Raw genomic sequence first — 115,343 nt, 5'->3', positions numbered from 1 at the left:
ACCCGCTATGACCTGGAGATCCAAGACACCCTGAGCCTGACCGACAACCTGCGCCTGCTCAGTGGTGCCAATTTCCGCTATGACAAAGCCGACTCGCAGACCTACTTCAATGGCACACTGGACGATCAGACCTGGCGCCTGTTCGGCCAACTGGAGTGGCGCGCGGACGAACACTGGATCCTGCAAGGCGGGGCGATGTTCGAAGACAGTCGCCTGTCCGGCAGCTCGCTGACGCCACGGGTCGCGGTCAATTACCTGATCACCCCGCGTCATGGCTTGCGGGCCGTCTACTCTGAGGCGGTGCGCTCGCCAGACATGTTCGAGAACAACGTCAACTGGAGCTACACGGTCAACAACCTGACGCCCTATCAACCCTGGATGGGCAATGGTGAGTACTTCGTCAAGACCCGCGGCCCGGGCGATCTGGACCAGGAGCGGATGCGCTCGCGCGAGCTGGGTTACAACGGTAACTTCAGCGATATCGACCTGAGCATGGATGTGAAGCTGTTCTACGACGAGATCACCGGAATGATCAGTGAACCGCTGCGCAACAACCAGTACATTGCCAGCAATGCCAACAAGGCCAGTTTTCGTGGCACCGAGGCGCAGGTCGACTGGCGCCCGAGCCGGCGCGATCGCCTACGGCTGAGCTACGCCTACGTCGACGCCTGGGCCAGCAACCGCAACGACAGCCAGAACAGCGCACGCAACAGCGGCTCGGCTGGCTGGATGCGTGACTGGGGCGCGGGTTGGTCCAGCGCGCTGTTCTACTATGGCGATGCCAACCTCAACGACTATCGCTTCGAGCGCATCGACCTGCGCGTGGCCAAGCGCCTGCGCATTCAGGGCACCACCCTGGAGCTTGCCGCACTCTGGCAGCAGCGTCTGGACGACGAGCCGATCACCCTGCCCCAGAACCGTTACGACAGCCGTCACCGCCTGAGCGTCAGCGCGGAGCTGGAGTTCTGATGCTGCGTCTGCTGCGCCTGCTGCTGCTCTGCCTATGGCCACTGGGGACGCTGTCCGCCAGCGAAATCTTGTTGGTCGGGGGTGACGACCAGCCTGGCATCCGCAGCTTCGTCGAGGCCATGCAAAGCCGTCGCAGCCATGATCAGGTGCGCTTTCAGAGCGTGGCCGAGCTGCCCCGCCCCAGCCAGCTGAAAAGCGATATTCGCCTGATCCTGCTCGACAACGCCGCGCTGGAATGGCGCCTGGGCGAAACCGCCGGGCCACCTGCTTTGGCCATGCGGGTCAGCCGGGTGCAAGTTGAACAGCGCCTGGGAAAGTCGCGTCCGGCCTATTTGTGCCTGCTCTGGAGTGACCCGCCGCTGGCCCGGCAACTGCGCCTGACACGCTTGCTGCTGCCCCAGGCCCGCCGAATTGGCGTGCTGTACGGTGAGCAAAGCCGCTTTCTGCTCGACGAACTGCGCCAGGCCGCCCGGCCCCTGGGCCTGGAGATAGTCGCCCAGGACTGGCCCGACCTGCGTGACAGCCGCCCGCTGCAGCACCTGTTGGGCAACAGCGACGTGCTGCTGGGGATCGATGACCCCGACCTGTACAACTCCAAGACCGCCAAGAACGTCCTGCTCAGCAGCTATGGCCGGCAGCTGGCACTGATCGGCCCCAACGTCGGCTTCGTCCGCGCTGGCGCCCTGGCCAGCACCTACAGCGACCAGGACGACTGGCTGGCGGTGCTCGACCGGCTGCTCGACCAGCCCCCGGCGCGCTGGCCGCGTAGCCTGTATCCCTCGCACTTTGGCGTCAGTGGCAACCAACAGGTCGCCCGAGCCCTGGGCCTGGAGCCGATTGATCCGAAGGCCGCCGCCCTGGCCCTGGCCGAAGGAGAACCCACCCCATGAGAAAGCGCCTGAGCTGGGACATCCATACCCGCACGCAAATCATCAGCCTCGGCCCGGCCTTGTTGCTGACGCTGTTGCTGATCAGCTTCTTTACCTTCGTGCGTATCCAGGACTTGCGCCAGGAGCTCAACCACACCGGCCAACTGATCGCCAACCAGCTGGCGCCGGCCTCGGAGTACGGGGTGATCTCCGGCAACAACGAGGTGCTGGAAAGCCTGATGCGCGCGACCTTGAGCATTCCGCACGTGCGTTTTCTGGAAGTGCAGGACAGCCGCAACCATATCCTGGTGTACGTCGAGCAAGCCGATGAAAGCGCCAACCGCGCGCAGCGCGTGGAAGTGTTCCAGGCGCCGATCCGCCTCCAGCAGATCCGCCTGGACAACGACTTCCTGCAGCAAGGCAAGACGCCGATGCCGCGCATTGGCGATGACTACCTGGGCCGGGTAATCGTCGGCATGTCGGACGACGCCTTCAGCCAGCGCCAGCAAGAAATCGTCATCAAGGCCGGGATCCTGGCCCTGTTCGCCCTGCTGTTCACCTTCCTCCTCGCGCGCCGCTTGGCCATGAGCCTGGCCAAGCCCATCAGCGACATGGGCCACGCGGTCAAGGCGATCCAGCAGGGCGAGTTCAATGCCCCGGTGCCGGTGGTCGACGACAGCGAGCTGGGCCATCTGGCGCGTCACATCAACAACCTGGCCAGTGCCCTGGAGCAGGCCAGCCAAGAACAGAAGCAGGCGATCGCGCAGTTGATCCAGGCCCGCGAAGAGGCCGAACAGGCCAACCGCGCCAAGTCGGACTTCCTGGCCATGATGAGCCATGAACTGCGCACGCCGATGAACGGTGTATTGGGCATGCTGCAATTGCTCGAAACCACCCAGCTGACCCACGAGCAGGCTGACTACACGGCAGTGGCCAGCGAATCGACCGGGCACCTGCTCAAGGTGATCAATGACATCCTCGACTTCTCGCGGATCGAGCGCACCAGCCTTGAGCTGGAGCATATCGATTTCAACCTGGGCGAGCTGATCAGCAGCAGCGTGCAGTCGTTCCAGCACAGCGCCCAGCAGCGCGGCCTGGACCTGCAGTTGAAACTGCCGACAGGCCTGGACCGGCTGGAAGTTGTCGGCGATCCGACGCGCATCCGCCAGATTCTCCTGAACCTGATCGGCAACGCCTTGAAGTTCACCGAGCGCGGCCAGGTCGAAGTCGAGCCGCGCTGGCAGGTGCTCGACCGCCAGTTGATCTGGTTCAGCTGCGCGGTACGCGACACCGGCATCGGTATCGACAGCGATCGCCTGGAAATGATGTTCGTCGCCTTCCAGCAGGCCGACAGTTCGATCTCCCGGCGCTACGGCGGTACTGGCCTGGGCCTGGCGATCGCGCGCACCCTGGCCGAGCGCATGGGCGGCCAGTTGCGCGCCGAGAGCCGCGAGGGCCTGGGCTCGACCTTTACCCTGGAAATGCCTCTGGCCGTGGCCAGCAAGCCCGCCGCCCTGCTCCCAGGCAGCGCGGCGCAGGGCCAGCCAGGCGAGGCTGGCGGGCGGATCCTGTTGGTCGAGGACAATCCGGTCAACCAAAGCGTGATCGAGGCGATGCTGCGCAGCCTCGGCTTTGAGGTCAGCGTGGCCATGGACGGCGCGCAGGCGGTCGAGCAGGTCGACCAGCAGCGCTTCGCTGCGGTACTGATGGATTGCCGCCTGCCGCTGATGGACGGCTATGAAGCGACCCGGCGCATTCGTCAGCTACGCCAAGGCGCCGGGCTACCGATCATCGCCTTGACCGCCAGCGCCTTGCAGGGCGATCGCGAGCGTTGCCTGGCGGCTGGCATGGACGATTACCTGAGCAAACCCTTCAAACGCACGGAACTGCAGCGAATCCTGCAGCGTTGGTTACCCGGACAGACAGCCGCGACTGGCGATAAATGCTAAAGTGCGGCAGTCTTAGACTAGACAGGACCGCCGCTGGGCCTGAAAATACTGGTTTCAGTGAACACCTGTACTTCATTTGCCAGGTGCGCTGTGACTTTCACCACAACGCAATAGTCTACCTGTAGGCTGCCGCCTTGAGCTCATAGTGCTCTGGGATGGCCGGGAAGATTCATCCCCTGCCGCATGGGGATTATTGAGGAGCTCGCATGACCAAACAAAACGCCTTTACTCGGGAAGACCTGCTGCGCTGCAGTCGCGGTGAGCTGTTCGGCCCAGGTAACGCGCAACTGCCCGCCCCGAACATGTTGATGGTCGATCGCATCACGCATATCAGCGAGGAAGGCGGAAAGTTCGGCAAAGGTGAATTGGTCGCCGAGCTGGATATCACTCCGGACCTGTGGTTCTTCGCCTGCCACTTCGAAGGTGATCCGGTGATGCCGGGCTGCCTGGGCCTCGATGCCATGTGGCAGTTGGTCGGTTTCTTCCTCGGCTGGCAGGGTCTGCCGGGCCGCGGTCGCGCCCTGGGTTCGGGCGAAGTGAAATTCTTCGGTCAGGTGCTGCCTACCGCCAAGAAAGTCACCTACAACATTCATATCAAGCGCGTCCTGAAGGGCAAGCTGAACATGGCCATCGCCGATGGCTCGGTCAGCGTCGACGGCCGCGAGATCTACACCGCCGAAGCCCTGCGGGTCGGCGTGTTCACCTCCACTGACAATTTCTAAGGGTTATTCGCATGCGCCGCGTCGTTATCACTGGTCTGGGCATCGTATCGTGCCTGGGCAATGACAAAGAGACCGTCACCGAAAACCTGCGCAAGAGCCGTCCGGGCATTCGCTACAACCCGGAATATAAGGAAATGGGGCTGCGTAGCCAGGTTTCCGGTTCCATCGACCTCAACCTCGAAGAACTGATCGACCGCAAGGTGTTCCGCTTCGTCGGCCACGCGGCTGCCTACGCCTACCTGGCGATGCAGGACGCGATCAAGGACTCGGGCCTGACCGAAGAGCAGGTTTCCAACCCACGCACCGGCCTGGTAGCAGGCTCCGGCGGCGCATCGACCCTGAACCAGATGGAAGCGCTGGATACCCTGCGCGAAAAGGGCGTCAAGCGCGTCGGTCCATACCGTGTCACCCGGACCATGGGCAGCACTGTATCGGCGTGCCTGGCAACGCCGTTCAAGATCAAGGGTATCAACTACTCGATCTCCTCGGCTTGCGCCACCAGCGCCCACTGCATCGGTACCGCACTGGAGCAGATCCAGTGGGGCAAGCAGGACATCGTCTTCGCCGGCGGCGGTGAAGAAGAGCACTGGAGCCAGTCGTTCCTGTTCGACGCCATGGGCGCGCTGTCCACCAAGCGCAACGACACCCCTGAGCTGGCCTCGCGCGCCTACGACGCTGACCGTGACGGTTTCGTCATCGCCGGCGGCGGCGGCATGGTGGTAGTCGAAGAGCTGGAACACGCCCTGGCCCGTGGCGCCAAGATCTACGCCGAAATCGTCGGCTACGGCGCGACCTCCGATGGCTATGACATGGTCGCACCGAGCGGTGAAGGCGCCATCCGCTGCATGCAACAGGCACTGTCCACCGTCGACACACCGATCGACTACCTGAACACCCACGGCACCTCGACTCCGGTCGGTGACGTCGCGGAAATGAAAGGTGTGCGTGAAGTGTTCGGCGACAAAGCGCCGAAGATCAGCTCGACCAAGAGCCTGTCCGGTCACTCGCTGGGCGCCGCTGGCGTGCACGAGGCGATCTACTGCCTGCTGATGATGGAAAACAACTTCATCGCCGGCTCCGCCAACATCGATGAGCTGGACCCAGAGGTCGCTGACCTGCCGATCCAGCGCGAAACCATCGAGAACGCCAAGATCGATACGGTCATGAGCAACAGCTTCGGCTTCGGTGGCACCAATGCCACCCTGGTACTGAAGCGTTGGGAAGGCAAGTAAGACCTTAGCGCTCTAGCGAAAACGCCCCGACTGGTTCGGGGCGTTTTTGTTTGTGGCGTTGTTGGGCTGTGCCGACGCTATCGCGGGGCAAGCCCGCTCCCACGTGGAAGTACGCGCATTGCGTAGATGTACGCGCATGGCGTGGAAGTACGCGCATGGCGTGAAAGTACGCGCATGGCGTGGATCTCCTCGCATTACGTGGCTGTACGCGCATGGCGTGGATCCAGGCGCATTGCGTGGATGTACGCGCATTACGTGGGAGCGGGCTTGCCCCGCGATAGGGCCGGTACAGCCAGCTCAATACCCCTTGGGCAACACCGCCAGAAAATTCTCCCTCGCCACCTTCTGCGCGACCTGCTCTGGCAATGCATCCAGGAACGGATCAAAGCCATGCAACTGCTCGCCCAAGCTGCCAAACCGCCCCACTACATCCGAGCCGAGCATGAACCGATCAGGATAGCGCTCGACCAACGCCAACCACGCCTGGCGCGGCCTGCCCTGCTCATCAAGCAAGTACGGCTCAAGCACGCTCCACGACAGATCAATGTACAAGTTGGGGTAATCCTTGAGCATTCGGGTCAGCACTGGCAAGAGAAAGTCCATCTGCGTCTGGTGCCGATGAATCTCCATGCTGGTACCCGCATGCGCCCAGATGAAGCGGGTGTGCGGATGATTGCGCAGCGGCTCCTCGATCTCGGCCAAGTACAGCGGGTTGCGCTCGCGCTTGGAGGTGATGTTGGAGTGAATCAGTACGGGTAGATCGCGCTCAGCCGCCAGGTGATAGATTCGCGTCATCGCCTCGTTGTTGGCCCTGGGCGTGTCGCCGCTGGTCAGCGCAGTAAGGTCATCGTGGCGGGTGAACACCTCGCCAATGCCTTGCCACAGCCCCGGATACAGCTCAAGCATGCGCTCGATATGGCTGACGGCATTCTTGTCCACCGGATTGAAGCCGGTCAGAAACGGATGGAAGCGCTTGCGCTGCTGCGGTGTTAACTTTTCAAGAGCAGCCGCCACATAGATATCAGTGGCGCTGTACCAATACGCATCGGCGTCGTCACCCGCGTAATAGCGTGGGCGCTTGGGTTCGTCTTCATGCCATTTCTTGGCCACCGAAACGCCGGAAATCATCGACTGGTCGATCCCTGCCTGGTCCATCGCCTTGAGCAAGGCCGGCATGCCTTCGGTTTCCTGGAAGAAGTCGACGTAGTGCAGGTGGGCATCGCTGTAGCGGTACTCACGGGCCTGGGCCACCTGGCACAGCAGGCCCGAAACCAGCACGGCAGCCAGTGTTCTGGCGATCATGGCAGCATCCTTATCCTGATTCGAACAGAGTAGACCCGCGCGCGCTCGCCGCGGTTCAGCAATCGACCACAACCCGTTATGCTGGTGGGCACTTACCGCGCCGCCTGGAGCCGAACATGAGCAGCCCGTTGATCATCCGTCCGCGCGCCGAATCGGTCGAGGGCCAGCCGATCCTGCGCCCACTGCCTTCGGCGCAGTGCCGCAGCGTCGGCCCGTTCGTCTTCTTCGACCATATGCTGGAGACCGACTATGCGCCTGGCAGCGGCATGGATATCCGCCAGCATCCGCATATTGGCCTGTCGACCCTGACCTACTTGTTCGAGGGCGAAATCCTGCACAAGGACAGCCTGGGTTCGGATCAGCGGGTTTTGCCTGGCGATGTCAGCTGGATGACGGCCGGGCGCGGCGTCGCCCATGTCGAGCGCACGCCTGCAGAGGGTTTTGCCAACGGCTCGCGCCTGCATGGGCTGCAGGTATGGCTGGCCTCGCCACGTGAGCATGAGCAGGGCCTGGCGAGCTACAGTCATCACCCCGCAGCTAGCCTGCCGGTCAGTGAAGCGCTGGGCGTGCGCATCTGCTTGATTGCCGGCAACGGCTTTTGCCTGGAGTCGCCGGTGCCCGTGCTCTCCCCTACCCTGTACGCCCATGTGCGCATGCAACCGGCGACAACCCTGCTGGTGCCGAGCGAGCATGCCCAGCGGGCGCTGTACCTGCTCGATGGCGAGTTGCAGCTCAATGGGCAGGAGGTCGAGCCGTGCAGCCTGCTGGTGTTGCCGGAGGGTGAAGAGGTGACGCTGTATGCCGAGAGCGAATGCCAGTTGGTACTGATCGGTGGCGCGCCGCTGGATGGGCCACGGCGGATGAACTGGAATTTTGTCGCGAGTGATCCGGCGCTGATCGAACAGGCCCGGGTGCGCTGGGCTGCCGGGGATTGGCCGGTGGTGCCTGGGGAAATCGAACGGATCGAGTTACCGCGCTAGTTGGGGCCGCTGCGCGGCCCCGGCACACTCAACCTTTGAACACTTCCGCCAGCAGGTTGTGCATCGCCTTGAACGCCCGCTCCGAGGTCTTGCGGTCGTACTGCATCTTGCCCGGCACATTGGCATTCGGATCAGTGAACGAATGCACCGCACCGCCATAGCTGAGCAACTGCCAATCGACCTTGGCGGCATTCATTTCTTCCTCGAACGCCGGCAACTGCTCACGCGGCACCAAGGGGTCCGAGGCACCATGCAGCACCAGCACCGAGCCCTTGATGCGCTTGGCGTCTTCTGGGTTCGGCGTATCCAGGGTGCCATGGAACGACACGGCAGCCTTAAGATCAGCCCCGGTACGCGCCAACTCCAGCGCACAGCAACCGCCAAAGCAGAAACCGAAGGTCGCCACCTTACCCGGCTCCAGCAGCGCCTTGGACTGCCCCAGCAGTTGATCCAACGCCTCTTTCATGCGCTTGCGCAACTCACCGCGATCATTCTTCAGCGGCATCATCGCGTTGCCTGCCTCATCGGCATTGGCCGGGCGCACCGACTGGCCATACAGGTCAGCGATCAATACCACATAACCCTTTTCGGCAACTTCCTTGGCAATGCGCTCGGCACCTTCACCGATACCCATCCAGTTCGGCGCCATCACCAGGCCGGGTCGCCCCAGCGCACCGGGCTCATACACCAAGCGGCTTTCATAGGTCTTGCCGGACAGGTGATAGACCAGCGATTCGACGATTACCTTGCTCATCAAACTCCTCCTTGCACCATGAAAAAAGCCCGCCGAAGCGGGCTTTCCTAGCAACTAACTCAAGCAGACAGCTCAACCAGCAGCTTGTTCAAGCGACGAACGTAGGCCGCTGGGTCCTTCAGGCTGTCGCCAGCCGCCAGCGCGGCTTGATCGAACAGGATGTGCGAAAGTTCCGCGAAGCGGTCTTCGCTCTGCTCGTTGTCGAGCTTGTCGATCAGCGGGTGAGCCGGGTTGAATTCGAAGATCGGCTTGGAATCCGGCACCTTCTGCCCGCTGGCTTCGAGGATCTGGCGCATCTGCAGACCCAGGTCCTGCTCGCCAATGGCGAGGATCGCCGGCGAATCGGTCAGGCGATGCGAAACACGCACTTCGGCGACGCTGTCACCCAGGGCAGCCTTCAGACGCTCGACCAAGCCTTCCTTGTCCTTGGCGACTTCTTCCTGGGCCTTCTTGTCTTCTTCCGAATCCAGCTGGCCCAGGTCCAGGTCACCGCGGGCGACGTCGACGAAGTTCTTGCCGTCGAAGTCGCTCAGGTAGCTCATCAGCCACTCATCGATACGATCGGTCAGCAGCAGCACTTCGATGCCTTTCTTGCGGAAGACTTCCAGATGCGGGCTGTTCTTGACCTGCGCGTAGGTTTCGCCGGTGAGGTAGTAGATCTTGTCCTGACCTTCCTTGGCACGCGCCAGGTAGTCGGCCAGCGACACGCTTTGCTCGCCGCTGTCGTCATGGGTCGAAGCGAAACGCAGCAGACCGGCGATCTTCTCTTTGTTGGCGAAGTCTTCAGCCGGGCCTTCTTTGAGCACCTGGCCGAAGTTCTTCCAGAAGCCCTTGTACTGCTCAGGCTCGTTCTTGGCCAGTTTCTCCAGCATGTCCAGCACGCGCTTGGTCAGGGCCGTTTTCATCGAGTCGATGATCGGGTCCTTCTGCAGGATTTCACGCGAGACGTTCAGCGACAGGTCGTTGGAGTCGACCACACCCTTGATGAAGCGCAGGTACAGCGGCAGGAACGACTCGGCCTGGTCCATGATGAACACGCGCTGCACGTACAGCTTCAGGCCGCGTGGCGCTTCGCGCTGGTACAGGTCGAACGGCGCGCGGGCCGGGACGTACAGCAGCGAGTTGTATTCGAGCTTGCCTTCGACCTTGTTGTGGCTCCAGGCCAGCGGGTTCTCGAAGTCATGGCCGATGTGCTTGTAGAACTCCTGGTACTCCTCGTCCTTGACCTCGGTCCGCGGACGGGTCCACAGGGCGCTGGCGCGGTTGACGGTTTCCCACTCTTGCGCAGGTTGCTCTTCGCCTTCAGCGGCGGCGGCTTGCTCTTTGGGCAGCTCGATCGGCAGGGCAATGTGGTCGGAGTACTTCTTGACCACGTTGCGCAGACGCCAGCCATCGGCGAACTCTTCTTCACCCTTTTTCAGGTGCAGGACGATACGGGTGCCACGCTGTGGCTTGTCGATGGTGGCGACTTCGAACTCACCCTCGCCCTTGGACGACCAGTGCACGCCCTCGGCAGCTGGCAGGCCGGCGCGGCGGCTGTAGACGTCGACTTTGTCGGCGACGATGAACGCCGAATAGAAACCCACGCCGAATTGACCAATCAGGTGCGAATCTTTTTTCTGATCGCCACTGAGGTTCTTCATGAAGTCGGCAGTGCCGGACTTGGCGATGGTACCCAGGTGGGCGATGACGTCTTCACGGCTCATGCCGATACCGTTGTCCTCAAGGGTCACGGTGTTGGCGTCTTTATCGAAGCTGACGCGGATCTTCAGGTCGGCGTCGCCTTCGAGCAGCTCAGGCTTGGCCAAGGCCTCGAAACGCAGCTTGTCAGCGGCGTCGGAGGCGTTGGAAATCAGCTCGCGCAGGAAGATTTCCTTGTTCGAGTACAGCGAGTGGATCATGAGGTGCAGCAGTTGCTTTACCTCGGTCTGGAAGCCCAGGGTTTCTTTTTGTATCTCCACACTCATGGTCTTCAAAACTCCGATCTGATGGCAGTTGTCGCCCAGCGGCCCGATTGGCCTGCTTTTACGGCGGGATGACAAGCAGATGGGGGCTGGCCTGACTATTTCAAGGGCTTTTCTGGTTCGATCTTGAAATGCGCACGGGCGGTGGCGATCGGCGTGTCCCGATCCGCCTGCCAGGCGGTGATGGCGACGTTGGTCACCCGCCTGCCCTGGCGCCACAGCTGGCAGTGGGCAAAGGTGTCGCGCAGGTGGCCGGCGCGCAGGTAATCGATGGAAAAATCGATGATCTTGGGAATGCTCACGCTTTCGCTGTAGATCAGCAGGTACAGCGCGGCGCTGAGCTCCATGAAGCCTGCGATCACCCCGCCATGAATCGCCGGCAACAGCGGATTGCCAACGTTGTCCGGGTTGGCCGGCAGGCGGAACAGCAGCTCGTCGCCGCGACGTTCGCACTCGATGCCAATCAGGCCTGCATAAGGGATCAATGCCAGCAGCGGCCGGTAGTCGCCCGCCGCGTGCGCTTCGTTAAGGCGCTGGCGAACATCGCGGGGGATCATACGCCCTGCTCCTTCTTCAAGCTGTTTCCAAAGCGGATGCCCCCTTTGACCTCCTGGCCCAGGCGCATGAAGGTGCCGACCACCTGGCAGATGGGTTGCTCGGGGTCATCCTGATAGGCCGTGCCGCGGGTGAAGATCACATCACGGGTCACCCGATAGCAGTATGCGTGACCGTGGATAGCCTTGCCGGGCTCGGCCGGGTGCATGTAATCGATGCGCAAATCCAGGGTCGGGCACACCTCGAACTGCTCCAGCGCGCAGAGCGTGGCCATGCCGCAGGTGGTGTCCATCAGCGTGGTCAGCGCACCGCCATGCACGGCGCCGGTCTGGGGGTTGCCGACAATCATTGGCGACCAGGGCATTACCAGGGTCATGCCACTGGCGTCAGCGTGATGCACGCGCATCTGCAAAACCTGACAATGTTTCAATGCTGAGAGAAAGCGCTCAGCCATGGCTATCAAGGGCGTGTCGCTCATCGGGCGATTTCCTTGTACTGATTCGTCAGCGGCACAAAATCAGTGAAAAGTCTATGTAGAACGGGGCGTTATATATCTGTAATCTTCGCGGAACTTATTCCACTTACTTGAGCTCGAAGGAACAAGTAAGTTATTCCACCAAGGAGAGACACCCCCATGCGTAAACCTTTTGCTTTTGCTCTGATGCTGGCCGCTGCCATGGGTCTGGCCGCTTGCGACAAGGCAAGTGAAGACAAAGCCCAGGACGCACAGCAACACGCTGAGCAAGCCCAGGAAAAAGCGGGCGAAGCTCAGGATAAAATGAACGAGGCTGCCAAGGAAAACGCCGAAGCCGCCAAAGATCAGGCCGAAGCGCAGCAAAAAGCTGCTGAAGAAGCCGCTGAAGAAACCGCACCTGCTACCCCGGCTCCAACCGAGCCAGCTAAGCAGTAATCGGTTTAAACAAAAAAACCCGACACTGTCGGGTTTTTTTGTGCCTGGAGCTTAAGGATTAATCGTTTCAGTCGATGCAATGGAACTTTCTTTAGCCGCGTCGATCGGTGCACTTTCGGTCGGTGTGAACACCATCACTTCCAACACATCCGAATGGAACTCGCGGCGATAAAGAATCAGCACTACACCAATCGTAGTGCCCATGAATATCCAGGGGCTGATGAACCAGGTCAACATGGCCATGCCGAAGTAATAAGAGCGCAAGCCCAAGTTGAACTGGTTGGCCGCCAGCGACAACACCCGCGCCGCGCGCGAGGCAAACGCCTTGCGCTCCAGTTCATTGACCAGGCGTTCGCCGATCATCGGCGCCGAACCGACCAGCACGGCGGCAAAGTTGTATTGGCGCATGCACCAGCTGAAGGTGAAGAAGGCATAGACGAACACCGCCGCCAGGCTCAACAGCTTGATCTCCGAGACGCCCTGCGACGCCTCCTGCACCAAGGGCAGGTCGGCCAGCAGCGACAATGCTCGATCCGAGGCGCCAAGCACGGTGAGGATACCGGCCAGGATAATCAGGGTACTGGAGGCGAAGAACGAGGCGTTGCGCTCCAGGTTACCGATTACGCTGGCATCGGCGATGCGGTTGTCGCGCAGGAGCATGCGGCACATCCAGTCCTCGCGGTACAGGTGCAGGACACTGGCCAGGCAAGCGGTGTCGCGGCCCTTCCAGATGGCGTAGCGGGTGTAGCCACCCCAGCACAGGGCGAACCAGCAGACCGCCAACAGATTGCTCAAATTGCTTTGGATGAAGCTCATGCAGGGTTCTCGACCGTTCAGGTGCAAAGAAGGATATTGACCGGTTTTCGACGTTTGGATTCGGTAAAAGGCACGTACTTGAGAGAATAATCTGCTTTGCTCGTGCGGGCCTTATCGCGGGGCGAGCCCGCTCCCACGCACGACGTCTGCGCAGATGCCTGGGTGGGGACCGACCAGAAAAAAACCCCGCATCCTTACGGATACGGGGTTTTTGGTCTCAACCATTTGCTGGCGCCCTTCGGCTTGTGGCCGGCGCCTGCCTCCTGGTTTCAATCCATCAGGCCATGGCCTCGCGCGGCTTGCCGAGCATGCGGTCGCAGACCACGGCCCCAGCCAGGGTGATGACCGAAGGCACCAGCCAGGCCATGCCTTCATTGCTGAACGGCAGGTGAGCCATGAAGTCTGGCAGCACGTGAGCCAGGCTGCTGCCCTTGATCGCATCGACTACGCCAAATACCAGCGAGACCAACATCACCGGCGCCAGAATGCGCGTCGGCGAGTTCCACAGGTCTTTGACGAAGCTCAAGCCCACCACCACGATGCATGGCGGGTAGATGGCGGTCAGCACCGGAATCGAGAACATGATCAGCTTGGTCAGGCCCAGGTTGGAGATCAGCAGCGAGAAGCCTGCCAGGATCACCACCAAGGCGCGATACGACAGCGGCAGGATCTGGCTGAAGTACTCGGCGCAGGCGCAGGTCAGGCCTACTGCAGTTACCAGACAGGCCAGCGCGATCAACACGGCCAGGAAGCCACTGCCCAGCGATCCGAAGGTGTGCTGCACATAGGCATGCAATACCGCTGCGCCGTTAGTGGCATCCGCCGCGATATCGTGGCTGCCAGCACCCAGGCGGAACAGGCTGATGTACACCAGGGCCAGGCCGACACCGGCAATCAGGCCGGCAATGATGGCATAGCGGGTAATCAGCTGCGGCGACTCGACACCGCGCGAGCGGATGGCATTGACGATGACGATACCGAACACCAGGGCGCCCAGGGTATCCATGGTCAGGTAGCCATCGGAGAAGCCCTTGGAGAAGGCTGCGGCAGCATAGGCCGGTTGCGCTTCGCCAATGGTCCCCGCTGGCAGCGCGAAAGCAGCGATGCCCAGCACAGCCAGGGCAATGATCTTCAGCGGCGCCAGGAAGCGGCCGACGGTATCGAGCAGCTTGCCCGGATACATCGACACTGCCAGCACCACCAGGAAGTACACCAGGCTGTAGATGAACAAGGCCAACGGGCTTTCACCGGTCAGCGGCGCCACGCCTACCTCGAACGACACCGTAGCGGTACGCGGGGTGGCGAACAGCGGACCTACCGACAGGTAGCAGACAGCTGCCAGCAGGCCGCCGAAGAACTTGCCGATCGGGCTGCTCAACGCGTCCATGCCGCCGCCGACCTTGGCCAGGGCGACCACGGTGATGACCGGCAGGCCGACCGCGGTGACCAAAAAGCCCAGGGCTGCCATCCATACGTGCGGACCGGACTGCAGGCCGACGATAGGCGGGAAGATGATATTGCCGGCGCCTACGAAAAGCGCAAACGTCATAAAGCCAAGTGCCAGGATATCCTGGCCTTTTAACACTTTCATTTAGGGTCGTACCACACTGCTGAAATCGGGATTCGAGAAGGGATTTCCCCATGGGTGAGGGAAATGCTGCCCGGCTTGATAGGCCAGACCCGTTTAGCGTGTCGTTCCCTTTTGGGGCACGGGCACAGAGTGAACGCGTAGGTTAAACGTTTTGCCTGGAAAACGCACTGTAACAGTGCTGCTTGTCCGATGTGCGTACATGTTTGTCGTCTGCATGACCGTGTTTGGCGACAATTTATTGCTGATTCACGCGGATGTCTGGTTGAAAATCCTGATCGGCTTCATCGATTTCTTCTGCTCGACCAAATCCAATAACGACAAAGGCCACCCGAAGGTGGCCTCTGTGCGCGTGGGGGGTACTACGTGTTACTTACTTCTTGGCTTCCCAGCCAGTCAGCTCGGCCAGGGCCTTGCCGATGTCTGCCAGGGAACGCACGGTTTTCACACCAGCGTCTTGCAGGGCAGCGAACTTCTCGTCTGCAGTACCCTTGCCGCCGGAGATGATGGCACCAGCGTGGCCCATGCGCTTACCAGCAGGTGCGGTAACACCAGCGATGTAAGACACGACAGGCTTGGTGACGTTGGCCTTGATGTAGGCAGCCGCTTCTTCTTCAGCCGAACCGCCGATCTCACCGATCATGACGATCGCTTCGGTCTTCGGGTCTTCCTGGAACAGCTTCAGGATGTCGATGAAGTTGGAGCCTGGGATCGGGTCACCGCCGATGCCGACGCAGGTCGACTGGCCGAAGCCGGCGTCGGTGGTCTGCTTGACGGCTTCATAGGTCAGGGTGCCGGAACGCGAAACGATACCGACCTTGCCTGGCAAGTGAATGTGACCTGGCATGATGCCGATCTTGCACTCGCCCGGAGTGATAACGCCTGGGCAGTTAGGGCCGATCAGGGTAACACCCAGCTCGTCGCACTTGACCTTGGCATCGAGCATGTCCAGGGTAGGAATGCCTTCGGTGATGCAGACGATCAGCTTGATGCCGCCGAAGGCCGCTTCCAGGATCGAGTCTTTGCAGAAAGGAGCCGGAACGTAGATCACCGACGCATCAGCGCCGGTAGCTTCTACAGCTTCTTTCACAGTGTTGAACACTGGCAGGCCCAGGTGAGTGGTGCCGCCTTTGCCTGGGGTCACGCCGCCAACCATCTGGGTGCCGTAGGCGATGGCTTGTTCGGAGTGGAAAGTACCCTGCGAGCCGGTGAAGCCCTGGCAGATGACTTTGGTGTCTTTATTGATCAGGACGCTCATTACTTGCCCTCCGCAGCTTTGACAACTTGTTGAGCAGCGTCGGTCAGGCTGGTTGCAGCAATGATGTTCAAACCGCTTTCTGCCAGTACTTTAGCGCCGAGTTCGGCATTGTTGCCTTCCAGACGGACGACAACCGGTACTTTGACGCCGACTTCTTTCACAGCGCCGATGATGCCTTCGGCAATCATGTCGCAGCGAACGATGCCGCCGAAGATGTTGACCAGTACGGCCGCGACATTGCTGTCGGACAGGATGATCTTGAAGGCTTCGGTCACGCGCTCTTTGGTAGCACCACCACCTACGTCGAGGAAGTTGGCTGGCTTGCCGCCGTGCAGGTTGACGATGTCCATGGTACCCATGGCCAGGCCGGCACCGTTGACCATGCAGCCAATGTTGCCTTCCAGGGCTACGTAGTTCAGTTCGAACTTGGCAGCGTGGGCTTCACGGGCGTCGTCTTGCGACGGGTCGTGGAAGGTTTTCAGCTTAGGCTGACGGTACATGGCGTTGGCGTCGATGTTGATCTTGGCATCGAGGCAGTGCAGATCGCCATCGGCCTTGATCACCAGCGGGTTCACTTCCAGCAGGGCCAGATCGTGATCCTTGAACAGCTTGGCCAGACCTACGAAGATCTTGGCGAACTGAGTGACTTGCTTGCCTTCCAGGCCCAGCTGGAAAGCCAGCTCGCGACCTTGGAACGGCTGAGCGCCGACCAGCGGATCGATGGTGGCCTTGAGGATCTTCTCAGGAGTGTCGTGAGCGACTTTCTCGATGTCCACGCCACCTTCGGTGGAAGCCATGAACACGATACGACGGCTCGAACGGTCGACTACAGCGCCCAGGTACAGCTCTTTGGCGATGTCAGTGCAGGATTCGACCAGGATCTTGGAGACTGGTTGACCGTTGGCATCGGTCTGGTAAGTGACCAGATTCTTGCCCAACCATTGCGCAGCGAACGCCTTGGCGTCTTCTTTGCTGCGAACCAGCTTGACGCCGCCCGCTTTACCGCGACCGCCAGCGTGAACCTGAGCTTTTACAACCCACTCGGAACCGCCGATCTTTTCGCAGGCTTCTGCTGCAGCTTCAGGGGTGTCGACTGCGAAACCCTTGGAAACTGGCAGGCCGTATTCAGCGAACAGCTGCTTACCCTGATACTCGTGAAGATTCATGCTTTTTACCGTCTTCGTTAGGTACTGCGCTTCGGCGCTGCGCCAGTTACGGCGCCGCACCACCTGTGACCTTTAACCGTTGGGTGGTCCCAAAGGCCCGGTCCGGCGGACGTTCCGCGGTGAGTCATGCACGCAAGACTCACGACGGGCAGCCCGCCGTGGTTTCTTATAATTAACGCTTCTTACGGTTGGCTACGTGAATGGCACCGCCATTCACTGCCAGCGCGGCTTCATGCAGCGCTTCGGACAGGGTCGGATGGCTGAACACCATCATGCCGATGTCTTCGGCGCTGGTGCCGAATTCCATCGCGATTGCGCCCTGCTGCACCAGTTCGGCAGCCGATGGGCCAATCACATGCACACCCAGAACGCGGTCGGTCTTGGCATCGGCGATGACCTTGACGAAACCACCGGTGTCGTTGGCCGCCATCGCACGGCCGCTGGCCGCGAACGGGAAGGTGCCCACGTTAACCTCAACGCCTTCAGCCTTCAAGGCCTGTTCGGTCTTGCCGACCCACGCGATTTCCGGGTGGGTGTAGATAACCGATGGGATCAGGTCGTAGTTCATCTGGGCTTTGTGGCCCTTGATGCGCTCGACGACCATGATGCCCTCTTCCGAGGCCTTGTGCGCCAGCATCATGCCACGCACCACGTCACCGATGGCGTAGACGCCCGGAACGCTGGTAGCGCAGTAGTCATCGACGAAGATGTAGCCACGTTCGTCGATGTTGACGCCGCTGTCAGCCGCCAGCAGCTCGGTGGTCACAGGGCGACGGCCGACCGCAACGATCAGCTTGTCGAAGGTGATCTTCTGCTCGCCGTTGGCATCGGTGTAGGTCACTTCGACTTCGTTGCCGTTGACCTGCGAGCCGGTCACGCGAGCGCCCAGCTTGATGTCCAGACCTTGCTTGGTCAGGGTTTTCTGGGCTTCCTTGGCAACCGCGGTGTCTGCGGCCATCAGGAAGGTGTCCAGTGCTTCGAGAACGGTGACCTGGGCACCCAGGCGCGACCATACCGAACCCAGTTCCAGACCGATCACGCCAGCGCCGATGACGCCCAGACGCTTAGGCACTTCCTGGAATTCCAGGGCGCCGGTGGAGTCGACGATGACGTTCTGGTCGACCGGAGCCGGCGGAATGTCGATCGGGCGCGAGCCGGAAGCGAGAATGACGTTCTCGGCTTCGATGACTTCGGTGCTGCCGTCAGGCTTGGTGACTTCGACTTTCTTGCCCGCCAGCAGTTTGCCGTGGCCTTGGATCGAAGTAACGCCGTTGGCCTTGAACAGGGTGGCAACGCCACCGGTCAGGTTCTTGACGATGCCAGCCTTGCGGCCAACCATCGCAGCCACGTCCATCTTCACTTCACCAGTGGAGATACCGTGAACGTTGAAGCTCTCTTTGGCTTCCTTGTACTTCCAGGAGCTGTCCAGCAGAGCCTTGGAAGGAATGCAACCCACGTTCAAGCAGGTACCGCCCAGGGCCAGTTTGCCCTCGGCGTCGGTATATTTCTCGATGCAGGCGGTGCTCAGGCCAAGCTGAGCGGCCTTGATCGCGGCTACATAGCCGCCAGGGCCTGCACCAATCACTACCACGTCGAATTTCTGGGTCATAAAAGATTCCTTTTAAGCTTCAAGCGGCAAGCCTCAAGCGGCAAGTGGCGCACTCCCCCTGGAGCTTGCCACTTACCGCTTGCAGCTGCGTTTTAGATGTCCAGCAGCAGACGAGCCGGGTCTTCCAGCAGGTTCTTGATGGTCACCAGGAAGGTTACCGCTTCCTTACCGTCGATCAGGCGGTGATCGTAGGACAGCGCCAGGTACATCATCGGGCGAATGACCACTTGGCCATTGATCGCCATCGGACGCTGGATGATGTTGTGCATGCCCAGAATGGCCGCCTGCGGTGGGTTGACGATCGGGGTCGACATCATCGAGCCGAATGTACCACCGTTGGTGATGGTGAAGGTACCACCGGTCATTTCTTCGATGCCCAGCTTGCCGTCACGTGCCTTCTTGCCGAAGGTGGCGATGCCGTTCTCGATTTCCGCCAGGCTCATTTGCTCGGCGTTGCGCAGTACCGGTACCACCAGGCCACGGTCGCTGGAGACGGCGACGCCGACGTCAGCAAAGCCGTGGTAGACGATGTCGTTGCCGTCGATCGAGGCGTTGACTGCTGGGAAGCGCTTGAGGGCTTCGGTAGCGGCCTTGACGAAGAACGACATGAAGCCCAGGCGTACGCCGTTGTGGGACTTCTCGAACAGGTCCTTGTACTTCGAACGCAGGGCCATGACTTCGGTCATGTCGACTTCGTTGAAGGTGGTCAGCATGGCCATGTTCGACTGGGCTTCGACCAGACGCTCGGCGATCTTGGCGCGCAGGCGGGTCATCGGCACGCGCTTCTCGGTGCGATCGCCGGCGGCGGTCACAACTGGGGCGGCGGCGGCAGGCTTGGCAGCAGGTGCTGCGGCAGGTGCGGACTTCTTGTTGGCAACGGCTGCAACCACGTCTTCTTTAGTGACGCGACCGCCTTTGCCAGTGCCAGCGATCGAAGCCAGGTCGATGCCGTTTTCTTCAGCCAGTTTGCGTGCGGCAGGCGCAGCAACTGGATCGTCTTCGCCAGCATCGGCAGCAGCGGCCGGAGCAGCGGCGCCGGCAGCCGGGGCGGCAGCAGGCGCAGCGGCAGCAGCGCCGCCTTCAACGATCGAGCCCAGGACTTCATCGGACAGGACGGTGTCGCCCTCGCCCTTGACGATTGCGCCCAGCACGCCGTCAGCGGTAGCCAGCACTTCCAGAACGACTTTGTCGGTCTCGATGTCGACGATCAGCTCGTCACGCTTGACGGCTTCGCCCGGCTGTTTGTGCCAGGTGGCAACGGTGCCATCGGCAACCGATTCCGGGAAGGTTGGGGCTTTGATCTCGATAGCCATTATCAGTGTTTCCTTAAATTCGGTTTCAGGTGCGCGTAAAGCATTAAACAGTGAAGGCGTCTTGCAGCAGTTTCTCTTGCTGCTCGGCGTGCTTCGATGCGTAACCACAGGCTGGCGCGGCGGAAGCGTCGCGGCCGGCGTATTCCAGGACCAGTGCCTTGTTGTGGCGGCCCAGGATACGGCGCATGTGGTGCTGGCTGCTGTACCAGGCGCCCTGGTTCATCGGCTCTTCCTGGCACCACACTGCAGCCTTGAGGTTGCTGTACGGGGCAAGGATTTCCACCAGGTCGTCCTCAGGGAACGGATACAGCTGCTCGATACGCACGATGGCGATGTCTTCGCGGCCTTCGGCACGGCGTTTTTCCAGCAGATCGTAGTAGACCTTGCCGCTGCACAGGACGATGCGTTCGACCTTGGCCGGATCGAGCGTGTCGATTTCCGGGATCACGGTCTGGAACGAGCCTTCGGCCAGGTCTTCCAACGTCGAGATGGCCAACTTGTGGCGCAGCAGCGACTTCGGCGTCAGGACCACCAGCGGCTTACGCAGCGGACGGATCACCTGGCGACGCAGCAGGTGGTAGATCTGGGCTGGGGTGGTCGGTACGCAGACCTGGATGTTGTGCTCAGCGCACAGCTGCAGGTAACGCTCCAGACGCGCCGAGGAGTGCTCAGGACCCTGGCCTTCGTAGCCGTGCGGCAGCAGCATGGTCAGACCGCACAGACGGCCCCACTTGTGCTCGCCACTGGTGATGAACTGGTCGATCACCACTTGCGCACCGTTGGCGAAGTCGCCGAACTGGGCTTCCCAGATCACCAGCGCGTTTGGCGTGGTGGTCGAGTAGCCGTATTCGAAGGCCAGTACCGCTTCTTCCGAGAGGAAGGAGTCGTACAGGTCAAAGCGCGGCTGGCCCGGGAACAGGTTCTGCAGCGGCACGTAGGTGCTGGCGTCCTTCTGGTTGTGCAGCACCGCGTGGCGGTGCGAGAAGGTGCCACGGCCGATATCCTGGCCGGTCATGCGGATCGGGTGACCTTCGAACTGCAGGGTGGCGTAGGCCATGGTCTCTGCATAACCCCAGTTGATCGGCAAGCCACCGGCTTGCATCTTCTGGCGATCTTCGTAGATCTTCGCGACCTGACGCTGAACGACGAAGCCTTCCGGCAGCTCAAGCAGCTTGGCCGACAGGTCCTGCAGGGTCTTGAGGTCGAAACGGGTGTCGTGACGCGCGGTCCAGGCATGGCCCAGGTATGGACGCCAGTCGACGAACAGCTCGCGGTTCGGCTCCTTGACCAGGCTCTTGACCACATGCAGGCCGTTGTCCAGGGCGTTGCGGTACTCGTCGATCTTGGCCTGAGCGCGCTCGGCGTCGATGCGACCGGCCTGGATCAGCGCCTCGGCATACAGCTCACGGGTGGTGCGCTGCTTGCTGATCTGCTGATACATCAGCGGCTGGGTACCGTTGGGCTCGTCGGCCTCGTTGTGGCCGCGACGACGGTAGCAGACCAGGTCGATGACCACGTCACGCTTGAACTGCATGCGGTAATCGATGGCCAGCTGGGTCACGAACAGCACCGCTTCCGGATCGTCACCGTTGACGTGCAGGATTGGCGCTTGAATCATCTTGGCAACGTCGGTGGCGTACTCGGTGGAACGCGAGTCCAGCGGGTTGCTGATGGTGAAACCGACCTGGTTGTTGATCACGATGTGCACGGTACCGCCGGTCTTGAAACCGCGGGTCTGCGACATCTGGAAGGTTTCCATGACCACGCCTTGGCCGGCGAAGGCCGCGTCGCCGTGGATCGAGATCGGCAGCACCTTGTCGCCAACGGTGTCGTTGCGGCGGTCCTGACGGGCGCGCACCGAACCCTCGACCACTGGCGATACGATTTCCAGGTGGGACGGGTTGAACGCCATGGCCAGGTGAACTTCGCCACCGGTGGTCATCACGTTCGAGGAGAAGCCCTGGTGATACTTCACGTCACCGGAGCCCAGCTCGTTCATCTTCTTGCCTTCGAACTCGTCGAACAGCTCGCGCGGGTTCTTGCCGAAGGTGTTGACCAGCACGTTCAGGCGGCCGCGGTGGGCCATGCCAATCACGACCTCCTTGGTGCCGTAGGAGCCGGAGCGCTGGATCATTTCGTCCAGCATCGGGATCAGGCTTTCGCCGCCTTCAAGACCGAAGCGCTTGGTGCCTGGGTACTTGGTGCCCAGGTATTTTTCCAAGCCTTCGCCTGCGGTCACGCGCTCAAGCAGGTGCGTTTGCACATCAGCGGAAAATTCCGGACGCCCACGCACGCTTTCCAGACGCTGCTGGAACCAGCTGCGCTGCTCGGAATCGACGATGTGGGTGAACTCGGCGCCGATGGTGCGACAATATGTCTTCTGCAGCGCATCGAGGATTTCGCGTAGGCTCGCTTCCTCTTTGCCGATGAACAGGTCGCCGGCACGGAAGGTCGTATCAAGATCGGCATTGGTCAAGCCGTAGTGATTGATCGACAGGTCTACGGGCGCAGGACGCTGCCACAACCCCAAGGGGTCGAGCTTGGCAGCTTGATGGCCGCGCATACGATAGGCCTGGATCAGTCGCAGAACTTCAACCTGCTTCTTCTCGTGTTCACTGCTCACGCTCCCGGCGGAAACCGGTTGGGCGCGGCGCTGGTTCTTCGCCAGCAGTACGAAATGGTCGCGGATTGTCGAGTGCGATACATCGGTAGCGGTGCTGCCGTCGGCGGGCAACTTCTGGAAGTAGGTGCGCCACTCTTCTGGCACAGCGTTAGGGTCGTGCAGGTAGAGCTCGTAGAGCTCTTCCACATATGCAGCGTTACCACCTGAAAGGTGGGCGCTTTCCCACATGCGCTGCATCACGCTTTCTTGCATGCTTGGTCACCCTCGTTCGGGGACGGATCGGCAAGCGCCTCAGCACACATGAGAAAGCCCGAGAACAGCGACTAACCACGCCACCGAGGATCCTGCAGATTTTCCGGGTACCAGCCCGGAAAGCCCCTGCTGGTCTCATATCTTCATAGGTAATGAGCGCGGGCTTTGTGGGCCCTTGCTCGGGTTTCACCTCAGCGCGGGCTCACCACCCGCGCCTTGGTGTCTTGCACTTGCAACAGCTTTGAATCAGGTGCCGCTTTGCAGCAGCATGTTACGTACGTGACCGATTGCCTTGGTAGGGTTCAGACCTTTCGGGCAAACGTTTACGCAGTTCATGATCCCGCGGCAGCGGAATACGCTGAACGGGTCATCCAGGGACGCCAGGCGCTCCTGGGTTTTGGTGTCACGGCTGTCGGCCAGGAAGCGATAAGCCTGCAGCAGAGCAGCTGGACCGAGGAACTTGTCTGGGTTCCACCAGAACGACGGGCAGGAAGTCGAGCAGCAAGCGCACAGGATGCACTCGTACAGACCGTCCAGCTTGTCGCGATCTTCCGGCGACTGCAGACGCTCGATGGCCGGAGCCGGGGTGTCGTTCTGCAGGAATGGCTTCACCTTCTCGTACTGCTTGTAGAAGATGCTCATATCGACCACCAGGTCACGAATGACCGGCAAGCCTGGCAGCGGACGCAGAATCAGCTTGTTGCCCTTGACCACGCCCGACAGCGGGGTGATGCAGGCCAGGCCGTTCTTGCCGTTCATGTTCATGCCATCGGAACCGCACACGCCTTCACGGCAGGAGCGACGGTACGAGAAACCCTCGTCCTTTTCCTTGATCAGTGCCAACACGTCCAGCACCATCAGATCTTTGCCGCCGGTATCGACGTCGAACGACTCCATCTTGGGCGCCGAGTCGGTGTCGGGGTTGTAACGATAAACTTCGACTTTCAACATAGCAGCCACCCTTAGTAAGTCCGGATTTTTGGCTCGAAGGCCGGAACGGTCTTCGGCGCAAAGTTGACGCCGCGCTTGGCAACGCGCTTCTCACCCGGGTAGTACAGGGTGTGGCACAGCCAGTTTTCGTCGTCACGGTCTTCGAAGTCTTCACGGGCGTGAGCGCCGCGCGACTCTTTACGGGCTTCGGCCGCGATGGCGGTAGCTTCGGCGACTTCCAGCAGGTTCTGCAGCTCCAGCGCTTCGATACGCGCGGTGTTGAAGGCCTGGGACTTGTCGTTGATCTTCACGTTGGCGATGCGGTCACGCAGGCCAGCCAGCTGCTCGATACCCTTCTGCATGTATTCGCCAGTACGGAATACACCGAAGTAGTTCTGCATGCAGCTCTGCAGCTCGCGCTTGAGGCTGGCAACGTCTTCGCCAGTGGAGCGCTCGTTGAGTTTGTTCAGGCGGTTCAGGGCAACTTCGATGTCGGTGTCGCTGGCGTCGAGATGCTCGATGCCGTCGCTCAGCGCCTTCTCCAGGTGCAGGCCGGCAGCACGACCGAACACCACCAGGTCGAGCAGCGAGTTGCCGCCCAGGCGGTTGGCACCGTGAACCGATACGCACGCCACTTCACCTACGGCGAACAGCCCTGGGATGATGTGATCCTTGCCTTCTTCGTCCATGGTGATGGCCTGGCCATGGATGTTGGTGGCAACGCCACCCATCATGTAGTGGCAGGTCGGGACAACCGGAACCGGAGCGACGACCGGGTCGACGTGGGCGAAGGTCTTGGACAGTTCGCAGATACCTGGCAGGCGGCTGTGCAGCACTTCCTCGCCCAGGTGGTCCAGCTTCAGCAGTACGTGGTCCTTGTTCGGGCCCACGCCGTTGCCGGCGATGATTTCCTTGACCATGGAACGGGCGACAACGTCGCGGCCGGCCAGGTCTTTCGCGTTCGGCGCGTAACGCTCCATGAAGCGCTCGCCGTGGGCGTTGATCAGGTAACCACCTTCACCGCGGCAACCTTCGGTGACCAGTACACCGGCGCCGGCGATGCCGGTCGGGTGGAACTGCCACATCTCGATGTCCTGCACCGGTACACCGGCCCGCAGGGCCATGCCGATACCGTCACCGGTATTGATCAGGGCATTGGTGGTGGAGGCGTAGATACGGCCCGCACCGCCAGTGGCCAGAACGGTGGCCTTGGACTTGATGTACATGGTTTCGCCGGTTTCGATGCAGATTGCGATCACACCGACAAAGGCGCCTTCCTGATTCTTCACCAGGTCAACGGCGTAGTACTCGTTGAGGAAGGTGGTACCGGCTTTCAGGTTGCCCTGGTACAGGGTGTGCAGCAGCGCGTGACCAGTACGGTCGGAAGCGGCACAGGTACGGGCGGCCTGGCCACCTTTACCGAAGTCCTTGGACTGACCACCGAACGGACGCTGGTAGATACGGCCGGTTTCGGTACGCGAGAACGGCAGGCCCATGTGGTCCAGCTCGAAGACCGCAGCCGGGCCTTCCTGACACATGTATTCGATAGCGTCCTGGTCACCGATGTAGTCGGAACCCTTGACGGTATCGTACATGTGCCAGCGCCAGTCATCGTTCGGGTCGGCCGAAGCGATGGCGCAGGTGATGCCGCCCTGGGCGGATACAGTGTGCGAACGGGTCGGGAAGACCTTGGTCACGACGGCAGTCTTGTGACCGCCCTGGGCCAGCTGCAGCGCTGCGCGCATGCCGGCGCCGCCGCCACCGATGATGATGGCGTCGAAGGAAATGGTTGGAATGCTAGCCATGGATCAGATACCCCAGAGAATCTGCACACCCCAGACGAAGTACGCGAACATTGCAACGCCGCATACCGCCTGGAACAGGAAACGAATCGCAGTCGCCGACTTGCCGAACGCCATTGGCGTCAGGTAGTCAGTGGCGATGGTCCACATGCCGACCCAGGCGTGAGCGCCCAGGGCCACCAGGGCCAACAGACTGAAGATACGCATCGCGTTGTTGGAGAACAGGATGTGCCACTGGGCGTAATCAATGCCCGGGTGCACCACCAGGTAGCCGATCAGGAAAATGAAATAAGCCGCGAGAACGACCGCAGAAACGCGCTGCGCCATCCAGTCATAGAGGCCCGAACGCGACAGGTTCGTGACATTGGTTACCATACCCAAACTCCCGCCAGAACGATCACCACCACGGAGATGACAATCACGATTTTCGAGCCCAGTTTGCCGCCTTCCAGCGTCTCACCGATGCCCATGTCCATGATCAGGTGGCGCACGCCTGCCACCAGGTGATACAGCAGGGCGGATAGCAGGCCCCAGGTCACCAGCTTGGCCAGCGGGCTGGTCAGACACGCTTTCACCTCAGCGAAGCCTTCCTCGGATCCGAGCGACTTGCCCAATGCATAAAGCATGATGGCAATACCCACGAAGAGGATGACACCGGAGATACGGTGAAGAATGGACGTGTATGCGGTGACAGGGAGCTTGATGGTCCTTAGGTCTAGGTTTACAGGTCGTTGGCTTTTCACGGCTTTTTTCACACTGAAGAGCCCCTAGCTAACAGGGCAAAGTTGTTGGTAAGTGTACTGGTCAGGTACCCACCACCCAGAGAACGGCGACCCCCATCAGGTCGGGCTTGCAAGCCCCTGGCGGTCGGCTGCCGAGTATAGACAGTTAGGCTGCTTATGACAACGTGAGGGGCTAGCCCAAATAGCGCATTGCCTTTAGCGAGCAAAAGGCGTAAATGGGCGACAATTTCGTGAAAAATCAGGGCTTAGAGGGCATTTCAACCAGCCTTTAGGCAAATTGACATTCGAATTTATCCCTCTATAGTGGTGCGGGCCCTGCGTGGGGGGTCTGTCTGATGATTTCTAGCATTAATAGGAGGCCACATGGCTGACAAAAAAGCGCAGTTGGTCATCGAGGGCGCTGCCCCCGTCGAGCTGCCCATTTTAACCGGCACCGTTGGTCCCGATGTAATCGACGTCCGCGGGTTGGGGGCTACCGGTCACTTCACCTTCGACCCTGGTTTCATGGCGACTGCCTCGTGCGAGTCGAAGATCACCTATATCGACGGCGACAAGGGTGTCCTGCTGCACCGCGGCTACCCGATCGAACAACTCGCCGAGAAATCGGACTACCTCGAAACCTGCTACCTGCTGCTCAACGGCGAACTGCCGAACGCTGAGCAGAAGGCCCAGTTCGTCAGCACCGTGAAGAACCACACCATGGTCCACGAGCAGCTGAAGTCCTTCTTCAACGGTTTCCGCCGCGACGCTCACCCGATGGCGGTGATGTGCGGTGTGGTTGGCGCCCTCTCGGCGTTCTACCACGACTCCCTGGATATCAATAACCCGCAACACCGCGAAATCTCCGCGGTGCGCCTGGTCGCCAAGATGCCGACCCTGGCCGCGATGGTTTACAAGTACTCCATGGGCCAGCCGATGATGTACCCGCGCAACGACCTGTCGTACGCGGAGAACTTCCTGCACATGATGTTCAACACTCCGTGCGAGATCAAACCGATCAGCCCGGTGCTGGCCAAGGCAATGGACCGGATCTTCATCCTCCATGCCGACCACGAGCAGAACGCCTCCACCTCTACCGTGCGTCTGGCCGGCTCTTCCGGTGCCAACCCGTTCGCCTGTATCGCAGCCGGCATCGCCGCACTGTGGGGCCCGGCACACGGCGGCGCCAACGAAGCTGTACTGACCATGCTCGATGAGATCGGCGATGTGTCCAACATCGACAAGTTCATCGCCAAGGCCAAGGACAAGAACGATCCGTTCAAGCTGATGGGCTTCGGTCACCGGGTCTACAAGAACCGCGACCCGCGCGCCACCGTCATGAAGCAGACCTGCGACGAAGTCCTGCGCGAGCTGGGCATCAAGAACGACCCGCAGCTGCAACTGGCCATGCGCCTGGAAGAGATCGCCCTGACCGATCCGTACTTCATCGAGCGCTCGCTGTACCCGAACGTCGACTTCTACTCGGGGATCATCCTCAAGGCGATCGGCATCCCTACCAGCATGTTCACCGTGATCTTCGCCCTGGCACGTACCGTGGGCTGGATCTCGCACTGGAAAGAAATGCTCTCCAGCCCGTACAAGATTGGCCGCCCGCGCCAGCTGTACACTGGCGAACCGCAGCGTGACATCGTCAACCTGACGGATCGCAAGTAAGCTCATCGAGCTGAACGCAAAAAGGCTGCCCTCGGGCAGCCTTTTTTGTTCGTCCGGTTCGCAGCCCCGTCTCAGGGCTTCTCAGCGCGCTCACGCAGCGCTTTGAGCGTATTGAACGGCGCATCGACCACGAACTTGTTGGCCACCATCGCCGGCACGCTGCCACCTGGCTCGGTATGCACCTGGTAGGTCACCTCAGTGCTGTCACCCTGGGGCACCAGCTTCCAGAAACCCTCGACCTTGGCCACCCGCACATAGCCCTTCTCTTCAGGGAGGTACTGCGGTTTCTCTTCCAGCGTACGGGTCAAGCTGCCGTCCGCCCCTTGAACCGTGGTCACTTGCAGGATCGAGTCGCGCGGGGTTACTGGCCACGGCGTATTGAACTGGGTATAGGTCCAGCTCTGATCACCTTCGTGCTTGAGCAGTTTCTGCGACTTGCACTCGTGAATCCAGGTGCAGGCCCCGACCACATCCTCCTGCAACGCCTTGACCTTGGCCAAGGGCGCCTTGATCACGGCCACCCCGCGATACGCCTTGTACTTGGAGCCTGCGACCTCACTGAGGGACACCTTGATGCCCTCCTCGTCCTTGGCCACCTGCCAGTTTTCGGCCCAGGCGGCAGGCGCCAGCAGGACACCCATGCCACACAGCAGTGCAATACGCGTGAACGATCTCATCATCTTTATCCTTGTTGTCGAAGATCCAGCCAATCACGCCGCCGTCATCTGCTCCAGCCAACCGAGTAATCTGATCGCCTCATCACTGTCACTGCCACACACTTCCACATCCGCCTTGAAGCCACCGCACACCGCCGGGCGCTCAGGTCGGCCGAACAGCTCGCAAAGATTCTGCGCAGTCAGGTGCAGGCAACGCTCTCCGGCCGGCTTGCCGTTGGGCATTCGCGGCATCGGCGAACTGATGGAAGGGGCAATGCAGCAGGCGCCGCAACCCTCTCGGCATTTCATGAAAACAGGACTCCCTGGAACGAAACGGGACGAACGTCCCTGGATAGTAACCGCTCAAACATACGTTTGAAATTGCTGGCCGGATGAAATTGCCGTGACCTGGCAGTCAGTTCCGGCTACTGGCGAAACTCAAAATCGATGGCCGCCCCTTCGACATCATGGCGACTGTCATTGCGCAGCTGCAGCTGCATTTCGTTGCTGATCAGCCGGCCATTGAGCTGGAACGGGCTGTCATCGACCGGCGGGGTCTGCGGGAACATCGACGGCAGCAAAGGCTTGCGCCGCGATTTGCCGGTGGATTTCGAGGTATTAACGTTGGGCTCGAGCTGATTGACCATTTCCAGGGGCAGACTCAGGTCGAGCTTGGGCTTGGGCAGCGGCTTGGCCACTGCCTTGCTGACCGCCTTGCGTTTCACCTTGGCCGCAGGCTTGGCCTTGTTGCGACTGACAGCCTTGGCCGGGGCCTTGTTAGTCTTGGTCGCGACAGGCTTTTTCGCGGACTTGGCCGGGGCACTCTTGGCCGCTGCCGCCTTGGTTTGCGGCTGGGCAGCCTGCAACATACCGCTGGACAGGCACAGCGGCGCAAGACAGAGCAACAGGGCAAAAGAGCGAAGCGCTTTCATGGACATCAGGTACTGGCATAAAGATGCGTATGCTGTCTGTTCCGCCCGCATCTGGCAAGACAGGCTTTGTGCGAAAAGTCACCATTGGGCGACATTGCGCACAACGCCTAGAACAGCGAGCCGGTCGACTCCTTGCACAACTGATGGGCCAGCAAGCCAAGGGTAATCACCGCCCGCTCCGCCTCTTTGTTCCACGGAATACCGCAGTTCAGGCGAATACAGTGGTTGAATTGCTCGGTATTGCTGAAGATCAGCCCAGGCGCAATGCTGATGCCCTGCTCCAGCGCACGCACGTGCAAGTCCTGAGTATTGACCCGCCCTGGCAGGCTGACCCACAAAATGAAGCCGCCGGTAGGCCGGGTCATCTGTGTACCTTCAGGGAAGTGCTGCTGCACCGCGAGCTGATAAGCGCTGAGGTTCTTGCGGTATTCCTGGCGAATGAAGCGCAGATGGCGATCATAGCCGCCGTTCTCCAGATAGGCCGCCACCCCCATCTGCGTCACACTGCAAGCTGAGTGGGTAGTGAAGGTCTGCAAACGCTGGATCTCGGCCTGATAGCGCCCAGCGATCATCCAGCCTACCCGCACACCCGGCGACAAGGTCTTGGAAAAGCTTGAGCAATAGATCACCCGATCGAGGCGATCGAAGGCCTTGAGCGCCTTGGTTCGCCCCTGCTCGAACATCAGCTCGCCGTAGATATCGTCCTCGACGATCTGGATGTCGAAATCCGATGCCAGGCGCAGCAGTTGCTTTTGGCGCTCTTCAGGGATGGTGCCGCCGAGCGGATTACTCAAGCGCGCGGTCAACACCAAGGCCTTGATCGACCACTGGTTAGCCGCCAGCTGCAAGGCTTCCAGGCTGATCCCGGTGGACGGATCACTGGGGATCTCGATGACTTTCAGGCCCAACAAGTCGGCCAATTGCAGCAAGCCATAATAAGTCGGCGACTCAGCAGCGATCAGATCACCCGGCCGGGTCAGCACCCGCAACGACATCTGCAAGGCATCGACACAGCCATGGGTCACGATCACTTCACGCGGATCGACCAGTACCCCGGCATCACGCATGCGAATAGCAATTTGCCGGCGCAGTGGCTCAAAGCCGGGGCTGAACATGTAACTGAACGCCCGCGGGCTATGAAAGCGAGTGACCTTGGCCAACTGCTGATGCAGCGCCCTGACCGGCAGGTAATCCACGTGCGGCACCGCCGCGCCGAACGGAAACACGCCATCGCGACGGGCCTCGGTCAGCACTTGCTGAATGATGCTGGCACGCGTGACCAACCCGGGGCGCTCGACCCGGGCGATGTCCGGGGTCTGCGCGGTCAGCGCTGGAGTCTGGTGCACGTAGTAGCCAGACTGTGGCCGGGCGCGGATCAAGCCCTGATCTTCGAGGTTGGCGTAGGCCTGCAACACCGTGGCATGGCTGACATTGAGCTGGGCGCTCATCTTGCGCACGGAGGGCACGCGTTCGCCTGGCTGGTAGACACCGCGACGGATGTCATCGGCCAGTTGCTGGGCGATGCGCTGGTAAAGCAGCAGGTTGGTCATGACGGTGTTCTCGAAGCGCGGACAGGTCGTTGTTGTTGTGCGACACACTGAGAGGCAGAGTACCGGAACAGTTGCAAAGTGTACTGGGACAGATTGCAGAATAGTCGACAACACAGTGGCGTGACCAGCGCCTTGAAGCGCCGATGTCGTGCTCAGAACAACCTAGGCAGGAGGCGTCTTGTCGCGGCGAGCTGCCGCAAAGGGGCGCCAGGCGCCCCCCACCCTGCTCCAAGATCACCGCGGGGCGGCGAGCTTGCCTTTATCGTCAGAGAATACGATCTCAACCCGGCGATTCTGCGCCCTGCCCCGCTCCGAGGCATTGGCTTCGATCGGATATTGATCGCCATAACCTTCGACCTGGATACGCTTTTCATCGACCCCCAAGTCGACCAGCATGTCCGCCACCGACTGGGCACGATCACGCGACAATTTGAGATTGTCTTGCGCAGTACCGGTGCTGTCGGTATAGCCCTCGATTCGCACCACTCGACGCGGATTGAGCTGAAGGAACTGCACCAACTTGAGTACGGTGCGGCTAGCCGAATTCTTAAGATCCGCCCGCCCGGTATCGAACAACACATCGCCCAGGGTCATCACCAAGCCACGATCGGTCTGCTCGGAGGCCAGCGCAGCGATTTGCGCCTCAACCCACTTGCCTTGTTGCTGCACACTGGCCAACTTGGCCTCGCGCAGGGCCAGTTGCAGGCGCTGGCGATCCAGGTCGAGCTTGGCGATCCGCTCCTGGTTGAGCGCAAGCTTGGCATGCTCAGCGGCAATCTCACTGTAGCGCTGGCTCAGGTAGGCGTAGTGACGCACATCGGCACCGGTGCCGATGTAGCTGGACAGGCGCTCGGCCCGGGCCAACGACTCACCGGCACGGATCACATCACGCGGCGCACTGCGCAGCACGTTGGAATCGTCCTTGACCTTCTGGAACGCCGCACTGGCCTCATCCAGGGCCGACTCGCTGCGCTGACTGGCACAGCCCTGCAAGCCGACCAGGGCCAGCAAGGTCAGCGCGGCCATTGGCTTGAAGCGCATCATGGCTGCACCTCCAGCTGTTTGCGCAAGCGTTTGACGCGCGACTGCAGCAGTTCGAGCTGCTCCTCGCTCTTGTGGGTCAGCACCCGCGCCTCGGCCAGGCGTGCATCGAGCTCGGCCTGTTCGGCGCGCATGCGCGCATCGCGATGGTCTTCGGTGGCCAGGTTGCTCTTGGCTCGGGCCAGCTTGTCTTCGGCCAGCTTGAGCTCGGGCACCTGCTCGGTGGCGCCGACCGCCTTGGCCTGTTCCAGCGCCTGCTCGGACAGGCGCAACTGTTCATTGGGCGCCGGGTCATTGGCGCAACCGGCCAGGCCGAGTGCGGCCATCGCCAGAATCAAGGGTTGGATTCTCAACGCAATCTTCCTACTGTTTGGGGGCGTCCAGCGGCGCCTGCATCTGCGCCTTCCAGCGCTCGACATTACGTTGCAGGACAGCCTCGGACGCACCGGAGATCGGCAATTCTGTCAGCTTTTTAGCCAGTTGTCCGCGCAACCAGCTGTCGTTGCAGGCCGAATTGTGCGACAGCGCCAGGTACAGGCCCGGCCGATCCACCGGCAGGCCGCGCGCGATCAGGTCATTGGCCATGCCCAGCCCCTGCACCATGGCCATGCCCGAGTAGCGGCCAGCCAGCACATAATCGACCTGGCCCAGCACCAGCTTCTGGAATGCCTGGGTCAGGTTCTGCGACGGCGTCAGCTTGAGCTGGGCCTTGGCGAAGGCATCGAAGGCCGGCGTCAGCCGAGCGCGCTCGGACAGGCTGCCCTGGTACTGGGCCAGGTCCGCCGGGCCGTCGAACTGCACATTGCCATCGTGGCGAGTCCACACCAGGTATTCGTTCAGTTGCAGGGGCGGATGGATGTAGTCCAGCGCGGTCAGCTGCTGCACTTGCATGGGCGTGTCGAGCAACAGGTCCATGCGCCCGCTACGCACTTCTTCCAGGGCCTGATCGCGCTTGCCGGCATGCAGCACCTCGACCGTCACCCCCAGTTCACTGGCAACTTGGCGCAGCAAATCGACATTGGCGCCGATCAGATGGCGAGGGTCTTTTGGGTCTTGCCAGGAATAGGGGGGAGCATCCGGGCTGCCGGTCGCCACCAGGCGCTCGCATTTACCCGCCGCCATCGCCAGCGGCGACAGCAACGCCGCCAGGCAAGCCAGCAGCGGGCCCGTTCCGCGATACTTCATGCGCTACTCCTTGCAGCCATAAAAAAAGCCCGACCCTCGATGAGGGCCGGGCTTCTTTATAAGTGAAGCAGGCGAATCAGACCAGCTTTTCCAGCTCTGGAACGGCTTCGAACAGGTCCGCGACCAGGCCGTAGTCAGCCACCTGGAAGATCGGCGCCTCTTCATCCTTGTTGATCGCAACGATCACCTTGGAGTCTTTCATACCGGCCAAGTGCTGGATTGCGCCGGAGATGCCGACCGCGATGTACAGCTGCGGGGCGACGATCTTGCCGGTCTGGCCGACCTGCATGTCGTTGGGCACAAAACCTGCGTCGACCGCGGCGCGCGAAGCACCGACGGCGGCGCCAAGCTTGTCGGCCAGGGCATACAGGTGCTTGAAGTTGTCACCGTTGCCCATGCCACGGCCGCCGGAAACGACGATCTTGGCAGCGGTCAGTTCAGGACGGTCGGACTTGGCCAGCTCTTCACCGACGAACGCCGATTTGCCCGCATCGTGCGCCGAGGCAACCGCCTCGACCGCAGCCGAACCACCCTCGGCGGCGACAGCGTCGAAGCCGGTGGTACGCACGGTGATGACCTTGACCGCAGCGCTCGATTGCACGGTGGCAATGGCGTTACCGGCGTAGATCGGACGCTTGAAGGTATCGGCCGATTCAACCGAGATGATCTCGGAGATCTGGTCGACATCGAGCAGCGCAGCAACGCGTGGCAGGATGTTCTTGCCGTTGGTGGTGGCGGGGGCCAGCACGTGGCTGTAGCCCTTGGCCAGCTCAGCTACCAGCGGCGCGACGTTTTCCGGCAGCAGGTGGGCGTAGGCTGCGTTATCGGCAACCAGCACCTTAGCCACGCCAGCGATCTTGGCCGCAGCCTCAGCGACGCCACCGACGTTCTGGCCTGCGACCAGCACATTGACATCGCCACCGATCTTGGCAGCAGCGGCGACAGTGTTCAGGGTAGCCGGGGCAACGGCACCGTTTTCGTATTCAGCGACAACCAGGATAGTCATTTAGATTACCTTCGCCTCGTTCTTCAGTTTCTCGACCAGTTCGGCCACCGACTTGACCTTGATGCCAGCGCTGCGAGCAGCCGGCGCTTCAACTTTCAGGGTCTTGGTGGTGGAGGCGGTGGAAACGCCCAGCGCGTCTGGAGTCACGGTCTCCAGCGGCTTCTTCTTGGCCTTCATGATGTTGGGCAGCGACGCGTAGCGCGGCTCGTTCAGACGCAGGTCGGTGGTGACGATCGCTGGCAGGTTGAGCGCAACGGTCTGCAGGCCGCCATCGATTTCACGGGTGACATTGAGCTTGTCGCCAGCCACTTCGACCTTGGAGGCGAAGGTGCCTTGGGCGTAGCCTGTCAGCGCCGCCAGCATCTGGCCAGTCTGGTTGTTGTCACTGTCGATGGCCTGCTTGCCGAGGATCACCAGCTGTGGCTGCTCCTTGTCGACCAGGGCCTTGAGCGCCTTGGCCACGGCCAGCGAGTTCAGCTCGTCGCTGGTCTCGACCAGGATGGCGCGATCAGCACCCAGCGCCAGCGCGGTGCGCAGTTGCTCTTGGGCTGCGGTCGGGCCGACGGCGACGGCGACGATCTCGGTCACAACGCCCTTCTCTTTCAGGCGCACGGCTTCTTCCACGGCGATTTCGCAGAAGGGGTTCATGGACATCTTGACGTTTGCAAGGTCGACGCCGGAGTTGTCCGCCTTGACGCGAACCTTGACGTTGTAGTCGACCACTCGTTTGACAGCTACAAGAACCTTCATGGATTCCTCGTTACTCTCCGGTGAAAAGAATGTCGCCTGGGGCTGGCCCGGCGATTGCGCGTGGGTACAAGGGCACCTCTAAAAACGTTGCGGGGCGAGCGATCTTCACAGTGACCAATCAGTCTTGTTCAGACCCTGCCGGCAAAACCCGCGAGTCATTTTCTGTCGTGACGTGTAAACTCCACTACACAACGGGTTTTAGCCTCAAAACCCTGCTCTACGCCTGGTCTTTAGGGGTGCACCTGCGCCCGACGGTCAGCCTACGGCGAGCGTAAAACCGCTCGTATCTTGACCGTAACACCCATCCCGGTCAATACGGCAAATCGGCCAGCCTCCAGCCGCGTCCCTGTGATTTTACTGGGCTGCGGCAAATTCAAACAAACGTTTGTATTGGACCCGCCGAGTGGTGTAGATATAATGCGCGCCAAGACAAAACGGTGTAGTCCGCCATCCGCAAAGCTACAGCATAGATAGCTGCGAGTGACCCACCGATAAAACCCACAAGACAAGCAACAGCGATGAGCCTTGAGTAGGAGAGAACCAGTGGAACGCGAATACATGGAATTCGACGTGGTCATTGTCGGCGCCGGGCCGGCAGGCCTGTCCGCCGCCTGCCGCCTGAAGCAGAAGGCCGCCGAAGCCGGTAGCGAGATCAGCGTCTGCGTGGTCGAGAAAGGCTCCGAAGTCGGTGCGCACATCCTCTCTGGTGCGGTGTTCGAGCCGCGCGCGCTCAACGAGCTGTTCCCCGATTGGAAAGAGCTCGGCGCGCCACTGAACACCGAGGTCAAGCGCGACGACATCTATGTGCTCAAGGACCAGGGCAGTTCGGTCAAGGTACCCGACCTGTTCGTGCCCAAGACCATGCACAACCAAGGCAACTACATCATCTCGCTGGGCAACCTGTGCCGCTGGCTGGCCCAGCAGGCCGAGAACCTGGGCGTGGAAATCTACCCAGGCTTCGCAGCCCAAGAAGCGCTGTTCGATGAAAACGGCGTGGTTCGCGGCATCGTCACCGGCGACTTGGGCGTCGACCGCGAAGGCAACCCCAAAGACGGCCTGTACACCCCAGGCATGGAGCTGCGCGCCAAGTACACCCTGTTTGCCGAAGGCTGCCGTGGCCACATCGGCAAGCAGCTGATCAAGCGCTTCAACCTCGACAGCGAATCCGACGTCCAGCACTACGGCATCGGCATCAAGGAAATCTGGGAAATCGACGCGGCCAAGCATGAGCAAGGCCTGGTGGTGCACACCGCCGGCTGGCCGCTGGATGTGGTCAGCAGCGAAAATACCGGTGGCTCGTTCCTGTATCACCTGGAAAACAACCAGGTGGTGGTCGGTTTGATCGTCGACCTGTCCTACGCCAACCCGTACCTGTCGCCGTTCGACGAGTTCCAGCGACTCAAGCACCACCCGGTGATCAGCCAGTACCTCGAAGGCGGCAAGCGCATCAGCTACGGCGCCCGCGCGATCTGCAAGGGCGGCTACAACTCGCTGCCCAAGATGGTCTTCAACGGTGGCGCGCTGATCGGTTGCGACCTGGGCACGCTGAACTTCGCCAAGATCAAAGGCAGCCACACGGCGATGAAATCCGGCATGCTCGCCGCCGATGCAGTGGCTGACGCGCTGATCGCCGGTAGCGAGGGCGGCGATGCGCTGACCACTTACGTTGACGCATTCAAAGCCAGCTGGCTGCATGACGAGCTGTTCGCCAGCCGTAACTTCGGCCCGGCCATGCATAAGTTCGGCCCGCTGTTTGGCGCAGCCTTCAACTATGTCGACCAGAACTGGTTCGGCGGCAAGCTGCCGTTCACCCTGCGCGACACCAAGCCCGATTACGCTTGCCTGAAGCTTGCGGCCGACTCGAAGAAGATCGACTACCCCAAACCCGACGGCAAGCTCAGTTTCGACAAGCTCAGCTCGGTATTCCTCTCCAGCACCAACCATGAAGAGGAACAACCCTGCCACCTGAAGCTGACCGACCCGAACATCCCGATCGCCAGCAACCTGCCGCTGTACGACGAGCCGGCTCAGCGCTATTGCCCGGCCGGGGTCTACGAGGTGGTCACCCAGGAAGACGGCACCAAGCGCTTCCAGATCAACGCGCAGAACTGCGTGCACTGCAAGACCTGCGACATCAAGGACCCGGCCCAGAACATTACCTGGGTCACCCCTGAAGGTGCCGGTGGGCCGAACTACCCGAACATGTAAGTGCATCGCGCTGTATGAAAAAGCCCCCTGGCCGTGAGGTCAGGGGGCTTTTTTGTACGCAAGGCGGTGGGCCGAGACGCATGCAGAAGTGTCTAGGTCGCTCGTGAGAGCGAGCGCCACCCGCGTTATTTCTCAGCACACATGACCGGCACCGCCTGCGAATCGAACACCAACCGCTCCCGCCCCTTGAAATACAGAGCCGTAAGCAAGCCGACCATGCCCATCAGCAGACAAAAGCCGACACACACCCACGGGCTCCACGGCATCAAGGCAATCAGCGCCAGCGGCGTGGTACTGGCCCATAAGGCGTAGGCGACGTTGTAGGTGAAGGAAATACCCGACACGCGGATCTGCGCCGGAAACAGCCCGACCATCACCGACGGCACCACGCCGACCACCCCACAGCACAGTCCGGCCAGGGCATAGGCCGGCCAGATCAGGCTCCACTGCCCCACCAGGCTGGCATACAGCGCGCCAATCCCAACAGGCAGCAACAGGCTGTAGATCTTCAGCGCCCGCCAGGCGCCCAGGCGGTCGACCAGCAACCCGGCCAACACGCAGCCGATATTCAAGAACACGATGCCAACGCTGCTCAAGGCAAAGGTCTGCCCGGCCGCAATGCCAAAGCGCTGCTGCATCACGGTTGGGGTGATCACCACCAACACCACCACCGCCGAGGTCAATACGCAGGTCAGCAACGCCGCCGGCAGCAACGCCCGGCGATGCTCGCGCAACACCTGGCGCAGCGGGAACGCCACCGGCTGCTCGCGACGCTCGCGCAAGGCAAGAAATACCGGCGTCTCGCTCAGCCAGCGGCGCAGCCACACGCCGATCACCCCAAACACCCCGCCCAGCAGGAACGGATAGCGCCAGGCGTAATCGAGAATTTCCTGCGGGCTGAACAGTTGCGCCAGCAAGGTCGCCGTCAGCGCGCCCAGCAGGTAACCGAAGGTCAGCCCCGCCTGCAGAAAGCCCAAGGCATAACCGCGCCGCCCTTCGGGCGCATGCTCGGCGACAAAGGTCCAGGCACTGGGCACCTCCCCGCCCACGGCGGCGCCCTGCAAGATACGCAACGCCAACAGGATCAGCGGCGCCGCGTAGCCGATATCGGCATAGGTCGGCATCACCCCGATCAACAGGCATGGCAGGGCCATCATCAGGATGCTCAGGCTGAACACCCGCTTGCGCCCCAGATGATCGGCAAAGTGCGCCATCAGGATGCCGCCCAACGGGCGCGCAAGATAACCGGTGACGAAAATCCCGAAACTCTGCAGCAGGCGCAGCCACTCGGGCATCTCAGGCGGGAAGAACAATTGGCTGAGGGTCAGGGCGAAGAACACGAAAATGATGAAATCGTAGATCTCCAACGCGCCGCCCAACGCCGCCAGGCCCAGGGTCCGGTGGTCGCCACGGGTAAACCGGGGCTGGCGAGCGGTATCGATGGCAGTCATGGCAGGGGTCCGCAGATCGGCAAAGGGCAAGAGGATAGCAAATGCCCGCGGCCTGTTGCCGCATGCCGTTCAGCTTGAGCGACTGAATACCGTCTGGGCGAAGTTCAGCCGCTGGCGCGGATAGGCCGAATGACCGGACAGGCCCGGCGGCAGAGCCACCTGCCCGACCACCACCGGCAAGTCGATGATCGACATGAACGACTCCAGCGCCTCGCTATCTGGCACCTTGGGCAGGCTGATGCTCACCGCCTTGCGCTCGCTCTGCGCCACCGCCGGTACTTTCAGGTGTTGCGAGTGATAGAGCAAGGCGTGCTGAATCTGCGTGCTGACCCGACAAAAACGCGCCAGGTCGACACCGGCATGGCTGGCCAGGTCGATATTGCCAATCAGCAGGTTGAACGGCTGCAATGCGCATTGCACCAGGCGCTGCAGGTCATCGAAGTTGTCTACCGGGGCGATCCGGTAATAACCCAGGGCATTGAGCATCTTCTCCAGCTGCAAGCGTTGGCTGGGGTGCTCGTCGGCGATGAGGATGCGCATGCATTTGTTTGGCATCGATCGAACCTGGGCAGCAAGGTGATGGGAACTCCCTGACCATACTGCGCCAGTACAGGCAATCGCCAGGGCGATGCCTGGAGAGGGTCTTCATTGATAGTTGTCCTGAAACCCGGAGAAATCAAGTCGCCAGCACTGGGATTTGTCGCCCATCGCCCAGTTTTGCTCAGGATTCCCACTGACGCATGCGCACCCGGCAGTGCTTCATGGCATTGACGATGTGCTTTTCCACGAGACTGCGCGAAATACCCAGGTGTTCGGCGATCTGCTGGTGCGACATGCCGTCGAGTTTACGCAACAGAAAACTGTCACGACACGGCGCGCTGAGCTCATCCAAGGCACGCTGCATCAGCGCCAGGCGCTGGTTCAATTGCATGCTCTGGGACGGGGCCGGGCTGTGCCAGCGCTCGTCAAGGTCGAGCACCTCCAGCGGTTCGGCCTTGCGTACCAGATGGCGCCGATGGCGATCGATCACCAGGTTCATCGCCGTGCGATAGAGGAAGGCGCGCGGGTTCTCGATCTGCTCAGGCTCGTTACGCTCCAGCACCCGCAGGTAGGCATCATGGATAACATCTTCCGCCGCCTGACGATTACCCAGGCGCGCACTGAGGAAGCTCACCAACTCGCGATAGTAATGTTCCACGACGGCACCTGGCATGTCCCTGCACAACGGCGAAGGAGGAAAAGCTCGAAGGAGTGATATCAAGCTGGAATCTTACAAATTATAATGATTCTCAGCAACAGACAGGCACTGGCCTAGGCTAAATCATCTGCACTGCGCTTCGTTTATCTGGGACCTCCGTGCGCGTCCACTTGGCAGCGCGTGGCCATCCTTCTGGCTGGAAGTCCACATGAGTCGCACATCCAATACCCGCCGTCGCATCCTCCTCGGCGGCCTGGGCCTGCTTGGCCTGGGCAGCCTGCTGGCGTGGCAGGCGCTGCCCTTCGGCGCCCTGCCCGTCAGCACCGTCGCCGTGACCCGCGCCGATATAGAGAGCAGCGTCACCGCCCTTGGCACCTTGCAACCCAGACGCTATGTCGATGTCGGCGCGCAGGCATCCGGGCAGATCCGCAAGCTGCACGTAGAAGCCGGGGATGAGGTGCGCCAAGGCCAGCTACTGGTCGAAATCGATCCTTCCACCCAGCAGGCGAAATTCGACGCCGCCCGTTTTGCGATCGACAATCTCAAGGCGCAACTGGCCGAGCAACGCGCCCAGTTCCAGCTGGCTCGTCAGCAGTACCAGCGCCAGCGCAGCCTCGCCGCAGCCGGCGCCAGCCGCGATGAAGACCTGCAGATCGCCGATGCCCAGCTCAAGGTGACCCAAGCGCGGATCGACATGTACCAGGCGCAGATCCACCAGGCCCAGGCCAGCGTGCGCAGCGATGAGGCCGAACTTGGCTACACCCGCATCTATGCCCCCATGGACGGAACCGTGGTCGCAGTGGATGCCCGCGAGGGCCAGACCCTCAACGCCCAACAGCAGACACCCCTGATCCTGCGCATAGCCAAGCTCTCGCCAATGACCGTCTGGGCCCAGGTTTCCGAGGCCGACATCGGCAAGGTCAAACCCGGCATGACTGCCTACTTCACCACCCTTGCCGGCGGCAAGCGGCGCTGGACCAGCACGGTCAGGCAGATCTTGCCGATCCCGCCCAAGCCGCTCGAGCAGACCAGCCAAGGCGGCGGTAGCCCGATCAGTGCTAGCTCCGGAGGCAGCGCCAGCCAGGTAGTCCAGTACACCGTGCTGTTGGACGTGGACAACCCCGATGGCGCCCTGATGGCTGAGATGACGACCCAGGTGTTCTTTGTCGCAGGTCACGCCAGCCAGGTCCTCACGGCGCCGTTGGCCGCCCTCGACGACAGTGATGGCGACGGCCTGCGCCTGGCCCAGGTGCTCAACCGTCAGGGCAAGATCGAACAACGGCAGGTGCGCACCGGCCTTAGCGACCGGCTGCGGGTGCAGATCCTCGATGGCTTGAGCGAAGGCGAGCAACTGGTCATTGGCGCGCCTCGCGCCAGTGGAGGATAAATGTCAATTCCCCTGATCGAGCTGAGCGACATCCGCAAATCCTACGGCGGCCTCGACACCCCCACCGTCGAGGTGCTGCGCGGGGTCAGCCTGAGCATCTACCCTGGCGAGTTCGTCGCCATTGTCGGTGCGTCCGGCTCCGGCAAGTCGACTCTGATGAACATCCTCGGCTGCCTCGACCGACCCACCAGCGGCAACTATCGCTTTGCCGGCAAGGATGTTGCCGAGCTGGGCAGCGACGAATTGGCCTGGCTCAGGCGCGAAGCCTTCGGCTTCGTGTTCCAGGGCTATCACCTGATCCCCTCGGGATCAGCCCAGGAAAACGTCGAGATGCCAGCCATCTATGCCGGCATCCCACCAGCCCAACGCCACAGCCGAGCCAGCGCCCTGCTCGAACGCCTGGGCCTGGCCAGCCGCACCGGCAACCGCCCCCACCAGCTCTCCGGCGGCCAGCAACAGCGCGTGTCGATTGCCCGGGCCTTGATGAACGGCGGCCACATCATCCTCGCCGACGAACCCACCGGCGCCCTGGACAGCCAGAGCGGCGCCGAAGTCATGGCCCTGCTGGACGAATTGGCCAGCCAAGGCCATGTGATCATCCTGATCACCCACGACCGCGAGGTGGCGGCTCGTGCACACCGGGTGATCGAGATCCGAGACGGCCTGATGCTCAGTGATTCGGCCGCAGATCGGCTGCCCGACGCGCTCCACCCCGGCCTGCAAGCGCAGGAGCTACGCCAGCGCCTGGACCGCGGCGCGACCTTGCGCGGCGCCTGGAAGGGCGAACTGCTCGAAGCCCTGCAAGCTGCCTGGCGGGTGATGTGGATCAACCGCTTTCGCACCGCCTTGACACTGCTCGGCATCGTCATCGGCGTTGCCTCGGTGGTGGTGATGCTGGCCGTCGGCGAAGGCAGCAAGCGCCAAGTCATGGCGCAAATGGCCGCGTTCGGCTCGAACATCCTCTACCTCAATGGCGCACCGGCCACCCTGCGCGAGCCCGCCGGCACCATCACCCTGGACGATGTCGCCGCCATCGGGGAACTGCCCCAGGTCAAGCACATCATGCCGGTCACCGGCGAGAAGATGATGGTCCGCCACGGCAACAACAGCCAGCAGTTCTACGTGGGGGGCAACAACACCTGGTTTCCCGAGATCTTCAACTGGCCGGTGGTCGAGGGCGCTTTCTTCAGCGAAGCCGACGAAGCCAGCGGCGCCGCTGTTGCAGTGATCGGGCAGAAAGTCCGGGAAAAAATGCTCGACCCCCAGGCCAACCCGCTGGGTCAGTACCTGCTGATCGGTAACGTGCCGTTCCAGGTGGTCGGCATTCTCGCCGGCAAGGGCGCCAGCTCCGGTGACCAGGATAGCGACGGGCGAATCGTCATACCCTACTCGTCGGCGGCCATGCGCCTGTTGGGTCATCGTGACCCGGACTACATCACCATCGCGGCAGCCGACTCCAGCCGGGTAAGCGAAACCGAGCGCGCCATCGATCACCTGCTACGCCAGCGCCACCAGGGCAAGCACGACTTCGAACTGACCAACGACGCCGCCCTGATCCAGGCCGAGGCCCGTACCCAGAACAGCCTGTCGCTGATGCTCGGCGCCATTGCCGCCATCTCCCTGCTGGTGGGCGGGATCGGCGTGATGAACATCATGCTCATGACGGTGCGCGAGCGCACCCGCGAGATCGGTATCCGCATGGCCACCGGCGCACGCCAGCGCGACATCTTGCGCCAGTTCCTCAGTGAGGCGGTGATGCTGTCGATGGTCGGCGGCGTGACCGGTATCGTCCTGGCGCTGAGCGTCGGCGCCGGCCTGATGCTGGCCGGCATCCCGGTGGCGTTCGCCCTGCCCTCGATCCTCGGCGCCTTTGCCTGCGCCGTGATTACCGGCGTGCTGTTCGGTTTCATGCCTGCCCGCAAGGCCGCCCGCCTCGACCCGGTCAAAGCCCTTACCAGCGAATAATCTATGACATTGCCAAGCCGCATCAGTCTGCTGACCCTGAGCCTGTCCCTGGCCGCCTGCACCAGCTCCCCTGCCCCCAGCGCCGCCATCGAGCCGCCCGCCACCTGGCAGGCGGCAACTGACCAGACGGCGCGCGGGTTTGCCGATGCCCAGTGGTGGCAAGCCTTTGCCAGCAGCGAACTGGATCAACTGATCGAACGCGCCCGGCGTGACAGTCACGACCTGGCAGCCGCCGCCGCCAGGGTGCGGCAAGCCCAAGCGCGGGCGACGATCGCCGGCGCACCGCTGCTGCCAGAGCTGCAAGTGGGCCTGGACAGCAGCCGCCAACACCTGCTGCATGGCCAAGGCTACGAACAGCTCGATGTCGATAGCAGCGAGCGCACCAGCACCTCGTTCGATGCCCGCCTGAGCGCCAGCTACGAGATCGACTTCTGGGGCGGTGTACGCGCCGCCCGCGACAGCGCGCTGCGTAGCCTTGACGCCAGCCGCTTCGATCGCCAGACCGTCGAGCTGACCCTGCTCAGCTCGGTCGCCAACAGCTACCTGAGCGCCCTGGCGCTGCAGGAGCAACTGCGCATCGCCCGGCTGAACCTGGACAACGCGCGCAACGTCCTGCGCTTGGTCCAAGCCCGGCACAATTCAGGCTCGGCCACCCGCCTGGAACTTGCCCAGCAGCGCAGCCTGGTGGCGGCACAAGAACGCCAACTGCCCCTGTTGGAACAACAGTGGCAAGACAGCCGCGTCACCCTGGCCACCTTGCTCGGCCAACCGGTTCAGCAACTTGGGCCAAGCCAAGCGTCGATCAACGCGCTGCGCTGGCCCCGGATCGGCAGCGGCGTGCCTAGCGAGTTGCTGGCGCGGCGCCCGGATATCGCCGCCGCCGAAGCGCGCCTGGCCGCCGCCAGCGCCAATGTGCAGGTCGCCAGGGCAGCCATGCTGCCCAAGTTGACCTTGGGTGCAGACCTGGGCAGCGGCGCACGAACGCTGGTCGATGTCTTCAGCAGCCCCTACTACACCTTGACTGCCGGTCTTGCCGCACCCATTTTCAACAACGGCCGGCTGCGCGCCTCGCATCAATTGGCGCAGGCCGAGCAAGCAGAACTGCTCGAAGACTATCGCGCCAGTATTGTCGCCGCCTTCGCCGATGTGGAAAAAGCCCTCAATGCCACCCATGGCGTCGAGCGCCAGAGGCAGTGGCAGGATCAAGAAGTGGAGCAATCGCGCATTGCCTTCGACCTGGCCCAGCAGCGTTACGCCGCCGGCGCCGAAACCCTGCTGACGGTGCTGGAAAGCCAACGCACCCTGTATCAGGCCCAGGACCAACAGGCGCAGTTACAGCTGAGCCAACTGCAAGCCAGCGTGGCCCTGTACAAAGCCCTCGGCGGCGGCTGGCAGGCCGCCCAGGCGCCACGCTAGCGCGCCTATCGGGGGCTGTCGCCTGGGTCAGAGCGAGCGTTGCTTGACCTTCAGGTGCCGCGCATACCAAGGACGGCGCGGCACCTTGCGCAGCAGGCCGTCAAAGCGCTCTTCGTCGGCGTAGATGATGCGCAGGGCCAGCTTCATGGTTTCCGGGTCCATCTCCACGCTGCGCCCTGGGCGCAAGCCTGGGACGCTGCTGCAGCCATGGGTGTCGGGGCCCAACCAGGGGTCGGCCACCTGTACCCAGCGCCCCGCGGCGAACCAAGGCACGCCATTGACCTGCACGCGCACCACCTCACCGGGGTGGAAACGTTCATGGGCGCGAAACCAGTCCTCGATGCGATCGTCGATCCAGCCATGGAAGCGCCAAAACACCGGGTTTACATGGGACGAGAACGGATCGCCAAGAAAGTCGTTTTCAGCGCCGTACCAGCGCCCTGCGAAATCATCCGGGGTGCGCGCCATTGGCACCGGCATGCCGTTGACCGGGTCGCGTGGCACCGAAGCCCAGCGCATGTGCAACCAGTCATGCAGGCCAAGCTCAAGCTCCGAGCCGAACTGCCCCAAGGTCAGTTTGGACAGGTATTGAGGGTCAGAGTAACGCGACTCCCAGACCTCGAAATTGCCGTGAAAGGTCTCGGCGCTCTTGATGTCCCTGACCCACTGGGTGTACTCGTCATCGTCCGAGGCCAGCCAGGTCGGGGGCAAGGCATTGCCATCCTGGTTGTCGAAGTAACGCGCGAACCCCTGTCGATCACGCTCAAGCTCAGGCTGGGGTAGCGGAAAGCGGGTCCATGACGGTAGGTCCTGGATGGCCCGCGCCGCGCCGAGCATGTGCCGGTGCATGAACAGGAAATCTTCCCCCGAGCCATTGCGGTCTTTATGTCGACCACGGGCGTCGCGCTCGCGCTCACGTGGACCCGGCTGCCAGCCCAGGCCACGTAGCGCCTGATGCTTATCCTTGGCCAGCTTGTGCCACTTGTCTCGCGATGCATGCCATAGCTGGTGGAACAGTCGATGCTCAGGCGTGATCAGCCACTCGACCAGTGATGCAGACAGCGCCGTGCGCTCGCGCGCCTCGGGAAACACCTGCTTGCTGGCCAGGAAGCGGTTGTCCTGCTCGGGCAACGCCAGTGGACGATCCAGGCGCAGGATCCGCCCATTGAGGGTCGCCGGGCCGGCATTGCCGAACTCGCCCCAGACCTCATCCAGCACCACCTGACACTCATAGCGTGGCAGCTGCCCCCCATCGTCGAGGGCAAACAGGCGCCAGCGCAGGGTCCCCGGCTTGTCTGCAGACAGGTCCCCGACGACCCGGTAGCGCGGCTGCTGATCACTGCGCAAGCGCTCGGGCGTGTCCAGGAAGCCACGAATGGCCCGGCCGCGCTGGGCAACATCGAGAAACAACTCCAACGGCTGATGCTCAAGACCCTCAAGGCCTGCATCGCTGCCCTTCAAGGTCCAGCGCCAGATCCCGCGCAAGGTATCGCCCAATTGCTGACCCGGCGTATCGGCAAGCTCCACGACCGCCTCGCCGGCTGTTTCGGGAAACTCATCATCAGCTGTGAGCTGGCGCTGCGCGTACCACGCTCCAGGTACCGCAACACCTGCCAGCGCCACACTTGCGATGAAGCCTCGTCGGGAAATCGTCATTGAACTACCTGTGCCAGTCGTTATGGCCGCAAGCACGGCCCATCGAAGGCTAAAACGTTGTGCGCAGGGGAAAATTTAACCCTGCCCGGCCTCTGCACAGGCACACGCACACGCGCCCCCAGCCCGCCGCCGAGCGCTAAATTTCTTGCCTTTGCGCTCGTTCTCTCCAGGTAGCAATGGCCTCGAGCCCGAACCTCTGCGGCGAACCTACTGAGACCGAGATGACGACACCACGCTGGAAAAAAGCCCTGTACATCAGCCTGGCCACTACCCTGACCCTAAGTGCCGGGCTTGCCGCCTGGTACTACCTGGACAAGGACGGTTACCCCAAGGAGGTGGTGCGCCAGGCCAATGATCTGCAGGAGCGGATTATTTCGTTTGATAGCCACATCACCCTGCCGCTGAGCTTCGGCACCGAAGGCAATGAAGCCGACCAGGACGGGCCGGGGCGCTTCGACCTGGTCAAGGCTGCCCGTGGGCGGCTGTCCGGCGCTGCACTGACGATCTTCGCCTGGCCGGAATCCTGGACCGGCAACAATGGCCCGCACCGTCCTACCGACGGTTTTGTCGACGCCGCCCGGCACACCCAGGAGGTGCGCTACAACGCCATCACCGCCATGGTCCGCGACTTCCCCAACCAGGTTGGCATCGCCTATACCCCGCAGGACATGCGCCGGCTGCATGGCGAAGGCAAGTTCGCGGTATTCATCAGCATGCTCAATGCCTACGCCCTGGGCGATGACATCGACCTGCTGGACAAGTGGGCCGCACGCGGTGTGCGCATGTTCGGCTTCAGCTATGTCGGCAACAACAGCTGGGCTGACTCTTCGCGCCCGCTGCCGTTCTTCAATGACACCGTCGACGCGCTGGGAGGCCTGTCCCCCTTGGGTCGCCAGGCGGTTCAACGGCTCAATGACCTGGGCGTGATCATCGACGTGTCCCAGATGTCGGACCAGGCCCTGAGCCAGGTCGCCCAGCTCACCCGCGCCCCGCTGGTCGCCTCGCACTCGGCGCCCAGGGCCGCGGTGGATATCCCACGCAACCTCAGCGACAAGGACATGCAGCTGATCAAGGACAGCGGCGGCGTGGTGCAAATCGTCGCCTTCGGCACTTATCTGAAGCCGCTGAGCGAAAAATCCCAGGATCGGCTCAACGCCCTGCGGGCACGCTTCAGCCTGCCGCCATTGCCTAACCAGGCCTACGCACTGATGCCCGGGGACCCGATCATCGCCGGCTGGCCGGAGCAGAAAGTCGGCGAATATGCCGAAGCGCTGTACGCCATCCTCGATGAGGAACCGCAGGCAACCCTCAAGGACTATGGCGACGCCATCGACTACGCGGTGCGCAAGATCGGTATCGACCATGTCGGCCTCAGCTCCGACTTCAACGAAGGTGGCGGGATCGCCGGCTGGAACGATGCCAGCCAGGCGCGCAACGTCACTGCGGAGCTGATCGCCCGTGGCTACTCGGAGGCCGACATCACCAAGCTCTGGGGTGGCAACTTCCTGAGGGTCTGGGAGCAGGTGCAACACGCTGCCCGTCCGACCACCACCTCCTCCCGTTGAACTGCGAGCCTTGCATGAACGATCGCCGTACTTTTCTCAAGCATGCCGGACTGCTGGCGGCCAGTTTGCCCTTGGCCAGCCAGTTGCTGGGCTCGGCCCAGGCCAATCCAAGGCCGACCACCGGCAGCGACCCATGGGCCGCTTTTCGCCAGCTGTTCGACCTCGACCCTGACTACGCCCACTTCGCCAATTTCCTCATCACCTCACACCCCAAGCCTGTGCGCGAGGCCATCGAGGGCTACCGGGCCAAGCTCGATCGCCATCCGGCGCGCTGGGTGGACTGGGACACCCAGGAAGACTGGAAGCGCGAAGCCGAGGTCCGCGACTGGGCCGCTCGCTACCTGGAGGTCAAGCCGCGCCAGATCGCCCTCACCGGCAGCACCACCGAGGGCCTGGGGCTGATCTACGGCGGCCTGCGCCTGGCGCCTGGGCAAGAGATCCTGACCACCGAGCACGAACACTATTCAACCCGCAACATCCTCGCCTACCGTAGCCAGCGCGAAGGCACGCCGGTGCGCAAGGTGCGCCTGTTCCAGGATCCGGCCAAGGTCTCCGACGACGAAGTGCTCGGCACCATTGCCGCAGCGATCCGACCGCAGACCCGGGTGCTGGGCATGACCTGGGTGCACTCAGGCAGCGGCGTGAAACTGCCGGTGGGCGAAATCGGCGCACTGGTGCGCGAGCTCAACGGCAAGCGTGACGATAACCAGCGCATCCTCTACGTGATCGATGGCGTGCACGGCTTTGGCGTCGAAGACATGCGCTTCGCTGACCTGCAGTGCGACTACTTCATCTCCGGCACCCACAAGTGGATGTTCGGCCCCCGCGGTACCGGGATCATCTGCGCCGCCTCCACCGAGCTCAAGCACCTGACGCCGACCTTCGCGACCTTCTCGGAAAACGAAGACTTCGCCACCACCATGACCCCCGGTGGCTACCACGCCTTCGAACACCGCTGGGCACTGGGCAAGGCATTCGAGCTGCACCTGCAACACGGCAAGGCCGCGATTGAGGCGCGCATCCACGGCTTGAACGACTACCTCAAGGAGCGCCTGGCCGAATTCCCCGCCATTGAGCTGGTGACGCCACGTAGCGCCCGGCATTCGGCGGGGTTCACCTTCTTCCGGATCAAGGGCCAGGATGCCGACGCCGTGGCCGCCGAGCTCAACCGCCAGCGCATCGTGGTCGATGCGGTCGATCGCGATGTCGGCCCGGTCGTGCGCACCGCCCCTGGCTTGCTCAATACCGAGACAGAAATCGATCGCCTGATCGAGGCGCTGCGCCAACGCCTGCGCAGCTGACTTTTCCACCCTTTTTCTTGTAGCCAAACGCTGACGGAAACCACTCCATGTCCGACGAACGCTTCACGTCATTGCTCTCTCCCGCGCGAACCTTGCGCCAGCTCAGCTGTTGCGCCGTCCTCGGCCTTGCCGCCAGCGCCCACGCTGCGGACAGCCCCAAGCCGGGTAGCGTGTTCCAGGACTGCAAGAGCGCCTGCCCGCAAATGGTCGTGCTGCCTGCCGGCAGCTTCCTGATGGGCACTCCAGAGGATGAGCTCGGCCGCGAAGGCGATGAAGGCCCGCAGCACACCGTGACCTTCGCCAAACCCTTTGCCATCAGCCGCTACCACGTCACTGCCGGCGAGCTGGATGCCTACATCCGCGAAAGCGGGGTGAAAATCGCTGACGGCGATACCCGCCCCGGGCGCTTCTGCGCAGCCAGCAAACCCACCTACAAGCAGGGCCCGCGTCAGCCCGCGGTGTGCGTCAGTTGGTTCGATGTACAGGATTACGCCAAATGGCTGTCGAAAAAGACCGGGCATAACTACCGCATGGTCAGCGAAGCGCAGCGCGAATACGCCGCACGCGCAGGCTCCAGCGGCCCGTTCCCATTCCCCTTCGATAACAACGACCCGAGCAAATACAGCATCGCCCAGCACGCCAACACCTACGGCCCCACCGACGGCTACTCCTACACCGCTCCTGTAGGCAGCTACCCGGCCAATGCGTTCGGCGTCCATGACATGCACGGCAACGTCTACGAGTGGGTCGCCGATTGCTGGAACGATGGTTACCAGGGCGCCCCGGCCGATGGCAGTGCCTGGACCACCGGTGACTGCAGCGTGCGGGTCATGCGCGGCAACGACTGGGGCGAAGCGCCGGTGTTCTCGCGTTCCGGTAACCGCAACAACCGCGCCCCTGACGTGCGCGGTGATTTCCTGGGCTTTCGGGTCGTTCGCGAACTCTGATGACCCTTAACCCCGTGTGATTCAGGAGATACCAATGACCCGCAAACCTCGTGGCGCCGTCAGGGAACTGTTCGGCCTGCTCAAACCCTTCTGGCCCCTGGTGACGGTATCGATCGCGCTGGGCATGGTCGGCGGCCTCAGCGTCACCGCGCTGCTCGCCACCATCAACAGCGCCTTGCACAGCGACAGCGGCCTTACCCAGGGCGTGGTCCTGGGTTTTGCCGGGCTGTGCGTGCTGGCGCTGTTCAGTTCGATCTTCTCCGACATCGGCACCAACTATGTCGGCCAGCACATCATCGCCAGGCTACGCCGCGAGCTGGGTGAAAAAGTCCTGGCCGCGCCCATCGACCAGATCGAGCGCTATCGCAGCCACCGGCTGATCCCGGTGCTGACCCACGACGTCGACACCATCAGCGACTTCGCCTTCGTCTTCGCGCCGCTGGCGGTCTCGCTGACCGTGACCCTGGGTTGCCTGGGCTACCTGGCGAGCCTGTCGTGGCCGATGTTCCTGGTGATCGTCGTGGCGATCGGCCTGGGTTCGGTCATGCAGTTCATCGCCCGCTCGTGGGGCGTGCGTGGCTTCGAGAGCGCGCGCGAGGCTGAGGACGACCTGCAAAAACACTACAGCGCCATTGCCGAAGGCGCCAAGGAGCTGCGCATCCATCGCCCGCGGCGCAAGCGCATGTTCAGCCATGGCATCCAGGACACCGCCAACCGCATCTGCGCCACCCAGGTGCGTTCGATCAACATCTTCGTGGTCGCCAAGGCCCTCGGCTCGATGCTGTTCTTCGTGGTGATTGCCGTGGCCCTGGCCATGCAATCGTTGTGGCCCAGCGGCGACAAGAGCGTCACCAGTGGCTTCGTGCTGGTGCTGCTGTATATGAAAGGCCCGCTGGAACACCTGATCAGCACCCTGCCGATCATCAGCAAGGCGCAGATCGCCTTTCGCCGCATCGCCGAGCTATCGCGCCAGTTCTCCTCGCCCGAACCGCACCTGCTGCTGGACGACAGCCGCCCTTCGGCAAAAACCCTCGACAGCCTGCAGCTCAAGGACGTCAGTTATACCTTCCCACGGGTAGAAGGCTGCGAGCCGTTCCAGCTAGGCCCGGTGAACCTGACCATCAAGCAGGGCGAAATCGTCTTCGTGGTGGGTGAGAACGGCTGCGGCAAGACCACCCTGATCAAGCTGCTGCTGGGCCTGTATGCGCCGCAATCGGGCAGCGTCGTGGTCGATGGCCAGCCAGTGAGCGCGCAGAGCCGGGACGACTACCGCCAGCTGTTCACCACCATCTTCGCCGACTACTACCTGTTCGACGACGTCATCCAGGGCGACCAACCGGTGCCAGAGGATGCCACTGACTATCTCAAGCGCCTGGAGATCGATCACAAGGTCAGTATCCGCGACGGCGTGTTCAGCACCACCGACCTCTCCACCGGCCAACGCAAACGCCTGGCCCTGGTCAGCGCCTGGCTCGAAGAGCGGCCGGTATTGGTGTTCGACGAGTGGGCGGCCGATCAGGACCCGACCTTCCGCCGGATCTTCTACACCGAGCTGCTACCTGACCTCAAACGCCTGGGCAAGACCATCATCGTGATCAGCCACGACGACCGTTACTTCGATGTCGCCGACCAGCTGATCCACATGGCCAATGGCAAGGTCAAGCTCGAATCACGGGTTGCCGATTGCATTTAGTTTTCCGGTTTTAGCCGATGGGTGCGTCCTAATCAATAACAAGAACCACTCACACTTAACACCAGACACCTACATAGAGCTTTCGATAAATGCCAACACAACGCCTTCGTCCCCAGGCCTTGGCCCTGGTCATTCGCCGCACCCTGCGTCAAGCGGCGCCTGCCGCACTGGGCCTGAGCGCCCTGATGCCGCTATCGGCCATGGTCCAGGCCCAGCAGGTGCAATTCAACATTCCGGCGCAGTCGCTGGCCAGCGCATTGCTGGCGTTCGGCTCGCAATCGAACCTGCAGGTGCTGTATAGCCCGCAAGACGTCGAAGGCAAGCGCAGTGCCGCCATCTCCGGCGCCATGGAGCCCGCCCAAGCGCTGCCCAAGTTGCTCCAGGGCACCGGCGTCAGCTACCAGATCGAAGGCAACCAGGCCACCATCCATGCCCGGGAGGGGGGCAATGCGGTGGAACTGGGGGCAACCAACATCAATAGCCAGGGGTTGGGGCAAACCACCGAGAACACCGGTTCCTACACCACTGGCGCCATGCAGACCGCGACCAAACTGCCGCTGACACTGCGCGAAACGCCGCAGGCGGTCACAGTGATTACCCGCCAACGCATGGATGACCAGTCGATGCGCAGCCTCGACGACGTGGTCCAGGCCACCCCAGGCCTGCGCATGTCGGCGGCGCGCCCGGCCAACAGCGAGTACTTTTCGCGCGGTTTCCCCATCAGCAACCTGATGTTCGATGGCCTGCCGACCACCTACAACGCCGACTGGGTCGCGGCGGCCGACATGGCCCCCTACGACCGCGTCGAGATCGTCCGTGGGGCAACCGGCATGATGCAGGGTGCCGGCAACCCGTCGGCGGCCATCAACATGGTGCGCAAGCGTCCCACCAAGGAGTTCCAGGGCAGCGTTACCGGCTCCGCGGGCAGCTGGGACAACTACCGTGGCGAGCTGGACCTGAGCGGCCCGCTCAATGACAGCGGCAGCGTGCGTGGCCGTTTCGTCGGTGCCTACAACGACAAGGACAGCTTCCAGGACTATGCCGGCCGCGAGCGTGGCTTGTTCTACGGCATCACCGAGTTCGACCTGACCGACGACACCACCCTCACCGTGGGTGCGTCGAACCAGAACGACAACAACAACATCAACTGGGGTGGCCTGCCGGTCAACCGTGATGGCAGCCATGTCGGCTACTCGCGCTCCACCAACGTCGGCTACGACTGGAGCTATCAGGACATCAACAACACCACGCTGTTCGCCGAAATCGATCATCACTTTGCCAATGACTGGCGCTTGCATGTGGCCGCGTCCAAGAGCTGGTCCGACTTCGCTTTGCAAGGCGCCGTGTTCGAGCGCAAACGCAACGACGCAGGTGCCGAAATATTAGAGCAGCGCGTATTCAATCAGCGTCGGGACTATGACCAGTCCAGCTACGACATCTACGCCAACGGTCCTTTCAAGCTGTTCGATCGCCAGCATGAACTGGTGGTCGGTGCCAGCAAGCGTGAAGTCAAGACCACCGCACATGGCGGTACGATATTCATCCCGGTCGACAACCTGTTCGCCGTCAACCCAAGCGGTATCGCCCGACCCAATGTCCCCGACCAGTACGACCTGAGCGAGCATGTCGAGCAGGAAGGCCTCTACGTCACCACTCGGTTGAACGTCGCCGACCCCCTGAAGGTGATCATCGGCACGCGCCTGGACTGGTATGACAATCAGTCGACCTACAACCAAATCAACGACGGCTACTACACCAACAGCGATTACAAGGTCACCCGTAACGTCACCCGTTACGCCGGGGTGATCTATGACCTGGATGACAACCACTCGGTGTATGCCAGCTATACCGACATCTTCATGCCGCAATCGGAGCAGGGCCAGGGCCGCTCCATCATTCGCCCGATCGAGGGCAAGAACTACGAGATCGGTATCAAGGGCGAGTATTTCGACGGTGCCCTCAATGCCAGCGCGGCGATCTTCCAGATCGACCAGGAAAACCGTGCAGCGGAGTCTGCCAATCAAAGGGGCTGCATCGACTACACCTGCTACGAGGCCTCCGGCAAGGTCAGGACCCAGGGTATCGACCTGGAGCTGATGGGCGCGCTGACGCCAAACTGGCAAGTGGGTGCCGGCTATACCTATTCGCAAACCAAGTTCTTGAAAGATGCCAACAAGGCCAAGGAAGGCAGCAAGTTCGACAGCGACCTGCCCGAGCACCTGTTCAAGCTCAGCACTACCTATACCCTGCCGGGTGAGCTGAACCAGTGGCGTGTCGGCGGTAACGTCTATAGCCAGAGCGGCATTTTCAACAAAGGTACCAGTACCTTCGGTAACTACCGGATCGACCAGGGCTCGTACGCCGTGGTCGGGCTGATGGTGGGCTACAAGGTCAACAAGAATCTCGATACCCGCCTCAACCTCAACAACATCTTCGACCGCAAGTACTACCAGGGCATCGCCGGCAACAATACCTGGAGCCCGTACGACGTATACGGCGACCCACGCAACTTCACCCTCACGGCCAAGTACAGCTTCTAAGCAGCCCCTGGGGTAAAAAAATCCGCATCCCTCACAGGATGCGGATTTTTCATTTGCGCTTCGTGGGCGATCTCACAGCCTTTCGCGCAACGCCTCCACCACCAGCGCCAGCCCCTCTTCAGCCTCCTCGATGATCAAGCCCATGCGCATGAAGTCATGGGTCACGCCCGCCATCACCTGCAAGCTCACCGGCACCCCGCCCTCCTCCAGGTGACGCGCATAAGCCACGCCTTCGTCATGCAACGGATCGCACTCGGCCACCAGCAGCAAGGCCGGCGCCGCCTGTGGCGATACCGCGCCGAGCAACGGCGAGAAGCGCGGGTCGAGACGGTCCGCAGGTTGCCGGGCGTACTGTCGATAGAACCATTCGAGGGTCTGTTGTTCGAGCAGATAGCCGCTGGCATAGCGCTGCGTCGAAGCGCGGCTGCGGCTGGCATCGGTCACCGGGTAGACCAGCACCTGCAGCCGTGGCGCGGGCAGCTGCGCCTGCTCAGCCAACTGGCTTGCCAGCACGGTGGCCAGGCTGGCGCCGACACTGTCGCCCATCACCGCCAGACGGTTGCGGTCGATGCCCAGCTCAGCGGCGTTGTCGACCAGCCAGCGCCAGCCATCCAGCGCATCGTCGACCGCCGTCGGGAAACGCCACTGTGGCGCCAGGCGATAACCCACCGACAGCACGGGCACGCCCGCCTCTTGGGCCAGGTTCCAGCACAAGGCATCGTGGGAGTCGAGGCTGCCTACCACGTAGCCGCCACCATGCAGGTACATCACCGCCGCGCCCAACAGGTGCGGATCGGCCTCCGGTGGCCGGTAGAGGCGCGCCTGCAAGGCATGGCCATCGCGCGCGAGCAAGGTCAGGTTGTCGATCTGCTCGGGCTCCTCGGCCTTCGGCGCCATCAGCGCCGACGACTGCTCGAATTGCTCACGGGCTTGATCTGGGGTCAGCGCATGCATCGGCAGCACCTTGCCAGTCGTGCGGCCCTCCTCCACCAATTTCAGGTAGGCAGCCAGGTCAGGGTTCAGCGACATCGGTATTCTCCAAAAGGGGCTGCACCCGGCAGCCCCGTCAGCTCAAGTAACAGCAACAGTTCAGGCCTGGCCAGTGCTCGGCAAGCGCCTAAGGGCATGCTCCAGCGCGTCCAGCACGGCGGCGTCATGAGGAACCTGGAAGTGCCCGCAGGACAGCATTGGTGCCTGGTCCAGCGACTGCCCGAGCTGGGCGGCCAGCGCCGCACGCTCATCCTCACGGCCAGCGACCCACCAGCTGCGGGGCAGTACCTTGACCCCCTCGCACACCTGCAGCTCACGTGACAGGCGCTTGAGGGTGCGCGCGGTGAGGAACACTTGAAGCAGCTCCTCGACCCCCAAACCTGCGCCTTCGGGTACATCGCCAAGGGCCTGGACGATCAACTCACGGGCGCCAACCGCGCTCTCTTGACGCGGATCGCCGCGATCTACCGTACGCGCTGCCGGTAGCGTGGCCTGGAGCAGTTCGTTCAAGTCATCCAGCCAGTGATCCGCCTGCTGGGCGGATTCGCGGCTCGGCACGAAGCTGTCCAACAGCGCCAGCAATTGCACCTGTTCACCTTCGCCCTCCAGCTGCGCCGCCATCAACGCCGCCAAGGTGCCACCGAGCGACCACCCCAGCAGCCGGTATGGCCCTTGCGCCTGGCGCTCGCGCAGGCAGGCCACGTAGTCATGCGCCAAGGCCTGCAACGATGCCGCCTGCCAGCTTGCATCGAGCAGCTGCCGGGCCTGGATGCCGATCACCTGGCAGCGGCCGTTGAGTCGGCGTGCCAGTGGCTCGTAGTCGAACACCGTACCGAAGCCGGCATGCACGCAGAACAGCGGTGCCTGCCCAGCGACTTCGCCATTGAGCGACAACAGCGGCGTCTGCTTGCCAGAGGCGGCGGTGAGCTGGGCGATGCTTGGCTTTTGCATCAAGTCACGCAGACGCAGGCTGAAACCATGTTTCTTCAAGGCCCGCGACTTGGCCACCACCTGCATGCTGAGGATCGAGTCGCCACCGAGCTCGAAGAAGTTATCGGTGATACCGACCTGCTCGACCTTCAGCACTTGCTGCCAGATCTGCGCGATGGCCCGCTCCAGGTCGTTGCGCGGCGGGACATGCTCGCTGCGCGCCTCGATTGCCGGCAGCGCGTTGCGGTCCAGCTTGCCATTGGGGCTCAGTGGCAACTGCTCCAGTACCATCAGTTGGGCCGGCACCATGTACTCGGGCAACTCCCGCTTCAGCCGCTCGCGCAACTGCTCGGCAAGGTTGTCTTGAGCGTTGCCGACCAGGGTCACATAGCCCACCAGCTGTTTACCGCCCGGGCCGTCCCTGACCACCACTGCGGCCTGGCGCACCTCATCCATCTCGCTCAGGCGTGCCTCGATCTCACCCAGCTCGATGCGAAAACCCCGCACCTTGACCTGATTGTCCAAGCGCCCGAGGTAGTCGAAGGTGCCGTCAGGGCGCTGGCGCACCAGGTCGCCGGTGCGGTACAGGCGCTGCCCCGGGCTGTTCGGGTCGGCCACGAATCGCTCTGCGGTAAGCCCTGGACGATTCAGGTAACCCCGTGCCACGCCCACTCCGCCCAGATACAGCTCTCCGGCCACACCGGGCGGCAGTGGATTGAGATCGGCATCCATGACATAGCCGCTGCGCTGGCCGACCAGGTGGCCAATGGGCGCGTAGACTGCGCCGCAGGGTTGCTCAGGGCCGGCTTTCCAGATCAGCGGCGTGACCACGGTCTCGGTCGGCCCGTAGCCGTTGATGATGTAGCGCGGCCGGAGGAACTGGTGGGCCTGCTCATAGCTGGCCTGCGGCACCGCATCGCCACCGAAACAGTAGATGCGCATCGCGGGCGGGTTACCATCCTGGCGCACCTGCTCGATCAACTGCTGCAAATACACCGGCGGGAAGGCCGCTACGGTGACGCCATGGCGATGCATGGCCTGGCAGGTCTGCTCCGGCGTCCATAGCTCATCACCGCGCAGCAGCACGCTGGCGCCGTGGGTCAAGGCGGTCAGCCAGCGTTCATGGGCGCCATCGAAGGCAAACGACATGAACAATAGCTCGCAGTCCGCCGGCGTCATCTCGTAACGCTCGCCCACTGCCTGGCAGTGCATGGCCAACGCCCCCTGGCTGACCACCACGCCCTTGGGCATACCGGTGGAGCCGGAGGTATAGATCACGTAGGCCAGGTTCTCGGGATCGACCGTGACCTGCGGCGCATGCTCCGGCCATTGCTCAGCCGCGAAATCGTCCAGATCCAGGGTGTGCAGGGTCGCCACTTTCGGCAAGTGGGCGATGGCCGCAGACTCGCAAAGCAACAGGGCGATACCCGAATCCTGCATCAGGTAACTCAGGCGCTCCTTGGGGTAGGCGGTGTCGATCGGCACATAGGCCGCACCGGCCTTGAGCACCGCCAGCAACGCCACGATCAGTCGTTCACTGCGCTGCAAGGCAACCCCGACGCGAACTTCCGGGCCGACCCCTTCGGCGATCAAGGCATGGGCCAATTGGTTCGCCGCGCGATCGAGCTCGGCAAAGCTCAGGCTGCGCTGATCGACTTTGACCGCGGTGGCCGCGCCGTGTTGGGCTGCCCAATCCGCGATGCGCTGATGCACCAACTGCGCCGGCTGCGCGTGCTCGACCGGGGCCGGGTTCGCAGGTGCCTGAGCCAGCAACCCGAGGTTGCCCAGCGGCGCTTGCGCATCGAGGGTCAGCGCCTGCAACAGCGCCTCCATGTTCGCCCGGATACCTTCGACCGCCTCATCGCTGAAGCACTGGCGCAGGTACATGTACTCGATGATCAGTTGCTCCTCGACAATCACCATCAGGTCCATCGGGAAGTCAGTCAGGCCTGATCCGCCGACATCGCCGAACTGCAAGGTATCGTCCTGCCAATCACGCAGGGTGCGATCAAGCGGCTGGTTCTCGAAGACGATGATGCTGTCGAACAATGCCTGGCCACTGCGACCCGACCAGCGCTGCAGATCGCCCAGCGGCGTGTACTCGTGATCGCGCAGCTCCAAGTTGATCCGCTGCAGGTCTTGCAGCCACTGGCCGACCTGAGCTTGCGGGTCGACCTGGTGAATCACGGGCAAGGTGTTGATGAACAAGCCGAGCATGCTCTGCGCCCCCGGCAAGGCTGCAGGGCGTCCCGCCACGGTGGCGCCGAAGGTGACGCTGCGCTGGCCACTGTAGCGACTGAGCAGCAACAGCCAGGCGCCTTGCACCAGGGTGTTGAGGGTAATCCGCTGATCCTGGGCGAAGGCCTTCAACGCCTCGGTCTGCTGCTGGCTGAACCGGCTGTAGAGGGCGTGGTGTCCGCTGCCGCGCTCACCACTTGCGAAGGCGTCCGCCAGGTAGGTTGGCTCCTGCAGAGCGGCCAGTTGCTGGCGCCAGAATACCTCGCTGTGGCGCGGATCCTGCTGGCGCAACCAGCCGATGTAGTCGCGGTAGGGCACCACCTCGCCCAACGCCTGCCCCGAGTAGCAGGCGAGCACTTCGCCCATCAACTGCGAGGTGCTCCAGCCATCGAGCAGGATGTGGTGATAGGTCCAGATCAGTTGCTGACGATCCTCGCCCAGGCGCACCAGCAACAGGCGCTGCAGCGGCGGCTGGTCAAGATCGAAGCCACGCTGGCGCTCTTGCTCGGCCAGGGCTTTGAGGGCGTGCTCGGTATCGTCGCGCCCGCGCCAGTCCAGTTCGCGCAGCGGCACTGGCAGCTCGCGCAGGACGAACTGCAGCGGCTCGTCCAGGTCCTGCCAGAGGAAGCCGGTGCGCAGGATATCGTGGCGCGCCATCACCTGCTGCCACGCCTTTAGCAGACGCTCTGCCACCAGCCCTTGCACCGGTACGCTCAGCTGGTTGATGTAAAGCTCATCTTCGCGACTGGCGTTCAGGCTCAGGAACAGCATGCCCTGCTGCATCGGCGACAGGCTGTACAGCCCATCCACCTGCGCATGCTCAAGCGGCAGCGCTTGCACCTGGGCCTCGCTCAAGCAATGCAGGGCCACCGGCTGCTGGGCAACCTCGCGCCATTGGCTGACGCTGTCGGCCAACTGCTCGATGGTCTGCTTCAGGAACAGGTCGCGGGGGGCGATGTCCAGGCCCAATTGACGGGCCTGGCTGACCACCTGGATGGCGATGATCGAGTCACCGCCCAGGGCGAAGAAGTTGTCCTGGATACCGACCTGCGGCAGATCCAGCACCGTTTGCCAGATGTCCACCAACTGCTGTTCCAGCGGCGTACGCGGTGCCACGTGCGCGGCCCTGGCAGCACTGAAGTCCGCTGCCGGCAGCAGATTGCGCGCCAACTTGCCATTGGCCGTCACCGGCATGCTAGCCAGCAGCAACAGGTGCGCCGGCACCATGTAGTCGGGCAAGCCCTGAGCGAGGAACTGGCGCAGCGCCTCGCGCCATTGCCGCCCGGTCTCGCTGTCATCGGCGACCCGCTGCGGCTCGACTGGCACCAGGTAGGCGACCAACTGCTTGCCGCTCGGCCCGTCCTGGGCCAGCACCACCGCCTCGCGCACCTGCTCGTGCTCCATCAGGCGTGCCTCGATTTCCCCCAGTTCGATGCGCAGGCCGCGGATCTTCACCTGGTGGTCGATCCGCCCGACGTAGTCGATCACGCCGCCCTCGCGGTAGCGCGCCAGATCGCCAGTGCGGTACAGGCGGCCACCCTGGGCGTCGAAGGGGTTGGGGACAAAGCGCTCGGCAGTCAACGCCGCACGCCCATGATAACCCCGCGCCAGCCCCACACCGGCCAGGTACAGCTCACCATTGACCCCACGCGCTGCCGGGCACAGGTCGGGCTCGAGGATGTGCGTGCGCAGGTTATCGATCGGTTGGCCGATCGGCACGCTCGCGCCCTGCTTGCCGGCGCAGGTCCAGTGGGTCACATCGATTGCCGCCTCGGTCGGACCGTACAGGTTGTACAGGCCAGCCTGCGGCAAGCGCTCCAGGCATTGCTGGGCCAGCGGCGCCGACAACGCCTCACCGCTGCAGACCACCCGGCGCACGCTACGGCACCGCTCCACGCCTGTGCTGGCCATGAACGCCTGGAGCATCGACGGCACGAAATGCAGGGTAGTGACTCGATGGTCGATGATGGCCTGGCACAGCCGCTGCGGATCACGGTGGTCACCCGGCAGGGCAATGGCCAGGCGAGCACCGGTCATCAGCGGCCAGAAGAACTCCCAGACCGAAACATCGAAGCTGAACGGGGTTTTCTGCAGCACCGTGTCGCTGGCATCCAGGCCATAGGCGCGCTGCATCCACTGCAAACGGTTGAGCAAGGCCTCGTGGGTATTGCCAGCGCCTTTCGGTCGCCCGGTCGAACCCGAGGTGTAGATCACATAGGCCAGGTTGCCCGGCGCCAGCGTCAGCTGCGGTGAGCTGTCGGCATAGGCCGCCAGCCAGCCTGGCGGCTGGTCCAGGCACAGGCTACGTACCGTGCTCGGAATGGGCAGGCGCGCGACCAGCGCCTGCTGGGTCAGCAGCAGGCCGATGCCACTGTCCTGCATCATGTACGCCAGACGATCAGCGGGGTAATCCGGGTCCAGCGGCACATAGGCGCCGCCTGCCTTGAGCACGGCCAGCAAGCCGATCACCAACTCCAGGCTGCGCTCCAGCGCAACCCCCACCAGCACTTCCGGGCCAACCCCTTGTTCGCGCAGCTTGTGTGCCAGGCGGTTGGCGCGCTGATCGAGCTCGGCGTAGCTCAGGGTCTGCTCTGCGAACAGCAGCGCGGGCGCATGGGGATGGCGCTGGGCGTGGTCCTCGAACAGCTGATGGACCCAGCGCTCACCAGGATAGGCCACCTGGGTTCGGTTCCATTCGCCGACGATGCGCAGCTGTTCGGCCTCATCGAGCATCGGCAGTTGCACCACCGGCAGGTGCGGGTCGCGGCTCACCGCCTGCAGCAGGTTGCGCCAATGCCGCGCCATCTGCTCGATGGTCTGACGATCGTACAGTTCGGTGGCAAAGGTAAACGCCGCAGCAATGCCTGCGGCATGTTCGACGGTGTCCAGCGTCAGGTCGAACTGGGTGCTGTGCAGCGCCCAGTCCACCGCCTCGATACGCAGCCCACTGACCTCACGCGGCGCGCCCTTGGCCTCGGTCTGGTGGTTGAACATCACCTGGAACAATGGGCTGTGGTTGAGGCTGCGCTCCGGTTGCAGGGCATTGACCAACTGCTCGAAGGGCAGGTCCTGATGAGACTGGGCATCCACGGCCGTCTGGCGCACCTGTTCGAGCAGCTCGCTGAAGCGCTGGCGCAGGTGGAACTGGGCCTTGAGCACCTGGGTGTTGACGAAGAAGCCGACCACCCCCTCGGTTTCGCCCCGGGTGCGGTTGGCCACAGGCACCCCCACGCGGATATCCTGCTGCGCCGAATAGCGGTGCAACAAGGCCTGGAAGCTGGCCAGCAACAGCATGAACACCGTCACACCTTGGGCTCGCGCCTGGGCCTTGAGTGCCTGCACCAGTTCATCGTCGAGCACCAGCCGCACCTGGTCGCCCGCTCGACTCGGTTGCGCCGGGCGTGGACGGTCGGTCGGCAGCTCCAGCACCGGCTGCTGGTCACCCAACTGGCCCAGCCAGTAATCCAGCTGCCGCGCCTGCTCGCCGGCCTCCATCCACTGGCGCTGCCAGGCGGCGTAGTCGGCGTACTGTACCGCCAGCGCGGGCAAGCTGACCTCGCGGCCCTGGCTATAGCCCTGGTACAGGCTGACCAGTTCGTCGACCAGTACCGCCATTGACCAACCGTCGGTGATGATGTGGTGCAGGTTGAGCACCAACACGTGCTCCTGCGCGCCCAGACGCAGCAGGTCGACCCGCAGCAGCGGGCCGCGCTCCAGATCGAACGGCTGGCGGATCAGCGTTTCCACTGCCTCGCGCAGTCCATCGGCGGACACCTGCGCGTGGCCGATCTTCCACTCGAACGCCTGCGCTGCATGGATGACCTGGCGCACTTCGCCGGCCTCCTGGGCGAGGGTGGTGCGCAGGCTTTCGTGGCGCGCCAGCAGGGTCTGGAAGGCACGGCTGAGCGCAGCAAGGTCCAGCGCCCCTTGCAGGCGCAAGGCCGAGGCGATGTTGTAGGCGCTACTGTGCGGCTCCAATTGCCACAGCACCCATTGCCGTTGCTGGGCGTAGGACAGCGCCAGCGGCGCACCGCGCTCGAGCGCGACCATCGCCGGCTGTGCTTGGCTGCCAGCGGCGCGGGCGACCCGCTCGGCGAAGCCGGCCAGGTCCTGAGCCTCGAACAGGCTGCGCAGCGGCACTTCGATGGACAGTTGCTGACGCACCCGGCCGACCATCTGCGAGGCCAGCAGCGAATGGCCACCCAGCTCGAAGAAATTGTCGCCAAGGCCGACCTGCTCAACCTTGAGCACACTGGCCCAGATCGCCGCCAGCTGCTGCTCAAGGGGCGTACGCGGCGCCTGGTGCACACGCTGCTGACGACTGAGGTCGACCGCCGGCAGCGCCTTGCGGTCGAGCTTGCCATTGGGCGTCAGCGGCATGCATTCGAGGAACGTCAGGTAAGTCGGCACCATGTAGTCCGGCATCTGCCCCAGCGCATGGGTTCTGAGCGCCTGACGCAAGGCCTCCAGTTGTGCATCCTCAAGCTGCAAGGTGGCCGGATCATGCGCGACGATGTAGGCCGCCAGTTGCTTGCCCAGTGGCCCATCGACATCGATCACGGCAATCTCGCGCACGGCCTCGTGCGCCTGCAGACAGGCCTCGATTTCGCCAAGCTCGATGCGGAACCCGCGAATCTTCAGCTGATGGTCGATACGCCCCATGTACTCGAGCACACCGTCATCACGATAACGCACCAGATCACCCGTGCGGTACAGACGTCCGGCACCGAACGGATCCGGGATAAACCGCTCGGCGGTAAGGCCGGGGCGGTTCAGATAACCCCGTGCCAAGCCATCGCCACCGATGAACAATTCGCCGCTGACCCCCACCGGAACGGCCTCGAACTGGGCATCGAGAACATGGAAGGAGGTATTGCCGATCGGCCGTCCCAGCCACACCTGGTGGCTGTCGCTGACCCGTTCGAGCCCCGACCAGATGGTGGTTTCGGTCGGGCCGTAGAGGTTCCACACATGCCCAGCCTGGTCGATCAGGCGCTGGGCCAGTTCGCCGGTCAATGCCTCGCCGCCGCTGAGCAGTTTCTTGCCGCGCAGCGCTTGCGCCGGGGCGTTGTCCAAGAGCATGCGCCAGGTCGAGGGCGTCGCCTGGATGACGCTGACCGCCTGCTGCTCGATAACCTTGAGCAGGGCGAACGGGTCCTTGTTCTGCTGCTCGGCCAGCAGCACCACGCTGGCCCCATGCAGCAACGGCAGGTACAGCTCCAGCCCGGCAATGTCGAACGACAGCGAGGTCAGCGACAGCACACGATCGCTGGCGTCGATGCCGGGTTGCTCGGCCATGGTCCAGAGGAAGTTGACCAGCGCGCCATGCCGCACACTGACGCCCTTGGGCCGGCCGGTGGAGCCGGAGGTGTAGATGACGTAGGCCGGATTATCCGCGGCTACCTCGATGGCCAGGTTGTCGCCCGGCTTGTGCGCGAACTGCTCTGCCTGGCTGTCCAGGCACAGGCAGGTCACCTGCGCCGGTACCTGTAGCCTTGCCAGCACGGCGCTTTCGCTGAGCAGCAAGGCCAGGCCGCTGTCCTCCATCATGTAGGCAAGGCGTTCGCTCGGGTAATCGGGATCGAGCGGCACATAGGCGCCGCCTGCCTTGAAGATCGCCAGCAGGCCGATGATCATCCGCGGGCCGCGGGGCATCGCCACCCCCACCAGCACCTCAGGCCCCACGCCGTGCTCGCGCAGGGCGTGGGCCAACTGATTAGCGCGCAGGTTCAGCTCGGCGTAGCTCAGCGCCTGCTCGCCCCAGCGCAACGCCGTGGCATCCGGGGTGCGCTGCACCTGCTGCTCGAACAGGCGATAGACACTCTGCCCGGCCGGGTAGTCCATCGCCGTCTGGTTCCATTGCGCCGAGATCCGCTGGCGCTCGTCGTCTTCGAGCAGGGCCAACTCGATGACCCGCTGCGCCGGGTCACGACATACCGCCAACAGCAGGTTGCGCCAGTGGCGGCCCAACTGTTCGATGCGCGAGGCATCGAACAAGTCGGTGGCATAGGTCAGGGATGCAAACAGGCCGTCGGCATGCTCGCTGGTGTCCAGGGTCAGGTCGAACTGGGTGGTGCGTGAATCCCACTCCAAACCCGCCACATCAAGGCCGCTGACCTGCGCCTGGACGGCGCTGCTGCGCGTCTGGTGATTGAACATGACCTGGAACAGCGGGCTGTGGCTCATGCTGCGCTCGGGCTGCAACGCCTCGACCAACTGCTCGAACGGCAGGTCTTGATGGGTCTGGGCCTGCAGGGCGGTCTCGCGCACCTGCTGCAGGACATCGACAAAGCGGCTGTGCACGTCGAAGTCGGCCTTGAGCACCTGGGTATTGACGAAAAAGCCGATCAGCCCCTGGATCTCGCTGCGGTTGCGGTTAGCCACTGGCACCCCGACACGCACCTGCGGCTGGCCACTGTAACGGTGCAGGAGGGTCTGGAACGAGGCCAGCAGGAGCATGAACAAGGTCACCCCCTGCGCTTTGGCCAAGGCCTTGAGCGCCTGCAGCAGGTCGGCATCGATGTCGAGCGTGATCCGCTCGCCGCGGCCACTGGGCACCACCGGGCGGCTGCGGTTGGTGGGCAGGCTCAGTACCGGTTGCTCACCGCCGAGGGTGTCCTTCCAATAGGCAAGCTGGCGCTCCTGCTCGCCAGCTTCCATCCAGTTGCGCTGCCAGATGGCGTAGTCGGCATACTGCACCGCCAGCGCCGGCAGGTTGACCGCCCGGCCCTGGCTGAAGCCCTCGTAGAACTGCACCAGATCGTTGATCAGGATGGGCATCGACCAGCCATCGGCGGCGATGTGATGCACGCTCAGCACCAGCACATGCAGGTTGGCGGCCAGTGGCAGCAGATGCATACGCAGCAACGGCCCCTGCTCAAGGTCGAACGGCTGGCCGATGCACGCCTCGACCTGCTGCCTGAGCCCTTCGTCGGCAGCCTCAGGCGCAGCCGGCTGCAGTGGCTCGAGCTGCAGTTGGAAAGGCATCTGAGGATGGATGACCTGCACCACCCGTTCGCCGTCCTGGCGGAACGTCGTGCGCAACACCTCATGACGCTCGATCAGCGCCTGACAGGCGCGTTGCAAGGCTTGAGGGTCCAGTTCACCTGCCAGTTGCAGCGCCGCACCGATGTTGTAGGCGCCACTGCTCGGGTCCAGTTGCCAGAGAAACCATTGCCGTTCCTGGGCGTAGGACAACGGCGTAGGGTCGGCACTGTCACGGGCGAAGATGCGCGTGACCCCATAGAGGTTGACACCCTGCCGCTTGAGCAAGGCGGCCAGGGCCTTGCGCTCCCGTGACGACAATGACTCTACGGAATCGAGCAATGCTTGCACTAGAACATCTCCTACCAGGGCACCGGTCCCCGCCTGCGAGCCAACCAGCCCGCGACATGCCGACGATGCTGCCGAACAAATGAAAGAGCCGGACAGGAGCCGGCTCTGGGTGTACTGAAGTTGACGAGCCAGGCCAGGCCCAGGGTGGTTCCTGGGCCTGGCCAACCGCGCTACAGGGTCAACTCGTCAATCTCCTCTGCAGTAAGACGTTTCAAGGCTGCCAAGGATTTAGCCAACTCGTCCTGAATCGCCTCGCCATGTCCCTGCCGGGCCGCAACGACCTCGCTGAACGCCGCCAGCGTCGGCTGCTCGAACAACTCGCGCAGGCTGACTTCGGTACTCATCTGGTTGCCTATCCGGGCCACCACCTGGACCACCAGCAGCGAATGCCCGCCCAGCTCGAAGAAGTCGTCGTCAAGGCCGATGCGTTCGACCCCCAGCACCTCGCTCCAGATCTGTGCCAACTGCTGTTGCACGGCGGTGACCGGCGCCTGGTACTGCTGCTGCGAAGTGCTTGCATCCGGCGCTGGCAAGGCCTTGCGGTCAAGCTTGCCGTTGGCGGTCAACGGCAGGCTGTCGAGCATCACCCACAAGCCGGGGACCATGTAGCCCGGCAGGCTGCTGCGCAAGTGCTCGGCGAGCACGGCGCGCAGCTCCATCGTCTGCGCGCTCACCTGCCGGGGCACCCAATAGGCGACCAACTGCTTGCTGCCGGCCACCTGCACATCCACCACCACGGCGCTGTGCACCGCCTCGTGGGCCAGCAGTCGCGACTCGATCTCGCCCAGCTCGATCCGGTAACCGCGAATCTTCACCTGGAAGTCGGCCCGCCCTACGTACTCCAGCACCTGGCCATCGGCGCGCACCCGCGCCAGATCGCCGGTGCGATACAAGCGCTCACCCGGGCTGTGGCTGAACGGATCGGGCACGAAGCTCAAGGCCGTGCGCACCGGGTCGCCCAGGTAGCCGCGCCCTACCCCCACGCCGGCCACATGCAACTCGCCGGTAGCACGCGCCGGCATGGGTTCGAGCAGGTCGTTGAGCACGTACAGACGGTTGTGCTCGGTGGCCGTGCCGATCGGCAGATGCACCGACGGGGCATCATCGAGCACGCGGTACAGCGCCACGTCATCGGAACACTCGGCCGGCCCGTAGGCATTGACCAACTCGATCTGCGGATAGCGCTCGCGCCAGCGCCGGGCCAGGACCGGCGGCATGGCCTCGCCCGTGGTCAGCAGGTAGCGCAGGTTGGGCAGCGCACGGGCCGGCAGTTCCAGCATCGCCTGGATCATCGCCGGGACGCACTCAAGCACCGTCACCCCCGTGGCCTCGACCTGCTGCAACAATGCCTGTGGGTCCTGGGCGACAGCGTCGGGGAAGATCTCCACACGACAACCGCACAGCGCTGCCGTGAGCAACTGCCACACGCAGATGTCAAAACTCTGCGAGGCCGTCTGGGCGATGACGTCATGCTCTTGCAGCCCCAGATAGGGCAGCTTGCTCAACTGGTTGTTGAGCATGCCGGCCTGCTCCACCATCACCCCCTTGGGCACACCGGTCGAGCCGGAGGTGAAGATCACGTACGCCAGCAACTTGCCGGCTGCCTCAGGCAATGGCTTGAGTGGTGCACGCGAGGCGAGGGTCTGCACCTGCTCCCACACCAGCAGCGCCGGTGGCTGGTCCAGCTCGGCGAGCAGCGCTTGGGCCAACGGCGCGCAGCGCTGGTCGCAGACCAACAGCGCCGCGCCACTGAGGCCGAGCACCTCGCTCAGGCGCCGCAGCGGCAGCGACGGGTCCAGCGACAGGTAGCCCGCGCCGGCCTTGAACACACCGACGATCATGCCCAGCAGCGACAGGTCGCGCTCGCCCAACACCGCAACCAGGCCATCGGCGCCGACCCCAGCGGCCTGCAACCTCAGCGCCAGGCGGCTGGCCTGCGCATCCAACTCTGCATAGCTCCACTGGCGCCCACTGCAACGGGCTGCCGGCAGCTGCGGCACCCGCGCCACGGTAGCATCGAAGAGCCGCGCATAGCCCTGCTGCAGTGCTTGCGGCAAGGCCTCTGGGGTCACCCTGGCCTGCTCCTGAAGCCGCGCTGCTACCTGGTGGAAGTCCGCATCCAGCTGCTCGCTCAAGGCCAGCAACAGGGCCTGGAAGTCCGCCAGCAATACCGCGATGGTGTCGCCATCGAACAGGCGCTGGTCATACGACAGGTGCAGGCCCAGCACCTCTCCTGGATAGACCACCACCGTGATCGGGTAGTTGGTGTGGGTGCGCGAGCTGCCCGCCTTGACCTTCATGCTCGACGCCTGCGCACCGACGCTGGACTCCACCGGCGCGTTCTCGAACACGAACAGGCTGTCGAACAACGCCTGGCCACTGCCGATCTCGCTGCACGCCTGGATGTCGACCAGCGGCAAATGCTCGTGCTCACGCAGGTTCAGGTTGTATTCGAGCAGCGACTTGAGCCAAGCCTTGGCGCTCAGGCCTGCTTGCGCCCCTGGCAGTTTCACCCTGAGCGGGATGCTGTTGATGAACAGCCCCACCGTGGTCTGCATTTCTGGGAACTCGACCGGTCGGCCCGCCACAGTCACCCCGAACAGCACATCCCGATCACCGCTGTAGCGCTGTAGCAACAGCGCCCAGGCGCCTTGCACCAGGGTATTGACCGTCAGTTGCGCCGCCTGGGCGCGCTGCGCCAGCTGGGCACTTTGCTCACGGCTCAGGTACACCAGTTGGTCAGCGACGCTGCCCTGGGCCTGCTCGCGCGACGGCGCGCGGTCGAACGGCAGCGCGGTGGGACGCTCGAAGCCCGCCAGCTCCTGGCGCCAGAAGCCGCGCGAAGCGTCACGGTCCCAACGCTGCAACCAGGCGATGAAATCGCGGTAACGCGGCGGCGTCGGCAAGTGCACCGTCTGCCCGCCCAGCAAGCCCTGGTAGACCTTGAAGAATTCATCGACCACCCCCATCCGGCACCAGGCATCGAGCAGCACGTGGTGGTTGCTGAAGACAAAGCCGAAGCGGTCCGCCGCCAGCTGGATCAGGCGCAGGCGGAACGGCACTTCTTTGTCCATGGCAAAGCCGCGCTGCAACTCTTGTTCAAGCTCGGCCTGCAGCGCCGGCTCGTACTCGGCGGGCGACAGGTGGCGCCAGTCGAGCACCCGCAAGGCAGGCTCGGTACGCCGATGGACAATCTGCACCATGCGCTCGCCCAGGTCCCAGCAGAACGAGGTACGCAGGACATCATGGCGGGCGATGACCGTCTTCCAGGCCTGGTTGAAGGCGTCGATGTCGATAGCATGGTCGACTTGGTAGCAGTACTGCATCAGGTAGATACCCGACCCCGGTTCCAGCAGGGTGTGCATCAACAGCCCTTCCTGCATGGGCGACAAGGGGTAGATATCTTCGATGTCGCGCGCCGCCACCGGCAGGCGATCGAGTTGTGCCTGGCTCAGGCCGGCCAACGGGAAATCAGCCGGGGTCACGCCCTGGGCGCCATCTTCCAGGCAGTGCATGATCACCTCTTCCAGCGCCTGCTCAAGGGCGCGGGCCAAGCCCTGGATGGTCTCGGCGCGGTACATCTCGCGGCTATAGGTCCAGTCCAGACGCAGTTCGCCGTCATAGACCTGGCCGTTGACGCTGAGCCAGTTGCCCAGTGGTGCATCCTCGCCCTGGCTGCGCCCGGCGCTTTCCCCGGCAGGCACGAACAGCGCACCAGAGTCCTCGCTGAAGCTGCCATCGAACTGCCCCAGGTAGTTGAAGGTTATGCGTGGCTGGGCGACGCCGGCCAGCTGGCGAGCGAACTCGGCATCCCCCAGGTAGCGCAGCACCCCATAGCCAATCCCTTTGTTGGGCACCTGCCAGAGTTGCTGCTTGATGCGCTTGATGCTGTCGCCGACACTGCCTTGCGGGCTCAGGCGCACCGGGAACAAGCTGGTGAACCAGCCGACCGTGCGGCTCAGGTCCAGGTCGTCGAACAAGTCCTCACGGCCGTGGCCTTCGAGCTGAATGCTCACCGCTGGCTGTCCGCTCCATTGGCACAGTACGCGGGCCAAGGCGGTGAGCAGCAGGTCATTGACCTGGGTGCGATAGGCCGCCGGGGCAACCTTCAGCAGCTTGTGGGTCAGGGCCTTGTCCAGCCGCGAACTGGCATGGGCTGCTTCACGCAAAGTGGCAGCTGCGCCCGGGGTGTCGCAGGGGAACTGCGCATCCTCTTCACTCAAGGCTTGCAACCAATAGGTGCGTTCGGCCAGCAACGCATCGCTGCGCGCATACTCGGTCAGCCGCTGCGCCCACTGCCTGCAACTGGCAGAGCGCCCCGCCAGGCTGATCGGCTGGCCTTGGCTGGCCTGCTGATAGGCGCTTTGCAGGTCCTCGAGGAGGATCCTCCAGGACACCCCATCGACCACCAGGTGATGGATCGCCAGCAGCAGCCGCTGCTGACCGCCAGGCAGTTCGAACAGCACGGCCCTGACCAATTCGCCACGCTCCAGGCTGAGGCTGGCTTGGATCTGGGTGGCGTGCGCTTCGAGCGCCGACGGCTGGTTCAGCGTGACCACTTGCAACAAGGCTTCGATAGCCTGCCGACGTGGCTCGACCTGCCACTGGCGGTCATTGCAGGTGAAGCTCAGGCGCAAGGCTTCATGCTCGTTGAGCACTGCCGTCAGGGCCTGGTCCAGCGCGTTGGGCTGCAAGCGCTGCAATGGCGTGAGCAACACGGCCTGATTCCAGTGGTGGCGCTGTTCGATGGCGGTGTCGAAGAAGCGCGCCTGGATCGGCAACAGGGCGAGCGCCCCGCCCGCCTCTGGCGTTGCGACAGCGGCGGGCTTGGGCTTGTCTTGCACCAGCTTGGCCACCTGGGCCAACGCGGCGATGTTCTGCTTCTCGAACAATTGCTTGGGCGACAGCTTGATTCCCTGGCGCTTGGCCCGGGCGATGATCTGCAGGCTGAGGATGGAGTCGCCGCCCAGTTCGAAGAAGTTATCGCCCGTGCCGACTTGTTCCAGCTTGAGCACATCGGCCCAGATCGCGGCGAGCTTCTCTTCTATTTCACCGACCGGTGGCACGTAAGCCTTGCTGGCAATTTCCGGCTTGGGCAAGGCGCGTTTGTCGAGCTTGCCGTTGGCAGTCAGCGGCAGACGCTCAAGCAGTACGAGGTGGGCGGGCACCATGTAGTCAGGCAGGCGCGCTTGCAGTTGGCTGAGCAACTCAGTTGCCGAGCTCGCGGGGGCCACCACATAGGCGAGCAGTTGCAGACGCTCCGGGTCGCCCTCCAGCGCCATCGGCACGACCACCGCGTCCTGCACGCCGGGCAGGCCACGCAGCAACTCGCCGATCTCGCCGGGCTCGACCCGATAGCCACGGATCTTCACCTGCTCATCGGCGCGGCCAAGAAACTCCACCTTGCCCTGCTGCAAACGGGCACGGTCGCCAGCACGGTACAAACGCGTGCCCTGGCCGGTTGGGTCGGGGACAAATCGCTCGGCAGTCATCGCTGGCCGGCCCAGATAGCCCTGGGCCACACCCTTGCCGCCCAGATACAGCTCACCGGCAACCCGCTCGGCAACCGGGTTAAGCGCCGAATCGAGCAAGCACACATGGCTGTTGGGCAAGGGCTTGCCGACCGGCACGGTACGCGTACCGGGCTCAAGCTCGGTGAACTCGTGGCTGAGAATGCCGACAGTGGTTTCGGTAGGGCCATAGTGGTTGACCAGCCGGCAGTCAGGCCTGAGCTGAGCGACCTTTTCCACCAACGACCATGGACAGGCCTCGCCCCCGACGATCAACAGCTGGCGCGGCAGCACCTTCTGCGGCTCGCTGGCTTGCAGAAGCCCTTGCAGGTGGCTTGGGACGATTTTCAGTACATCGACCTGATGCTCGGCCATGTAGCCGGCAAACGCGTCCGGATCGAACGCGTGCTCGCGCGACAGCAGATGCAGCAGACGGCCACCCGCCAGCGCCCCGAACAGCACGGTATGGCCCAGGTCGGCGGCCACGGTGGAAACCATCGCCATGCTGGCGCCCGCTGGCAGCTGCAAGCGCTGCTCGATGCCCTGCACGTAGTTGGCCAGGGTGCCATGCGCCACCACCACGCCCTTGGGCTGGCCGGTGGAGCCTGAGGTGTAGATCACATAGGCCGGCTGGGCAGGCACCACGGCGGTATCGAGCGGCGTATCCGGGCAATGCCGCCAGGCGTCAGGAGCGAATGGCAACGCAGGGCAAGCCTCGAAACCGCTCAGGGCAACCTGCGGATCTTGCAGCAGCAGGACCGCACCACTGTCGCCGACCAGCTGCGCCAGCCGTTCGACTGGCTGGGCGCTGTCCAGCGGCAGGAACGCGGCGCCGACCTTGAGCACCGCCAGCAAGCTGATCACCCATTCGACCGAGCGCTCCTGGCACAGGGCAACCAGGTCACCCGGTGCCACCCCCAGGGTTTGCAGATGGTGGGCCAGCTGGTTGGACTGCCGGTCAAGCTCGCTGTAGCTCAGTTGCTGGGCGCCCGCACGCACTGCGGGTCGCTCGCCAGCGCCCTGCACCGCCTGGCGCCACAGGGCCAGGACGTCTTCACAGGGGAACTCGGCCTGCTCACCTGGCAGCAGTGCCTGCTGGCCTTCGGTATGAGCTAGCAAGCGGCTGGAGGGGGTATCGACCAGGCGCTGCAGCAGCGCATGCAGCGCGCCGACCATGCGTTCGATCGTGCTGGCCTTGAACAGGTCGGTGGCATAGGTGAAGTACGCCTGGATCTGTTCGCCGCTGTCGGTAAAGTCGAAGGCCAGGTCGAACCGGGCGTCGGCGCCGCTCAGTGGATACTCTTCTACGCTCAGGCCGCTGAGGGTCTTGCTCTGCTCGCTGCCAGCCGCCTCGCCAGCGACATTCTGGTTGAGCTTGAACTGGAACAGCGGGTTATGGCTCAGGTTACGCTCAGGGGCCAGCGCATCGACCAACTGCTCGAAAGGCAGCTCCTGGTGCGACTGGGCCTCGGCTACCACTTGCCGGACCTGCTCGAGCAGGCCGTCGAAGGTCGCCTGTTCATCGACCTGGACCCGCAGCACTTGGGTATTGATGAAAAAGCCAATCAGGCCTTCGAGGTCTTTGCGATTACGCCCAGCGTTGGGCACGCCGATGCGAATGTCGTCCTGACCGCTGTAACGCGACAGCACCACCGCCAGCGCCCCGAGCAGGACCATGAACACCGTCTGCCCCTTGCTCTGGGCCAGGCTGCGCAGCGCGCTGGAGAGTGCCGGCGGCAGGTCGGCGCGGACCACCGCGCCTTGATAGCTGGGCTGAGCCGGGCGTGGAAAGTCCAGCGGCAGGTCCAACAGCGGCTGTTCGCTGCCCAGCTGCGCCTGCCAGTACTGCAACTGCCGCTCGCCTTCGCCCGCTTCGAGCCAGGCGCGCTGCCAGATCGCATAGTCGGCGTACTGAATCGCCAGCGGCTCGGGGTTGACCGGCTGGCCGGCGACCAAGGCATCGTAGAACGAGACGAAGGTCTGCACCATCAGTTCACTGGACCAGCCGTCACTGATGATGTGATGCATGCACACCGTCAATACATGATGGCTGGCGTCGACCTGGAACAGCTTGACCCGCAGCAAGGGCTCATTGAACAGGTCGAACGGACGGCGCAGCTCGTCGCGTACCAAAGTATCCAGGTCAGCTGCGGCCACCTTGACCTGCGCCAGGGGCACCGGCGACTGGTCGAGGATCTGCTGGTAGCATTCGCCCTCCTCCATTACCAGCCGGGTGCGCAGGGTCTCATGGCGTTGCACCAGCAACTCCAGGGCCTTGGCCATGGCCGCAACGTCCAGCTCACCTTCCAGACGTACCGCCATCGGCACATTATAGAAAGCGCTGGTCGGCTCCAGTTGCCAGAGGAACATCAGCCGTTGCTGGGCATACGACAGCGGGATCCGCGCGACCTCGTGGCGGGTGGTGGCGATCGGCAGCAGCTTGAAGCTCTGGCCACTGGCGCTCATCTTGTCGAGCACCTGACGACGTTGCTCCAGCGGCAGTGCGACGAAGCGCTTGGCAATTCGTTCAGCAGTTGTCTTGTCCATGGTCAAGCCTCCGTCAATTCATTCATCAGTTGCTCGATATCGGCGAGGCCTTCTTCGCTCAGGGACTGGCCCGCGCTTTCCAGCGCCAGGGCAAATGCCCCCAGTAGCGGGGTTTCGAAGATGAGGCGGATCGGCATATCGATGCCCAATTGGCTGTTGATACGTGAGATGGCCTGGGCCGCCAGCAGCGAATGGCCGCCCAGTTCGAAGAAGTTGTCGTCCAGCCCGACGCGCTCGACGCGCAGCACATCGGCCCAGATCGCCGCCACCTGCTGTTCGGTGGCGGTCTGCGGGGGCACATAGCGGGCCTGCAGCTGGGTCAGGTCGGGTCGCGGCAAGGCCTTGCGGTCAAGCTTGCCGTTCGGGCTCAGCGGCAGTTCTGCCAGCCAGATCAGGCAGGCCGGGACCATGTAGTCCGGCAAGCTGCCCTGCAGCTGCGCGCGCAACTCTGCCAGCAGCGCCTGCTGGGTCTGCGCGTCGGCCTGGGCCACGGCAGGGTCGGCAGGCACCAGATAGGCGACCAGTTGCTTGCCCAGGGCACCCTCGATGTCGATCACCAGCGCGTCGCGCACACGCTCATGCTCGATCAGGCGCGCGCCAACCTCGCCCAGCTCGATGCGAAAACCGCGGATCTTGACTTGATGATCGATGCGCCCGGCGTATTCGATGCTGCCCTGCTCCAGGTAGCGAGACAGATCGCCGGAGCGGTACAAACGGCTGCCGTCGGCGCCGAACGGATCAGGGATGAAGCGCTCGGCAGTCAGTGCGGGGCGACGGTGATAACCCCTTGCCAGCAGATCGCCGCCAATCATCAACTCACCAATGGCGCCGTTGAGTACCGTGCCGCCACTGTTGTCCAGTAGGTGGATGGAGCGTCCGGCCAGTACCGCACCGATCGGCATGACCGACGGCAACGCAGGCGCCGGATCACCCAGATAAGGCGTGCAGTCGTGGGCGGTGACCGTGACCGTTGCCTCGGTCGGGCCATAAGTGTTGAGCAGGTGCACATGCCCCAGGCCTGCCGCTTTCCACGCCGCCAGCCCCTCTGGCGGCATAGCTTCGCCACCGGCATGGAACTGATGCAGCCGCCCGTAATCGCGCGGCCCATGCTCGGCGAAGTCTTTGGCAAGCATGAACCAGTAGGCCGTGGTGACGTCCACCACGCTGATGTCGTTGGCGATCAGCTCGCGGTAGAAGCGCTCGCTGTCCCACAGCTCAGGACCACGGATGACCACCGAGGCGCCACAGATCAGCGCCGGATACAACTGCTCGACGAAGCCGTCGAAGTTGAACGTGGCGAACTGCAGGATCCGATCGCGGGCTGTGAGATTGAAAAAGCCCAACGACACGTGCGCATGCTGGCTCAACGCACCCTGGCTGATCGCCACGCCTTTGGGGCGGCCGGTGGAGCCTGAGGTGTACATCACATAGGCCAGCGAAGCCGGCTCGATCAGCACGCTCGGGTTGGTTTCGATGGCGCCCTCGAAGGGCTGATCCAGGCACAGTCGAGTGACCCCAGCGGGCACCGGCAAACGCTCGCTCAGGGCAGTTTGGGTGAGCAGCAAGGCCAGGCCACTGTCTTCGATCATGTAGGCCAGGCGCTCGGCCGGGTAATCAGGATCCAGCGGCACATAGGCCGCGCCGACCTTGAGGATCGCCAGCAGCCCGGCGACCATCTCCAGGCCCCGCTCCAGCGCCACTCCGACCAGCACCTCAGGGCCTGCGCCCAAGGCCTGCAGGCGGTGGGCCAGGCGGTTGGCGCGCCGGTTGAGTTCGGCATAGCTCCAGTGCTGGCCATCATGCAGCACGGCGATGGCGTCGGGGGTCTGCGCGACCTGCGCCTGGAAGCGGTGCGCCAACGCGGTGTCGAGCAAGGGCCCGGCCGGCCCCTGCGACCACTGTTGCTCAACCACCCGGCGCTCCTGCGGCGAGGCCAGGGCCAAGCGGTCCAGACTCGCTTGAGGCGCGACCACTAGGGCCTGCAGCAGGTTCAGCCAGTGCTCGCCCATCCGCTCGATACGGGCCCGGTCGAACAAGTCGCAGGCATAGGTGAAGGTTGCCAGCACGCCGTCGGAACGTTCCACGGTATCGAGCGATACATCGAACTGCGAACTGCCCTCGTCCAGGTCGACCTCCTCGACCACCAGGCCATCCAGGCTCTGGCCGGTGACCTGCTCGCCGAGGTCGCGCAGGTGGTTGTACATCACCTGGAACAAGGGGTTGTGGCCCAGCCCGCGCTCAGGCTGCAAGGCTTCGACCAACGCATCGAACGGTACGTCCTTGTTGGCCTGGGCCTGCAGGCTGGCTTCTTTGGTCTGGGCCAGCAACTGCTCGAAGCTGGTGCTGTAGTCCACCTCCAGGCGCAATACCAGGGTGTTGACGAAGAAGCCGATCAAGCCCTCGAGCTCCAGCCGGTTACGGTTGGTCATCGGCACGCCGATGTTGATCTTCTCACTGGCACTGTAACGGGCCAGCAGCAGCGCGAACGAGGCCAGGAAGACATGGAACAAGGTGGCATTGCCGGCCACCGCCAGCTGACGCAAGCCTGCGGTCAATGCGCCGGGCAGGTGAATGTCCAGCCGCCCGCCCCGATAGCTCTGCACCGCCGGGCGCGGTCGGTCTGCCGGCAGCTGCAACACGCTGAAGTCATCCTCCAGGCGTGCTTTCCAGTAACCGAGCTGATCCTCCATCTGCCCTTCGCCAAGCCGCTCGCGCTGCCAGCTGGCATAGTCGGCGTACTGCACCGGCAGGGCTGCGAACAGCGGCAGCGGCGCGCCCTTGGCATGGTGGTTGTAGAGCGCAATACACTCGCGAACCATGATGCCCATCGACCAGCCGTCAGAAACGATATGGTGCAAGGTCAGCAGCAACAGGTGCTCATCGGCGTCGACTTGATAGAGCTTGACCCGTATTAGCGGCCCTGCGGCCAGATCGAACGGACGCTGGATCTCGGCCTGCAAGAGCGCGGTCAGCGCCTCGTCCGGCAACTGGCCAAGCCACTGCTGCTCAAGCTTGACCTCAAGTTGCTCGCTGATGCGCAGGCCCGGCACCCCTTGGTGCTCTTCGAAGCGGGTGCGCAGGGCTTCATGGCGCTGTACCAGCGCATTGATGGCAGCGCTCAACGCGCCTGGGTCCAACGCGCCGCGAATGCGCACCACCATGGGGGTGTGATACGCCGAGCTGTGCGGATGAATTTTCCAGAACAGCCACTGCCGGTACTGGGCATGGGACACCGGCAGCACCTGGTCGCGCGCCAAGCTGATGATCGGCGCATCGCTGACCTGGCCGAGTGCTGCGACCGCCTCGCTGAAGCGGCGCAGATCGCCAGTGTCGAACAACAGCCGCAACGGGATATCGATCCCCAGCTGGCGCCGGGCACGGGAGACGATCTGCGTGGCCATCAACGAATGGCCGCCCAAGGCGAAGAAATTGTCGCCCAGCCCAACCTGCTCGACCGCCAATACCTCCCGCCACAGACCTGCCAGGCCGATCTGCAATGGGCTGACGGGCGGCTCATAGTGTGGCGCCCGGCACTCCTGCTCCGGCTGCGGCAAACGGGCCAGGTCGACCTTGCCATTGGCGGTCAGCGGCAGGCTGTCGAGAAACAGCACGCGCGCGGGAATCATGTGCTCCGGCACGGTCGCCTTGAGCGCCCGCTGCAGGCTGTCCTGCGCCGTGGCGTGATCGGCGCTGCGCTGCACCAGCAAAGGCGCGACCACGTAGGCGATCAGTTGCAACTCATTGGCCTGGGCCCGCGGTCGAACCAGGGCTTTTTCGACGCCTTCAAGCCCCTGCAGACAGGCCTCGACTTCACCCGGCTCGACCCGATAACCACGGATCTTGATTTGCTGATCACGCCGGCCGACGTACAACAGGCGCCCCTCGCGATCACGGCTTACCGCATCACCGCTGCGGTACATGCGCGCCCCTAGCGCGCCCGACGGATCTGGCACGAAGCGTTCCGCAGTCAAGCCCGGGCGGCCGATGTAACCACGGGCAAGACCGGCCCCGGAAATGCACAGCTCGCCTTTGGCCTGACCCGGTGCGGTCTGCAGCGATGCATCGAGGACCTGCACACGGCTGTTGAGCAACGGCGTGCCCAGCTGGGCGACTTGCCCCGGCAGCAGCTCGGCGGTCAGCACACCGACGGTGGTTTCGGTCGGACCATAGTGATTGATGATCTTCAGCTCAGGGCGCAACGCGGCGATCCGCGACAACAGCGCCGCTGGGCAGGCCTCACCCCCCAGGACCAGGCAGCGCTGCGGCAGTACCCGCGCATCGCCACAGGCATCGAGCAATGCCCCCAGGTGCGAGGGCACGATTTTCAGGGCGTCGATAGCTTGATCATCGAGGTAGCTGGCAAAGCCATCGGCGTCCAGCACCGCATCACGTTGCAGCAGGTGCAGGGTCTTACCCGTGCTCAATGCGCCAAACAGCATGGTATGGCCGAGGTCGGCGGCGGGCGTGGAGATCATCGCCAGCTGTTCGAGCGTAGCCAAGGGCAGGCGCTCGGCCAAGCCATCGAGGTAATTGGCCAAGGCCGCATGGGACACGCCCACGCCCTTCGGCGTGCCCGTGGTGCCTGAGGTGTAGATGATGTAGGCAAGGTTGTCGCCCTGCACCGACGCCGGTGCCTGCAGCGCAGGCGCCTGATCTGGGCAAGGCGCATCGAACGCCACTTGCCGCACCTGTGGGCCAAGGTTGTCCATGCCGCCCTGCGGCCCCACGACCAGGGATATGCCGGCGTCACCCAGCATGAACGCCAGACGCTGTCCAGGCTGGCCCGGCTCCAGCGGCACATACGCAGCGCCCGCCTTGAGAATCGCCAGCAGGCCAACTAGCATGTCGACCGAGCGATCAGCCCACAGCCCCACCGCCTGCTCGCTACCCACCCCCAGCGCCTGGAGTTCAAGGCGCAGCGCTTCGGCGCGCAGCTCCAGCTGCTGATAGCTCAACGAGCCGTGACTGCTGATGGCCGCGAGGCGATCCGGGTGCGCCGCCGCCGCTTGGGCGAAGCGCTGATGAACCGGCAGCGGCGCGGCTCGCTCGATCGACGGCAGCGGCACTGGCGCAGCGGCCAGCGGCCAATCGCCAAGCGCCGAGCCGTCATCCTGGCTGAGCGCGGCCAGCAGGCGCAGCCAGTCCTGGCTCATGCCGGCGATGGTTGCCTGGTCGAACAGGTCAAGGGCATAACTGAAGGCCGCGCGCAGCTCCCCAGCCACTTCCACGGTGTCCAGCGTCAGGTCGAAACGGGCGATGTTCTTGCGCAGGTCGAGCTTCTCCAGAACCAGGCCGGAGCCGGTCTGGATGGCGCCTACGTCGGCCACCTGCGCTTGATGGTTGAACAGCACCTGGAACAACGGGCCATGGGCCGAGTTGCGCTCCACCCCCAGCACTTCGACCAACTTGTCGAAGGGCACGTCCTGGTGGGCCTGGGCCTGGGTCGCGCACTGGCGAACCTGGCCCAGCAACTGGGCGGTATCATGGGTCGGATCCATGCGGGTCTGCAGGACCTGAGTATTGATGAAGCAACCGATCAGCCCTTCCACTTCGCTGCGATTGCGGTTGGCGATCGGCACCCCGACGCGCACCGTGTCATGCCCGCCGTAGCGATACAGCAAGGTCTTGAAGGCTGCCAGCAGCACCACGAACAAGGTGACGTTGTGGCGCTTGGCGAGGGTCTTGAGGCGCTCGGCCAGGTCCGCTTCGATCGCCACCTCCAAGCGCTCGCCACGATGACTGGGGCGGGCTGGCCGCGGACGATCGCTGGGCAGTTGCAGGACGGGATGCTCGTCGCCAAGGTGCGCCAGCCAATAGCCCAGCTGACGCTCCTGCTCACCGGCCTCCAGCCAGCTGCGCTGCCACAGGGCAAAGTCGCGGTACTGGATGTCCAGCGCGGCCAGGGCCGGTGCGGTCCCGGCGCTAGCCGCATCGTACAGTCTGACCAGTTCGTCGATCAGGATGCCCAGCGACCAGCCATCGGCAATGATGTGGTGCAGGGTGATCAGCAACAAATGCTCCTGCTCGCCGATGCGCAGCAGACGCACGCGCATCAGCGGCCCATTGACCAGATCGAATGGCGCTGCCGATTCTTCCGCGCAGGTCGACTCGATGCGCTGTTGCTGCGCCTGGCCTTGCATGTGGCCAAGGTCCAGCAGCTGGACCGCGACCTGCAGATGCGCCTGTACACACTGGCGCACCTGGTCATCGGCTTCGCGAAACACCGTGCGCAGCGCCTCGTGGCGCTGGACCAGAGTGTCGATGGCGCTTTGCAGGGCGGGCACGTCGAGCACGCCGCGCAGCTTGACCGCCAGGGGCAGGTTGTAGGCGCCGCTGTGCGGATCGAGCTGCCAGGCGAACCACATGCGCTGCTGGGCGTAGGACAGGCTGTCGCGGGCCGGCACCTGCACCCCCGCCGCGATCGGCAGGAGGGCGAAATCCACCCCCTCGCCCTTCATCGCATCCAGGAACAGACGACGCTTGCCAGCGGGCAGCTCGATGAAGCGTCGAGCCAGTTTGAGTGAATCTTGGGCATTCATACTGTCGGTCCTTACTGATCTGCGGCTCGGCCTTGGGCAAAGCGTTTTCAGTAGAACGAGCAGATGAGAAGTGAATTTAGCGGCGTGGCGCAGGCCTGTGTGCAAGCGCCAGGTTGTACGCCACCTGATACGGTGGCGTACGGTGGGAGCCGCGCCAAGGAAGCCTCAGCGCGCCTTCTCGCTGTAGCCCTGCGCCATGGCGACGACGACTTTGCGCGGCCCGGTGAACGGCGCCCGAGCGTGAGCGGCGAGCATGTTGTCGAGCATCAGCACATCGCCCTCCTGCCACGGGAAGCTGATCGCGCACTCGTCCAGCACAGCGCGAATGCGCTCAAGCACTTCATGCTCGATGGGCGTGCCGTCACCGTAGTAGACATTGCGTGGCAGGTCCTCCTCGTCGACGATCTCAAGCAGGCTTTCGCGCACCTCGGCCGGTAGATTGGAGACGTGGAACAAGTGCGCCTGGTTGAACCAGACCTGATCGCCGGTCCACGGATGAGTGGCCACCGCCTGACAGACCTGACGGGTGCGCAGTTCGCCGTCGTCTTTCCACTCCCACTCGATGTGGTGGGCACGGCAATAGGCTTCGACCACACTGCGATCTTCGGTGTTGAACACCTGCTCCCAGCCCACATCCAGGCCATTGCCATAGTTGCGGACATACATCAGGCGCTTGCTGGCAAAGCGTTCGACGATGTCGGCCGGCATCCGCCGATAGACTTCGCGGCTGTCGGCGATCGGCGTTTGCCCGCCGGTCTGGGCGGCGATCACGCTGTAGAACCAGATACGCATCGGCCAGTCGAGGCTGTAGGCCTGTTCGTTGTGCAGCGGGATACTCTGGTGCGCCGGGTATTCAGTGGAGGTATACACCCCTTGGGTCACATTGCTGCGTGGGGTGGAACCGAACTCGTAATTGAGCAGCGGATGACCGAACGCCTGGGCGAACTCGCGAAACGCCGCGACTTCCCCCACTTCGAAACCGCGAAACAATATTCCTGCGCAGTGATCCAGGTGCTGCGCCACGATCTCCTTGAGCTCGTCGAAGCTCTCCAGCAGCCCAAGCCCTGGCTCGGGCGCTTCGACCAGCAGCGGCAGCGAGCCGCGCTCAGGCATCAATGGCCGCACCTTGATATCGGCAAGTTCACTCATCTGTGTCTCCCCATCCGCGTCACACACCACGGCCAAGGTGGCGTGCGCCGCGCATTGGCGTTAATCGTATTCATCACGGGCAGACCGCCCGCGTTGCTTGGGCAAAACCTGTTCAGGCGCTGCGCACCGCTACTGCCAGCGCCGCGGCAAACCGCTCTGCGACCTCGTCGATCTGCTCGGCACTGATGATCAATGGCGGCAGGAAGCGCACCACCGCGCCGTGGCGACCACCCAACTCAAGGATCAAGCCGCGCTTGAGGCACTCGCGCTGCACCTTGGGGGCCAGCTCGCGCGCTGCCGGTGGATGGCCCAAGCTATCCAGCGCGCCTTGCGGGTCGACCAGCTCGACCCCAAGCATCAAGCCGCGCCCGCGAATATCGCCCAGCTGCGGGTACTGGCGTTGCAGATGCTGCAAGTGGCCGCGCAGGCGCTGGCCCATGGCCTCGGCGTGCTCGGCCAGGCGATGCTCGACCAGGTAATCGATCACCGCGGAGCCTGCGGCCATGGCCATCTGGTTGCCGCGGAAGGTGCCGGCATGGGCGCCTGGGGTCCATTGGTCCAGCCACTCGCGGTACACCACCACTGCCAGCGGCAGGCTGCCACCAATGGCTTTGGACAAGGTCACCACATCCGGGACGATGCCGGCGTGCTCGAAGGCGAACATCCGCCCGGTGCGGGCAAAGCCGCTCTGGATTTCGTCGACGATCAGCGCCACCCCGGCCTGCTCGGTGATCCGCCGTACGCCGCGTAGCCATTCGATGTCAGCCGGTATCACCCCGCCTTCGCCCTGCACCACCTCCAGAATGACCGCCGCTGGCAGCGGCACCCCGCCTTCCGGATCGAGCAGCAGGTTTTCCAGGTAGTGCAGGTTGGCCCGCACACCCGCCTCACCGCCCAGACCGAACGGGCAGCGGTAGTCGTAGGGGTACGGCATGAACTGCACGCCATTGCCGAGCAACGCGCCCAGGGGTTTCTTCGGCCCGTGGCTGCCCATCAGGCTCAGTGCGCCCTGGGACATGCCGTGGTAGGCACCCTGGAATGCCAGCACGGTGCTGCGCCCGGTGGCGGTGCGCACCAGTTTCAGCGCAGCTTCCACCGCATCGGTGCCGGTCGGGCCGCAGAACTGGATCTTCGCCTCGCGGCGCAAGGCTTCAGGCAGGATGCCGAACAGGTCCTGGACGAAGCGGTCCTTGACCGGCGTGGTCAGGTCGAGGGTATGCAGCGGCAGCTCGTCCGCCAGCACGCGCTGAATCGCCTCGACCACCACCGGATGATTGTGCCCCAAGGCAAGCGTGCCAGCACCGGCCAGGCAGTCGATGAACTGGCGGCCTTCGACGTCTTCGACATACAGGCCACGGGCGCGCTTGAGTGCCAGGGGCAGGCGTCGTGGGTAGCTGCGGGCGTTGGATTCCTGTTGTTGCTGGCGCACCAGCAGCGGCGAATCGGTGAACTCATACAGCGGTTGCGGCGCTGCGCCTGGCAGGATCTGGGCAAGGCTGGTAGCGGTCGACATCGGAGAATCCCTCGCAAATGAATGGTGGGCCCGCCACGTCCCTGTAACCAGATATGTGTCGGGTGAGCATCGTTTGGAGAACGCTTCAGCGCAGGGAGGATTTAGTGATTGGCTAGCAAGTTTTGTCGCCTCCACGGGCCTCTTCGCGGGCAAGCCCGCTCCTACAGGTACCCCGTTGAGCTCGACGCCAGCGCGGTATCTGTAGGAGCGGGCTTGCCCGCGAAGAGGCCAGTGTTGCCACCACCAAACCTGGCTGTGAGCATCCTTTAGCGCAGGCGGGATTTGTGTGATTGGCTTGCCCATAACCATAGAATCTCCCACAGGTACCCCGTTGACCTCGAAGCCAGCGCGGTACCTGTGGGAGCGGGCTTGCCCGCGAAGAGGCCGGTCGTGACACCACAAAACCGGGCTGGCTGCCGATCTCGGCAGCCAGCGCTTAGCTCAGGAGCCGGCAGTCAAAGCGCCTCCAGCTCGGCCATCAGGTCACTGAGCCGGTCGACCTTGTCGTCGTCCAGCGCCGTGTCCTGCAAGCCCTGCACGTAGCTGGCCAGCTCCTCTACCGTGCTGCACTCGAACATCGCCCGCAACGGCACGTTGAGCTGCAGCTGCTTCTGCACCCGCGAGGCGATCTGGGTCGCCAGCAACGAATGCCCGCCCAACTCGAAGAAGTTGTCATGCACCCCTACCCGCTCGGCCTTGAGCACATCGGCCCAGATCCCGGCCAGGGTCTGTTCCAGCTCGTTGCGCGGCGCCAGGTAGGCCTGGCTGTGCTGGCTAGCGAGGTCGATGGCCGGCAGCGCCTTGCGGTCGAGCTTGCCGTTGGCGTTGTGCGGCAGACTGTCGAACCAGCCCCAGTGCAGCGGCACCATGTACTCCGGCAGATCGGCGCGCAGGCGTTGCTTGACCTGTTCGAGCAGCGCGACGTCGGCGACGATGCCCTGATGCGCGACCAGATAGCCCACCAGGTGCTTGCCGTTGGCGCCCTCCTGCACGCCTACCGCCGCATCGCGGATCTCGCTCTGCTCGTGCAGACGGGCTTCGATTTCGCCCAGCTCGATGCGATAACCGCGAATCTTCACCTGATGGTCAATGCGCCCGACGTACTCGAGCACGCCATCCGGCCGGCGCCGCGCCAGGTCGCCGGTACGATACAGACGCTCGCCCGGCGCGCCATAGGGATGCGGGATGAATGCCAGTGCCGTGCGCACGGGATCGCCGACATACCCACGGCCAACCCCGGTACCGGCGACACACAACTCGCCCACCGCGCCCAAGGGCACCAGCGCCTGGTCCTCGTTCAACAGGTACAGGCGGTTGTTGTCGGTCGGCGTGCCAATCGGCAGGTAGCTGCCCTGGGTCGATTGCGCATCGACGCGGAAGAACGCCACGTCATCCGAGCATTCCGCCGGGCCATAGGCGTTGACCAGGCCAATCGCCGGATAGCGCTGCAGCCACTGCGCGGCCAGCTCAGGCGGCATGGCCTCGCCGGTCGGCAGCATCCAGCGCAGGCCATCCAGGTGCTGGTGATCGTTGGCGAGCATGCCCTGGATCAGCGACGGCACGCTTTCCAGCACGGTGATGCCGCTGGCCTGGACATGCGCCAGCAAGCCTTGCGGATCATGGGCGATGGCATTGGGCACGATCTCTACCCGGGCGCCGAACAACGGCGCGGCGAGGAACTGCCAGACCGAAATGTCGAAACTCTGCGAGGCGGTCTGGGCGATCACGTCCTGCTCATCCAGTACCAGGTACGGCACCTTGCTCAGCTGGTTGTTGAGCATGCCGCGCTGCTCGACCATCACCCCCTTGGGCAGTCCGGTGGAGCCGGAGGTGTAGATCACATAGGCCAGGTTGTCTGGCCCACTGTGAATGCCCAGGTCATGGCTGGCCACAGCGCTGCCCTGGACCTCTTCCCACACCAGCAGTTTCGGTCGTACCGCACCCGCCACTTCATCGAGCAACTGGCGCGCCTGGTCGGCTTGCGCAGCGCTGCACACCAGCACTGGCGTGCGGCTCAACTCGACGATGCGCTGCAGGCGCGCCGCCGGCAAGCCAGGATCCAGCGGCAGGTAGCCGGCGCCGGCCTTGAAGCTACCGACGATCATCCCCAGCAAGGGCAAGCCACGCTCGGCCAGCAGCGCCACCGGTTGATCGAGGGTCACCCCCGCCGCGACCAGGGCATGGCCCAGGCGGTTGGCCGCCAGGTTCAGCCCGGCATAGTCGAACGAGGCCTCCAGGCAGCGCGCGACGATCCGCTCGGGATGCGCGGCAACCCGCGCCTCGAACAGCTCCACATAACTCTGCTCCAGGCTGTAGGCATGCTCGGTGCGGTTGCACTCATCGAGCAGCAAGCGTTGCTCCTCGGCACCGAGCAATGGCAGCTCGGCGACATCGCCGTCGAAGCCTTCGACCAGCGCCAGCAGCAGGCGCTTGAACTCGGCCAGCAAACGCTCGACGGTCGGGTAGTCGAAGTAGCGCTGGTCGAACGACAGGTGCAGGCCCAGGTCATCGCCCGGGTAGCACACCGCCGTCAGCGGGAAGTTGGTGTGGGTGCGCCCCGAGTCGGAACTGGCGTTGAGGTGCTGGGCGTGGTCGAGCACGGCGGTTTCCACCGGCGCGTTCTCGAACACGAACAGGCTGTCGAACAGCGCCTGGCCCTTGGGCAGCTCGCTCCGTTCCTGGATCGCCACCAACGGCAGGTATTCGTACTCACGCAGTTCCATGTTGCGCTCCAGCAGGCCTTGCAGCCACTGGCGCACGCTCTGGCGCTGGCCGGCTGCTGGCAACTGCACGCGCAGGGCGACGCTGTTGATGAACAGGCCAACCGTGCGCTGCATCTGCGGCAGGCTGACCGGACGCCCAGCCACCGTCACCCCGAACACCACGTCACGCTCGCCGCTGTAGCGCGCCAGGAGCAAGGCCCAGGCCGCCTGGGCGAAGGTGTTGATGGTCAGCTGGTGAGCCTGGGCCAGCTCGCGCAGACGCCCCCCTTGCGGCACGTCCAGGCGGGTGTAGCAGTCGCCGACGATCATGCCGTCGCCGGCATGGTCATGGCGCAGCGGACGGTCACTGGGGAGCGCCGTGGCGCGCTCGAAACCGGCCAGGTTGGCTTGCCACCACTGGCGCGCCTCGTCGAGGTCCTGGCGTTGCAGCCAGCCGATATAGTCGCGGTAGCGCGGCGGCACCGGCAGTTGCGCCTGACGGCCTTCGCCGAGGGCCTGGTAGATCTCGAAGAAGTCGTTCATCAACAGCGAGCGGCACCAGGCATCGATCAGGATGTGGTGGTTGCTCATCATGAACCAGTAGCGCTCATCGGCCACACGCACCAGGCGCAGATGGAACGGCGCCTGGCTCAACAGGGCAAAGCCGGCTTCGCGTTCTTCTTTATGCAGGGCCTGCAGGCGCGCTTCCTGGGCCTGCGCGTCGAGGCCGCGCCAATCCTGGTAATCCACCGGGGTCTTGCCCGGCTTGTGGATGATCTGCAGCATCGCCTCGCCGGCGTTCCAGCTGAACGAGGCGCGCAGGGCTTCGTGGCGTGCCACCACCGCTTGCCAGGCCTGGGCGAAGCGCTGCGGGTCGAGCGCGCTGTTGATCCGGTAGCGGTCCTGCATGTAGTAGATACCGGTGCCCGGCTCGAGCAGGGTGTGCAGCAACATGCCTTCTTGCATCGGCGTCAGTGGGTAGACGTCTTCGATCTCGGCTGCGGCGATGGGCAGGCTGTCGATCTGCTCCTGGCTCAGCTGCGCCAGGGGGAAGTCCGACGGGGTGAAGCTGCCGTTGCCCTCTGCCAGGCAGTGCTCGACCAGCGCCAGCAGTTCACGGCGATAGGCCTCGGCCAGCTCGGCGATGGTGCGCTCGTTATACCGCTGGTTGCTGAAGGTCCAGCGCAGCTGCAAGGCGCCGCCATAGACCTGGCCATCGACGCTGAGCCAGTTGGGCAGCGGCGCGTCCAGGTCATGGGCCAGGCCTGCTGGCGCATCCAGCGGCTGGAACAACGCCGCCGCATCGAATTGCTGGTCGAACTGGCCCAGGTAATTGAAGGTGATCCGCGCCTGGGGCAAGGCCGCCATGCGCTCACGCCCGGCGTCATCGGCCAGGTAGCGCAGCACGCCGTAGCCAAGGCCCTTGTGCGGCACCTGGCGCAGTTGCTCCTTGATACGCTTGATCGAGCCTGCGCGGGCTTGCTCGCCCTCGCCCAGCTCGGGGTTCAGGGCCAAGGGATAGGCATTGGTGAACCAACCGACGCTGCGGGTCAGGTCGAGGTCTTCGAACAAGGCTTCACGACCATGGCCTTCGAGCTGCACCAGCACCTCGCTGTCACCACTCCAGCGGCACAGGGTACGCGCCAGGGCAGTCAGCAACAGGTCGTTGACCTGGGTGTGATAAGCGGCGGGTGCCTGTTGCAGCAGCTGGCGGGTCTGCTCGACATCCAGGCTGATCGCCAGGGTCTGGGCATGACGGTGCAGGTTGCCGCCTTGCGGATGATCACACGGCAGCTCGTGGCGGACACTGGCCAACTGGCCTTGCCACCAATCGAGCTCATCACGCAACGAATCGCTACCGGCATAGGCCGCCAGGCGCGCCGCCCAGTCGCCCACCGCATGGGTCTTGGCCGCCAGCGCCTCACCGCGGTACAACGCCTGCAAGTCTTCGAGCAGCACCCGCCAGGACACACCGTCGACCACCAGGTGGTGGATCGCCAGCAGCAGGCGTTGGCCGCCCTGCCCGTCGCTGACCAGCAAGGCGCGCAACAGCGGCCCCTGCTCCAGGTCGAGGCTGCGCTGCACATCGCTGTACAGCGCCTGGCAGTCGTCGAGATTTGCCACGGTGGCGGTCCACAGCAAGGGCTGGGCGCTTGGCTGGGCGTAATGCCCCTGCCAGCGACCGTTCACCTGGGTGAAATTCAGCCGCAAGCTATCGTGGTGAGCGAGCAACCCCGCCAAGGCCTGCTCCAGGGTTTGCGCCTGCAACGGTTGGCGCACCTGCAACAGCACGGCTTGGTTCCAGTGCTGCGGCTCGGGCACTTGGCTGTCGAAGAACCAATGCTGGATCGGCGTCAGCGCAGTGCTGCCCTGGCGCGGGCCTTGCTCGATGTCGCTTGGCGCCTCGCTGCGGCTGACCACCGCCGCCAGGGCCTGAATGGTCTGATGCTGGAACAGGTCACGCGGGGTGAACTGCAAGCCCAGCTGCCGCGCCCGGCTGACCACCTGGATCGACAGGATCGAATCGCCGCCCAGTTCGAAGAAGTTGTCTTGCACGCCCACCCGCGCGACGTTGAGCACCTCGCGCCAGACCTGCGCCAGTTGCGCTTCCAGCTCGTTGGCCGGGGCCTGGTAGTGCTGCTGCGCCTGCTCCAGGTCCGGCGCTGGCAGTGCGCGGCGATCGAGCTTGCCGTTGCCCATCAGTGGCAGCTGTGCAAGCAGTACCAGGTGCGCGGGCACCATGTAGTCCGGCAGGTGGCGGCGGGCATGCGCCTTGACCGCTTCGCGCAGGCTGGCCTGGGCTTGGCTGTCGGCATTGGCCTGCTCACAGAGCAGATAGCCGACCAACTGCTTGCCGCCCGGCAGGTCGAGCGCCAGCACCACCGCCTCGTCGACCTCGGCATGTTCTTGCAGGCGGCTTTCGATCTCGCCCAGCTCGATGCGGAAACCGCGAATCTTAACCTGCTGGTCGGCGCGGCCAACGTACTCCACCAGACCGTCAGCGCGCAGGCGCACCAAGTCGCCCGTGCGGTACAGACGCCCCCCATCATGGCTGAACGGATCCGCGACGAAGCGCTCGGCAGACAGCCCCGGCCGGTCATGATAACCCTGAGCCAAGCCGGCACCGCCGACATACAGCTCGCCGATGCCACCTTGCGCCAGCAGCGCCAGGTCATCATCGAGGATGTACGCGGTACGCGCGCCGATTACCCGGCCAATCGGCACACTGCCGGCATCGGCGGGCAGCGTCTGCGGGGCCACACAGGCCAACGGCATGACCACGGTTTCAGTCGGCCCATAGGCATTGAAGAACTGCTCTGGGGTGAACGCCTGGCGGATGCGTTGCAGGTGTTCGCCCGTCAGTGCTTCGCCACCGGTAATGACCAGGCGCACCGGCAATTGCTCGCCAACACTTGCCAGGTACTGGGCGAGCTGGCTGCCGTAGCTTGGGGTGAAACCGAGGATGCTCACCTGCTGCTCGCGCACCAGTTGGCAGATGTCCTCGGCGCCCCACTGGCCTTGGGCGCGGATCACCACCCGCGCACCGCACAGCAACGGCACCAGCAAGCGCTCGGTGGCAGCGTCGAAGTTGATCGAATAGAAGTGCAGTTCGCAGTCGTCGCTGCGCATGCCGAAGGCGGCGATCACCGCCTGGCAGTGCATGCCGATTTCCCCATGGCTGACCACCACGCCCTTGGGCTTGCCGGTGGAGCCGGAGGTGTAGATCAGGTAGGCCTGGTGCTGCGGCAGGTTGAGGTTAGCCAACGGCCCATCGCTGTAGCTGGGCAGTGACGCTGCGTCATCTTCCAGGCACCAACGCGCCACGCCCGCAGGCAACTGGCCGATACTGTCGAACAACGCACGCTGGCCCAACAGCAAGCCGATGCGGCTGTCCTCGATCATGTAGTGCAAGCGATCGAGCGGGTATTCCGGGTCCAACGGCACGTAGGCGCCCCCAGCCTTGAGGATCGCCAACAGACCAACGACCATTTCCAGCGAACGCTCCAGGGCCAGGCCGACGCGTACCTGCGGCCCGACACCACGCTCGCGCAGGGCACGCGCCAGGCGGTTGGCTTGCTGGTCGAGCTGGGCATAGCTCAGGTGCTGGCCAGCGAAGGTCAGCGCACGGGCGTGCGGCGTGCGCTCGGCCTGGGCGGCGAACAGCCCGTGCAGGGTGTGGCCCAGGTCGAAGTCATGCTCGCCCTGCAATTGGCCGACCAGCACTTGTTGCTCGGCGCTGCTGAGCATCGGCAGTTCGCACAGGCGTTGCTGCGGGTTGTCGATCAGGCCGATCAACAGCTGCTGCCAGTGCTCGGCCATGCGCACGATGCGCGGCTCGTCGAACAGGTCGCAGCTGTAGGTCAGGCAGCAGCCCAGGCGACCGTCGAGGTCGGTGACTTCCAGATACAGGTCGAACTTGGTCGCGCTGGCGTCGTTGACCAGGTAGTCGACCTGCATGCCGGCCAGCTCGCGGCTCTGCTGGAAGGCCCAACGCTGAACGTTGCACATCACCTGGAACAGCGGGTTGTAGGCACTGCTGCGCGGTGGTTGCAGGGCTTCGACCAACTGATCGAACGGCAGGTCCTGGTGCGACTGGCCTGCGACGATGGTCTGGCGCACCTGTTCGAGCAGCTCGGCGCCGCGCATCTGGCCATCGAGCTCGCAGCGCAGCACCTGGGTATTAAGGAAGGCGCCGATCAGGCCTTCGCTTTCCGGACGAATGCGGTTGGCCACCGGCGCGCCGATGCGCAGGTCGCGTTGGCCGCTGTAGCGGTGCAGCAAGGTCGCCAGGGTAGCGGTCATGGTCATGAACAGGGTCAGGCCACGTTCGCTGTTGAAGGCGCGCACGCGGGCGGCCAGGGCGGGGTCGAGGTCGAAGCGATACAGCGCGCCCTGGTGACTCTGCACTGCCGGGCGCGGGCGGTCCGTCGGCAACTCCAGCACTGGGTGTTCATCGCCCAGGCGCTGTTGCCAGTAGGCCAGTTGCCGTGCGCCTTCGCCCCCTTCCAGCCACTGGCGCTGCCACACGCTGTAGTCCAGGTACTGCACCGGCAACGGCGCCAGGGGCGATTCGCGGTCGTCGACGAAGGCCTCGTACAGCTCGCCCAGTTCGCGGGCGAAGATGTCCATGGCCCAGCCTTCGGTGACGATGTGATGCAGGGTCAGCACGAAGTAGTGCTCACGCTCCTGGGCCTTGACCAGGCAGGCACGCAGCAATGGGCCGCGCTCCAGGTCGAACGGCTGGTGGGCCTGGGCGTCGGCCAATGCCTGCAGACGTTGTTGGCGCTGCGGCGCTGGGGTGGCGCTGAAGTCATGCCATTGCACCTTGAGCGCGCTGTGCTCGGCCACGCACTGGTACGGCACGCCATCGATGCTGGGGAAGGTGGTGCGCAGGGTCTCGTGCCGGGCGATCAGTGCATGCAGGGCGCGCTCGAAGGCATCCACGTGCAAGGTGCCACGCAGGCGGGCCATGCCACCGACGTTGTAGGCGGGGCTATCGGGCTCCATCTGCCAGAGGAACCACATGCGTTGCTGGGAATACGACAGCGGCACCGCCTGACGACGGTCAACCCGGGCGATCTCGCCCTGCTGGTTACGTTCGCCACGTTCGCGGATGCTGGCGATTGCGGCGCAGAACGCTGCCAGCTCACTGGCCTCGAACAGCACCTTCAGCGGCAGCTCGACATCCAGTGCCTGGCGGGTCCGCGAGACGATCTGGGTGGCCAGCAACGAGTGGCCACCGAGGGCGAAGAAATCATCCTGCAGGCCGACTTGTTCCAGGTTGAGCACCTCACGCCAGATGGCCGCGACCTGCTGCTGCAGCTCGGTCTGCGGCTCGACATGCTCACGCTGCTGCCAAACCGGTGCCGGCAGGGCTTTGCGCTCGACCTTGCCGCTTGGGCCCAATGGCATTTGCGCCAGATGGATCAGTTGCGCCGGGACCATGTACGCCGGCAAGCGCTCGGCCAAGGCAGCCAGCAGCGCAGCGCTTTGCTCGACGCCGCTGTAGTAGCCGACCAACTGGGCGCCGACGGCATCCTGGTGAATCAGCACCACCGCCTGTTCGACACCCGCCTGGGCCAGCAGGCTCGCCTGCACTTCTTCGGGCTCGACGCGAAAACCACGCACCTTGACCTGCTGGTCGAGACGCCCGAGGTATTCCAGGGCACCCTGCTCAACCCACCAGCGGGCGCGGTCGCCACTGCGGTACAGGCGCTCGCCGTTACCATCGGCTTGCGGCACGAAGCGCTCGGCGGTCAGCCCAGGGCGGCCCAAATAACCGCGGGCCAGGCCCACCCCACCCAGATACAGCTCGCCGGCAACACCCGGCGCGCTCAGCTCCAGCTGATCATCGAGGACCCGGCACAACACATTGGCCAGCGGCCGGCCAATCGGCGAGCGTTCGCCGTCCGCGCTCTGGCAATGCCAGTGGCTGACGTTGATGGCGGTCTCGGTCGGGCCATAGCGGTTATGCAACTGCACCTGGGGCAGCAGCTGCAGGACGCGCTCGCGCAGGTTGGCCGACAACGCCTCACCGCCAGAGAACAGCCGACGCAGGCTGGTGCAGTTGGCGGCCAGTGGTTCCTGGACGAACACCTGCAACAGCGGCGGCACGAAGTGCAGCGTGGTCACCCCATGCTGCTGGATCAATTGGGCGATGCGCTGCGGGTCGCGATGCTCGCCAGGGCCTGCAAGGACCAGCGTGCAGCCGGTGATCAGCGGCCAGAAGCACTCCCACACCGACACATCGAAGCTGATCGGCGCTTTTTGCATCAGCACATCGCTGTCATCGAGCGCGTACGTGGCTTGCATCCACTGCAAGCGCTCAGCCAAGGCCGCGTGGGTGTTGCCGACGCCCTTGGGCTGACCGGTGGAGCCGGAGGTGTAGATCACATAGGCGAGGTTGTCGCCGTCCAGGTGCAGGCCCGGCGCCTGGCTTGGCCAGCTGTCCAGGTGCAATTGATCGAGGGCGATGGTGCTGACCCCAGCCACCTGCGGCAGGCGCTCCAGCAGGTTACTATGGCTCAACAGCAGGCTGGCCTGGCAGTCGCCGAGCATGTAGGCCAGGCGCTCTGGCGGATAGTCGACATCCAGCGGCACGTAGGCGCCACCGGCCTTGACGATCGCCAGCAGGCCGACCAGCAACAGCGGCGAACGCTCCACGGCGATGGCCACGCAGGTGTCGGGGCCGACGCCCTTGTCGCGCAGGTAATGCGCCAGGCGGTTAGCCTGCTGGTGCAGGCTGGCGTAGTCGAGGCTGCCGCCTTCCCACACCAGCGCGGTGCGTTCAGGCGTCAGCCGCGCCTGTTCGTTGAGTTGCTCGACCAGCAGGCGCTGCGCCACGGGCGCGGGCGCCTGGCCCCAGCCCAACAATTGTGCGCGGGCCTGTTCATCGAGCAACTGCACCTCGCCCAAGGTCAACTGTGGCTGGGCGCTGACCTGTTCGAGCAACGCCAGCAAGTGATTGGCCAGACGCTTGATGGTGCTGGCTTCGAACAGCTCGGCGGCATAGTCGAAGGCCAGGCTCAGGCGGCCCTGATGATCTTCTTCACTGTGCAGCTGCAGGTCGAACTTGGCTTCGCGGCTGTGCCATGGCAGCTCTTCGGCGAGCAAGCCGGGCAGACGGCGCAGCGCCGACAGGTCGCGTTGCTGGTGGTTGAACATGACCTGGAACAGGCCCTGCTCGCGGGCCTGCGGCAAGGCTTCGAGCAGTTGCTCGAACGGCAAGTCCTGATTGGCCTGGGCGTGCAGGGTCGCCTGGCGCACCTGGGCCAACAGCTGGGCGAACGGCTGACGGCCATCGAGCTGGGCGCGCAGCACCTGGGTATTGATGAAGAAGCCGACCATGCCCTGGGTTTCTAGGCGCGGGCGGTTGGCATTGGGCACGCCGACGCGGATGTCGCCCTGGCCGGTATAGCGGTGCAGCAAACCTTGCCAGGCGGCCAGCAGGACCATGAACAGGCTGGCCTGTTGCTCGCGGGCCAAGCCCTTGAGCGCGTCGGCAAGCTTGGCCGGGACTTTCACACTCAGGCGTGCGGCGCGCTTGTCGCGTTGGCTGGAGCGGGGGTGGTCGCTGCCCAGGTCGAGCACCGGCAGTTCATCGCCCAGCTGCTGTTGCCAGCGTTCGAGCTGACGCGCGGCCTCGCCTTCAGCCAGCCACTGGCGCTGCCAGATAGCGTAGTCGGCATACCCCAGCGGCAGCGCCTCAAGGCTTGCCTGGTGGCCCTGGCAGCGGGCCGCGTAGAGGCGGGCGAACTCGTCGAGCAGAATATTCAGCGACCAACCGTCGGCGATGATGTGGTGCAGGGTCACCCACAGCTGATGATCCTCGTCATCCAGCCGCGCCAGGGTCACCCGCAGCAACGGTCCTTCGATCAGGTCGAACGGTTGCTGCGCCTCGGCTTCACGACGGGCAGCGACTTCAGTCGCATCCAGCCCGTGCAGATCGACCTGCTGTAGAACAAACCGCTGCTCAGGTAGCACCCGTTGCAGGGCCTGGCCATCGACCTCGCTGAACAACGTGCGCAATGATTCGTGGCGGGCCACCAATGCCTGGAAGCTGTGCTCCAGGGCGGCGATGTCCAGCTCGCCACGCAGGTGCAAGCCGGCCGGGATGTTGTAGGCAGCCGAGGTCGGTTCCAGTTGCCACAGCAGCCACAGGCGATTCTGCGCCAGCGATTGCGCCAATGCCTGGCCACGGCCCAGCATGTCGATGCGGCCATTGCCGTGTCCGCCCTCGGCGAGCAGCGCGGCCACGGCTGCGCTGTAGTCGGCCAGCAGCGGCGCCTCGAACAGCGTGCGCAGGCTCAGGTTGATACCCAACTCGTCGGCCAGCCGCGCAGTGACCTGGGTGGCGGCGATGGAGTTGCCGCCCAGCAGCAGGAAGTGATCGTCTGGCGCAACCGCCTCGACCTTGAGCAATTCGCGCCAAATGGCGGCGATGCGGGTTTGCAGTTCATCAGCCGGCGCAGCGTCTAGCGTCTGCTCGGCGACGGCCGGGAAGCGTGCGTAGCAGTCCAGACTGCCATCGTCCATGCGCAAGCGACAGGCCGAGCGTTGCAGTTTGCCGCTGGAGGTCTTGGGCAAGGCACCCGGGTTGAGCAGCAGCACCACTGCCGGGGCCTGGCGGCAGGCGTCGGCGATGACCTGGCGCAGGGTCTTGATCAGCTCTTGCGGCGTGTGCGCCTTTTGCACATTGCGGCTGATCTCCACGGCAACGCCAATGCCCTCCTCGCCTTGATCATCGACGGCGAACACCGCCACACGGCCCTTGCGCAGCACATCGACCTCGCGCTCCAAGGTCTGTTCCAGGTCCTGCGGGTAGAGGTTCTGCCCGCGCACGATGAGCATGTCTTTCAGGCGCCCAGTGACGAATACCTCGCCCTCGCGCATGAAGCCCAAATCGCCGGTACGCAGCCAGGTCTGGCCGTCCAGTTCGACGAAGGTGCGCGCGCTGGCCTCGGGGTTGCGCCAGTAGCCCAGGGCGATGCTCGGGCCATTGGCCCAGATTTCACCGACCAGGTTGTCGCCCAGCACGCATTGGCGCTGCGGGTCGACGATGCATACCGCATGACCTGGCTGGGGGTAGCCGCAGCTCATCAGCACGCTGCCTTTGCCGGGCTCGGCGCGGTGGCTGGCGAACGCTTGGGCGTCGATCTCCAGCGCGGCAATGCCCTGGCCACGACGGCTGCCGCTGACGAACAGGGTCGCCTCGGCCAGGCCATAGCTGGCGAAGTAGCTCTGCGGGTCGAAACCGCACACCTGGAACTTGCTGGCGAAGGTCTCCAGGCTGTCCTGGCGGATTGGCTCGGAGCCGGAATAGGCCACGCGCCAGCGACTCAAGTCGAGCCCAGCCAAGGCCGCCTCGCTGACCCGCTCGCTGCACAAGCGGTAGGCGAAGTCCGGGCCGCCGCTGATGGTGCCGCCATATTCGCTGATCGCCTGCAACCAGCGCTGCGGCCGCGCCAGGAAATACCCCGGCGACATCAGCACGCACGGCACGCCGCTGAAGATCGGTTGCAGCAGGCCGCCAATCAGGCCCATGTCGTGGTACAGCGGCAACCAGCTGACGATCACATCGTCCGGGTTCAGGTCGATGCCAAAGCCGTGGCGAATCAGTTGCTCGTTGGCCACCAGGTTGCCGTGGCTGACCTGCACGCCCTTGGGCAGCGCGGTGGAGCCGGAGGTGTACTGCAAAAAGGCGATGTCATCGCCGGCCAACTGCGGCTGGCGCCATTGATCGGCCAAGGCTGGGGCCAGAGGGTCGACGGCCAGCAGCTCAGGCGCGGCGTCACCGGCCAGAGCCTCAAGGCCCTGCAAACTGTCACACAGCGCCTCTACCGTCAGCAGCAAACGCGGTTCGGCATCGTCGATGATCGACAGCAGGCGCTCTTGGTGATGACGGCGCGACGACTCTGGCGGATAGGCCGGCACCGCGATCACCCCGGCATACAGGCAGCCGAAGAATGCCGCGACGTAGTCCGGACCACTGGGGAACAGCAACACCGCCCGATCGCCAAACTCGGCGCGCTGTTGCAGCGCCGCGGCGATGGTTCGCGCACGCAGGTCGAGGTCCCGATAACTGAGTACGGCCTGCTCGCGAGGATCATCGGCCAGAAAGCGCAAGGCGATCCGGTCCGGGGTCTGCGCGGCGCGTTGGGCCAAGGCCTGGACCAGCGAGTGCGGGAGTTCGAAGGCGTCCGTCATGGGGTGTTCCTGCCAGTGTCTGGGTGAGTCGCACCGAACGCCGCCACGCAAGGTTGGAGGGCAGGGTTCGGCAGCTGGATGTACACAGGGGAACGGATGGGCGAGGCAAATAATTAACTGCGCAGAGGGCGGAACAGCGCGTCGCGCGGCTAGCGCGAAGTGAACCGGTTCACGCGGGTAAGCTTAGAACCAATACGAATGGAGTCTCATTAACTTTCGTATTTGACAATCATTATCATTGGGAATAGCTTGTCGACCGTCGTTGGAAGCATGCAGTTACAGGTTGCTTCCTTTCCTCAGAGAACAAGGTGATTTCCATGGCGGAACAACTATCCACAAGTAAGTGCGATTCACCATTACTCCAAGCATTCGTCGACAACCGCAACATCCTGGTCAAAATTGCCGCGCGCATCACCGGCTGCCGTTCGCGTGCCGAAGATGTGGTACAGGATGCCTTCTTTCGGCTCAGCGCAGCGCCGCAGATCACCTCCTCGTTCAAGGCCCAGTTGAGCTATCTGTTCCAGATCGTGCGCAACCTGGCGATCGATCACTACCGCAAGCAGGCGATGGAGCTGAAGTACTCCGGCAGTGAGGAAGAAGGCCTCAACGTGGTGATCCAGAACGCCTCGCCGGAAGCCACCCATATCAACCTGGCGGCCCTCGAACACATTGCCGAGGCGCTCAACGAGCTGCCCCAGCGCACCCGCTACGCCTTCGAGATGTACCGCTTGCACGGCGTACCGCAGAAAGACATCGCCAAAGAGCTCGGCGTCTCGCCGACCCTGGTCAACTTCATGATCCGCGATGCCCTGATCCACTGCCGCAAGACCGCTACCCGTCACTGAGCTGCGGCAAGCACAAGCTGCAAGAAAAAGCCGCACACCGCACCGCTTCTCCTTGCAGCTTGCCGCTCCAAACTTGCAACTTGAGCCGCTAGACGAGCGTGCAGCGATCGAAGAAGCGCTCGCGCCCCAGGATCATCAGTGCCGCGCGCTTGTGCGGAAAATCGAACTCCTTCTCGCAGTGAAAGCACTGATCGTGCATGTAGCCGATCATCTTGGCGTTGTCGGCCCGCGGCTCGGCTACCACCCGCTGGGTGCGCGGGTCATCCAGGAACAGGTAATGCACCAGCGCCGACATCCAGCTGGCGACCTTGTGCGGCCCGCGATGGTTTTCTTCACCTACCAGCATGTGGATGCCGCGGTCATAGTCGTCGGCTGGGTAGAACGGCGCGATGCGGTCTTCCTTGGCCCAGTAGGCTTCGAAGTAGGCGAACGGCTGATCATCGAAGCAGCCGATCAGGGTGAGGGTATGGGGGTCGGCTTCAAGTTTGCTCAAGTACTCGCGGTGCTGCTCGAGGCTGCCCTGCTCCTGCCAGAAGTGCGCCACTCGCGGGTTGTTCTGCCAGCGGTTGTAACGCTCAAGATCGTGCTCGATCTCAAGCGTGCGCAGCGACACCCAGGCCCCCAGGCGTGCATCGAAACGTCGATACACTTCACCGCGTGGCTTGGGTGCTCGTAGCGGGTGGCGCTTGCCGTTGCTGATGTGCATTTGCTGGGGATAGACGCCGTCATGCGACTCGCCCAACCACGGCTGGGGCAACTGCCAGAACAACGTGCGTTCGCTGCGGTACACGCCGGCGTCTTCGGTCGCCAGCAACAGGCCGCTGGCTTGGGCTTGCGCCAGCGGATCGCTCAGGTGCCATTGCAGGCGCTGGCATGCAGGGTCGCGCGCAAACAACCAGTAGCAGGCAGCCCACAGCGCCTGCTGGCGGCGCTCGGCACAGATCGCTTGCACGTGCACCTCAAACACCTCGCCGGGCACCAGCCGGAGCTGGATCAGCGGGCGTCCTTCAAGGGTCAAACTCAGCCGACAGTCGCCCTCATCGGCGCTCAAACTGCGCCAACGTGGCAGGGACAGCGGCTGTGAAGCGGCATCGAACGGCATGGTCTTGGCTCACCGGAAATGAAAGAGAGGCTCACTCCTGAAACGTGGCCACTTCCGGCTAATTTAGTCGACGGGGGCTGCGACGGTGATTCGGTAGGGCTGAAAAATGCGCAATAGCTCGCCATTTTCACGCAGGCGCCGCATGAGTTGCGCGAAGGCCTGGGGGCTGATCGGCGCTTGCGGTCGCAGCAAGGCATAGTGATGGTAGACCTGGTCGACCCGCTCGGAAGCCATCAATTGGCTGCGGCTGTCGGGGTTGCGTGCCAGGAAATCGCTGAAGAACGAGCGCGTGACCAAGGCAATATCGGCCCGCCCGCGCTGGACCATCGACAGGTTGCTGTCATGCGAATAGGTCAGCGTCGCGCCGTAGGTCTGGCGCAGGTAATGCGGATCGGAGTTGAACTCGGCGAAGGCGTAGTGATAGCCGTTGTACAGGGCCAGGCGCTTGCCGCGCAGGTCCTGGAAATACTGCTGATCGCGGCTGCCTTGCTGGTGGGCGACGAAAATCTCGGCATCTTCAAGGCCCATGTCTACCGCCTGGTAGGCAATTTGCTGCCAACCCCACTTGGGGTTCTCGAAGATCGCCATGTCGGTGCGGCCTTGCTGGAAATCACCAAAGCGGCGCTGGATCGAGGTGGGCACCAGGACGAAGCGATAATCATCTTGCAACGCGTTGAGCGCCTCGGCCAGTTGTGCCAGCAAGCCACTTTCGCCGCCCTGCTCGGGGCGCACGGTATAAGGCGGGAAATGCGCCGCACCGATCCTCACCTCGACCACCGCCGCAGCCTGGCCTGCTGCGCCCAGGCACAACGCGGCCAAGCTCAGCAAGCAGGACACGGCCTTTAGGCTGGGGGCTGGAGTCAAGACGAGACACTCATCACGGTATGCGACCTTAATGCGCCTAAGCTAGGCGTTTTCACAGGCGTACACAACCGCCGGATATGCCAAAGTGCCAGGGGATGTCGGACGCCGCAGACTTTGGCTACTCTCTAGCGAGACTTGCGAGGGAGCCTGGCATGGGCCATTGGTTGGTGATCGACCTGGAGGCTACCACCGACGACGGTGGTTGGCCGGTCACGGAGATGGAAATCATTGAAATCGGCGCGAGCCTGGTAACCCGTGAAGGCCGCGAGGTTGACCACTTCCAGTGCTTCGTCAAACCGAAACGGCGACCGCAATTAACGCCCTTTTGCCGTGAGCTGACCCATATCAGCCAGGCTGATGTGGATGCTGCTGCGTGTTTCAAACAGGCCTGGGCGCAATTCGAAGGCTGGCTTGGCCAGCAGGCGCAAGATCTGCAAGCCTGGGTCAGCTGGGGTGACTATGACCGCAGGCAACTGCTACAGGAGTGGCATGACTACAAAGTGCGCAGCATTCTCCAGGAGCTGCCGCACATCAACCTCAAGCAGCGCTTTGCCAAGGCGCGGCACTTGCAGCGCCCGGCTGGCCTGAACAGTGCCCTGCAACTGGCTGGCCTGCAGTTCACTGGCCAGCAGCATCGGGCCCTGGAAGATGCGCGCAATACCGCGCGTTTGCTACCGCTGAGCTTGCCTGTCGAAGGCACCTGAAAGCAGATGACGACGGGGCAGGCCTTGGGCATACTGGCCAGCCCTTTTTCCATCGCTTTTTCAGGAGTCGCCCATGTTCAAGGTCAATGAATACTTTGATGGCACCGTCAAGTCGATCGCCTTCACCGGTAGCGAAGGCCCGGCCACCGTTGGCGTCATGGCCCCGGGCGAATACGAGTTCGGTACGGCCAAGCGCGAGATCATGCACGTGGTTTCCGGCGCGCTGAACGTCAAGCTGCCAGGCAGCGACAACTGGGAAAACTTCACCGCTGGCAGCCAGTTCAATGTGCCGGCCGACAGCAAGTTCCAGCTCAAGGTAGCGGTTGAGACCGCTTACCTGTGCGAGTACCGCGACTGATTGTCGTCATAGGGGCTGCTTTGCAGCCCATCGCAGGCAAACCTGCTCCTACAGGGATCGCGCAATCCTGTAGGCGCTGGCTTGCCTGCGATGGGCCGCAAGGCGGCCGCAAAATGCGCTAACCAAGAAACGCCGCAATTCGCTCAGCCGCCGTCTGCAAATGCCCCTCATGGGTCAAGCCCGAGGCCTTCAATGGCTTAAGGTCATGGTCCGCCGCCCCCAGCCAGCACACCTCGATCGCTGGCGACAGCTCATAGCCCTCGACCGCCTCGCGGTTACCCAAGGCATCGCGCTCGCCCTGAATGATCAAGGTCGGCGTGCGTAGCCCGGCCAAATGCTCGACCCGCGGCTTCTCGGGTTTGCCCACCGCATAGAACGGATAACCCAGGCACACCAGTGCATCGGCCTCAAGCTCATCGGCCAACAAACTGGCCATGCGCCCGCCCATCGACTTGCCGCCAATGGCCAGCTTGCCCGTGACCAAAGGTCGCACCTGCCGGTACACCTCGCGCCAGCATTGCAGTAACACCTTCTGCGGGTTGGGCGGGCGTTTGCCGCCCGTTAGCCGCCGCTCGGCCATGTAGGGGAATTCGAAGCGCACCACCGCTACCCCTTGTGCCGCCAGCCTTTGCGCCATGTCCTGCATAAACCCGCTGTCCATCGGCGCGCCCGCGCCATGGGCCAGGATCAGACCACCCACATAGCCCTGTTCGCCGCCCATTTGCGCAGGATCGCAGCGCAAGCCTGGGACATTTGCCACTTGCGCCCATTGATCCCCGTCAATACCGGCACTTTGCCCATTAATCATGCTTGCCTCGCTGTTTAGCCTGCCTATAACCGTGGATGGGAACCCATACATGAACACAACAACCAGTACCGCCTATAACTACAAGGTGGTCCGCCAATTCGCCATTATGACGGTGGTGTGGGGAATCGTCGGGATGGGGCTCGGCGTTTTCATCGCCGCTCAACTCGCCTGGCCCGCCCTCAACTTCGACCTACCGTGGACCAGCTTCGGCCGCCTGCGACCGCTGCATACCAATGCGGTGATCTTCGCCTTCGGCGGCTGCGCGCTGTTTGCCACCTCCTATTATTCGGTGCAGCGCACCTGCCAGACCACCCTGTTCGCACCAAAACTGGCGGCGTTCTCGTTCTGGGGCTGGCAGCTGGTGATTGTGCTGGCGGCCATCAGCCTGCCATTGGGCTATACCAGCTCCAAGGAATACGCTGAGCTGGAATGGCCGATCGACATCTTGATCACCATTGTCTGGGTGGCCTATGCGATCGTGTTCTTCGGTACGCTGATCAAGCGCAATACCAAGCACATCTACGTCGGTAACTGGTTCTTCGGTGCGTTCATCCTCACCGTGGCGCTGCTGCACATCGTCAACAACCTGGAAATCCCGGTCAGCCTGACCAAGTCCTACTCGGTGTATGCCGGGGCCACTGACGCCATGGTCCAGTGGTGGTACGGGCACAACGCGGTGGGCTTCTTCCTGACCGCAGGCTTCCTGGGGATGATGTACTACTACGTGCCCAAGCAGGCCGAACGCCCGGTGTACTCCTATCGCCTGTCGATCGTCCACTTCTGGGCGCTGATCACCCTGTACATCTGGGCAGGCCCGCACCACCTGCACTACACCGCCCTGCCCGACTGGGCGCAGTCGTTGGGCATGGTGATGTCGCTGATTCTCCTGGCCCCGAGCTGGGGCGGCATGATCAACGGCATGATGACCCTGTCGGGGGCCTGGCACAAACTGCGCAGCGACCCGATCCTGCGCTTTTTGGTGGTGTCCCTGGCGTTCTACGGCATGTCGACCTTCGAAGGGCCGATGATGGCGATCAAGACGGTCAACGCCCTGTCGCACTACACCGACTGGACCATCGGCCACGTCCACGCCGGCGCCCTGGGCTGGGTTGCGATGATCTCGATCGGCGCGCTGTACCACACCATTCCCAAGATCTACGGCAAAGAGCGCATGTACAGCCTGGGCCTGATCAACGCGCACTTCTGGCTGGCGACCATCGGCACCGTGCTGTACATCGCCTCGATGTGGGTCAACGGCATCGCCCAGGGCCTGATGTGGCGCGCGGTCAACAGCGACGGCACGCTCACCTACTCGTTCGTCGAGACCCTGGTGGCCAGCCACCCAGGCTTCATCGTGCGCTTCGTCGGTGGTGCGATCTTCCTCAGCGGCATGTTCCTGATGGCCTGGAACACCTGGCGCACGGTGCGCGCACCGGCCGCCGTCGCCGCCCCTGCGAACGCCCAGCTGGCCTGAGGAGACAAGCCTGATGAAACATGAAGTCATCGAGAAAAACGTCGGCCTGCTGGCACTGTTGATGGTGTTCGCCGTCAGCATCGGCGGCCTGACCCAGATCGTCCCGCTGTTCTTCCAGGACGTCACCAACAAGCCGGTCGAAGGCATGAAGCCCTACACCGCGTTGCAGCTCGAAGGCCGCGACATCTACATCCGCGAAGGCTGCGTGGGTTGCCACTCGCAGATGATCCGCCCATTCCGTGCCGAGACCGAGCGCTACGGCCATTACTCGGTGGCCGGTGAAAGCGTCTGGGATCACCCGTTCCTGTGGGGCTCCAAGCGCACCGGTCCGGACTTGGCCCGGGTGGGGGGACGCTACTCGGACGACTGGCACCGCGCGCACCTGTACAACCCGCGCAACGTGGTGCCGGAATCGAAGATGCCGTCCTACCCGTGGCTGGTCGCGCACCAGGTCGACAACAGCCATACCGACACCAAGATGCGTGCCCTGCGCACCCTCGGCGTGCCTTACAGCGACGCCGACATCGCTGGCGCCCGGGACGCGGTCAAGGGCCACACCGAGATGGACGCGTTGGTGGCGTACCTGCAGGTGCTCGGCACCGCGATCAAGAACAAGAGGTAAGCGATGGAACTGTCAATCGACATCGGCATGATCCGCGGCCTGGGCACCCTGGTGGTGATGATCGCCTTCATCGGCCTGAGCCTGTGGGTTTTCAACCGTCGCCGCGACCGTGATTTCGCCGAAGCGCGCCTGCTGCCCTTCGACGATGACCGCCTGCCCCCCGCCGGGCAGGAACCTGCCATGAGGAGCACCCAGCAATGACCACCTTCTGGAGTACGTACATCAGCGTACTGACCCTCGGCAGCCTGATCGGCCTGACCTGGCTGCTGCTCGGCACCCGCAAGGGCCAGAGCAAGGACACCACCGACCAGACCATGGGCCACGCCTTCGATGGCATCGAGGAGTACGACAACCCGTTGCCCAAATGGTGGTTCTGGCTGTTCGTCGGCACCCTGGCCTTTGGCGTCGGCTACCTGATCCTGTATCCGGGCCTGGGCAACTGGAAAGGCGTACTGCCCGGCTATCAGGACGGCTGGACGCAAGTGAAGGAATGGCAGAAGGAAATGGACAAGGCCGACGCCCGCTTCGGCCCGATCTTCGCCAAGTTCGCCGCCATGCCGGTGGAGGAAGTGGCCAAGGATCCGCAGGCGCTGAAGATGGGCAGCCGGCTGTTCGCCTCCAACTGCTCGGTGTGCCACGGCTCGGACGCCAAGGGCGCCTATGGCTTTCCCAACCTGACCGACAAGGATTGGCGCTGGGGCGGCGAGCCGGAAACCATCAAGGCCTCGATCATGGGCGGCCGCCATGGCGTCATGCCGGCGTGGTCCGAGGTGATCGGTGAGCAGGGCGTAGCCGATGTGGCGGCGTTCGTGCTGACCCGCATGGATGGTCGCAGCCTGCCGCAAGGGGTCAAGGCTGATCCGCTCAAGGGCCAGGAGATCTTTGCCGCCAACTGCGTGGCGTGTCATGGGCCTGAAGGCAAGGGCACGCCAGTGATGGGCGCGCCTGACCTGACTCACCCACAGGCGTTCATCTATGGGTCGAGCTTTGCCCAGCTGCAACAGACCATTCGCTATGGTCGCCAGGGGCAGATGCCGGCCCAGGAAGAGATTCAGGGGCATGACAAGGTGCATCTGCTGGCCGCTTATGTGTATAGCCTGTCGCAAGAGGAGCCTGCTGAGACTGTAACCGCCAAGTAATCGCCGCAAGCCTTATCGCGGGGCAAGCCCGCTCTCACGCACAACGTGGGAGCAGGCTTGCCCCGCGATGCGTTTCCCCCCTCCCCCTTGCACCCCCCTCGAACAGAACTAAGCTTGTTGCCCAAGTGACCGCGCATCGTGCGCCGGTCTGCGACGCGGCGCATGGCCTGACGCTGCGCAGAACTTTGGAACGCTTTACCTACGGCTTTGGGATGATGTCTTGCGTGCCCTGGCCCTCGAAAAAAAGCTTGACCGATCGATCAGAAAAAGGTGAAAAACGGTACACATTACAAATATTTATTTGTGTACAATCCTCCGAACCCGACAACCGCGGGACGGCGGTGAGAGGGCCTGGACACGGGTCGGCGCAAGGATCCTTGCGTTGCCATAACCCTAGGGGTTACCGATACTGGCGCCGATTTTCCAACCAACAAGAACTACCCAAACCGTGGAACCTTAGAATGAGCACAGCAATCAGTCCGACTGCTTATAACTATAAGGTCGTCCGCCAGTTCGCCATCATGACGGTGGTCTGGGGGATCCTTGGCATGGGCCTGGGCGTCTTCATCGCCTCGCAACTGGTATGGCCGCAGCTTAACCTGGACCTGCCATGGACGAGCTTCGGACGCCTGCGCCCACTGCACACCAACCTGGTGATCTTCGCCTTCGGAGGCTGTGCACTGTTTGCCACCTCCTACTATGTGGTGCAGCGCACCTGCCAGACCCGGCTGATCTCCGACAGCATGGCCGCTTTCACCTTCTGGGGTTGGCAGGCGGTGATCGTCGGTGCGCTGATCACCCTGCCGATGGGCTACACCACCACCAAGGAATATGCCGAGCTCGAGTGGCCGATCGCGATCCTGCTGGCCATCGTCTGGGTCACCTACGCGCTGGTGTTCTTCGGCACCATCGTCAAGCGCAAGACCAAGCACATTTATGTCGGTAACTGGTTCTATGGCGCGTTCATCGTGGTCACCGCGATGCTGCACATCGTCAACCACATCTCGCTGCCGGTCAGCCTGTTCAAGTCGTATTCGGCGTATGCCGGCGCAACCGACGCGATGATCCAGTGGTGGTACGGGCACAACGCCGTGGGCTTCTTCCTGACCACGGGCTTCCTGGGCATGATGTACTACTTCGTACCCAAGCAGGCCGAGCGGCCGATCTACTCCTATCGCCTGTCGATCGTCCACTTCTGGGCACTGATCACCCTGTACATCTGGGCCGGCCCGCACCACCTGCACTACACCGCCCTGCCTGACTGGGCGCAGTCGCTGGGCATGGTCATGTCGATCATCCTCCTGGCGCCCAGCTGGGGCGGCATGATCAACGGCATGATGACCCTGTCGGGAGCCTGGCACAAACTGCGCACCGACCCGATCCTGCGCTTTTTGGTGGTGTCCCTGGCGTTCTACGGCATGTCGACCTTCGAAGGGCCGATGATGGCGATCAAGACGGTCAACTCGCTGTCGCACTACACCGACTGGACCATCGGCCACGTCCACGCTGGCGCCCTCGGTTGGGTTGCGATGATCTCGATTGGCGCTGTGTATCACATGATTCCCAAGCTCTACGGCCGGGCGCAGATGCACAGCGTCGGGCTGATCAACGCGCACTTCTGGCTGGCGACCATCGGCACTGTGCTGTACATCGCCTCGATGTGGGTCAACGGCATCACCCAAGGCCTGATGTGGCGCGCGATCAACGATGACGGCACGCTCACCTACTCGTTCGTCGAGGCGCTGCAGGCCAGCCATCCAGGTTATATCGTTCGCGCCCTGGGCGGTGCGTTCTTCGCCTCGGGGATGTTGCTGATGGCCTACAACGTGTTGCGCACGGTACGTGCCGCTGATGCCACGCAAGCGGAAGAAGCCGCCAAGATCGTCGTCGTGGGAGCCCACTGATGAAGCATGAAGCAGTCGAGAAGAATATCGGCCTGTTGGCCTTCTTCATGGTCATTGCCGTGAGCATTGGCGGCCTGACCCAGATCGTCCCGCTGTTTTTCCAGGACGTCACCAACAAGCCGGTCGAAGGCATGAAGCCGCGCACTGCGCTGGAACTGGAAGGGCGCGATATCTATATCCGCGAAGGTTGCGTGGGTTGTCACTCGCAGATGATTCGCCCGTTCCGCGCCGAAACCGAGCGTTATGGCCACTATTCGGTGGCCGGTGAAAGCGTCTGGGATCACCCGTTCCTGTGGGGCTCCAAGCGTACCGGTCCGGACTTGGCCAGGGTGGGTGGGCGCTACTCCGATGACTGGCACCGCGCGCACCTGTACAACCCGCGCAACGTGGTGCCGGAGTCGAAGATGCCGTCCTACCCGTGGCTGGTCGAGCACAAGCTCGACGGCAAGGACACCGCGAAGAAGCTCGAAGTACTGCGCACCCTGGGCGTGCCGTACACCGACGCCGACATTGCCGGCGCCGCCGACGCGGTCAAGGGCAAGACCGAGATGGACGCCCTGGTGGCGTACCTGCAAGGCCTTGGCACCATCATCAAGAGCAAACGGTGACGCTGATGGATATCGGAATGATCCGCGGCCTGGGCACCGTTGTGGTGATGGTGGCCTTTGTCGGCCTGGCCCTGTGGGTGTTCAACCCACGGCGCAAGAAGGAGTTCGACGAAGCCACCCAACTGCCCTTCGCGGACGATCCCGAGGCCAGCCGGCACGTCGAGCAAGCGCACGCTAAAGCGCAAGAGAAAGCTTCTGGGAGCAAACAAGAATGACAACCTTCTGGAGTCTGTACGTCACAGTCCTGACGTTGGGCACTATCTTCGCCCTGACCTGGCTGTTGCTGTCGACCCGCAAGGGCCAGCGCGAAGAGGTCACCGACGAGACCGTCGGGCATGCCTTCGACGGGATCGAGGAATACGACAACCCGCTGCCCAAGTGGTGGTTCTGGCTGTTCGTCGGCACCATCATCTTCGCCCTCGGCTACCTGGTGCTGTACCCAGGCCTGGGCAACTGGAAAGGCGTGCTGCCAGGCTACAGCTACCTGGATACCGACAAGCAGACCGAGTTCGCCAACGGCGAGCCAGGCTGGACCGGCGTGCATGAGTGGGAAAAAGAAATGGCCAAGGCCGATGCCCGCTTCGGGCCGATCTTCGCCAAGTTCGCCGCCATGCCGATCGAAGAGGTAGCCAAGGATCCGCAGGCGCTGAAAATGGGCGGGCGGCTGTTCGCCTCCAACTGCTCGGTGTGCCACGGCTCCGACGCCAAGGGCTCGTATGGCTTCCCCAACCTGACCGACAAGGATTGGCGCTGGGGTGGCGAGCCGGAAACCATCAAGACCACCATCATGAATGGTCGTCACGGGGTGATGCCGGCCTGGGCCGAGGTCATTGGCGAGCAAGGCGTGGCCGATGTCGCCGCCTACGTACTGACCAATCTGGACGGGCGCAAGCTGCCGGAAGGGATCAAGGCCGATGCTGCCAATGGCCAGAAGATCTTCGCCGCCAACTGCGTCGCCTGCCACGGGCCTGAAGCCAAGGGTACGCCGGCCATGGGGGCGCCTGACCTGACCCATCCGCAGGCATTCATCTACGGCTCAAGCTTCGCCCAGCTGCAGCAGACCATCCGCTATGGCCGCCAAGGCCAGATGCCGGCCCAGGCTGAGCTGCAGGGCAATGACAAGGTGCACCTGCTGGCGGCCTACGTCTACAGCCTGTCGCACCAGGAGCAAACCACCGAGCAAGCCGAGTGATCTTGCGCAACGGCCCTGCCGCTTCCAACCGGAAGGGCCGTTGCGGATTCGACCGAGCCCGGCAATCGCACACCTACAGGAACAGCTTCCGGCTTCTGCCCCGTCACTCCCCTCTCAACACTCCCTCCAGCCAGGCTTATCGCCTGACTTACCAAGAGGGAGCTTGTATGACTACATCTGACCTGGATCGCCGCTTCGAAACCGTTCTGCCGCCCAAGCGACCCGGCCGCCATGGCAACCGCGCTACACCGCGTGCATTCGTTTTCGCCTCCGACCCTCAATACCCCTGGACCCCAGCTTCGGATTTGAACCTGGAGCAAAGCGCTGCGGATCGGGACCGGGAATCGGCGCAGTTGATCAACCAGCAGTACGCCAATATTGCCGACTACCGCACCCATAGGGGGGGCACGGCAATACCGGTGATGATCAACGGCGACATGACGGCCTATGGGCACGGCTGGCAGCGCCAGGTGCTGTATCCAATCCTTGAGCGGCACTTGCAGGACAATTACTACTTCGGCCTGGGCAACCACGATTACGAGAACAACACGAGCTTCAACAACGGTGCCGCCCGCGACAGCATCCTGGACCTGATCGATCACCACCGTGAGCGGGTCGACACCATGGACATCAGCGCCATTACAGATCGTCGGCAGACCCATTACAGCGGCAGCCTGGCCTACAGCATGAATTTCGGTAGGGTTCGCCTGATCCAGCTCAATAACGAACCCACCTATGAGCTGGGCTTCCAAAGCGGTTGGGCCTGGCCGTTGGAGCATCGTCACCAGTTCGACATCAATGGCTCAGTACAGTGGCTCGAAGGGCAATTGCAGCAAGCCTATGACAGCGGGCAGATCGTCTTGCTCAACTTGCACAAGCCTTATGACTGGGCCAACCGGGAACAACGCAATCGGTTCCGCGAGATGATTTCGCACTACCGCGTCGATGCCGTCTTCGCCGGTCACCTGCATCGCGAAGCGGGCCGCTTCTACCGCGATCTGAACGCCTTTGGCGCCATTCCCGTTTACTTGAGCGGCTCGGCCTCGCAGAGCACCTACCTGATCGCAGAACTGAATGACACCGCCGACAGCCTGAGCGTACGCCTGGTGCAGGGCAACGACTGGCGCTCAGCCGAGGAGATCGACCAGTTGCAACTGTATAAGCCATGAAGGCAGCAACTAAACGCAATGTTCATGTGGACTGTCAATTGATCCACATCAAATGAACAGCGCATACACCAACCCAACGCTTTACCCAATGCGACCAAAGGTCGCAGGGTGAACCTAGGCGCCACGACGGGCGTATCATGCTCGCAGGCGCCTACTACACCTGACCGCGGCCGGCATGCACTGGCCGCGGCATTTACCACTGCCGTGGGACTTGATGATGAGCAAGCAAATTCCGGTACATGATGTCACCCCGCCTGCTAAACAAGGAAAGGACTCTGTCGACCTCTACGCTGCCCGTGAAAAAATCTACACCCGTGCCTTCACCGGAGTGTTCCGCCGCCTGCGCATGGTCGGCGGTGCTGTCCTGTTCCTCCTCTACTTCGGCACCGTGTGGCTGAACTGGGGCGGTCACCAGGCAGTCTGGTGGAACCTGCCTGAGCGCAAGTTCTACATCTTTGGTGCGACCATCTGGCCGCAAGACTTCATCCTGCTCTCCGGGATCCTCATCGTCGCCGCTTTCGGCCTGTTCTTCATCACCGTGTTCGCCGGCCGCGTCTGGTGCGGTTACACCTGCCCGCAGAGTGTCTGGACCTGGATCTTCATGTGGTGCGAAAAGGTCACCGAAGGCGACCGCAACCAACGCATGAAACTCGACCGCGCACCGATGAGCGCCAACAAGCTGCTGCGCAAGACGGCCAAGCACAGCATGTGGCTGCTGATCGGTTTCGTCACCGGGGTGACGTTCGTCGGCTACTTCTCGCCCATTCGCGAGCTGGTGATTGAGTTTTTCACCGGCCAAGCCGACGGCTGGGCCTACTTCTGGGTCGGTTTCTTCACCCTGGCCACCTATGGCAATGCCGGCTGGCTGCGCGAGCAAGTGTGCGTGTACATGTGCCCGTATGCGCGCTTCCAGAGCGTGATGTTCGACAAGGACACGCTGATCGTCTCCTACGACCCGCGGCGCGGCGAAACCCGTGGCCCACGCAAGAAAGACCTCGACTACAAGGCCAAGGGCCTGGGCGACTGCATCGACTGCACCATGTGCGTGCAGGTCTGCCCGACCGGCATCGACATCCGCGACGGCCTGCAGATCGAGTGCATCGGCTGCGCGGCGTGCATCGACGCCTGTGACAGCATCATGGACAAGATGAACTACCCCAGGGGCCTGATCAGCTATACCACCGAACACAACCTGTCGGGGCAGAAGACCCACCTGGCCCGCCCGCGCCTGATTGGCTATGCGCTGGTGTTGCTGGTGATGATCGGCGCCCTGGCCACAGCCTTCGCCACCCGCTCGCTGGTCGGTTTCGATGTCAGCAAGGACCGCGTGCTGTACCGCGAGAACGCCCAGGGGCGGATCGAAAACGTCTACAGCCTCAAGGTGATGAACAAGGATCAGCGCGACCACGTCTACGTGCTCTACGCCACTGGCCTGCCGGACCTGAAGCTTGAAGGCCACCGCGAGATTCGCGTTGCCGCCGGTGATATCGTCAGCCTGCCGGTGCAGCTGTCGGTTGCCCCCGAGCAGTTGCCCTCGACCACCAACGAAGTCATGTTCATCCTCAGGGACGCCGACGACAACGGCACCCAGGTTGAAGCCAAGAGCCGTTTCATCGGCCCGCAAATACGCTAAGGAATCGCTGCATGCCTGCCACCGCCACCAGCCCCTGGTACAAGCACCTCTGGCCCTGGATCATCATCGCCATCCTGACCACCTCGGTGTGCCTGAGCCTGACCATGGTCAGCATTGCCGTGCGCAACCCGGACAACCTGGTCAACGACAACTACTACGAAGCCGGCAAAGGCATCAACCGCTCGCTGGACCGCGAGCTGCTGGCGCAGACCCTCAACCTCAAGGCGCGGGTGTACCTGGACGAGCTGACCGGCGAAGTCGAGCTGCGCCTGACCGGCAACAGCGATCCGCAGACGCTGGAATTGAACCTGATCTCGCCGACCCAGCCGGGCAAAGACCGCAAGGTAACGCTGGCACGCAGCGAGCCGGGGCGCTATGTCGGCCAACTGGATGACAAGGTCGAGGGGCGGCGTTTCGTCGAGCTGCTGGGCAGCCAGGATGGTCATGTCTGGCGCTTGTTCGAGGAGGAAAAGGTCGAGCATGGGCTGACCCTGGAGCTGGGTGACGAGGCCCTGCAAGGGGCTGAGCGTCACCAGTGAGTAATGCCATGAGCTCGGCTTGCGTACATCACCGCGTGGGCACGGGACACGTGGGAGCTGGACACGTGGGAGCCCGCTCCCACGCGCCTCGCTCCCACTCGAGCTGCATGCGCGTCCTCCAAAGCAAATTGTGCAAGGCAGTAGACCTGTGACCCAGCCCACCCCCTGCTACCACTGCGCCCTGCCCGTCCCTGCCGGCAGTCGCTTTAGCGCCGTGGTCCTTGGTGAACCCCGCGCATTCTGCTGCCCCGGTTGCCAGGCGGTGGCCGAATCCATCGTTGCCGGCGGCCTTGAGCACTATTACCAACACCGCAGCCAGACCAGCGCCAACCCCCAAGCCCTGCCGCAACAGTTGCAGGATGAACTGGCGCTGTACGACCGCAGCGATGTACAACAGACCTTCGTGCACCATGCCGATGACCTCGCCGAAGCGACGCTGATGGTCGAAGGCATCAGCTGCGCCGCCTGTGGCTGGCTGATCGAAAAGCACCTGCGCAACCTGGACGGGGTCGCCGATGCGCGACTCAACCTGTCCAACCATCGCTTGTTGATCAACTGGGACGACCGCCAACTGGCCCTGTCCAAGCTGATGGCCGAGCTGCGCCACATTGGCTATGCCGCCCACCCGTACCGGCCCGACCAAGCCGCCGAGCAACTGGCCCGGGAAAACCGCAGCGCCCTGCGCCGCCTGGGCGTGGCTGGCCTGCTGTGGTTCCAGGCGATGATGGCGACCATGGCTACCTGGCCCGAATTCAACATCGACCTGAGTGCTGAACTGCACACCATCCTGCGCTGGGTCGCGCTGTTTCTCACCACGCCGATCGTCTTCTACAGCTGCGCACCGTTCTTCAAGGGCGCTGCTCGCGACCTGCGCACCCGCCACCTGACCATGGACGTTTCTGTCTCGCTGGCCATCGCCCTGGCGTACTGCGCCGGGATCTGGACGGCAATCACCGGCAGTGGCGAGCTGTACTTCGACACCGTCGGCATGTTCGCGCTGTTTCTGCTTACTGGCCGCTACCTGGAGCGCCGCGCCCGCGAACGCACCGCCGCCGCCACCGCGCAACTGGTCAACCTGCTGCCCAGCTCCTGCCTGCGGCTGGACCGCGACGGGCGCAGCGAGCGCATCCTGCTGGCCGAGCTGCAACGGGGCGACCAGGTACAAGTGCTGCCCGGCGCGGTGATTCCCGCCGATGGGCGGATCATCGAAGGCCGCTCGAGCATCGACGAGTCGCTGCTGACCGGCGAATACCTGCCGTTGGCGCGGCGCGCTGGCGACCGGGTGACGGGGGGTACGCTCAATGTCGAAAGCACCCTCACCGTCGAGGTCGAGGCGCTTGGCCAGGAAACACGCCTGTCGGCGATTGTCCGGCTGCTGGAGCGCGCCCAGTCGGAGAAACCGCGCCTGGCGCAGATCGCCGACCGCGCCTCGCAGTGGTTCTTGCTGTTCACCTTGGTCGCCGCAGCCGCTATCGGCCTGCTCTGGTGGCAACTGGACGCGTCGCGGGCATTCTGGATCGTCCTGGCCATGTTGGTCGCGACCTGCCCCTGCGCGCTGTCGCTGGCTACCCCGACTGCACTGACCGCCGCTACCGGCACCTTGCACAAGCTCGGTTTGCTGGTCACCCGCGGCCATGTGCTGGAAGGGCTGAACCAGATCGACACGGTGATCTTCGACAAGACCGGCACCCTCACCGAAGGCCGCCTGGCGCTGCGCAGCATTCGCCCGCTGGGCGCGCTCGCTGCCGACCGCTGCCTGGCGCTTGCCGCTGGGTTGGAAAACCGCTCCGAACACCCCATCGCCCGCGCCTTCGGCCACGCTGCGCAGCCTGCCGAGCAGGTACAAAACGTGCCAGGCTTGGGCCTTGAGGGCGCTGTGGAAGGCCAGCGCCTGCGCATTGGCCAGGCCAGCTTCGTCTGCGCCCTGAGCGGCGCTGAAATACCTGTCGTACCCGAGCCGCGTGGCCAGTGGCTGCTGCTCGGCGACCGCCAAGGCCCACTGGCCTGGTTCGGCCTGGACGATCGCCTGCGCGAGGATGCCAAGGATCTGCTCGACGCCTGCAAGGCGCGCGGCTGGCAGACACTGCTGCTGTCAGGCGACAGCTCGCCGATGGTCGCCGAAGTGGCCGCACAACTGGGCATCGACCAGGCCATTGGCGGCCTGCGCCCGGACGACAAACTGGCACGCCTGCGCGCGCTGCAGGCCGAAGGGCGTAAGGTGCTGATGCTCGGCGACGGGGTCAATGACGTGCCGGTGCTGGCCGCAGCCGACATCAGCATCGCCATGGGCTCGGCCACTGACCTGGCCAAGACCTGCGCCGATGCGGTGCTGCTGTCCAATCGCCTGCAAGCGTTGGCGCAGGCCTTCGACCTGGCCCGCCGGACCCGGCGTAATATCCTCGAGAACCTGCTGTGGGCGACGCTGTATAATGGCCTGATGCTGCCGTTTGCCGCCCTGGGCTGGATCACCCCGGTCTGGGCTGCCATCGGCATGTCGCTCAGCTCGTTGATCGTGGTGCTCAATGCCCTGCGCCTGACCCGGCTCAAAGACGACGCCTTATCGCCGGGCAAGCCCGCTGCCACGCTGCAATCGCTGGCCTGAACCGCCCCGCGATGACAGTTACTGAAGGATGACCGTATGCCTGCCCTCTACATCATGATCCCCGCAGCCCTGCTGATCGTTGGTGTGGCCGTGTACATCTTCTTCTGGGCGGTGGACAGCGGCCAGTACGACGACCTCGACAGCCCCGCGCACAGCATCCTGTTCGACGACCAGGACCCACAGCACCAGGCTGCGGTCAAAGCCGATGGCGACACGCCCAAAGACGAGGACCAAACCCCTCGTGGCTGACTTGCTGCCTCTGCTTGGCTCAGCCCTGGTACTCGGCCTGCTCGGTGGCGGCCACTGCCTAGGCATGTGCGGCGGCCTGATGGGCGCCTTGACCCTGGCCATCCCTCCAGAACAACGCAGCCTGCGCCTGCGCCTGCTGCTGGCCTACAACCTCGGGCGGATCCTTAGCTACACCTGCGCAGGCCTGCTGCTCGGCCTGGCCGGTTGGGCGGTGGCCAGCAGCCCGGCGGCCCAGGGGCTGCGGGTGGCGGCGGCGTTGCTGTTAATCGCCATGGGCCTGTACCTGGCCGGTTGGTGGAGCGGGCTGACCCGCATCGAAGCACTCGGGCGCGGGCTATGGCGGCATATTCAGCCGCTGGCCACGCGGTTGTTGCCGGTATCGAGCTTGCCCCGAGCGCTGCTGCTCGGCGCACTGTGGGGCTGGCTGCCCTGTGGACTGGTGTACAGCACCCTGCTGTGGGCGGCGAGTCAGGGCAATGCCGGCTACAGCGCGGCGCTGATGCTGGCGTTTGGCCTGGGCACCTGGCCGGTGTTGCTGGCCACAGGGCTCGCCGCAGAGCGGGTCAACGCCCTGCTACGCCGACGCAGCGTACGCATGGCCGGTGGCTTGCTGGTGATCATGTTTGGTTTGTGGACACTGCCAGGGCCGCATCAGCACTGGCTGATGGGCCATTGATCCACGCTCAACCCAAGAGCCTGTTTCCTTCCATTTCAAGCAACTGCACTTAGAGAAATTTCCCACGCCAGCATCAGACCGGTCTGCTTTTGATCGGGAAGCCCTTCCTTGCACCATCGCTCCCCAACGGATGCCCTGCCCCGCCAGGAGCCATCCCGGCCCATGGATCGGCGATGCAGGAAGCCAAGATGCTCTCTCAGCAGGATGTGCGCTTTACCTCCAGTAGCGTTGACGACAGTGCCTTCGCTGTCGTCCGGGTCACACCCGCCCGCTCGGCCACGGAGCACAG

The 115,343-nt window shown here is 63.4% G+C and carries 73 protein-coding genes (1 of these 73 running past the window's edge); 34 read left to right on the top strand and 39 right to left on the bottom strand.

Features of this window, described 5'->3' with window-relative positions; all coding sequences use genetic code 11:
- The 5 genes from ACF8K2_RS14025 to fabB all read left to right on the top strand — a co-directional run.
- On the top strand, positions 1-969 hold the 3' portion of the coding sequence (locus tag ACF8K2_RS14025; protein ID WP_392465327.1) for a TonB-dependent receptor plug domain-containing protein. The gene continues 1,179 nt to the left of window position 1, outside the view; only the last 969 of its 2,148 coding nucleotides appear in the window; its start codon lies beyond the left edge, outside the window; it ends in the stop codon at positions 967-969.
- Positions 969-1,859 (top strand): ABC transporter substrate-binding protein, encoded by an 891-nt coding sequence (locus tag ACF8K2_RS14020; RefSeq protein WP_392465326.1) that lies wholly within the window; start codon positions 969-971, stop codon positions 1,857-1,859. Before ACF8K2_RS14025 ends, ACF8K2_RS14020 begins: the two co-directional genes overlap by 1 nt.
- Positions 1,856-3,787, top strand: coding sequence for a response regulator (locus ACF8K2_RS14015; RefSeq protein ID WP_392465324.1), 1,932 nt, complete (start codon positions 1,856-1,858; stop codon positions 3,785-3,787). The genes ACF8K2_RS14020 and ACF8K2_RS14015 overlap by 4 nt, the downstream gene beginning before the upstream one ends.
- A 206-nt stretch (positions 3,788-3,993) precedes the next feature.
- A complete protein-coding gene (gene fabA / locus ACF8K2_RS14010; protein ID WP_101318173.1) occupies positions 3,994-4,509 on the top strand; it encodes a 3-hydroxyacyl-[acyl-carrier-protein] dehydratase FabA in 516 nt (171 codons plus the stop codon).
- An 11-nt stretch (positions 4,510-4,520) separates the two neighbouring features.
- A complete protein-coding gene (gene fabB / locus ACF8K2_RS14005; RefSeq protein WP_186555717.1) occupies positions 4,521-5,741 on the top strand; it encodes a beta-ketoacyl-ACP synthase I in 1,221 nt (406 codons plus the stop codon).
- A gap of 297 nt (positions 5,742-6,038) precedes the next feature.
- Here the strand turns inward: fabB and ACF8K2_RS14000 are convergent, their stop codons facing one another.
- Entirely contained in the window at positions 6,039-7,043 is a 1,005-nt protein-coding gene (locus ACF8K2_RS14000; RefSeq protein ID WP_392465322.1) for an amidohydrolase family protein, read from the bottom strand.
- A 116-nt stretch (positions 7,044-7,159) separates the two neighbouring features.
- Here ACF8K2_RS14000 and ACF8K2_RS13995 point away from each other — a divergent pair, with 116 nt between their 5' ends.
- A complete protein-coding gene (locus tag ACF8K2_RS13995; protein ID WP_392465320.1) occupies positions 7,160-8,023 on the top strand; it encodes a pirin family protein in 864 nt (287 codons plus the stop codon).
- A 28-nt stretch (positions 8,024-8,051) separates the two neighbouring features.
- Here the strand turns inward: ACF8K2_RS13995 and ACF8K2_RS13990 are convergent, their stop codons facing one another.
- The 4 genes from ACF8K2_RS13990 to ACF8K2_RS13975 form a co-directional block, all read right to left on the bottom strand.
- The gene (locus tag ACF8K2_RS13990) at positions 8,052-8,777 is read right to left on the bottom strand and encodes a dienelactone hydrolase family protein (RefSeq protein ID WP_312152706.1); all 726 of its coding nucleotides are present in this window, start codon (positions 8,775-8,777) and stop codon (positions 8,052-8,054) included.
- Positions 8,778-8,836: 59 nt separating this feature from the next.
- Positions 8,837-10,744, bottom strand: coding sequence for a molecular chaperone HtpG (gene htpG / locus ACF8K2_RS13985; RefSeq protein ID WP_392465318.1), 1,908 nt, complete (start codon positions 10,742-10,744; stop codon positions 8,837-8,839).
- A 95-nt stretch (positions 10,745-10,839) separates the two neighbouring features.
- A complete protein-coding gene (locus ACF8K2_RS13980; RefSeq protein WP_186555712.1) occupies positions 10,840-11,298 on the bottom strand; it encodes a PaaI family thioesterase in 459 nt (152 codons plus the stop codon).
- Positions 11,295-11,774 (bottom strand): PaaI family thioesterase, encoded by a 480-nt coding sequence (locus ACF8K2_RS13975; RefSeq protein WP_312152708.1) that lies wholly within the window; start codon positions 11,772-11,774, stop codon positions 11,295-11,297. Before ACF8K2_RS13975 ends, ACF8K2_RS13980 begins: the two co-directional genes overlap by 4 nt.
- Before the next feature lie 156 nt (positions 11,775-11,930).
- On the opposite strand from ACF8K2_RS13975, the gene ACF8K2_RS13970 reads away from it, so the two are divergent.
- Positions 11,931-12,206, top strand: a complete 276-nt coding sequence (locus ACF8K2_RS13970) for a hypothetical protein (protein WP_186555710.1) — start codon at positions 11,931-11,933, stop codon at positions 12,204-12,206.
- A gap of 51 nt (positions 12,207-12,257) precedes the next feature.
- Here ACF8K2_RS13970 and ACF8K2_RS13965 read toward each other — a convergent pair whose 3' ends face one another.
- From ACF8K2_RS13965 to sdhC, 11 genes are all read right to left on the bottom strand, one after another.
- Positions 12,258-13,022, bottom strand: a complete 765-nt coding sequence (locus ACF8K2_RS13965; RefSeq protein WP_392465316.1) for a DUF599 domain-containing protein — start codon at positions 13,020-13,022, stop codon at positions 12,258-12,260.
- Between the two features lie 277 nt (positions 13,023-13,299).
- Complete coding sequence (gene brnQ / locus ACF8K2_RS13960) at positions 13,300-14,613, bottom strand: branched-chain amino acid transport system II carrier protein (RefSeq protein WP_186555708.1); 1,314 nt, start codon at positions 14,611-14,613, stop codon at positions 13,300-13,302.
- 370 nt (positions 14,614-14,983) lie between these two features.
- The gene (gene sucD, locus ACF8K2_RS13955) at positions 14,984-15,868 is read right to left on the bottom strand and encodes a succinate--CoA ligase subunit alpha (RefSeq protein ID WP_392465315.1); all 885 of its coding nucleotides are present in this window, start codon (positions 15,866-15,868) and stop codon (positions 14,984-14,986) included.
- A complete protein-coding gene (gene sucC / locus ACF8K2_RS13950) occupies positions 15,868-17,034 on the bottom strand; it encodes an ADP-forming succinate--CoA ligase subunit beta (RefSeq protein ID WP_186555707.1) in 1,167 nt (388 codons plus the stop codon). The genes sucD and sucC overlap by 1 nt, the downstream gene beginning before the upstream one ends.
- A 172-nt stretch (positions 17,035-17,206) precedes the next feature.
- Positions 17,207-18,643 carry a dihydrolipoyl dehydrogenase gene (gene lpdA, locus ACF8K2_RS13945; protein ID WP_186555706.1) on the bottom strand — a complete coding sequence of 479 codons (1,437 nt, stop codon included), beginning with the start codon at positions 18,641-18,643 and terminating at the stop codon, positions 17,207-17,209.
- Positions 18,644-18,735: 92 nt separating this feature from the next.
- Positions 18,736-19,956, bottom strand: a complete 1,221-nt coding sequence (gene odhB / locus ACF8K2_RS13940; protein ID WP_392465314.1) for a 2-oxoglutarate dehydrogenase complex dihydrolipoyllysine-residue succinyltransferase — start codon at positions 19,954-19,956, stop codon at positions 18,736-18,738.
- Between the two features lie 43 nt (positions 19,957-19,999).
- Positions 20,000-22,831 carry a 2-oxoglutarate dehydrogenase E1 component gene (locus ACF8K2_RS13935; RefSeq protein ID WP_186555704.1) on the bottom strand — a complete coding sequence of 944 codons (2,832 nt, stop codon included), beginning with the start codon at positions 22,829-22,831 and terminating at the stop codon, positions 20,000-20,002.
- A gap of 246 nt (positions 22,832-23,077) precedes the next feature.
- On the bottom strand, positions 23,078-23,782 hold the full coding sequence (locus ACF8K2_RS13930; RefSeq protein WP_172231853.1) for a succinate dehydrogenase iron-sulfur subunit: 705 nt from the start codon (positions 23,780-23,782) through the stop codon (positions 23,078-23,080).
- Between the two features lie 11 nt (positions 23,783-23,793).
- Positions 23,794-25,566, bottom strand: coding sequence for a succinate dehydrogenase flavoprotein subunit (sdhA, locus tag ACF8K2_RS13925; protein ID WP_186555703.1), 1,773 nt, complete (start codon positions 25,564-25,566; stop codon positions 23,794-23,796).
- A gap of 3 nt (positions 25,567-25,569) precedes the next feature.
- Positions 25,570-25,938, bottom strand: coding sequence for a succinate dehydrogenase, hydrophobic membrane anchor protein (gene sdhD, locus ACF8K2_RS13920; protein WP_186555702.1), 369 nt, complete (start codon positions 25,936-25,938; stop codon positions 25,570-25,572).
- A complete protein-coding gene (sdhC, locus tag ACF8K2_RS13915) occupies positions 25,932-26,318 on the bottom strand; it encodes a succinate dehydrogenase, cytochrome b556 subunit (protein ID WP_186555701.1) in 387 nt (128 codons plus the stop codon). Before sdhC ends, sdhD begins: the two co-directional genes overlap by 7 nt.
- Before the next feature lie 351 nt (positions 26,319-26,669).
- Between sdhC and gltA the strand changes: the two genes are divergently transcribed.
- On the top strand, positions 26,670-27,959 hold the full coding sequence (gltA, locus tag ACF8K2_RS13910) for a citrate synthase (protein ID WP_186555700.1): 1,290 nt from the start codon (positions 26,670-26,672) through the stop codon (positions 27,957-27,959).
- Between the two features lie 71 nt (positions 27,960-28,030).
- Here the strand turns inward: gltA and ACF8K2_RS13905 are convergent, their stop codons facing one another.
- The 9 genes from ACF8K2_RS13905 to ACF8K2_RS13865 form a co-directional block, all read right to left on the bottom strand.
- Positions 28,031-28,636: an START domain-containing protein gene (locus tag ACF8K2_RS13905; protein ID WP_392465377.1), complete on the bottom strand. Its 606-nt coding sequence runs from the start codon at positions 28,634-28,636 to the stop codon at positions 28,031-28,033.
- A gap of 33 nt (positions 28,637-28,669) precedes the next feature.
- Positions 28,670-28,924 carry a YkgJ family cysteine cluster protein gene (locus ACF8K2_RS13900; protein WP_186555699.1) on the bottom strand — a complete coding sequence of 85 codons (255 nt, stop codon included), beginning with the start codon at positions 28,922-28,924 and terminating at the stop codon, positions 28,670-28,672.
- 116 nt (positions 28,925-29,040) lie between these two features.
- The gene (locus tag ACF8K2_RS13895) at positions 29,041-29,547 is read right to left on the bottom strand and encodes a hypothetical protein (protein WP_392465310.1); all 507 of its coding nucleotides are present in this window, start codon (positions 29,545-29,547) and stop codon (positions 29,041-29,043) included.
- A 107-nt stretch (positions 29,548-29,654) separates the two neighbouring features.
- Complete coding sequence (locus ACF8K2_RS13890; protein WP_186555697.1) at positions 29,655-31,097, bottom strand: PLP-dependent aminotransferase family protein; 1,443 nt, start codon at positions 31,095-31,097, stop codon at positions 29,655-29,657.
- Between the two features lie 234 nt (positions 31,098-31,331).
- Positions 31,332-32,141, bottom strand: a complete 810-nt coding sequence (locus tag ACF8K2_RS13885; protein ID WP_312152625.1) for an OmpA family protein — start codon at positions 32,139-32,141, stop codon at positions 31,332-31,334.
- A complete protein-coding gene (locus ACF8K2_RS13880) occupies positions 32,138-32,491 on the bottom strand; it encodes a DUF4398 domain-containing protein (RefSeq protein ID WP_186555695.1) in 354 nt (117 codons plus the stop codon). The genes ACF8K2_RS13885 and ACF8K2_RS13880 overlap by 4 nt, the downstream gene beginning before the upstream one ends.
- Positions 32,492-32,501: 10 nt before the next feature.
- Positions 32,502-33,323 (bottom strand): transporter substrate-binding domain-containing protein, encoded by an 822-nt coding sequence (locus tag ACF8K2_RS13875; RefSeq protein ID WP_312152626.1) that lies wholly within the window; start codon positions 33,321-33,323, stop codon positions 32,502-32,504.
- A 76-nt stretch (positions 33,324-33,399) separates the two neighbouring features.
- Positions 33,400-34,329: an electron transfer flavoprotein subunit alpha/FixB family protein gene (locus ACF8K2_RS13870; protein ID WP_186555693.1), complete on the bottom strand. Its 930-nt coding sequence runs from the start codon at positions 34,327-34,329 to the stop codon at positions 33,400-33,402.
- Positions 34,330-35,079, bottom strand: coding sequence for an electron transfer flavoprotein subunit beta/FixA family protein (locus ACF8K2_RS13865; protein WP_186555692.1), 750 nt, complete (start codon positions 35,077-35,079; stop codon positions 34,330-34,332).
- A gap of 543 nt (positions 35,080-35,622) precedes the next feature.
- Here ACF8K2_RS13865 and ACF8K2_RS13860 point away from each other — a divergent pair.
- On the top strand, positions 35,623-37,287 hold the full coding sequence (locus ACF8K2_RS13860) for an electron transfer flavoprotein-ubiquinone oxidoreductase (protein ID WP_392465306.1): 1,665 nt from the start codon (positions 35,623-35,625) through the stop codon (positions 37,285-37,287).
- A gap of 125 nt (positions 37,288-37,412) precedes the next feature.
- On the opposite strand, the gene ACF8K2_RS13855 is transcribed toward ACF8K2_RS13860, so the two are convergent.
- The 3 genes from ACF8K2_RS13855 to ACF8K2_RS13845 form a co-directional block, all read right to left on the bottom strand.
- On the bottom strand, positions 37,413-38,738 hold the full coding sequence (locus tag ACF8K2_RS13855; protein ID WP_186555690.1) for an MFS transporter: 1,326 nt from the start codon (positions 38,736-38,738) through the stop codon (positions 37,413-37,415).
- Between the two features lie 69 nt (positions 38,739-38,807).
- The gene (locus ACF8K2_RS13850) at positions 38,808-39,293 is read right to left on the bottom strand and encodes a histidine kinase (protein WP_186555689.1); all 486 of its coding nucleotides are present in this window, start codon (positions 39,291-39,293) and stop codon (positions 38,808-38,810) included.
- 166 nt (positions 39,294-39,459) lie between these two features.
- On the bottom strand, positions 39,460-39,936 hold the full coding sequence (locus ACF8K2_RS13845; protein WP_186555688.1) for a sigma-70 family RNA polymerase sigma factor: 477 nt from the start codon (positions 39,934-39,936) through the stop codon (positions 39,460-39,462).
- A gap of 208 nt (positions 39,937-40,144) precedes the next feature.
- Between ACF8K2_RS13845 and ACF8K2_RS13840 the strand changes: the two genes are divergently transcribed.
- The 3 genes from ACF8K2_RS13840 to ACF8K2_RS13830 are packed head-to-tail and all read left to right on the top strand — an operon-like array spanning position 40,145 to position 44,704.
- Complete coding sequence (locus ACF8K2_RS13840) at positions 40,145-41,323, top strand: efflux RND transporter periplasmic adaptor subunit (protein ID WP_264234978.1); 1,179 nt, start codon at positions 40,145-40,147, stop codon at positions 41,321-41,323.
- Positions 41,324-43,288 (top strand): MacB family efflux pump subunit, encoded by a 1,965-nt coding sequence (locus tag ACF8K2_RS13835; protein ID WP_392465304.1) that lies wholly within the window; start codon positions 41,324-41,326, stop codon positions 43,286-43,288. It begins immediately after the preceding gene.
- 3 nt (positions 43,289-43,291) lie between these two features.
- Positions 43,292-44,704 (top strand): efflux transporter outer membrane subunit, encoded by a 1,413-nt coding sequence (locus ACF8K2_RS13830; RefSeq protein WP_392465303.1) that lies wholly within the window; start codon positions 43,292-43,294, stop codon positions 44,702-44,704.
- Between the two features lie 27 nt (positions 44,705-44,731).
- Here ACF8K2_RS13830 and ACF8K2_RS13825 read toward each other — a convergent pair whose 3' ends face one another.
- Positions 44,732-46,360 carry a PvdJ/PvdD/PvdP-like protein gene (locus ACF8K2_RS13825; RefSeq protein ID WP_392465302.1) on the bottom strand — a complete coding sequence of 543 codons (1,629 nt, stop codon included), beginning with the start codon at positions 46,358-46,360 and terminating at the stop codon, positions 44,732-44,734.
- A gap of 221 nt (positions 46,361-46,581) precedes the next feature.
- Here ACF8K2_RS13825 and pvdM point away from each other — a divergent pair, with 221 nt between their 5' ends.
- The 5 genes from pvdM (at position 46,582) to ACF8K2_RS13800 (ending at position 54,406) form a co-directional block, all read left to right on the top strand.
- Positions 46,582-47,925 (top strand): pyoverdine-tailoring dipeptidase-like protein PvdM, encoded by a 1,344-nt coding sequence (gene pvdM / locus ACF8K2_RS13820; protein ID WP_392465301.1) that lies wholly within the window; start codon positions 46,582-46,584, stop codon positions 47,923-47,925.
- Between the two features lie 14 nt (positions 47,926-47,939).
- Positions 47,940-49,226 carry an aminotransferase class V-fold PLP-dependent enzyme gene (locus ACF8K2_RS13815; protein ID WP_368971532.1) on the top strand — a complete coding sequence of 429 codons (1,287 nt, stop codon included), beginning with the start codon at positions 47,940-47,942 and terminating at the stop codon, positions 49,224-49,226.
- A 47-nt stretch (positions 49,227-49,273) separates the two neighbouring features.
- Positions 49,274-50,173 carry a formylglycine-generating enzyme family protein gene (locus ACF8K2_RS13810; protein WP_392465300.1) on the top strand — a complete coding sequence of 300 codons (900 nt, stop codon included), beginning with the start codon at positions 49,274-49,276 and terminating at the stop codon, positions 50,171-50,173.
- A 34-nt stretch (positions 50,174-50,207) separates the two neighbouring features.
- On the top strand, positions 50,208-51,866 hold the full coding sequence (locus ACF8K2_RS13805) for a cyclic peptide export ABC transporter (protein ID WP_186555680.1): 1,659 nt from the start codon (positions 50,208-50,210) through the stop codon (positions 51,864-51,866).
- Positions 51,867-51,955: 89 nt separating this feature from the next.
- On the top strand, positions 51,956-54,406 hold the full coding sequence (locus ACF8K2_RS13800; RefSeq protein WP_392465298.1) for a TonB-dependent siderophore receptor: 2,451 nt from the start codon (positions 51,956-51,958) through the stop codon (positions 54,404-54,406).
- A 72-nt stretch (positions 54,407-54,478) separates the two neighbouring features.
- On the opposite strand, the gene ACF8K2_RS13795 is transcribed toward ACF8K2_RS13800, so the two are convergent.
- The 7 genes from ACF8K2_RS13795 to ACF8K2_RS13765 form a co-directional block, all read right to left on the bottom strand.
- A complete protein-coding gene (locus tag ACF8K2_RS13795; RefSeq protein WP_392465296.1) occupies positions 54,479-55,435 on the bottom strand; it encodes an alpha/beta hydrolase in 957 nt (318 codons plus the stop codon).
- 60 nt (positions 55,436-55,495) lie between these two features.
- A complete protein-coding gene (locus tag ACF8K2_RS13790) occupies positions 55,496-65,899 on the bottom strand; it encodes an amino acid adenylation domain-containing protein (RefSeq protein ID WP_392465295.1) in 10,404 nt (3,467 codons plus the stop codon).
- 170 nt (positions 65,900-66,069) lie between these two features.
- On the bottom strand, positions 66,070-73,956 hold the full coding sequence (locus tag ACF8K2_RS13785; protein WP_392465294.1) for an amino acid adenylation domain-containing protein: 7,887 nt from the start codon (positions 73,954-73,956) through the stop codon (positions 66,070-66,072).
- 2 nt (positions 73,957-73,958) lie between these two features.
- A complete protein-coding gene (locus ACF8K2_RS13780) occupies positions 73,959-80,495 on the bottom strand; it encodes an amino acid adenylation domain-containing protein (RefSeq protein ID WP_392465292.1) in 6,537 nt (2,178 codons plus the stop codon).
- 165 nt (positions 80,496-80,660) lie between these two features.
- Positions 80,661-81,644, bottom strand: coding sequence for a TauD/TfdA family dioxygenase (locus tag ACF8K2_RS13775; protein WP_392465291.1), 984 nt, complete (start codon positions 81,642-81,644; stop codon positions 80,661-80,663).
- A 112-nt stretch (positions 81,645-81,756) separates the two neighbouring features.
- Positions 81,757-83,157: an aspartate aminotransferase family protein gene (locus ACF8K2_RS13770; RefSeq protein ID WP_392465289.1), complete on the bottom strand. Its 1,401-nt coding sequence runs from the start codon at positions 83,155-83,157 to the stop codon at positions 81,757-81,759.
- Between the two features lie 455 nt (positions 83,158-83,612).
- The gene (locus ACF8K2_RS13765; protein ID WP_392465287.1) at positions 83,613-96,566 is read right to left on the bottom strand and encodes a non-ribosomal peptide synthetase; all 12,954 of its coding nucleotides are present in this window, start codon (positions 96,564-96,566) and stop codon (positions 83,613-83,615) included.
- Between the two features lie 317 nt (positions 96,567-96,883).
- On the opposite strand from ACF8K2_RS13765, the gene ACF8K2_RS13760 reads away from it, so the two are divergent.
- Positions 96,884-97,411, top strand: a complete 528-nt coding sequence (locus ACF8K2_RS13760) for an RNA polymerase factor sigma-70 (RefSeq protein ID WP_186555671.1) — start codon at positions 96,884-96,886, stop codon at positions 97,409-97,411.
- 88 nt (positions 97,412-97,499) lie between these two features.
- Here ACF8K2_RS13760 and ACF8K2_RS13755 read toward each other — a convergent pair whose 3' ends face one another.
- Both ACF8K2_RS13755 and ACF8K2_RS13750 read right to left on the bottom strand, forming a co-directional pair.
- Entirely contained in the window at positions 97,500-98,513 is a 1,014-nt protein-coding gene (locus ACF8K2_RS13755) for a GNAT family N-acetyltransferase (RefSeq protein WP_392465286.1), read from the bottom strand.
- A 63-nt stretch (positions 98,514-98,576) separates the two neighbouring features.
- Complete coding sequence (locus ACF8K2_RS13750; protein WP_392465284.1) at positions 98,577-99,377, bottom strand: substrate-binding periplasmic protein; 801 nt, start codon at positions 99,375-99,377, stop codon at positions 98,577-98,579.
- 152 nt (positions 99,378-99,529) lie between these two features.
- On the opposite strand from ACF8K2_RS13750, the gene ACF8K2_RS13745 reads away from it, so the two are divergent.
- Together ACF8K2_RS13745 and ACF8K2_RS13740 are read left to right on the top strand one after the other, a co-directional pair.
- Positions 99,530-100,081, top strand: a complete 552-nt coding sequence (locus ACF8K2_RS13745) for an exonuclease domain-containing protein (RefSeq protein WP_186555668.1) — start codon at positions 99,530-99,532, stop codon at positions 100,079-100,081.
- 73 nt (positions 100,082-100,154) lie between these two features.
- Positions 100,155-100,439 carry a pyrimidine/purine nucleoside phosphorylase gene (locus tag ACF8K2_RS13740; RefSeq protein ID WP_186555667.1) on the top strand — a complete coding sequence of 95 codons (285 nt, stop codon included), beginning with the start codon at positions 100,155-100,157 and terminating at the stop codon, positions 100,437-100,439.
- Between the two features lie 118 nt (positions 100,440-100,557).
- Here the strand turns inward: ACF8K2_RS13740 and ACF8K2_RS13735 are convergent, their stop codons facing one another.
- Positions 100,558-101,247 (bottom strand): alpha/beta family hydrolase, encoded by a 690-nt coding sequence (locus ACF8K2_RS13735; RefSeq protein ID WP_312154463.1) that lies wholly within the window; start codon positions 101,245-101,247, stop codon positions 100,558-100,560.
- Positions 101,248-101,296: 49 nt separating this feature from the next.
- Here ACF8K2_RS13735 and ccoN (ACF8K2_RS13730) point away from each other — a divergent pair, with 49 nt between their 5' ends.
- The 14 genes from ccoN (ACF8K2_RS13730) to ACF8K2_RS13665 all read left to right on the top strand — a co-directional run bounded on the left by ccoN (ACF8K2_RS13730) (position 101,297) and on the right by ACF8K2_RS13665 (position 115,054).
- Positions 101,297-102,721: a cytochrome-c oxidase, cbb3-type subunit I gene (gene ccoN / locus ACF8K2_RS13730; RefSeq protein ID WP_186555666.1), complete on the top strand. Its 1,425-nt coding sequence runs from the start codon at positions 101,297-101,299 to the stop codon at positions 102,719-102,721.
- A 13-nt stretch (positions 102,722-102,734) separates the two neighbouring features.
- Positions 102,735-103,343 (top strand): cytochrome-c oxidase, cbb3-type subunit II, encoded by a 609-nt coding sequence (gene ccoO, locus ACF8K2_RS13725; protein ID WP_186555665.1) that lies wholly within the window; start codon positions 102,735-102,737, stop codon positions 103,341-103,343.
- 9 nt (positions 103,344-103,352) lie between these two features.
- Positions 103,353-103,544 (top strand): cbb3-type cytochrome c oxidase subunit 3, encoded by a 192-nt coding sequence (locus ACF8K2_RS13720; RefSeq protein WP_186555787.1) that lies wholly within the window; start codon positions 103,353-103,355, stop codon positions 103,542-103,544.
- Positions 103,541-104,482 carry a cytochrome-c oxidase, cbb3-type subunit III gene (gene ccoP, locus ACF8K2_RS13715; RefSeq protein WP_186555664.1) on the top strand — a complete coding sequence of 314 codons (942 nt, stop codon included), beginning with the start codon at positions 103,541-103,543 and terminating at the stop codon, positions 104,480-104,482. Before ACF8K2_RS13720 ends, ccoP (ACF8K2_RS13715) begins: the two co-directional genes overlap by 4 nt.
- 461 nt (positions 104,483-104,943) lie before the next feature.
- A complete protein-coding gene (ccoN, locus tag ACF8K2_RS13710) occupies positions 104,944-106,386 on the top strand; it encodes a cytochrome-c oxidase, cbb3-type subunit I (protein ID WP_186555663.1) in 1,443 nt (480 codons plus the stop codon).
- Positions 106,386-106,994: a cytochrome-c oxidase, cbb3-type subunit II gene (ccoO, locus tag ACF8K2_RS13705; protein ID WP_186555662.1), complete on the top strand. Its 609-nt coding sequence runs from the start codon at positions 106,386-106,388 to the stop codon at positions 106,992-106,994. Before ccoN (ACF8K2_RS13710) ends, ccoO (ACF8K2_RS13705) begins: the two co-directional genes overlap by 1 nt.
- A gap of 5 nt (positions 106,995-106,999) precedes the next feature.
- Positions 107,000-107,209: a cbb3-type cytochrome c oxidase subunit 3 gene (locus ACF8K2_RS13700; protein WP_264235134.1), complete on the top strand. Its 210-nt coding sequence runs from the start codon at positions 107,000-107,002 to the stop codon at positions 107,207-107,209.
- Entirely contained in the window at positions 107,206-108,186 is a 981-nt protein-coding gene (gene ccoP, locus ACF8K2_RS13695) for a cytochrome-c oxidase, cbb3-type subunit III (RefSeq protein ID WP_186555661.1), read from the top strand. The genes ACF8K2_RS13700 and ccoP (ACF8K2_RS13695) overlap by 4 nt, the downstream gene beginning before the upstream one ends.
- Before the next feature lie 167 nt (positions 108,187-108,353).
- Positions 108,354-109,355: a metallophosphoesterase family protein gene (locus ACF8K2_RS13690; protein WP_392465280.1), complete on the top strand. Its 1,002-nt coding sequence runs from the start codon at positions 108,354-108,356 to the stop codon at positions 109,353-109,355.
- A 217-nt stretch (positions 109,356-109,572) separates the two neighbouring features.
- Entirely contained in the window at positions 109,573-110,988 is a 1,416-nt protein-coding gene (gene ccoG, locus ACF8K2_RS13685) for a cytochrome c oxidase accessory protein CcoG (protein ID WP_392465278.1), read from the top strand.
- A gap of 11 nt (positions 110,989-110,999) precedes the next feature.
- Positions 111,000-111,527, top strand: coding sequence for a FixH family protein (locus tag ACF8K2_RS13680; RefSeq protein WP_392465275.1), 528 nt, complete (start codon positions 111,000-111,002; stop codon positions 111,525-111,527).
- 148 nt (positions 111,528-111,675) lie between these two features.
- A complete protein-coding gene (locus ACF8K2_RS13675; protein ID WP_392465274.1) occupies positions 111,676-114,129 on the top strand; it encodes a heavy metal translocating P-type ATPase in 2,454 nt (817 codons plus the stop codon).
- A gap of 36 nt (positions 114,130-114,165) precedes the next feature.
- Positions 114,166-114,378, top strand: coding sequence for a cbb3-type cytochrome oxidase assembly protein CcoS (ccoS, locus tag ACF8K2_RS13670; RefSeq protein WP_186555656.1), 213 nt, complete (start codon positions 114,166-114,168; stop codon positions 114,376-114,378).
- Complete coding sequence (locus tag ACF8K2_RS13665) at positions 114,371-115,054, top strand: sulfite exporter TauE/SafE family protein (protein WP_392465271.1); 684 nt, start codon at positions 114,371-114,373, stop codon at positions 115,052-115,054. Before ccoS ends, ACF8K2_RS13665 begins: the two co-directional genes overlap by 8 nt.
- The last annotated feature ends 289 nt before the right edge of the window (positions 115,055-115,343 follow it).

The sequence above is a fragment of the Pseudomonas sp. xss_2 genome (assembly GCF_043104195.1).
GTDB lineage: Bacteria > Pseudomonadota > Gammaproteobacteria > Pseudomonadales > Pseudomonadaceae > Aquipseudomonas > Aquipseudomonas urmiensis.
This window is presented reverse-complemented; position numbering and strand designations above follow the sequence as displayed.

Excerpts from the sequence above, each read along its gene's own strand:
- ACF8K2_RS13870 (WP_186555693.1), bottom strand. The coding sequence starts at position 34,329 with ATGACTATCCTGGTTGTCGCTGAATACGAAAACGGTGCCGTTGCCCCG.
- ACF8K2_RS13755 (WP_392465286.1), bottom strand. The coding sequence starts at position 98,513 with ATGCCGTTCGATGCCGCTTCACAGCCGCTGTCCCTGCCACGTTGGCGC.
- ACF8K2_RS13905 (WP_392465377.1), bottom strand. The coding sequence starts at position 28,636 with ATGAGATCGTTCACGCGTATTGCACTGCTGTGTGGCATGGGTGTCCTG.
- ACF8K2_RS13760 (WP_186555671.1), top strand. The coding sequence starts at position 96,884 with ATGGCGGAACAACTATCCACAAGTAAGTGCGATTCACCATTACTCCAA.
- ccoG (WP_392465278.1), top strand. The coding sequence starts at position 109,573 with ATGAGCAAGCAAATTCCGGTACATGATGTCACCCCGCCTGCTAAACAA.
- ACF8K2_RS13770 (WP_392465289.1), bottom strand. The coding sequence starts at position 83,157 with ATGTCGACCGCTACCAGCCTTGCCCAGATCCTGCCAGGCGCAGCGCCG.
- ACF8K2_RS13855 (WP_186555690.1), bottom strand. The coding sequence starts at position 38,738 with ATGACTGCCATCGATACCGCTCGCCAGCCCCGGTTTACCCGTGGCGAC.
- odhB (WP_392465314.1), bottom strand. The coding sequence starts at position 19,956 with ATGGCTATCGAGATCAAAGCCCCAACCTTCCCGGAATCGGTTGCCGAT.
- ACF8K2_RS13930 (WP_172231853.1), bottom strand. The coding sequence starts at position 23,782 with ATGTTGAAAGTCGAAGTTTATCGTTACAACCCCGACACCGACTCGGCG.
- brnQ (WP_186555708.1), bottom strand. The coding sequence starts at position 14,613 with ATGAAAGTGTTAAAAGGCCAGGATATCCTGGCACTTGGCTTTATGACG.
- ACF8K2_RS13840 (WP_264234978.1), top strand. The coding sequence starts at position 40,145 with ATGAGTCGCACATCCAATACCCGCCGTCGCATCCTCCTCGGCGGCCTG.
- ccoP (WP_186555661.1), top strand. The coding sequence starts at position 107,206 with ATGACAACCTTCTGGAGTCTGTACGTCACAGTCCTGACGTTGGGCACT.
- ACF8K2_RS13835 (WP_392465304.1), top strand. The coding sequence starts at position 41,324 with ATGTCAATTCCCCTGATCGAGCTGAGCGACATCCGCAAATCCTACGGC.
- ACF8K2_RS13805 (WP_186555680.1), top strand. The coding sequence starts at position 50,208 with ATGACCCGCAAACCTCGTGGCGCCGTCAGGGAACTGTTCGGCCTGCTC.
- ACF8K2_RS13780 (WP_392465292.1), bottom strand. The coding sequence starts at position 80,495 with ATGAATGCCCAAGATTCACTCAAACTGGCTCGACGCTTCATCGAGCTG.
- ACF8K2_RS13810 (WP_392465300.1), top strand. The coding sequence starts at position 49,274 with ATGTCCGACGAACGCTTCACGTCATTGCTCTCTCCCGCGCGAACCTTG.
- ACF8K2_RS13885 (WP_312152625.1), bottom strand. The coding sequence starts at position 32,141 with ATGATGCGCTTCAAGCCAATGGCCGCGCTGACCTTGCTGGCCCTGGTC.
- ACF8K2_RS13895 (WP_392465310.1), bottom strand. The coding sequence starts at position 29,547 with ATGAAAGCGCTTCGCTCTTTTGCCCTGTTGCTCTGTCTTGCGCCGCTG.
- ACF8K2_RS13875 (WP_312152626.1), bottom strand. The coding sequence starts at position 33,323 with ATGAAGTATCGCGGAACGGGCCCGCTGCTGGCTTGCCTGGCGGCGTTG.
- ACF8K2_RS13700 (WP_264235134.1), top strand. The coding sequence starts at position 107,000 with ATGGATATCGGAATGATCCGCGGCCTGGGCACCGTTGTGGTGATGGTG.
- ACF8K2_RS14000 (WP_392465322.1), bottom strand. The coding sequence starts at position 7,043 with ATGATCGCCAGAACACTGGCTGCCGTGCTGGTTTCGGGCCTGCTGTGC.
- ACF8K2_RS13775 (WP_392465291.1), bottom strand. The coding sequence starts at position 81,644 with ATGAGTGAACTTGCCGATATCAAGGTGCGGCCATTGATGCCTGAGCGC.
- ACF8K2_RS13900 (WP_186555699.1), bottom strand. The coding sequence starts at position 28,924 with ATGAAATGCCGAGAGGGTTGCGGCGCCTGCTGCATTGCCCCTTCCATC.
- ACF8K2_RS13990 (WP_312152706.1), bottom strand. The coding sequence starts at position 8,777 with ATGAGCAAGGTAATCGTCGAATCGCTGGTCTATCACCTGTCCGGCAAG.
- ACF8K2_RS13690 (WP_392465280.1), top strand. The coding sequence starts at position 108,354 with ATGACTACATCTGACCTGGATCGCCGCTTCGAAACCGTTCTGCCGCCC.
- fabA (WP_101318173.1), top strand. The coding sequence starts at position 3,994 with ATGACCAAACAAAACGCCTTTACTCGGGAAGACCTGCTGCGCTGCAGT.
- htpG (WP_392465318.1), bottom strand. The coding sequence starts at position 10,744 with ATGAGTGTGGAGATACAAAAAGAAACCCTGGGCTTCCAGACCGAGGTA.
- ccoO (WP_186555665.1), top strand. The coding sequence starts at position 102,735 with ATGAAACATGAAGTCATCGAGAAAAACGTCGGCCTGCTGGCACTGTTG.
- ACF8K2_RS13785 (WP_392465294.1), bottom strand. The coding sequence starts at position 73,956 with ATGGACAAGACAACTGCTGAACGAATTGCCAAGCGCTTCGTCGCACTG.
- pvdM (WP_392465301.1), top strand. The coding sequence starts at position 46,582 with ATGACGACACCACGCTGGAAAAAAGCCCTGTACATCAGCCTGGCCACT.
- ACF8K2_RS13935 (WP_186555704.1), bottom strand. The coding sequence starts at position 22,831 with ATGCAAGAAAGCGTGATGCAGCGCATGTGGGAAAGCGCCCACCTTTCA.
- lpdA (WP_186555706.1), bottom strand. The coding sequence starts at position 18,643 with ATGACCCAGAAATTCGACGTGGTAGTGATTGGTGCAGGCCCTGGCGGC.
- ACF8K2_RS13970 (WP_186555710.1), top strand. The coding sequence starts at position 11,931 with ATGCGTAAACCTTTTGCTTTTGCTCTGATGCTGGCCGCTGCCATGGGT.
- ACF8K2_RS13865 (WP_186555692.1), bottom strand. The coding sequence starts at position 35,079 with ATGAAGGTTCTTGTAGCTGTCAAACGAGTGGTCGACTACAACGTCAAG.
- ccoO (WP_186555662.1), top strand. The coding sequence starts at position 106,386 with ATGAAGCATGAAGCAGTCGAGAAGAATATCGGCCTGTTGGCCTTCTTC.
- fabB (WP_186555717.1), top strand. The coding sequence starts at position 4,521 with ATGCGCCGCGTCGTTATCACTGGTCTGGGCATCGTATCGTGCCTGGGC.
- sucC (WP_186555707.1), bottom strand. The coding sequence starts at position 17,034 with ATGAATCTTCACGAGTATCAGGGTAAGCAGCTGTTCGCTGAATACGGC.
- sdhA (WP_186555703.1), bottom strand. The coding sequence starts at position 25,566 with ATGGCTAGCATTCCAACCATTTCCTTCGACGCCATCATCATCGGTGGC.
- sdhD (WP_186555702.1), bottom strand. The coding sequence starts at position 25,938 with ATGGTAACCAATGTCACGAACCTGTCGCGTTCGGGCCTCTATGACTGG.
- ACF8K2_RS13850 (WP_186555689.1), bottom strand. The coding sequence starts at position 39,293 with ATGCCAAACAAATGCATGCGCATCCTCATCGCCGACGAGCACCCCAGC.
- ACF8K2_RS13815 (WP_368971532.1), top strand. The coding sequence starts at position 47,940 with ATGAACGATCGCCGTACTTTTCTCAAGCATGCCGGACTGCTGGCGGCC.
- ccoS (WP_186555656.1), top strand. The coding sequence starts at position 114,166 with ATGCCTGCCCTCTACATCATGATCCCCGCAGCCCTGCTGATCGTTGGT.
- ACF8K2_RS13890 (WP_186555697.1), bottom strand. The coding sequence starts at position 31,097 with ATGACCAACCTGCTGCTTTACCAGCGCATCGCCCAGCAACTGGCCGAT.
- ACF8K2_RS13830 (WP_392465303.1), top strand. The coding sequence starts at position 43,292 with ATGACATTGCCAAGCCGCATCAGTCTGCTGACCCTGAGCCTGTCCCTG.
- ccoN (WP_186555663.1), top strand. The coding sequence starts at position 104,944 with ATGAGCACAGCAATCAGTCCGACTGCTTATAACTATAAGGTCGTCCGC.
- ACF8K2_RS13680 (WP_392465275.1), top strand. The coding sequence starts at position 111,000 with ATGCCTGCCACCGCCACCAGCCCCTGGTACAAGCACCTCTGGCCCTGG.
- ACF8K2_RS13825 (WP_392465302.1), bottom strand. The coding sequence starts at position 46,360 with ATGACGATTTCCCGACGAGGCTTCATCGCAAGTGTGGCGCTGGCAGGT.
- ACF8K2_RS13735 (WP_312154463.1), bottom strand. The coding sequence starts at position 101,247 with ATGATTAATGGGCAAAGTGCCGGTATTGACGGGGATCAATGGGCGCAA.
- ACF8K2_RS13740 (WP_186555667.1), top strand. The coding sequence starts at position 100,155 with ATGTTCAAGGTCAATGAATACTTTGATGGCACCGTCAAGTCGATCGCC.
- ACF8K2_RS13980 (WP_186555712.1), bottom strand. The coding sequence starts at position 11,298 with ATGATCCCCCGCGATGTTCGCCAGCGCCTTAACGAAGCGCACGCGGCG.
- sucD (WP_392465315.1), bottom strand. The coding sequence starts at position 15,868 with ATGAGCGTCCTGATCAATAAAGACACCAAAGTCATCTGCCAGGGCTTC.
- ACF8K2_RS13765 (WP_392465287.1), bottom strand. The coding sequence starts at position 96,566 with ATGACGGACGCCTTCGAACTCCCGCACTCGCTGGTCCAGGCCTTGGCC.
- ACF8K2_RS14020 (WP_392465326.1), top strand. The coding sequence starts at position 969 with ATGCTGCGTCTGCTGCGCCTGCTGCTGCTCTGCCTATGGCCACTGGGG.
- ccoP (WP_186555664.1), top strand. The coding sequence starts at position 103,541 with ATGACCACCTTCTGGAGTACGTACATCAGCGTACTGACCCTCGGCAGC.
- ACF8K2_RS13745 (WP_186555668.1), top strand. The coding sequence starts at position 99,530 with ATGGGCCATTGGTTGGTGATCGACCTGGAGGCTACCACCGACGACGGT.
- ACF8K2_RS14015 (WP_392465324.1), top strand. The coding sequence starts at position 1,856 with ATGAGAAAGCGCCTGAGCTGGGACATCCATACCCGCACGCAAATCATC.
- ACF8K2_RS13800 (WP_392465298.1), top strand. The coding sequence starts at position 51,956 with ATGCCAACACAACGCCTTCGTCCCCAGGCCTTGGCCCTGGTCATTCGC.
- ACF8K2_RS13995 (WP_392465320.1), top strand. The coding sequence starts at position 7,160 with ATGAGCAGCCCGTTGATCATCCGTCCGCGCGCCGAATCGGTCGAGGGC.
- gltA (WP_186555700.1), top strand. The coding sequence starts at position 26,670 with ATGGCTGACAAAAAAGCGCAGTTGGTCATCGAGGGCGCTGCCCCCGTC.
- ACF8K2_RS13975 (WP_312152708.1), bottom strand. The coding sequence starts at position 11,774 with ATGAGCGACACGCCCTTGATAGCCATGGCTGAGCGCTTTCTCTCAGCA.
- ACF8K2_RS13965 (WP_392465316.1), bottom strand. The coding sequence starts at position 13,022 with ATGAGCTTCATCCAAAGCAATTTGAGCAATCTGTTGGCGGTCTGCTGG.
- ccoN (WP_186555666.1), top strand. The coding sequence starts at position 101,297 with ATGAACACAACAACCAGTACCGCCTATAACTACAAGGTGGTCCGCCAA.
- ACF8K2_RS13795 (WP_392465296.1), bottom strand. The coding sequence starts at position 55,435 with ATGTCGCTGAACCCTGACCTGGCTGCCTACCTGAAATTGGTGGAGGAG.